The sequence below is a fragment of the Microbulbifer thermotolerans genome (assembly GCF_001617625.1).
Taxonomy (GTDB): domain Bacteria; phylum Pseudomonadota; class Gammaproteobacteria; order Pseudomonadales; family Cellvibrionaceae; genus Microbulbifer; species Microbulbifer thermotolerans.
Genome location: NZ_CP014864.1, coordinates 2,415,172 through 2,530,514, shown reverse-complemented (window position 1 = coordinate 2,530,514; position 115,343 = coordinate 2,415,172). Strand labels below are relative to the sequence as shown.

78 protein-coding genes and 1 pseudogene (2 of these 79 only partly in view) are annotated in these 115,343 nt (G+C 54.9%); 51 read left to right on the top strand and 28 right to left on the bottom strand.

Going from position 1 to position 115,343, the window contains the following annotated elements; all coding sequences use genetic code 11:
- On the bottom strand, positions 1 to 1,809 hold the 5' portion of the coding sequence (locus A3224_RS10595) for a carbohydrate-binding protein (protein ID WP_082817490.1). Its footprint begins 348 nt before the window's first position; the window shows 1,809 of its 2,157 coding nt (coding positions 1-1,809); its start codon is at positions 1,807 to 1,809; its stop codon lies beyond the left edge, outside the window.
- 231 nt (positions 1,810 to 2,040) lie between these two features.
- Between A3224_RS10595 and A3224_RS10590 the strand changes: the two genes are divergently transcribed.
- On the top strand, positions 2,041 to 3,231 hold the full coding sequence (locus A3224_RS10590; RefSeq protein WP_067154239.1) for an AraC family transcriptional regulator: 1,191 nt from the start codon (positions 2,041 to 2,043) through the stop codon (positions 3,229 to 3,231).
- 226 nt (positions 3,232 to 3,457) lie between these two features.
- On the opposite strand, the gene A3224_RS10585 is transcribed toward A3224_RS10590, so the two are convergent.
- Together A3224_RS10585 and A3224_RS10580 are read right to left on the bottom strand one after the other, a co-directional pair.
- Positions 3,458 to 6,013 (bottom strand): glycoside hydrolase family 3 protein, encoded by a 2,556-nt coding sequence (locus tag A3224_RS10585; protein ID WP_067154236.1) that lies wholly within the window; start codon positions 6,011 to 6,013, stop codon positions 3,458 to 3,460.
- Positions 6,014 to 6,081: 68 nt separating this feature from the next.
- On the bottom strand, positions 6,082 to 8,604 hold the full coding sequence (locus A3224_RS10580; RefSeq protein ID WP_067154233.1) for a TonB-dependent receptor: 2,523 nt from the start codon (positions 8,602 to 8,604) through the stop codon (positions 6,082 to 6,084).
- A gap of 246 nt (positions 8,605 to 8,850) precedes the next feature.
- Between A3224_RS10580 and A3224_RS10575 the strand changes: the two genes are divergently transcribed.
- Positions 8,851 to 10,056 (top strand): helix-turn-helix domain-containing protein, encoded by a 1,206-nt coding sequence (locus tag A3224_RS10575; protein ID WP_067154231.1) that lies wholly within the window; start codon positions 8,851 to 8,853, stop codon positions 10,054 to 10,056.
- A gap of 15 nt (positions 10,057 to 10,071) precedes the next feature.
- Here the strand turns inward: A3224_RS10575 and A3224_RS10570 are convergent, their stop codons facing one another.
- The gene (locus tag A3224_RS10570; RefSeq protein WP_082817489.1) at positions 10,072 to 11,508 is read right to left on the bottom strand and encodes a sugar porter family MFS transporter; all 1,437 of its coding nucleotides are present in this window, start codon (positions 11,506 to 11,508) and stop codon (positions 10,072 to 10,074) included.
- Positions 11,509 to 11,758: 250 nt separating this feature from the next.
- Between A3224_RS10570 and tilS the strand changes: the two genes are divergently transcribed.
- The 12 genes from tilS (at position 11,759) to rpoS (ending at position 23,839) form a co-directional block, all read left to right on the top strand.
- Positions 11,759 to 13,033 carry a tRNA lysidine(34) synthetase TilS gene (gene tilS / locus A3224_RS10565; RefSeq protein WP_231902359.1) on the top strand — a complete coding sequence of 425 codons (1,275 nt, stop codon included), beginning with the start codon at positions 11,759 to 11,761 and terminating at the stop codon, positions 13,031 to 13,033.
- A 186-nt stretch (positions 13,034 to 13,219) separates the two neighbouring features.
- A complete protein-coding gene (locus A3224_RS10560; RefSeq protein WP_067154229.1) occupies positions 13,220 to 14,848 on the top strand; it encodes a CTP synthase in 1,629 nt (542 codons plus the stop codon).
- Between the two features lie 98 nt (positions 14,849 to 14,946).
- Complete coding sequence (gene kdsA / locus A3224_RS10555; RefSeq protein ID WP_067154226.1) at positions 14,947 to 15,792, top strand: 3-deoxy-8-phosphooctulonate synthase; 846 nt, start codon at positions 14,947 to 14,949, stop codon at positions 15,790 to 15,792.
- A 98-nt stretch (positions 15,793 to 15,890) separates the two neighbouring features.
- Positions 15,891 to 17,177, top strand: a complete 1,287-nt coding sequence (gene eno, locus A3224_RS10550) for a phosphopyruvate hydratase (protein WP_067157845.1) — start codon at positions 15,891 to 15,893, stop codon at positions 17,175 to 17,177.
- A 95-nt stretch (positions 17,178 to 17,272) separates the two neighbouring features.
- The gene (locus A3224_RS10545; protein ID WP_067154223.1) at positions 17,273 to 17,566 is read left to right on the top strand and encodes a septum formation initiator family protein; all 294 of its coding nucleotides are present in this window, start codon (positions 17,273 to 17,275) and stop codon (positions 17,564 to 17,566) included.
- Positions 17,559 to 18,272, top strand: a complete 714-nt coding sequence (gene ispD / locus A3224_RS10540; protein ID WP_067154220.1) for a 2-C-methyl-D-erythritol 4-phosphate cytidylyltransferase — start codon at positions 17,559 to 17,561, stop codon at positions 18,270 to 18,272. The genes A3224_RS10545 and ispD overlap by 8 nt, the downstream gene beginning before the upstream one ends.
- The gene (ispF, locus tag A3224_RS10535; RefSeq protein WP_074903184.1) at positions 18,272 to 18,757 is read left to right on the top strand and encodes a 2-C-methyl-D-erythritol 2,4-cyclodiphosphate synthase; all 486 of its coding nucleotides are present in this window, start codon (positions 18,272 to 18,274) and stop codon (positions 18,755 to 18,757) included. The genes ispD and ispF overlap by 1 nt, the downstream gene beginning before the upstream one ends.
- The gene (gene truD, locus A3224_RS10530; protein WP_067154217.1) at positions 18,750 to 19,715 is read left to right on the top strand and encodes a tRNA pseudouridine(13) synthase TruD; all 966 of its coding nucleotides are present in this window, start codon (positions 18,750 to 18,752) and stop codon (positions 19,713 to 19,715) included. The genes ispF and truD overlap by 8 nt, the downstream gene beginning before the upstream one ends.
- A gap of 145 nt (positions 19,716 to 19,860) precedes the next feature.
- A complete protein-coding gene (locus A3224_RS10525; protein WP_175487795.1) occupies positions 19,861 to 20,532 on the top strand; it encodes a protein-L-isoaspartate(D-aspartate) O-methyltransferase in 672 nt (223 codons plus the stop codon).
- Between the two features lie 2 nt (positions 20,533 to 20,534).
- Positions 20,535 to 21,515 carry a DUF368 domain-containing protein gene (locus A3224_RS10520; RefSeq protein WP_231902358.1) on the top strand — a complete coding sequence of 327 codons (981 nt, stop codon included), beginning with the start codon at positions 20,535 to 20,537 and terminating at the stop codon, positions 21,513 to 21,515.
- Between the two features lie 92 nt (positions 21,516 to 21,607).
- Positions 21,608 to 22,558, top strand: a complete 951-nt coding sequence (locus A3224_RS10515; RefSeq protein ID WP_067154208.1) for a peptidoglycan DD-metalloendopeptidase family protein — start codon at positions 21,608 to 21,610, stop codon at positions 22,556 to 22,558.
- 234 nt (positions 22,559 to 22,792) lie between these two features.
- A complete protein-coding gene (gene rpoS / locus A3224_RS10510; RefSeq protein WP_067154205.1) occupies positions 22,793 to 23,839 on the top strand; it encodes an RNA polymerase sigma factor RpoS in 1,047 nt (348 codons plus the stop codon).
- A gap of 69 nt (positions 23,840 to 23,908) precedes the next feature.
- Here the strand turns inward: rpoS and A3224_RS10505 are convergent, their stop codons facing one another.
- The 3 genes from A3224_RS10505 to A3224_RS10495 are packed head-to-tail and all read right to left on the bottom strand — an operon-like array spanning position 23,909 to position 27,441.
- Positions 23,909 to 24,238: a YdbL family protein gene (locus A3224_RS10505; protein WP_067154204.1), complete on the bottom strand. Its 330-nt coding sequence runs from the start codon at positions 24,236 to 24,238 to the stop codon at positions 23,909 to 23,911.
- Between the two features lie 11 nt (positions 24,239 to 24,249).
- Entirely contained in the window at positions 24,250 to 24,444 is a 195-nt protein-coding gene (locus tag A3224_RS10500) for a YnbE family lipoprotein (RefSeq protein WP_067154201.1), read from the bottom strand.
- 60 nt (positions 24,445 to 24,504) lie between these two features.
- Positions 24,505 to 27,441, bottom strand: coding sequence for an intermembrane phospholipid transport protein YdbH family protein (locus A3224_RS10495; protein ID WP_067154199.1), 2,937 nt, complete (start codon positions 27,439 to 27,441; stop codon positions 24,505 to 24,507).
- A gap of 178 nt (positions 27,442 to 27,619) precedes the next feature.
- Between A3224_RS10495 and pepN the strand changes: the two genes are divergently transcribed.
- Complete coding sequence (pepN, locus tag A3224_RS10490; RefSeq protein ID WP_067154196.1) at positions 27,620 to 30,250, top strand: aminopeptidase N; 2,631 nt, start codon at positions 27,620 to 27,622, stop codon at positions 30,248 to 30,250.
- Between the two features lie 210 nt (positions 30,251 to 30,460).
- Here the strand turns inward: pepN and A3224_RS10485 are convergent, their stop codons facing one another.
- Both A3224_RS10485 and A3224_RS10480 read right to left on the bottom strand, forming a co-directional pair.
- Complete coding sequence (locus A3224_RS10485; protein ID WP_067154193.1) at positions 30,461 to 31,009, bottom strand: histidine phosphatase family protein; 549 nt, start codon at positions 31,007 to 31,009, stop codon at positions 30,461 to 30,463.
- A gap of 2 nt (positions 31,010 to 31,011) precedes the next feature.
- Entirely contained in the window at positions 31,012 to 32,589 is a 1,578-nt protein-coding gene (locus tag A3224_RS10480) for a carboxylesterase/lipase family protein (protein WP_082817487.1), read from the bottom strand.
- Positions 32,590 to 33,200: 611 nt separating this feature from the next.
- Between A3224_RS10480 and A3224_RS16905 the strand changes: the two genes are divergently transcribed.
- The 7 genes from A3224_RS16905 (at position 33,201) to A3224_RS10445 (ending at position 44,867) form a co-directional block, all read left to right on the top strand.
- A complete protein-coding gene (locus tag A3224_RS16905; RefSeq protein WP_156481466.1) occupies positions 33,201 to 35,957 on the top strand; it encodes a BapA/Bap/LapF family prefix-like domain-containing protein in 2,757 nt (918 codons plus the stop codon).
- A 352-nt stretch (positions 35,958 to 36,309) separates the two neighbouring features.
- Positions 36,310 to 37,719 carry a TolC family outer membrane protein gene (locus A3224_RS10470; RefSeq protein WP_231902357.1) on the top strand — a complete coding sequence of 470 codons (1,410 nt, stop codon included), beginning with the start codon at positions 36,310 to 36,312 and terminating at the stop codon, positions 37,717 to 37,719.
- A complete protein-coding gene (locus tag A3224_RS10465; protein WP_067154188.1) occupies positions 37,716 to 39,917 on the top strand; it encodes a type I secretion system permease/ATPase in 2,202 nt (733 codons plus the stop codon). Before A3224_RS10470 ends, A3224_RS10465 begins: the two co-directional genes overlap by 4 nt.
- Complete coding sequence (locus tag A3224_RS10460) at positions 39,917 to 41,170, top strand: HlyD family type I secretion periplasmic adaptor subunit (RefSeq protein ID WP_082817486.1); 1,254 nt, start codon at positions 39,917 to 39,919, stop codon at positions 41,168 to 41,170. Before A3224_RS10465 ends, A3224_RS10460 begins: the two co-directional genes overlap by 1 nt.
- A 56-nt stretch (positions 41,171 to 41,226) precedes the next feature.
- Positions 41,227 to 42,159 carry a transglutaminase-like domain-containing protein gene (locus tag A3224_RS10455; protein ID WP_082817485.1) on the top strand — a complete coding sequence of 311 codons (933 nt, stop codon included), beginning with the start codon at positions 41,227 to 41,229 and terminating at the stop codon, positions 42,157 to 42,159.
- The gene (locus A3224_RS10450) at positions 42,149 to 44,128 is read left to right on the top strand and encodes an acylphosphatase (RefSeq protein ID WP_067154182.1); all 1,980 of its coding nucleotides are present in this window, start codon (positions 42,149 to 42,151) and stop codon (positions 44,126 to 44,128) included. The genes A3224_RS10455 and A3224_RS10450 overlap by 11 nt, the downstream gene beginning before the upstream one ends.
- 73 nt (positions 44,129 to 44,201) lie before the next feature.
- Positions 44,202 to 44,867, top strand: coding sequence for a TIGR02466 family protein (locus A3224_RS10445; protein WP_231902356.1), 666 nt, complete (start codon positions 44,202 to 44,204; stop codon positions 44,865 to 44,867).
- A gap of 133 nt (positions 44,868 to 45,000) precedes the next feature.
- On the opposite strand, the gene A3224_RS10440 is transcribed toward A3224_RS10445, so the two are convergent.
- The 3 genes from A3224_RS10440 to A3224_RS10430 all read right to left on the bottom strand — a co-directional run bounded on the left by A3224_RS10440 (position 45,001) and on the right by A3224_RS10430 (position 53,500).
- Entirely contained in the window at positions 45,001 to 49,770 is a 4,770-nt protein-coding gene (locus tag A3224_RS10440) for a CapA family protein (RefSeq protein ID WP_067154179.1), read from the bottom strand.
- Positions 49,771 to 50,363: 593 nt separating this feature from the next.
- Positions 50,364 to 52,394: an NADPH-dependent 2,4-dienoyl-CoA reductase gene (locus A3224_RS10435; RefSeq protein WP_067154176.1), complete on the bottom strand. Its 2,031-nt coding sequence runs from the start codon at positions 52,392 to 52,394 to the stop codon at positions 50,364 to 50,366.
- Between the two features lie 212 nt (positions 52,395 to 52,606).
- Entirely contained in the window at positions 52,607 to 53,500 is an 894-nt protein-coding gene (locus A3224_RS10430) for a LysR family transcriptional regulator (RefSeq protein ID WP_067154173.1), read from the bottom strand.
- 105 nt (positions 53,501 to 53,605) lie between these two features.
- Here A3224_RS10430 and A3224_RS10425 point away from each other — a divergent pair, with 105 nt between their 5' ends.
- The 6 genes from A3224_RS10425 to A3224_RS10400 all read left to right on the top strand — a co-directional run bounded on the left by A3224_RS10425 (position 53,606) and on the right by A3224_RS10400 (position 59,422).
- Complete coding sequence (locus A3224_RS10425; protein WP_067154171.1) at positions 53,606 to 54,277, top strand: histidine phosphatase family protein; 672 nt, start codon at positions 53,606 to 53,608, stop codon at positions 54,275 to 54,277.
- A gap of 8 nt (positions 54,278 to 54,285) precedes the next feature.
- Positions 54,286 to 55,497, top strand: a complete 1,212-nt coding sequence (locus A3224_RS10420) for an acyl-CoA dehydrogenase family protein (protein ID WP_067154169.1) — start codon at positions 54,286 to 54,288, stop codon at positions 55,495 to 55,497.
- A gap of 14 nt (positions 55,498 to 55,511) precedes the next feature.
- The gene (locus A3224_RS10415; protein ID WP_067154166.1) at positions 55,512 to 56,567 is read left to right on the top strand and encodes a phosphotransferase; all 1,056 of its coding nucleotides are present in this window, start codon (positions 55,512 to 55,514) and stop codon (positions 56,565 to 56,567) included.
- Positions 56,568 to 56,623: 56 nt separating this feature from the next.
- Positions 56,624 to 57,400, top strand: a complete 777-nt coding sequence (locus A3224_RS10410; RefSeq protein WP_067154163.1) for an SDR family oxidoreductase — start codon at positions 56,624 to 56,626, stop codon at positions 57,398 to 57,400.
- On the top strand, positions 57,400 to 58,185 hold the full coding sequence (locus A3224_RS10405) for an SDR family NAD(P)-dependent oxidoreductase (protein WP_067154160.1): 786 nt from the start codon (positions 57,400 to 57,402) through the stop codon (positions 58,183 to 58,185). Before A3224_RS10410 ends, A3224_RS10405 begins: the two co-directional genes overlap by 1 nt.
- Positions 58,186 to 58,444: 259 nt before the next feature.
- Positions 58,445 to 59,422, top strand: coding sequence for an NADPH:quinone oxidoreductase family protein (locus A3224_RS10400; RefSeq protein ID WP_067154158.1), 978 nt, complete (start codon positions 58,445 to 58,447; stop codon positions 59,420 to 59,422).
- On the opposite strand, the gene A3224_RS10395 is transcribed toward A3224_RS10400, so the two are convergent.
- From A3224_RS10395 to dinB, 4 genes are all read right to left on the bottom strand, one after another.
- Complete coding sequence (locus tag A3224_RS10395; protein WP_067154156.1) at positions 59,412 to 59,861, bottom strand: hypothetical protein; 450 nt, start codon at positions 59,859 to 59,861, stop codon at positions 59,412 to 59,414. The genes A3224_RS10400 and A3224_RS10395 overlap by 11 nt on opposite strands.
- Positions 59,858 to 60,508: an RNA polymerase sigma factor gene (locus A3224_RS10390; protein WP_231902355.1), complete on the bottom strand. Its 651-nt coding sequence runs from the start codon at positions 60,506 to 60,508 to the stop codon at positions 59,858 to 59,860. Before A3224_RS10390 ends, A3224_RS10395 begins: the two co-directional genes overlap by 4 nt.
- A complete protein-coding gene (locus A3224_RS10385; protein WP_156481464.1) occupies positions 60,453 to 60,746 on the bottom strand; it encodes a DUF6116 family protein in 294 nt (97 codons plus the stop codon). The genes A3224_RS10390 and A3224_RS10385 overlap by 56 nt, the downstream gene beginning before the upstream one ends.
- Positions 60,747 to 60,870: 124 nt before the next feature.
- Positions 60,871 to 61,953: a DNA polymerase IV gene (dinB, locus tag A3224_RS10380; protein WP_067154151.1), complete on the bottom strand. Its 1,083-nt coding sequence runs from the start codon at positions 61,951 to 61,953 to the stop codon at positions 60,871 to 60,873.
- Between the two features lie 76 nt (positions 61,954 to 62,029).
- Here dinB and A3224_RS10375 point away from each other — a divergent pair, with 76 nt between their 5' ends.
- Positions 62,030 to 62,563, top strand: coding sequence for a carboxymuconolactone decarboxylase family protein (locus A3224_RS10375; RefSeq protein WP_067154149.1), 534 nt, complete (start codon positions 62,030 to 62,032; stop codon positions 62,561 to 62,563).
- 66 nt (positions 62,564 to 62,629) lie between these two features.
- On the opposite strand, the gene fdxA is transcribed toward A3224_RS10375, so the two are convergent.
- Positions 62,630 to 62,953 carry a ferredoxin FdxA gene (gene fdxA, locus A3224_RS10370; RefSeq protein WP_067154147.1) on the bottom strand — a complete coding sequence of 108 codons (324 nt, stop codon included), beginning with the start codon at positions 62,951 to 62,953 and terminating at the stop codon, positions 62,630 to 62,632.
- Between the two features lie 163 nt (positions 62,954 to 63,116).
- Positions 63,117 to 65,747 carry a DNA mismatch repair protein MutS gene (gene mutS / locus A3224_RS10365; protein ID WP_082817483.1) on the bottom strand — a complete coding sequence of 877 codons (2,631 nt, stop codon included), beginning with the start codon at positions 65,745 to 65,747 and terminating at the stop codon, positions 63,117 to 63,119.
- A 631-nt stretch (positions 65,748 to 66,378) separates the two neighbouring features.
- Between mutS and alr the strand changes: the two genes are divergently transcribed.
- The 7 genes from alr to A3224_RS10325 all read left to right on the top strand — a co-directional run bounded on the left by alr (position 66,379) and on the right by A3224_RS10325 (position 75,853).
- On the top strand, positions 66,379 to 67,539 hold the full coding sequence (gene alr, locus A3224_RS10360; protein ID WP_074903226.1) for an alanine racemase: 1,161 nt from the start codon (positions 66,379 to 66,381) through the stop codon (positions 67,537 to 67,539).
- Between the two features lie 338 nt (positions 67,540 to 67,877).
- Entirely contained in the window at positions 67,878 to 69,278 is a 1,401-nt protein-coding gene (locus A3224_RS10350; RefSeq protein WP_074903228.1) for an NlpC/P60 family protein, read from the top strand.
- A gap of 12 nt (positions 69,279 to 69,290) precedes the next feature.
- Positions 69,291 to 70,385, top strand: coding sequence for a dipeptide epimerase (locus A3224_RS10345; RefSeq protein WP_067154143.1), 1,095 nt, complete (start codon positions 69,291 to 69,293; stop codon positions 70,383 to 70,385).
- 34 nt (positions 70,386 to 70,419) lie between these two features.
- Positions 70,420 to 71,208: a MurR/RpiR family transcriptional regulator gene (locus A3224_RS10340; RefSeq protein WP_067154142.1), complete on the top strand. Its 789-nt coding sequence runs from the start codon at positions 70,420 to 70,422 to the stop codon at positions 71,206 to 71,208.
- Positions 71,209 to 71,682: 474 nt separating this feature from the next.
- Positions 71,683 to 73,296 carry a serine hydrolase gene (locus A3224_RS10335; RefSeq protein ID WP_067154134.1) on the top strand — a complete coding sequence of 538 codons (1,614 nt, stop codon included), beginning with the start codon at positions 71,683 to 71,685 and terminating at the stop codon, positions 73,294 to 73,296.
- 22 nt (positions 73,297 to 73,318) lie between these two features.
- A complete protein-coding gene (locus A3224_RS10330) occupies positions 73,319 to 74,374 on the top strand; it encodes a S66 peptidase family protein (RefSeq protein WP_067154131.1) in 1,056 nt (351 codons plus the stop codon).
- A 90-nt stretch (positions 74,375 to 74,464) separates the two neighbouring features.
- Positions 74,465 to 75,853: a Na+/H+ antiporter NhaC family protein gene (locus tag A3224_RS10325; protein ID WP_067154128.1), complete on the top strand. Its 1,389-nt coding sequence runs from the start codon at positions 74,465 to 74,467 to the stop codon at positions 75,851 to 75,853.
- 214 nt (positions 75,854 to 76,067) lie between these two features.
- On the opposite strand, the pseudogene A3224_RS17650 reads toward A3224_RS10325, so the two are convergent.
- A pseudogene (locus A3224_RS17650) lies at positions 76,068 to 76,196 on the bottom strand (IS256 family transposase); the annotation flags it as partial.
- A gap of 127 nt (positions 76,197 to 76,323) precedes the next feature.
- On the opposite strand from A3224_RS17650, the gene A3224_RS16900 reads away from it, so the two are divergent.
- The 5 genes from A3224_RS16900 to A3224_RS10310 all read left to right on the top strand — a co-directional run bounded on the left by A3224_RS16900 (position 76,324) and on the right by A3224_RS10310 (position 79,917).
- The gene (locus tag A3224_RS16900; protein WP_139223240.1) at positions 76,324 to 76,632 is read left to right on the top strand and encodes a hypothetical protein; all 309 of its coding nucleotides are present in this window, start codon (positions 76,324 to 76,326) and stop codon (positions 76,630 to 76,632) included.
- A gap of 135 nt (positions 76,633 to 76,767) precedes the next feature.
- Positions 76,768 to 77,319 (top strand): NADAR family protein, encoded by a 552-nt coding sequence (locus tag A3224_RS10320; RefSeq protein ID WP_067154125.1) that lies wholly within the window; start codon positions 76,768 to 76,770, stop codon positions 77,317 to 77,319.
- Positions 77,320 to 77,446: 127 nt separating this feature from the next.
- The gene (locus A3224_RS10315; protein WP_067154122.1) at positions 77,447 to 78,055 is read left to right on the top strand and encodes a DUF2314 domain-containing protein; all 609 of its coding nucleotides are present in this window, start codon (positions 77,447 to 77,449) and stop codon (positions 78,053 to 78,055) included.
- Between the two features lie 715 nt (positions 78,056 to 78,770).
- Entirely contained in the window at positions 78,771 to 79,103 is a 333-nt protein-coding gene (locus tag A3224_RS17495) for an excalibur calcium-binding domain-containing protein (protein ID WP_082817481.1), read from the top strand.
- A 181-nt stretch (positions 79,104 to 79,284) separates the two neighbouring features.
- Entirely contained in the window at positions 79,285 to 79,917 is a 633-nt protein-coding gene (locus A3224_RS10310) for a DUF1294 domain-containing protein (protein ID WP_067154119.1), read from the top strand.
- 183 nt (positions 79,918 to 80,100) lie between these two features.
- Here the strand turns inward: A3224_RS10310 and A3224_RS10305 are convergent, their stop codons facing one another.
- Positions 80,101 to 80,823 carry an SDR family oxidoreductase gene (locus A3224_RS10305; RefSeq protein ID WP_067154116.1) on the bottom strand — a complete coding sequence of 241 codons (723 nt, stop codon included), beginning with the start codon at positions 80,821 to 80,823 and terminating at the stop codon, positions 80,101 to 80,103.
- Positions 80,824 to 80,945: 122 nt separating this feature from the next.
- On the opposite strand from A3224_RS10305, the gene A3224_RS10300 reads away from it, so the two are divergent.
- Positions 80,946 to 81,872 (top strand): LysR family transcriptional regulator, encoded by a 927-nt coding sequence (locus A3224_RS10300; RefSeq protein ID WP_067154113.1) that lies wholly within the window; start codon positions 80,946 to 80,948, stop codon positions 81,870 to 81,872.
- A 304-nt stretch (positions 81,873 to 82,176) separates the two neighbouring features.
- Positions 82,177 to 82,641 carry a hypothetical protein gene (locus A3224_RS10295; RefSeq protein ID WP_067154109.1) on the top strand — a complete coding sequence of 155 codons (465 nt, stop codon included), beginning with the start codon at positions 82,177 to 82,179 and terminating at the stop codon, positions 82,639 to 82,641.
- Positions 82,642 to 83,626: 985 nt separating this feature from the next.
- Here A3224_RS10295 and A3224_RS10290 read toward each other — a convergent pair.
- Positions 83,627 to 84,928, bottom strand: coding sequence for a carbohydrate-binding protein (locus A3224_RS10290; protein WP_082817480.1), 1,302 nt, complete (start codon positions 84,926 to 84,928; stop codon positions 83,627 to 83,629).
- Positions 84,929 to 85,187: 259 nt separating this feature from the next.
- Here A3224_RS10290 and A3224_RS10285 point away from each other — a divergent pair, with 259 nt between their 5' ends.
- The 3 genes from A3224_RS10285 to A3224_RS10275 all read left to right on the top strand — a co-directional run bounded on the left by A3224_RS10285 (position 85,188) and on the right by A3224_RS10275 (position 90,354).
- Entirely contained in the window at positions 85,188 to 87,974 is a 2,787-nt protein-coding gene (locus tag A3224_RS10285; protein WP_082817479.1) for a TonB-dependent receptor, read from the top strand.
- Between the two features lie 89 nt (positions 87,975 to 88,063).
- Positions 88,064 to 89,617: a tryptophan halogenase family protein gene (locus tag A3224_RS10280; RefSeq protein ID WP_067154104.1), complete on the top strand. Its 1,554-nt coding sequence runs from the start codon at positions 88,064 to 88,066 to the stop codon at positions 89,615 to 89,617.
- A gap of 17 nt (positions 89,618 to 89,634) precedes the next feature.
- A complete protein-coding gene (locus A3224_RS10275) occupies positions 89,635 to 90,354 on the top strand; it encodes a SapC family protein (protein WP_067154101.1) in 720 nt (239 codons plus the stop codon).
- Positions 90,355 to 90,493: 139 nt separating this feature from the next.
- Here A3224_RS10275 and A3224_RS10270 read toward each other — a convergent pair whose 3' ends face one another.
- Complete coding sequence (locus tag A3224_RS10270; RefSeq protein WP_067154099.1) at positions 90,494 to 91,465, bottom strand: sugar kinase; 972 nt, start codon at positions 91,463 to 91,465, stop codon at positions 90,494 to 90,496.
- 437 nt (positions 91,466 to 91,902) lie between these two features.
- Here A3224_RS10270 and A3224_RS10265 point away from each other — a divergent pair, with 437 nt between their 5' ends.
- Complete coding sequence (locus A3224_RS10265) at positions 91,903 to 95,412, top strand: TonB-dependent receptor (protein ID WP_067154097.1); 3,510 nt, start codon at positions 91,903 to 91,905, stop codon at positions 95,410 to 95,412.
- Between the two features lie 77 nt (positions 95,413 to 95,489).
- Here the strand turns inward: A3224_RS10265 and A3224_RS10260 are convergent, their stop codons facing one another.
- Entirely contained in the window at positions 95,490 to 97,199 is a 1,710-nt protein-coding gene (locus A3224_RS10260) for a hypothetical protein (RefSeq protein WP_067154094.1), read from the bottom strand.
- 482 nt (positions 97,200 to 97,681) lie between these two features.
- Here A3224_RS10260 and A3224_RS10255 point away from each other — a divergent pair, with 482 nt between their 5' ends.
- Positions 97,682 to 98,032, top strand: coding sequence for a hypothetical protein (locus A3224_RS10255; RefSeq protein ID WP_067154092.1), 351 nt, complete (start codon positions 97,682 to 97,684; stop codon positions 98,030 to 98,032).
- Positions 98,033 to 98,212: 180 nt separating this feature from the next.
- Here the strand turns inward: A3224_RS10255 and A3224_RS10250 are convergent, their stop codons facing one another.
- Positions 98,213 to 101,740 (bottom strand): carbohydrate-binding protein, encoded by a 3,528-nt coding sequence (locus A3224_RS10250; RefSeq protein ID WP_082817478.1) that lies wholly within the window; start codon positions 101,738 to 101,740, stop codon positions 98,213 to 98,215.
- A gap of 564 nt (positions 101,741 to 102,304) precedes the next feature.
- Positions 102,305 to 104,722 (bottom strand): agarase, encoded by a 2,418-nt coding sequence (locus tag A3224_RS10245; RefSeq protein WP_067154090.1) that lies wholly within the window; start codon positions 104,720 to 104,722, stop codon positions 102,305 to 102,307.
- 196 nt (positions 104,723 to 104,918) lie between these two features.
- On the opposite strand from A3224_RS10245, the gene A3224_RS10240 reads away from it, so the two are divergent.
- The 3 genes from A3224_RS10240 (at position 104,919) to A3224_RS10230 (ending at position 109,845) form a co-directional block, all read left to right on the top strand.
- A complete protein-coding gene (locus A3224_RS10240) occupies positions 104,919 to 106,076 on the top strand; it encodes an aldehyde dehydrogenase family protein (RefSeq protein ID WP_156481463.1) in 1,158 nt (385 codons plus the stop codon).
- Positions 106,077 to 106,187: 111 nt separating this feature from the next.
- Positions 106,188 to 107,447 carry an MFS transporter gene (locus tag A3224_RS10235; RefSeq protein WP_067154089.1) on the top strand — a complete coding sequence of 420 codons (1,260 nt, stop codon included), beginning with the start codon at positions 106,188 to 106,190 and terminating at the stop codon, positions 107,445 to 107,447.
- A 43-nt stretch (positions 107,448 to 107,490) separates the two neighbouring features.
- Positions 107,491 to 109,845: a beta-galactosidase gene (locus tag A3224_RS10230; RefSeq protein ID WP_231902354.1), complete on the top strand. Its 2,355-nt coding sequence runs from the start codon at positions 107,491 to 107,493 to the stop codon at positions 109,843 to 109,845.
- 514 nt (positions 109,846 to 110,359) lie between these two features.
- On the opposite strand, the gene A3224_RS10225 is transcribed toward A3224_RS10230, so the two are convergent.
- The 3 genes from A3224_RS10225 to A3224_RS10215 form a co-directional block, all read right to left on the bottom strand.
- Positions 110,360 to 111,403, bottom strand: a complete 1,044-nt coding sequence (locus tag A3224_RS10225; protein WP_067154087.1) for an aldose epimerase family protein — start codon at positions 111,401 to 111,403, stop codon at positions 110,360 to 110,362.
- A 274-nt stretch (positions 111,404 to 111,677) separates the two neighbouring features.
- On the bottom strand, positions 111,678 to 113,564 hold the full coding sequence (locus tag A3224_RS10220) for an Ig-like domain-containing protein (RefSeq protein WP_067154085.1): 1,887 nt from the start codon (positions 113,562 to 113,564) through the stop codon (positions 111,678 to 111,680).
- 352 nt (positions 113,565 to 113,916) lie between these two features.
- Positions 113,917 to 115,343: the 3' portion of a tetratricopeptide repeat protein gene (locus tag A3224_RS10215; RefSeq protein ID WP_067154084.1), read on the bottom strand. It continues 652 nt past the right edge of the window; the window shows 1,427 of its 2,079 coding nt (coding positions 653-2,079); the start codon falls outside the window, past its right edge; the stop codon is at positions 113,917 to 113,919.

The window sequence follows — 115,343 nt, the reverse complement described above, 5'->3', positions numbered from 1 at the left end:
GTCGGCAACACCCAGCAACAGGCCGCTGGCCAGGTTGCGGATCTGGTATTCGCCATTGGCGATACTGCCAGGATCTTGGCTGCTTGCTCCCAGTTCAATCCAGTTCAGATTGAACCCGCCGCCGGCTACTTGCAGGCGCAGGGTTTGGATGCCCGCAGACAGGTTTACATTCAGGGATACCGACTGCCAATTCTGCCAACCGCCGGTGTTTGGAAAGCTGGTGTCGGCCAGCTGAGTGCCGTCGCTCATCAGTCGCAGCTGCCCGGTGCTGGTGGTGCTGGCGATGCGATAGGTCAATGTGTAAACACCACTCTGCGGCACATCGACCCGGTACTCCAGCCAGTCACCACTATCGATCCAGCCCACATTCTGTCCGCCGCCGCTGTCACTGGTGTCTTCAAGTTGAATTCCGGACATGGAACAGTAGCTTTCCGCTTCAATACGGCCGGTACTGTGCGGGGTGACGCTGTCGCAACTGGCTGGTGGCGGTGTGCTGCTGTTGGTTTTGATGGCATCGTAGAAATCCTGATGCCAGCTCACATTGGCGGAACCATTGCCGATGTGATTTTGGGCAAAATCGATCATGCCCGCATAGGCATTGGCCGGGGGGGTACCGCCGTGATTGATGTAATCCACGACTTGGCTGTAAATGCTATTGGGCTGAATGGTCCATAGGGTGCGATCGTGACTCATCTTTTTGAACGACCAGGGAAACTGGCCGGCGATGTTGTTTGCGGACCAGTCGGTGAGCTGGCGGATGATGTCGTTGTTGTCTTCACCATACTCCCCCAGGATCAATGGTACCCCCATGTTGTTGGTGCGGTCCGCGCGAGGGTAGAGGTCTGAGACGGCACCGGCATTGCCGAATACATAGTGGTGGGTCTGATACACCAGGTTGTGGTCCCAGCGGCTGTTGACACCGGTATTGGTCTGAGTAGTTGAGTCGGTCCAGTCGATCTTTTGCAGATCTGATGCCCACCAACTGCCTTCCGCGATGATTGCGTGGTTATTGTCCACTTCTCGGATGGCATTACGCATGGCGATTAGCGAGGGCAACAGCTCGTACTCGCGCCCGGCCTGAGGGACGGGTTCATTGATCAGGTCGTAACCCCAGATCACCGGTTCGTTCTTGTAGTAGTCGGCGATATGACGCCATACCTGGCTGGCGATTAGCACATTGTCGCCATCCCAGAATTTGACGGAATCCCGCGGCTGGCTGGCGTTGGAATCGATGTTATCGCTGTGGTCTCCGGGATTCTGGTAGCCGGGGGCGGCGTGCATGTCCAGCAGTACATAGAGACCGTGGGTGCGGCAGTAGTCGATCAGGCGATCCAAGTACTGGAAGCCGTGATCCGACAGTTGCCCGTTTTCCCAGAACAAGTTGTAGTGGAAGGGGACACGCACCGCATTGAACCCGAGACTTTTCAGATCGGCGATTTCCCGTTCCGTCACGTAGTTCAGGCGCCACTGGTGTTCGAATTCCTTGGCCTGGGCCATACTGCCAAAGGTGTCGGCCAGGCTGTTGAGGAACTGGGTATGGGTGCGGTAATTGAAATCTCCCATCATCAAATAACCCTCCCACAACAGCCAGTTGCCCAGATTGATGCCGTTGAGGTGAACAGGATTGCCGTTGCCGTCGACAATCTGTGTACCCTCAGTGTGCAGGTATTGCGCCTGAGCTGTATCGCCCCAGAGAAAGGCCAAGGCCAACAACAGGGTACTGGCGATCCCTGGCGACCTGTCTCGCGAGGAAATTTTTTTGTGGGAGGTGGACCATTTACCACCGATTGTGGGTATTATCTTTCTCATCTCGATAGTCCTTTATTATATTGGTTTGGTATGCGATACACAGAAGCTGTGGTCGCTGGGTCAATTTATACTTGGGACACAATAAGGTCGTTCGGCTGAAGGGAGAGAATCCGAACTGCAGGCGAACCTCAACGGATTGGCGAGGTTCGGCTGCCGTGGATTAGCCGAACGTTGCGGAAAAGCCAGAAAATAAAAATTTTGATTCTCTAACTGGCAATAAAAACAAAAGCGATGAGTGAAGTTCTATTTAATTTCCACGATATCATCCTGTGGATGACGGCCATGCAGTGCCTGTTTTTCGCTGTGCTATTGCTTGCGACCAACAGCCATAAACAGACAAGCACCCGCTTTCTGGCCGCTTTCCTGTTTGCCCATGCTTTTATCTCTCTGCATGAACTGATCCTCTGGGGTGCTGAGTTTAAGTTTAAGGTGCGGGATTTCTGGCCACAGCTCTACTTCCTCGGGGGATTTGCCTATTACCTCGACGGAGCTCTGCTATTCTTTTGTGTGAAATCCCTCGTCTTCCGCGATTTTGCTCTTCGCCGGCGGGACCTCCTACATTTACTGCCTGTGGTGCTCTTCTTTATTTACATGGTTGTGGTTTTCTTTAGGTTGCCCCTAGCGGAGCGCCTGGCAGTGATTCACAGCGAGGATCTGGTGTACAGCTGGCACTATGTGTTAGTGGAATTCCTGTGCAAATGCCTGCGGGTGGCCTATTGCCTCTGGTCTCTGCGGCTGATGCTGCAGTACATCCGCCTGTTGAAGTCTACCCACTCCAATGTCGAAAAAGTGGATCTCACCTGGATGCAGGTGCTGGTTTCGGGTTTCCTGGTGGTAATGTCCATGGAGGTCGTATTGAGTGTCGCCAAGCTGGCGAGCCTGCGTCAACACTACGATTTAAGGGTGTTCGAGGTGATCGGACTCACTGGCTATTACACATTGTTTATGTTGATTAATCTGCTGGTGTTTACCGGTATCCGCTATTTCGCCTATTTTGAGGGGGTGCACCAGCGGGAAAAGGGGCGCAAGCCGGCCACTGAGCAGATTTTGAACCCGGAGTTGGCGTCGGAGATAGATGCCGCGATGGAGCGGGACAAACCCTATCTGCAGCCTGACATCACCCTTGATATCCTGGCGGAACGGCTGTCCATGCCGGCGCGGGACCTGTCCATGGTGATCAACCGCCATTTTGGGGTTAATTTCTACGAGTTCATCAATCGCTATCGTGTCGGGGAGGCCTGCAGGTTGCTGCGTTCAGAAGCGGCGCGGGACAGGACCATCACAGACATTTACCTCAGCGTAGGGTTTAACAGTAAATCCGTATTCAACACATTCTTCAAGAAGACCGTGGGTATGACCCCTTCCCAGTATCGTCAGGCGGAGGAGGTTGAGGCGTTGCCTACGATAGTGCCAGCAGATTGATCACATCTTTCTACGCTCAATGAAACGGCCCCCTGGGGGCGCTTCTTATTAATTCTCTGCCAGGACTTAAAGGTGTTTCGAGTCCGGAGGGGAGACCCGCCGGATACAGGTGTGTCTCCGGCGGAGCTACAGGGAAGTGTGCTTTCGAAATGTCCGTGCGATTGTCTGAGTGCCCCAGAATCAACTGCGGCACTCACTGAAAAAATTCAGGGGTCCTTTTTCTCAATCAACCGCGACATTTCAATTCCGCCGATTCCGCGGCGCCAGGTACATATTTGATATTTGCCACAGCCAGAGACAGGGGGCCTTTACTGCGGAGTGTTAGGCCACTGGAAATGCGGCTGAAATCCGCACCGGCGCGGACGAAGCACTGCAGATCGATGGATACATTGGACCAAGTGTCGGGAGACTGCTGTTGCAGCAGGCCTTGCAGTGGCAACTCCGCAGCACAGTCGTCCCCGCAGGCGATAATCGCATCAACGGGACCTTCCGGCGGCTGGTCCACGCGGATATCCATGGTCAGAGCGGCATTTTCCTTCAAATAGCGGTTTAGGTTTTGCGGTTTTGGGGCCACCAGCTGCACGCTGCCGTCCCGCAGTCCTTTCCAGTGGATCAGACGCGCGTCTTCCTGGGATTCCATGTCGATGGATGCCACGGTGATATTCTCGTCGCTGCCACTACTGGCGCGGTTCCCGGTAACAGGCAATGGCGCTTTGTCCGCATCGGCGATAAACAGCTGCCATGGCGAGCGCGGGCGGGATACCAGAAGCCAGGCGTCTTCCAGTCTGCCTTCGACATAGGTTTCGCCGTCTTCCGGTAGATTGTTGCTGATTTGTGTCTGATCGCCATAGTTGAGACCGTAGCCGTAGGCAAACAGAGGATCGTAGTTTTCATCCCGCCGGTTCAGCACTGTCTGGTGCACCAGCCGCGGCCAGCTGAAGGACAGGCGTCCAGTGAAATCGTGCTGGATATTGCCCTCGGCATCGGTCAGTATCACGTCGGCGATACCTGCTCCCTCGGAACCCGGTAGCCAGGCGGCAACGAAGGCATCGGATGCATTCAGCTCTTTGTTGACCCAAAGGGGGCGCCCCGAAATAAAAATACTGACCACGGGTATATTTTGCGCCTTCAGTTTTTTCAGCAGCGCCAGATCGGTTTTTATGCCCAGCTGATATTCAATACTGGCCAGGTCACCGTGCCATTCGGCGTATGGGTCTTCTCCGTATACCACTATGGCGACATCCGGTTTTCCGCCGTCACTGAAACTGTCTTTGGTGTAAGTGCCGTCAACACTCAGCAGGACTTCACCGCCGGCTTTTTTTACCGCGTCCCGAATACCGTCGTAAATTGAGGTGGCGCCGGGAAAATCTTCATCGGTATTGCCTGTGCCCTGCCAGGAAATGGTCCAGCCGCCGCTTTGCTTGGCGATATTGTCCGCCGCGTCTCCGGCGACGAGAATTTTCCCGCGGGGGTCCAGCGGCAGCAGGCCGCCGTTGTTTTTCAGCAGTACCAGGGATTTGCGCACGGCTTCGCGGGCGATGGCCCGGTGTTCGGCACTGCCCAGGATGCCGCTTTTGCCCGCCAGTGGCTGATTGCGCTCGAAGAGTCCCGCGCGCAGTTTGACCCGCAGAATCCGCGATACGGCGTCGTTGAGTCGCTCTGCGGAAATCTCCCCGCTTTTGGCTTGTGCCAGGGTATTTTCGTATAGAGCCTTCCAATCAGAGGGAACCATAAACATATCCAGACCGGCGTTGATAGCCTGGGGGCAGCTCTCTACGGTGCAGCCGGGTACGAATCTGTGTCCATTCCAATCGCCGACTACAAAACCGTCGAAACCGAGCCGGTTTTTTAATACTTCCGTCAGCAGATAGGCATGGCCGTGCAGGCGCTCGCCGTTCCAGCTGTTGAAGGATGCCATGATGGTCTGCACACCGGCTTTCAGTGCAGAGATATAACCGGCGGCGTGAATTTCTGCCAAGTCCTTTTCTGAAACTTGGGTGTCGCCGCGATCTCTGCCCCGCGTTGTGCCGCCGTCGCCGACGAAGTGTTTGGCAGCGGACACTAAGTGGTATCCGTCGAGAAAACTTGTGCTGCCTACTTCCCCCTGAATGCCTTTGATCATCTGTTCGGCGTAGGGCCCCAGTATCTCCGGGTCTTCGGAGTAGCTTTCGTAGGTGCGTCCCCAGCGGTCGTCCCGCGCCACGGCGACGGTGGGAGCGAAGGTCCAGTTGACACCAGTTACGGCGACTTCCCGTGCGGTCGCCTCACCGATGCGGCGGATCAAATCCGGGTCGCGTGTGGCGCCGAGGCCAATATTGTGGGGAAACAGTGTCGCGCCCACTAGGTTATTGTGGCCGTGAACAGCATCGGAACCCCAGATAATCGGTATCGCCACGCCGCCATCGGAGGTGTCCATAGAGGCTTCGTAGTAGGCGTCGGCCATTGCCAGCCAGTCCTGGGGCGAAGCGAATTTATCGTTGTTCGGGTAGGTGCCACCGCCGTTGAGGATGGAACCGAGATGGTATTTTCTCACGTCTTCCGGGGTGACGTATTTGATTTCCGCCTGAATTAATTGGCCGACTTTTTCTTCTATGGACATTTGCGCCAGCAGGCTTTCAATTCTGGCCTCCAGTTCCGGATCTCGCGGCAGTGCCGGTGCCAGCCTGGGCCAGGTGTCGGTGCGTTCATTATTGGTGGGTTTGGGTGGGGTGTCGTCGCCGCAGGCGGTAAGTCCCGCGCAGATCAGCAATATGCCGACGGATACAACTTTTCCAAAGGACATAGATACTCCTGGGATGCGGTAAATATCGGGTAAAAAAGCGGGGGGCCAGCCCCCGCTTTTTGATCGAGTCAGAAGTTGACTTTGAAGCGCATGCCGTAGGTGCGCGGCAAATTGGTAAAGCGCAGGTTGTTGCCGTGATCGATGATCCCTTTTTGCGAGACCACTTCATCGGTGAGGTTTGCACCATAGGCTTCGATCCGGAAGCGGCCGCTGTTGTCGGTAAAGCCCAGGCCCGCGTCCAGGTTCAGATAACCGTCCACGGCATCCGCGTAATCCGGGTCACTGCCGACCACCGTTTCACCGTCCACCAGATCGTAGTCGGTATCGTTCCAGATGGTGAGGTAATAATCGCTGCGATATTGGGCTGACAGTGTCCAGTCGAATGTGCCCAGATCCGATTCGATTTGTTGTGACAGTGCCAGATTAAAGGTGAAGTCCGGGGCCAGGGGCAGTGTATTGCCACTGAGGTCGACGATTGGCAGATCGGTGCCCCATCCCTGGCGAGTGTCGGCCATCACCCCTTCTTTGATTTCGGCATTCAGCCATAGGGCGGTCATATCCAGGGTCAGATTGGCCGGCAGCAGGAGCTTGCTCTCAATTTCCAGCCCCGTAATCTCCGAGTCGGCAATATTGCGGTTCTGCAGAGAGCTGGCGCTTTCGTCGTCGCCGGTGGCGACGATCATCTGAAAGACCTGGTCGGTGTAGTCGTAATAAAAGAATGAAGCATTCAAGCGTGTTGGTACTGGGCCGAGGTCGAATTCGTTTTTTGTACCCACTTCATACATCACCAGTTTTTCCGGCGCGTAGGGCTCGGCCACCAGCTCGCCGTCGGGCATCACCAGAGTATCGTTAAAGCCGCCGGACTTGTGTCCACTGGCGATACTGGCGAAAAGCATGCTGCTGTCGGTCAGTTGGTAGGTGAGGCCGGTGCGGAAGTCGATATAGTCGTCTTCATAGCTGCCCTTCTGCTGTACCGGTGCACCGACAGTCCAGGGCATGGTGATGTCGGTGCAGGAGGGGTCTGTCACGCAGGCGATCTGGTCATCCAGATTGTCGTCAACTCCCCAGCTGCCAATACCGTCGAGCAGGTAGGCGTATAGCTCCGCGTCGCTGGCGCCCAGGATGTCATAGTTGCTGCGGCCCAGGCCATCGTATTCAAAGCCGGGGGTGCCGATACGCGAGGGCAGGGCGGTGCCCCATTCATCGCCAGCTTCAAAGAAAGCGAAGGCCCAGTTGCCGCCAGTGCCAAAGCGGGATTTCTCTTCCGTGGTATGGCGGATACCGGCGAATGCGGTCAGTTCGTCTGTGAAGTCGTAGGACAGATCGGCATAAACCGCCGTTGAACTGCTGTCGACATCCGGCATCACCCACTCGGTGCCCGTGTACCAGGTACCGCCATCTGTCAGACTAAAGAGCGCCGCTTGCTGGTCTTCCTGAAAGTGGAAGATACCGGTGCTCCAGGTGAGGGGGCCGTCGCCATTGGAGAATAGGCGCAGTTCGTGAACGGTGGATTCCGACAGAGTTATCCAATACTGGCTGCTGTAATTCTGCTGGTTGACCTCGTCGTGGCCCGGGAAGTAGACCCCGTCGTTGGCGGCGTTGACCTGCTCAAAGTCCAGGTCGCGGTAACTGCTGGAAAGCTCCACGGAAAACCCGTCGAATTCGTGGGTCAGTACTGCCATCACGCCCGTGTGGCTGGAGTCCAGATCCCCCTCGGTACCGCGATAGAGCACCTCGCGAGGGTCGTCGAGGTCATCGAAGTCGTAGCCGTTCTGCAGTGCCTGCTTGATCTGGGCACCGGGATAGCCGGTGCCGCCCTCGTCGGTGCTGTCGGCAACCACATAAAGGCTGGTCGCCTCACTGATTTCCCACAGGGCGGAAAGGCGGAAGGATTGCACATCCTCACTGCCCGCGGCGTCCAGGCTGCTGTCGGCAGAGGCATTGCTAAAGTAGGGATCGTGTTCTTCGGTATAGGCTGCGAAGCGCACGGCGAAGTTATCAGTCACTGGCAGGTTGACCGCGCCGCGCACACCGAAGGTACTGTAGTTGCCTGTAGTCACTTCGAAGTCGCCACCAAAGTTATCGAAGTCAGGCCGCTTGGTGACGATATTGAGTGTTCCCGCGGTGGCATTGCGCCCGCGCAGCGTGCCCTGGGGGCCTTTTTTCACCTCCACCCGTTCGATATCGTAAAACATGGCGCCGACCCCTCTGGGGCGGGGGATGTAGACACCGTTGAGGTGGGTGGCCGCGGCTGGGTCCCCCAGCTCGGTGTTGTTGCTGGAGCCAACCCCGCGGATATAAATTTCCATATTGCCTTCCTGATCGGCAATATTCATCCCAGGTACGATATTTTGTAGATTTTGAAATGAGGTCCCCACGCCGAGGCGGTTGAGGCTATCCTGGTCGAAAGCCTGGGCAACGCCGGCTACGCTCTGCAGCGATTGCTCGCGACGTTCCACGGTCACCACCACTTCTTCAAGTGCACTGTGTTCAGCTTGTTCTCCACTCTGCGCAGATAAAGAGCCTGTGGCAATACTGACCGTGAATGCCATTACCGCCCCGGCCAGTTGGTTTCTCTTGAATCTCATCATCACTGTTACTCCTTTTTTATTGTGTCAGAGGTTGCCGGCGCGGGGGCCGGCATCGGAGCACTTTGAATCAAGTCGCCCGGCCGATCGTCTTTATGCGTGATTGATCGCAAGTTTGGACGTTCAAATACCGGTAAATCCCAAAGTCAGACGCGGGCGCGACGGGCTGTTTACGCGCACTTGCACGGTGGGAGCTGGCCAATTAACCTTCGGCCGCATAACAACAATGATTGAGAGAAGACGCTGAGGATGGATATCCTGCTGTTCAATTTCCACGATGTCGTGCTGTTGATGACCAGCTATCAATGCACCCTGTTCGGGCTGTTGCTGTTTGTCGTCAAGAGGGAAAATCGACTGAGCAATCTGTTTTTGGCGCTGTTTTTGTTCTCACAGGCGCTGATCCCAATAGATATCCTGATCAGCTTCGGGGCCGGTTTTCGCCAGTGGGCCATACAGACTTCACCGAACCTCTTTTATGTCTTCGGGTTCGCCTACTGGTTGGAGGGGCCACTACTCCTCTGGTACACGCGTTCGCTGATTTACCGGGATTACCGGCTGACCCGTTTTGATCTGGTGTACCTGCTGCCCTTTGCCGCCTACGCACTCTATGAGTATTTCGACTATTTCCGCTTTGATACCGCTACCAAGGTGGCGATGCTACAGAATTACAACCTGTATGAGGAATCGATACTGACTCACGGTATTGGATTTGCGCGCGAGGCATTGCGCCTGACTTTCGGTATTCTTTGTTTGTTGGAAGTCCGCAGCTGCCGGCGTCAGATTCGCGACAGCTACTCCAATATCGAAACGATTGACTTCAAGTGGCTGTTGATCCTCGTGTGGGGATTTCTCGTCATCCGCGGTTGGGCGGTGCTGGTAAATATCGCCATCATTTTTTCCGCGCATTTGGACACATATATCAACTACCGTCTAATGGGGCTGGCCAGCAATTACACGGTGTTTATCCTTGTCAGCGCCATGATTTTCTTCAGCCTCAGCTATTCGTCCATGTTTGAAGGTCTGGAAAGTGGGGAAGAGGAAGCCGGCGATAAAAAAGAACCAGCAGGCGGCGAAAAGATTGCGGTTGATATGGCGTTGGTGGAAAAGCTATCGCGCCACATGCAGGAGGCCAAGCCCTTTCTCGAACCGGCACTAACTCTGGAGCAACTGGCCAATCAGCTCGGTGTGCCGAGGCGGACCCTGTCCATGACAATCAACCGCCATTTCGAGCGCAATTTCTTCGAGTTTGTGAATCACTACCGCATTGAGGAAGCCAAGGCCCGCCTGGCCGACCCGGAATGCGCTGATCAAACGGTGATGGAAATCATGCTGGAGTCGGGTTTCAATACCAAGGCCACCTTTAACTCCCTGTTCAAGAAGTTGGTGGGGATGACCCCCACCCAATACCGGCAACGCAACCGCCCGGAGGAAAAATCGGCAAGTGCCCGGGCGTGATGCGGTGGGGTGGGCTCAGCCCACCATCTGCTCCAGTTCCATACCTTTGGTTTCCCGTACCAGCCGAAGGACGAAAACGGCCGAGAGAAGCGCAAACAGCATATAGATGCTGTAGGCTCCAGCGAGGCCGATTCCTGTCAGCAGAATGGGGAAGGTCATGGTTATGGCGAAGTTGGCTCCCCACTGGGAAAGCCCGGAAACCGCTAGCCCCGATCCGCGGATCTGGTTCGGGAACATTTCCCCGAGCATGGTCCACATCACCGGCCCCCAGGAGCCATTGAAGAAAAAGACATAGGCGTTGGCGGCCACCAGTGCCAGCAGACCCATGGAGTCGGAAAGCACCAGGTTGCCGTTGTCGTCCAGGCTCGCGGTGGTAAAGGCAATGGTCACCAGGGCCAATGTCGCCGCCATACCGATGGAGCCCGCCAGCAGCAGCGGTTTGCGCCCGATGCGGTCGATCAAACCGATAGTGATCAGGCAGGCGCCTATGCTCACGGCACCGGAGATGATATTGATCATCAATGCGTCCGCTTCGGAGAAGCCTACCGATTGCCACAAAACCGCACCGTAATAAAAGACGACGTTGATACCCACCAATTGCTGGAAGGTCGCCAGCCCGATGCCGACCCAGACAATAGTGCGGATTTTGCCGGCATGGTCCAGGAGGTCGGTGAGCCGCGGGCGGTGGTCCACCGCAATGGAGCCCCTGATGGCATTCAGTTTCTCCTCTACCCGCTCTTGTCCGTACAGCTTGCCGAGCACAGCACGGGCCCTTTCTATCTTTCTGGACAACACCAAGTAGCGCGGGCTCTCCGGAATCCAAAGGAGGGCGAGCAGGAACACGGCAGCGGGCAGGGCTTCCATCCAAAACATCCAGCGCCAGGCCTCATAGCCCATCCACAGTGGAGTGGTCGCGGAGCCCGCAGTTTGTGCAAGCAGGTAATTACTGACGAAGGCTCCGAAGAGGCCGCAGATCAGCGCCACTTGGTTGATGGTGATCAGGCGCCCGCGCCAGTCCGCCGGGGCTACTTCGCTGATGTAAGCCGGCGACATTACACTGGCGGCACCCACCGCCAGACCGCCGAGTATCCGGTAAACTACGAACTCCATTGAGGATTCGGCCACGCCGGACCCCCAGGCACTGATCAGAAAGAAGACAGCGGAAACGAGCAGCAGCTGCCGTCGCCCCCAGGCATCGGCGAGGCGGCCGGCAAAGAAGGCACCGGCGGCGCAGCCGAGCAACATGGAAGCCACGTTGAAGCCGGTGCCGGCGGTATCGGAATTAAACGCCTGCTGGAGTCCGGTCACTGTACCGTTGATAACGCCGCTGTCGAATCCAAACAGGAACCCGCCCAGGGTGGCGATTCCGCAGATGAAAATAATGAACGGCAGGGGCGGGGTCTCCTGCCGGTGGCTTCGGTTAGTTTCGAGAATGTTCTCAGCTGATTCCATAAGGGACTGCCTATTCCTGTTATTGTTTGAGTTTTAGGACCTGTTCACTCTGTATTCGCCGGCCGCGATGGACCTGTTCCTCGGTTCGTATCTCGAAACGCGACTATCGGATGCAGGGTGAGCATGCCTCCAAAATATGGCCGCTGCAGCGACGGGTGATCATTGCCTAAAAAGCGACCGCATATCGTCCGACATTGGGTATTTGCACAAAGTTGAACCGGGTAAAAAGTCAGACTTTAGGAAGAGCCGCGTGAATCGACTGCTTAAACAAGTGGAGCATGCACTGCTGCAGCAGCCGCGCGAGGGCGTGCGCTGGTTGGGGTTCAGTGGCGGTCTGGATTCCACGGTATTGCTGTACCTGTTGTGTGAGCTGGGTGTTGAAGTGCGCGCGGTGCACGTCCATCACGGCCTGTCCCCAAACGCAGATACCTGGCTGGCACACTGTGCGGAAACTGCCGAAGCCCTGGGGGTGCCCTTCACAGCGCGGCGCGTGCGGGTGGATGCGAAGGAGGGCGGACTGGAGCGGGCCGCCCGCGAGGCCCGTTACCGCGTGTTCGGTGAACTTTTGCAGCCGGGCGATACACTACTGCTTGCTCAGCACGGTGACGACCAGGTGGAAACCTTCTTTCTGCGCCTGTTGCGGGGTGCCGGTGCCCTGGGGTTGGCGGCCATGGCCACCAGACGGCCGTTGGGGAGCGCGGTGGTCTTGCGCCCACTGCTCGGCACCAGCCGCGCCGAGTTGGCATCCTATGCCCGCGAGCGGAAGTTGCGCTGGATCGAGGACGAGAGTAATAGCGATCAGACTCTGGATCGCAACTACTTGCGCCAGGTGGTGCTGCCACCGCTGCGCGAACGCTGGCCGGTGCGCGAGCGGGTGACACGGGCGGCGGATAATCTGCGCGAGGCCGCGGAACTGCTGCGTGACCTGGGTCGTGGGGATCTGGAACTTTGCGACCGGAGGCGCGAGTCTTTCGGTGAAAGCCTGGACCTTGAGATGTTGCGGCGGCTGCCGCGGCGGCGCCAGAAAAACCTGCTGCGCTGCTGGCTGGCGGACAGCGGTGGTGATATGCCCGAGGCGCCGCACCTGCAACAGGCCTTGGATCAGGCATTGCAGGCGGGCGCCGACCGGCGCATGGCGGTCGGGCTCGGCGGCCGGGTGGCGCGCCGCTACCGCAATCGCCTCTACTTAACGCCGCCCCTGGGGAGACTGGCGGACGGCGAATGGCATTGGCAGGGAACTTCGGCTCTGCAATTGCCCGGCGGCTGGGAATTGCGGGCTCGCTCCGGGTGGCCGCAAGGGGATTACACCGTGCGATTCCGCCGTGGCGGCGAGCGGGCCAGGCCCGTGGGACGGCGCCACTCACAGACGCTGAAAAAATTACTGCAGGAAGCGGCGCTGGAGCCCTGGCTGAGGGAGTGGATTCCTCTGGTATACCGCGGTGAACGTTTAATCGCAGTGGGGGGGCTCTTTCTTTGTGACGAAGGTATTGCGGGCTCACTCGAATGGTGTTACCGCGGGCCCTGACGGCGGTGTACAGGCCGTGGCCCACGCGCTTGCTGATTGAGAAGGGAGCGCCTTTCTGGTAGTGTGGCGCCCCATTCTATAAGGCACCGGGATGGGCGGAGCAGCCTCCAGGGCAGTTCCGGAAAGTCGCCCGGGCCGGCCCCGCATCCCCGATCCCATCGGGCATTCAACTGACCAAGGTTTTGCATGACGCGCTATATTTTTGTCACTGGTGGCGTGGTTTCCTCTTTGGGGAAAGGTATCGCCTCCGCTTCCCTGGCCGCCATTCTCGAAGCCCGCGGCCTCAAGGTCACCATTCTCAAGCTGGATCCCTACATTAATGTGGACCCGGGCACCATGAGCCCCTTCCAGCACGGCGAGGTGTATGTCACCGAAGACGGTGCCGAGACGGATCTGGACCTGGGCCATTACGAGCGCTTTATCCGCACGCGCATGAGCAAGCGCAACAACTTTACCACCGGCCGTGTTTACGAAACCGTATTGCGCAAAGAGCGCCGCGGCGATTATCTGGGGGGGACCGTTCAGGTGATCCCCCATATCACCGACGAGATCAAGCGCCGCGTGGTCGAGGGCGGCCGCGATGTGGACGTGGCCATCGTTGAGATTGGCGGTACCGTGGGCGACATAGAGTCTCAGCCCTTCCTGGAGTCCGTGCGTCAGTTGCGCGTGGAGCTCGGGCTAAACCGGGCGCTGCTGATCCATCTGAGCTATGTGCCCTACATCACCACTGCCGGTGAAACCAAGACCAAGCCGACCCAGCACTCGGTGAAAGAACTGCGCTCCATCGGTCTGCAGCCGGATATACTGCTGTGCCGCTCCGAGCGGGAAATCGATGAAGATTCCCGCCGTAAGATCGCCCTCTTTACCAATGTGGAAGAGCGCGCAGTGGTGCCCTTGCCGGATGCCAGGACTATCTACGGTGTACCGCGCTTGCTGCACAGCCACGGTCTCGACGATATCGTGGTCGAAAAGCTGCAGCTGGAGTGCGATGCGCCGGACCTGTCCGAATGGGATGCGGTGGTCGATGGCAAGCTGAACCCGCAGCACGAAGTGAAGATCGCCATGGTCGGCAAATACATGGAGCTGCTGGACGCCTACAAATCCCTGATCGAAGCCCTGACCCACGCTGGTATCAAACACCGCTGCAAGGTGGATATCGACTATATCAATGCTGAAGATGTGGAGGGTGAGAATGGCATAGAGCTGATTAAAGGCGCCGACGCCATTCTGGTACCCGGCGGTTTTGGCGAGCGCGGCCTGGAGGGCAAGCTGGAAGCGGTGCGCTACGCGCGCGAAAACAACATTCCCTTCCTGGGGATCTGCCTCGGCCTGCAGTCGGTGGTAATCGAATACGCCCGCAATGTGTTGGGCCTGAAGGATGCCAACAGCACAGAGTTCGACGTCAAGACCCCACACCCGGTCATCGGTCTCATCACCGAATGGATCGATAGCGACGGGAATGTGGAGAAGCGCGACGAGCACTCCGATCTCGGCGGCACTATGCGCTTGGGAGGGCAGGAATGCCGCCTGACCAAGGACAGCAAGGCGCGGGAAATATACGGTTCCGACGTCATTGTCGAACGCCATCGCCACCGTTACGAAGTGAACAACAACTACGTCGACCGCCTGCAAAAAGCCGGGCTGAAAATCGGCGGCTGGTCCGCGGACGACACCCTGGTGGAAATGGTGGAGTTGCCGGAGCACCCCTGGTTTATCGCCTGTCAGTTCCACCCGGAGTTCACCTCAACGCCGCGGGATGGCCACCCATTGTTTGAGAGCTTTATCGCTGCGGCAATGGAGCAGCATAAAAAATAAAGTTTTGGTGCGGCGGCTCGGCTGCACTTGGAGCCGCGCAAGAAAATCTTAACGACGAGCCCCGCTCCCGGTTTACCGGGGACGGGGAAAAGGAAGCTATGAAAACCATTGAAGTCGGAAATATCCAGGTCGCGAACGACAAACCCTTCGCGCTATTTGGTGGCATGAATGTGCTGGAGTCCCGCGACCTGGCCATGCGGGTGGCGGAGCACTATGTTGCGGTCACCGAGAAATTGGGTATTCCATACATCTTTAAGGCGTCCTTCGATAAAGCCAACCGCTCTTCTATCCACTCCTACCGCGGTCCGGGTATGGAAGAGGGTTTGAAAATATTCGAGGAGATCAAAAAGACCTTCAATGTGCCGCTGATCACCGATGTTCACGAACCGCACCAGGCAGCACCGGTGGCGGAAGTGGTGGATGTGATCCAGCTGCCCGCTTTCCTCGCCCGTCAAACCGATCTGGTGGCGGCTATGGCCAAGACCGGCGCGGTGATCAATGTGAAAAAACCGCAGTTTATGAGCCCGCCACAGGTCAAAAACGTGGTGGAGAAATTTGCCGAATGCGGCAATGAAAAAATCATACTGTGCGAGCGCGGCGCCTGCTTTGGTTACGATAACCTGGTGGTGGACATGCTCGGCTTCCGCACCATGATAGATGCTTCTGGTGGCGCCCCGCTGATTTTCGACGTCACCCATTCGCTGCAAATGCGCGATCCCGGTGGTGCCGCTTCCGGAGGGCGCCGCGCCCAGGTCACGGAGCTGGCGCGCGCTGGCCTCGCCATCGGTATCGCGGGCCTCTTCCTGGAAGCCCATCCAGATCCGGATAAGGCCTTGTGCGACGGTCCCAGTGCGCTGCCGCTCGACAAACTGGAACCCTTCCTGGCGCAGATGAAAGCCGTGGACGACCTGGTCAAGGGCTTTGCGCCGCTGGATACCCAATAAATGATACCGGGGCCGCGCACCGGCTTGCCCGGTAGAATGCGGCCCCACAAAAACAACCATCGATTTGCCATTCACCCACAAACATGGAGCCCTTGTTCATGAGCAAGATTGTTGCCGTAAAAGCGTTTGAAGTGCTGGATTCCCGCGGTAATCCCACCGTTGAGGCGGAGGTCATCCTGGAAGATGGTTCCATCGGCAGCGCCTGTGCCCCCTCTGGCGCCTCTACTGGCTCCCGCGAAGCGCTGGAACTGCGCGACGGCGACAAGAGCCGCTATCTGGGCAAGGGCGTGTTGAAAGCCGTGGAAAACGTCAACACCATCATCGCCGACCTGTTGAAGGGTATGGACGCAACCGATCAGCGCGCCCTGGACAAGGCGATGCTCGACGCCGACGGCACCGAAAATAAATCCAAACTGGGCGCCAACGCCATTTTGGCGGTTTCCCTGGCGGCGGCCAAGGCGGCGGCGGCGAGTAAAAACATTCCGCTGTATCAGCATATCGCCGAGTTGAACGGCACCGCTGGCCAGTACACCATGCCGGTGCCCATGATGAACATCCTCAATGGCGGTGAACACGCCGACAATAACGTGGATATTCAGGAGTTCATGATCCAGCCGGTCAAGGCCACAAGCTTTGCCGAAGCGCTGCGCCAGGGCGCTGAAGTTTTCCACACCCTGAAAAAAGTACTCTCCGCCAAGGGGCTGAACACCGCTGTTGGCGACGAAGGCGGCTTCGCGCCCAATCTGCCCTCCAATGAAGCGGCTCTGCAAGTGATCGCCGAGGCCGTGGAAAAGGCGGGTTACACCCTGGGCGAGGACATCACTCTGGCTCTGGACTGTGCATCCTCTGAATTTTACAAAGACGGGCAATACCAGCTCTCCGGTGAGGGCAAACAATTCGACAGCGCCGGTTTCGCCGATTACCTGGCCGAGTTGTCCGGCAACTACCCCATTTTGTCCATCGAAGACGGTATGGATGAAAGTGACTGGGATGGCTGGAAACTGCTCACCGATAAGATTGGTGGCAAGGTACAACTGGTGGGTGACGACCTGTTCGTGACCAATACCAAAATCCTCAAGGAGGGTATCGAAAAGGGCGTGGGCAACTCGATCCTGATCAAGTTTAATCAGATCGGCTCCCTGTCCGAGACGCTGGACGCCATCAAAATGGCCAAAGACGCGGGCTACACTGCAGTGATCTCACACCGCTCCGGGGAAACCGAGGACACCACCATCGCCGATCTGGCAGTGGCCACTGCCGCGGGTCAGATCAAAACTGGTTCCCTGTGCCGCTCCGATCGCGTGGCCAAGTATAACCGCCTGCTGCGTATCGAAGCGGAGCTGGAAGGTGCGGCACCCTACCGCGGCCGCGCCGAATTCCGTTAAGCCACCCGGGCCCTGGACCGGAGTATTTCCGTAGACAGCGGAGGTGCCCGGTCCGGTACGGCTTTCCGGCCCCGCTTTATTAAATGTAATTTCCCATGAAATGGCTGCTGGCACTTCTCTCTGTCATGCTGATCGCCACCCAGTTCCGTCTCTGGGTGGGTGAGGGCAGTTTGGCGGAAGTGACGCGTCTGAAGCGCGAGCTGGCCGAGCAGCGCAAAAAGAATGCCGCTTTGTTGCGGGAAAATCGTCAACTGCTGCGCGAAGTGCGCAGCCTCAAGGAAGGTACCGATGGTGTCGAGGCCAAGGCGCGTTACGACCTCGGCCTAATCAAGGAAGGCGAAACCCTGTTTATCTTCCTCGACCCGGAAGAGGTCAAGAAACGTGATTAGCGGATTCTGGGTAGTCGTGCCCGCCGCCGGCGTCGGCAGGCGCATGGGGGCGGACAGACCCAAGCAGTACCTGCCTTTGCTGGGACGCCCACTGCTGTCCCTGACGCTGCGCAATATTTTGGGCTGGCCCGGGCTGGCCGGTGTGGTGGTCGCACTGTCTGACCGCGATAGCGACTTTTCCTATCTGAGCGAATCGAAGGACCCGCGGGTACACCGGGTGACTGGCGGTGCGGAGCGTGCCGATTCCGTACTGGCCGCGCTCGATTTTCTCGCTGCGCGGGAAGCACCCGAAACACCAGTGCTGGTACACGATGCCGCCCGCCCCTGTGTGGCGCTGGAAGATATTGAAAAGCTATTGCGGGCGGAGCCCGTTGCGCTGCTTGCACAGCCCGCCAGCGATACGGTCAAGCTGAGCCGCAAAGATGAAAGCGGGCCCAGTGTTGACAGGACGCTGGACCGCGGCAGTATCTGGCTGGCTCAGACCCCTCAGCGGGCGCCGCTGGGACTGCTGCACGCCTGCCTGCGCCGCGCTTTGGCACAAGGCGCCGAGGTGACCGACGAGGCCAGTGCGCTGGAGTTTTGCGGACACAGCCCGCGGCTGGTGCCCGGCCGCAGCGACAATATCAAGGTCACCCATCCCCCCGATATCGTGCTGGCAGAAACCATTCTGCGACTGCGCTATGCCCCTACAGAGGACAATCGATAGTGAGTTTTCGAATCGGCCAGGGCTTTGACGTGCATGCGTTTGGCCCGGGCGACCATGTAATGCTAGGCGGTGTGGCGATTCCCCATGAACGCGGCCTCAAGGCGCACTCCGACGGCGACGTACTGCTGCATGCGCTGGCTGACGCACTGCTGGGCGCTCTGGCCCTGGGGGATATCGGCCATCATTTTCCCGACACCGATGCCGCCTATGCCGGTGCAGACAGCCGTTTGCTGCTGCGCCATGTGATGGGGTTGATTGCCGAGCGCGGTTATCGCCTGGTGAATGCGGATTGCACCCTGATCGCCCAGGCACCCAAAATGGCCCCCCATATCGAGGCGATGCGAGCGAATATCGCTGCGGATTGCAGAGTGGATCGCGGCGCGATCAGCGTCAAGGCCACCACCAGCGAGAAGCTCGGATTTACCGGGCGAGGAGAGGGTATCGCCGCCCAGGCAACAGTTTTGCTTCAACGCGCCGATGACTGACTGGAATCTGGACTGGCCCCGGGCTCTGGGCGGCGCGGCAATTGCAGGCGATTTCCGCTGTACTCCCGATGACTTTGTCGTCGATGAATTGGCTGAACCGCCGCGGGATGACAGTGGCGGTGCCGAGCACATCTATTTGCAAATACGCAAGCGCGGCGCAAATACTGCTTGGGTGGCCCGTCAACTGGCGGATCTGGCCGGCGTGCATAGCCGGGATGTGGGGTTTTACGGTCTCAAGGATCGCCACGCCGTCACTACGCAATGGTTCAGCGTCTGGTTGGGGCAGAAACCGGAGCCGGACTGGACTCGGGTGAACAGTGCCGAATTAAAGGTGCTGCAATGTTACCGGGGACCGCGCAAGCTGCGCCGCGGCGAGCACCTCGGCAACCGCTTCATCATTCGGCTGCGCAATATCCGCGGCGAGCGACCGAAGGCGGAGGAAGTGCTGGAGCGGATTGCCAGCGGAGTACCCAATTTCTTCGGCGAACAGCGCTTTGGCCGCGAGGGCAATAACCTCGACCTGGCGCGGCGCCTGGCGGAAGAGGCGGGGCGCTGCCGCAGAAGTGAAAAGTCTTTTGCCATGTCCGCCGCGCGCAGTTGGTTGTTTAATCTTGTGCTGGCGGAGAGGGTGCGTTTGGGGTGCTGGCGGGAGTCCATCGCCGGCGAGCCCGAGCCGGCGCCCAGTGGCCCCCTCTGGGGGCGCGGCAGAAATCGTGCCGAAGGTGAACTTGCCGAGCTGGAATCCCGGGTTCTGGCGCCCTGGAAACCTTGGTGTGACTGGTTGGAGCACTGTGGTTTGCAGCAGGAGCGGCGCCCTCTGGTGCTGCGGCCGCAGGCATTTTCCCGGCAGTGGGAAAATGGTGATCTGATACTGGAGTTCGCTTTGCCGGTGGGCGCTTTCGCAACGGCGGTGCTGCGGGAGGCCGCGGCGCTGGTCAACGTATCCGGCGCCCAATAGAATCCGATCCCAAAGCGGTACCGGCGCCTCAAATGTATTGAATAAGGCCGATTAGCCAATGGGCGCGGCTGTGGGACCGTTTTGCACCTGTTGGCGAAAACTCGATCGTGGAGACACACCCGAGAAGTTTGGAATAAAAACAAATATGGATCGCTTGAGACGTGAAGGTTTGGGGATGACCTCCCAGCGTACCCGCAACCGCCTGATTCAGCGGCTGCGGGATGAAGGTATCCGCAACGAACAGGTGCTGGATGTCATGGCATCCACCCCGCGGCACCTGTTTCTCGACGAAGCCTTGGCCCTGCGCGCCTATGAGGACACGGCACTTCCCATCGGCTACGGCCAGACCATCTCTCAGCCCTATATTGTCGCGCGTATGACCGAGTTGCTCCTCGGCCGGGCAAAATCCCTCGAGCGGGTGCTGGAAGTGGGTACCGGCTCCGGCTACCAAACGGCGGTGCTTGCGCGCCTGGTGGAAAAACTCTACTCGGTGGAACGCATCGATCCCCTGTTACAGCAGGCGCGTCGGCGTCTGCGGGAGCTGGAGATTCACAATGTGGAATTCAAACTTGGAAACGGCGGCTTCGGCTGGCCGGACAAAGGGCCTTACGATGCCATACTGACTGCCGCCGCACCGGCGGTGGTTCCCGATGAGTTGCGACAACAACTGGCGCCGAATGGCGTGTTGGTAATTCCAGTTGGCTCGGAGCGCCAGGTCCTGACAATCGTCACCCGGCGCGAGGACAGTGACCGGTTTGATGTGGAGAAGCTGGAATCCGTGCGCTTTGTCCCTCTGCTCGGCGGTGTTGTTCGATGAATATGACCAGATTATTTCGCAGCCGCTACCTTGGTGTAGCTGCCCGCGGTATGGCGATGGGGGCTGCGGATGTGGTGCCCGGCGTGTCCGGCGGCACTATTGCCTTTATCACCGGTATTTACACGGAACTTCTCGATTCAATTAGCCGCATTGGTCCCCACTGCATCACGGTGTTGCGGCGTCACGGCATTGCTGTGACCTGGCAATATATCAACGGCAATTTTCTGCTGGCGCTGTTTTGCGGAATTCTCTTCAGTATTTTCACTTTGGCCAGGGTGATCGGTCATCTGCTGGAGACTTACCCGATAGTACTCTGGGCTTTCTTTTTTGGCTTAGTGCTCGCCTCGGCGGTCCCCATACTGCGCAGCATTCCGCGATGGTCCGGGTCGGTGGTGTTGTTTCTCTTAGCGGGCGCCGCCATGGCGGTTCTGATCAGTGAGCTGCGCCCGGGCCAAGTACCTGCTACGCCGTTGACCCTCTTTCTGTCCGGAGCCCTGGCCATTTGTGCGATGATACTGCCTGGTATCTCGGGCTCTTTTATTTTGCTGTTGATCGGGATTTATCCAAGGGTCCTCGCCGCGGTACACGAATTGCAGCTTTTGAATCTTCTCTGTTTCGCAGCCGGAGCCGCCACTGGATTGCTGATGTTCAGTCGTCTGCTTTCCTGGTTGATGCACAGGTATATCGCACGCTCCCTGGCCTTTTTGGCCGGTATACTGCTCGGGAGCTTGAAAATAATTTGGCCGTGGAAACTTCCCCTGGTGGGGATTGCCGGTGATGGAGATAAACTTGCGCCATTGATGTCCAATGCTTCTCCACAGGGCTACGAAGCCCACACCGGAGACAGTGCCTACCTGGCCGCTGCTCTGGCCGCCGCCGTTGCCGCTGCGACCCTTGTGCTGTCCGTGGACTACCTGGGGCGCAGGCACCGGGCTTTACATTCTCAGTGCGCCAATAGTCAGAGGATTACCCAAGATCGGTAAGGCGGTTTTTTCTGAGGATTTTGGTGGTAATTTCGGCGTTTTTTTTAGACACTTTTTCCATAAATGCGGCCGTCTGATGTAAAAAGAGAATAATGGAATGTCGTTTGTTAACACATTATGCGCATCGGCCATGGCGGGATATTAGTCTTATCGTAATCCGGCTAGCTTCCCCAGTGTTAAATATATTAATCGTGGTGCTCCTGGCTCTGCTTCTCTGCTCCTGCGCCACCCCACCTGCACCCACGGCGTCATTACAGCAGCCGCCGAGTATCAAAATTCAGCATCATATTGTCAGCCGTGGTGAGACGCTCTATTCCATCGCCTGGCGCTATGGTAAGGATTACCGGGAACTTGCCGCTATCAATGGCATTCCTGCCCCCTATAACATCTATCCCGGACAACGATTACGCTTAACTGGGCGCCCCGTTGTGAAAGTGGTTTCCACTGCGCCCAAGGCATCCAAGACATCTCAGGCCAAGGTATCCAAGACATCCCGGACCAAGGTATCCAAGACGTCCCAGGTCGCCAAGGTAACTTCCCCGGTGTCGTCGACCGCAACGAAACGCCAGTCCAGCTCTGCCAAAAAAACCAAGACTGTGGCAAAAACGACGAAAACAAATAAAAAATCTTTAACACCTGCAAAATCGACCAAAGCAACCGCCCGAGTATCGAAATCCTCGATTCGCTGGCAATGGCCGGCAAAGGGCAAGGTGATCAGTCGCTTCCGGAAGGGAGACCCCTTGCGCAAGGGTGTTGATATCGCCGGTGAAAAGGGAGACTCTGTAGTAGCGGCGGCCGATGGCACCGTGATCTACGCGGGGAGTGCGTTGAGGGGCTATGGGAAGCTGCTGATCGTAAAGCACAGCAATGAATTTTTGAGTGCTTATGCCCACAATCACAAGCTGCTTGTGAAAGAGGGCGGCAAAGTCAAGGCGGGGCAGAGGATAGCGGAACTGGGTTCAAGTGGTACCGACCGCAATAAGCTCCACTTTGAAATTCGCCGTAACGGTCAGCCGGTGGACCCCCTGGCCTATCTGCCATAGCTCCTGTAGGCGTCAGAAAGCCCTGCAAATAAAAATGGATTTTTATGTGTACCACTTGAGGTAGTCACCGGACTCGTGGCGACCGCAAGGCCGATGGGAAATTGCTGCGGCGTTTCTCGCATTCAGTCGGCCTGCTGTTCGCAGATTCGGAGACTGTCGTACCCCTCATAGCCGGGTTGGTTGATCTCGGTTTGTGGTGCGGCTGATATTGGCAAAGTACAAGGAGTTGGGGAAATGGAAGCACGACGTCAAGACCGGTTGATGACGGGTCATGTAGATGAACTTCCTCCAGAGTTGGCAATTGATCACAACGAACATCAGACAGGTCAAGAAGAGGACTATTCCCCTGGCCGCCCCCGGAGCACAGCGGCCAAAAAAGATTCCGGACCCACCCCCCTCAAGGCGCGGGCGCGCAAACTGGACAACGACAGCCATTTGCAGAAAAACCTCGATGCCACGCAACTGTATCTGAACGAAATCGGCTTTTCGCCACTGCTCACCGCAGAGGAGGAAGTCTATTACGCGCGCAAGGCGTTGCGCGGTGACGCGGCGGCGCGAAAACGGATGATCGAAAGCAATCTGCGCCTGGTGGTGAAAATTGCCCGCCGCTATGTCGGGCGCGGGCTGGCTCTGCTGGATCTGATCGAAGAGGGCAATCTGGGGTTGATTCGCGCGGTGGAAAAGTTTGACCCCGAACGCGGATTCCGCTTCTCCACCTATGCCACCTGGTGGATCCGTCAGACAATTGAGCGGGCCATCATGAACCAGACCCGGACTATTCGCCTGCCCATTCATGTCGTCAAGGAGCTGAACGTTTATTTACGTGCTTCTCGTGAACTGGCCCAGAAACTCGACCACGAACCCTCCGCGGAAGAAATTGCGAACCTGCTGGAAAAACCGGTGGAGGATGTCGAGCGGATGCTGGGTCTGAACGAGCGTGTTACTTCGGTGGACACACCAATAGGCCCGTCTTCGGAAAAAACCCTGGTGGATACCATTCCGGATCAACAGGAGTCCGACCCTGCGGAACTGCTTCAGGACAGCGACTTGTTCGAGAGTATCAACCGCTGGCTCAGCGAGTTGCCCGAGAAACAATGTGAGGTGGTCTCCCGTCGCTTTGGCTTGCGCGGCTTTGAAGCCAGTACTCTGGAAGAGGTGGGCCGGGAAATCGGCTTGACCCGTGAACGGGTGCGACAGATTCAGGTGGATGCGCTCAAACGCCTGCGAGAGGTGATGGAGAAACAGGGACTAGACGGCCAGTCTCTGTTTGGCAATCTGTAGATAGCACCCGGGTGGGTTGTACCCACCCGGTTTGCTTTTGCCTGGTCGTTAGGGAGTGGGCCTGTGCGTCTACTTTTTCTGCACCCAGCGACCCCGGCTGTCCTGGTAGTAGTGTCCCGTCGCCAGGCGGGCTTCCAGTTTTTCCGCGGCCCGTGCCGCGACCTGGGCAATGTCGATATTGTTGCGCTTGGCGATCCTGGCGTACTCGGCTTTGCGTTTTGCATTCACATCCGCCACCAGCTTTTCCAGTTCGGGGGTGCTTTTGCTGACTACGGCAATGTAGCCGCTGTTTGCTTCCCCAACCAGTCCCTGGTTTCGCGCCTGATCCAGAGTAATCGCCAGGGCCGGCAGGGTGAATAGCAGGCTCAAGCACAACAGGGCAGTCTTGAAAAGTTTCATGGTTCGCCTCCTTAGAAAATGCCTTCCTTGTCTTCGAACAGGTCGTCCAGCTCTCTGTCGACCTTTACGCGGATCTCGTGCTCTATCTTCACATTTAAGTTGACGGTAATCGGTTCACTGGGTGCCTGCACGGCGACCGTGGGCGTGCAGCCAGCTGTAATGGCCGCCCCCATCAATAGTGTGGAAAACAGTCTGGTGGCCGTCATCTGACGCTCCTCAGGATTTAACATAGGGGTTATTGTAATGGACTAACCTGAACCCAGGCTTTACTGAAGCGTCTTTTCCAGTGCCTCAGTCAAATCCCTGCTCGCCTGCAGGGAGCGGAGCATATCCGGGATGTTATTTTCCAGGTTCAGATTGATAATCAGGTCCCTGTCCGCCGCCACCGACTGGCTGCGCCCAACAAGTTTGAGCTGCATGCGCATGTCGCCGCTGGACGGGTAGTCCAGTGTGCCGGAAAGTGCCCTGTAGTTGTAGTCTTCCAAGGCGCCTGCGAGCAGTTTCAACTGCGGGTTGCCCGACAGCATCTGCGGGGAGAAGGCGCCGTAGTAACGTAACCTGCCTCCTGGTGGCCGCGCCTTTACCTGTCCGCGCCTCACCGTCACGCCCTCGCTACTGGTAGCCATCGGTATTTCCAAATCCAGCGTGCCTGTAGCGGCAAAGTTTTCCGCCTCCATTTCCCTTGCCAGTTCACTGAGGGATATGCCCTGGATTTGGATCTTCCCTGTGTGCTCTTCTCCGTCCAGGTTCCAGACTAGCCGGGAAGACTCCAGAGTGCCGCCGAGCAGTTGCGCGTTAACCGCGTTAAAAGCCAAGTCTCGCTTCTCGTCGAGAGAAATTGAGAAATGGATATTTTCGATCGGCAGTCCGAAGTCGACCCGATCCACCTGTACCGCCTGCGGTTGGTCCGTGAGCCATAGATTACCCCGCCGGTAAAGGGAAATTTCGCCAGCAACGCCCGCGGCAAAGCTATCCCCGAAAACGGCGGCCGCCTGCTCAAGCTGCAGGTGAATGTGGTCCTTTGTGCCCATTGGCCAACTGTAGCGCCCGCTGGCGGAAAGCGTTCCGGCGACAATATCCACCGGCAGTCCTTCTATCGCCCGGGAGAGAGGATGTGTGCGGCTAAAGCTTGTCTTCGGAAAGGTAAAATCTGCCGTGCCTTCTGCGTTGTTCAAGTTGTGCTGCCATTGTGCCTGTAGTTTCACCGGCCCTGAGAGCAGCTGGCTTTCCCCGTGCAGCATCGCGTCCTCTAATAGCAGATTTCCCTGTATATCGATGTTCAACGCATAATTTTCTGCGGTTTTCAGCCTGATTTGGTTTGCGTGGTACCCCGCATTCAATTCGGTTCTTCGGCCCGACTGGCGGAACTGCACGTCGCTGAAAGTCAGCGCGCCAGAAGAGCGCAGTCCGGGCGTGTCCAGCGTGGAAAAGGCGGCAGTAATTTCCATGCTTTCGCAGTGTGCACTGCCATTTGTCACACGACACTGGAGCTGGGGAGCTGTTAGAGACAGCCGTTCGGCCTGTAATGAGGGACCTTTCAGGTCGTCGGCCCAGACTTCTGCCTGGGAGAGTAGCCACTGCTGCTGGTTATCTTCCGTGTGAAATTGCAATTCACTATTCATGGAAAAATTTTCCAGCGTCAGAGCGCCTGGTAACCCCAACGGTTCCGGTGACTCGGCGACGATCTCCAATGAACAGCGCGTCTGAGTGAGGAGACTACATTCTATCTGTTGCAACTGTGCATTGACGCTGATATTTCCGTCTTTCTCTTGTGCGCGCAGTCTGATTTCAGCGCTGTTAAGCTGCATTTTCCCCGGCCACTGATCGGTCCGTACTGCCAGCACCTCGGGTAGATGGATAGCAATTTTCCCGTTTTGCCAGCCATCCGGACTGGCTCCGGGTTGAGAAACCGAGAGTTCGAGCCAGCTGTCTGGTAGTAGAGATAGGTCAAAGCGGTCCAGCCAGCTTTGCCGGCCGTCCGGTAGCGCGGTGAGAGACTTTGCGGTTGCCGACCCCTGGAATTGTAGTTTCCCGGCGGCTGAAGTCAGCCGTAGATCGGGTAACTTGTCCTGCAACACAGAGGATTGCAGCCAGGGAGTGAGCGCCTGCAGGTTAAGATTGCCAGTGGCGGTGATTTGCGGCTGTCCCTGACTGGTCGTGGATGCAAACCGGGCCTGGAGCAGGGTGGGCATGTCTTTGGGGGTCAGTGTTATGTTTCCGCTGCCGGAAAGGCTTTTTGCCTCCAGTGGGCGTAGAGCGGCGAGTTTCACCTCCAAGTGGTCGTCGACCGTAAGATTGAACGCCGCTTCCGTGCCCAGCAGTGCTTGGGGCAGGGCCAGTTGAATCGATGATTTTTCCAGTTTCACAGAGATATCCGAGTATTCTTCCAGTCGCAATACGCGGTCTGGTAAACGCGCCTGGAGTCGGGCAGACACCGCGCCTGTGGCGCCGGGGCTAAACTGGGCCAGTTTGTCCGGAAGTGGTAGCTGGGACAGCTTTTGCAGGTCAGATTGGAGGGTAATAGTGGCGAGCCAAAGATCCGATGTATCCGCAAGCAATGCACCTGTGAAAGACAGTATCCGTCCATCCTTTTTGTCATCCAGTTGCGCGGAGAGGTGCAGTTGCCCACCTTCGGACCGCAATAAGAGGGTGAGCTCTTGACGGTCGAAAGTGGCATTGGCTTTAACGGACTGGCGGTCATCATTGCGGGCAATATGCAGTTGACCGCGGTGCATCGTGTCATCGAACCAACGGAATTCTTCTACCTGCACGTGTTCAGGCAGTGTTTTATGGACCAGGGCGATCAGTGTCCGCAGGCTTGCGTCCTCTGCTGAGACCGCTTTGTCATTGGCGCTGGTGGGGACCGGGGCGGCTTCGGCTTGTGGCTGGGGTGGGGTGTACTGCAGACTTGCAATTGAGAGTCGGCTGCGATTGCGCTCGCCGGTGAATATCAGCCCCCAGGGGTGGCTCAGGCGGAGATCTTCCATGCGCATAGATGCACCGGAAGCGAGAGACAAGTGCACCTCGTCCACAGTGATGGCATCGATGCCGGGTTGCAGGCCACGCAGGCTATCGATGCGGCTGGTTTGCAGCAGCGGATTGATCAGTGCCACTGTCAGTCGCTCCCTATCCAGCCAGATCCAGCTGCCGGTTGCGGTGATGATCAGAATTGCGGCGAGTAATAGCGCGCGTCTTCTCTGCACGGGGGCTCCTCAAATTAAGCAATAGTGGCGCTCCATACCATTTTACGGAAGCTCTAGAGCATTTGCGTGAGAACCGCCGACACTTGGCACCGGCAGTGAAATCTATATAGTGGGTGGCAGTATTCGCGTGCCCCCGAGAGGGAACGGTTTGTCAGAACGGAATATCCTTGTATTCACTATGAAAGATGCCCAACCAAACACTGTATACCTGAAGGACTACAAACTACCCGAGTACCTGATCGATAGCACAAAACTCCATTTTGAACTGCAACCCAAGGGTACCTTGGTCAAATCGCAGCTGAAAGTCCGGCGCAATCCAGCGGCCGGGGCAGGGTTGCCGCCGCTGTTACTGGACGGGGTGGAACTAGAACTTTTGTCCGTTTCCATCGACGGCCAGCTGGTGCCCGCCAGCCGCTACCAGGAAATCCCGGCCGGGCTGTCGATTGAGGTGGAGAAGCCCGAGTTCGAGCTGGAAATCTGTAACCGTATCAGCCCGGAGAATAATACCTCCCTCGAAGGTCTGTACCTGTCCAACGGTATGTACTGTACCCAGTGCGAAGCAGAGGGCTTCCGCAAAATCACCTACTATCCGGATCGGCCGGACGTGATGTCAAAGTTCACCACCACCATTGTGGCGCCGCGACAGTACCCTGTGCTGCTTTCCAACGGCAACGAAATTGAGCGCGGCGCCACCGAGGACGGCCGCCATTTCGTTACCTGGGAAGATCCCTTTGCCAAGCCCGCTTATCTGTTTGCGCTTGTGGCCGGTGATCTGCAGCGCGTGGAGGACAGCTATACCACGGCCAGTGGTCGTCAGGTGACACTGCAGATATATACCGAGGCGAAAAATATCGGCAAGTGCGCCCACGCCATGCGTTCGCTGAAAAAAGCCATGCGCTGGGACGAGGAGGTCTACGGCCGGGAATACGATCTGGATATCTTTATGATCGTGGCCGTAGACCATTTCAATATGGGCGCAATGGAAAACAAAGGGCTGAATATTTTCAACTCCGCCTGTGTGCTGGCCAGCCCGGAGACGGCCACTGATGCCACCTTCCAGCGCATTGAAGCTATTGTCGCGCACGAATATTTCCACAACTGGTCTGGAAACCGTGTCACCTGCCGCGACTGGTTTCAACTGAGCTTGAAGGAAGGTTTTACCGTTTTCCGGGACGCTGAGTTTTCCGCCGATATGAATTCTCGCGCGGTCAAACGCATCGAGGATGTATCTCTGCTGCGCACCCAGCAGTTTGCCGAAGACGCGGGCCCCATGGCGCATCCGGTACGCCCGGATTCCTATATGGAAATATCCAACTTCTATACCCTGACGGTGTACGAGAAAGGGGCGGAAGTTGTGCGCATGATTCACACGCTGCTCGGCGCCGAGGGCTTCCGTAAGGGCAGTGATCTCTATTTCGACCGGCACGACGGCCAGGCGGTGACCTGTGAGGATTTCGTCAAGGCGATGGAGGATGCCAACGGTGTCGACCTGACACAGTTCCGCCGCTGGTACAGCCAGGCGGGCACACCGGTACTGGATGTGACCGACAGTTACGACGAGGCATCGGGCAGCTACACACTTACCGTAAGACAATCCTGCCCGCCCACGCCCGGCCAGAAAGAAAAGCTGCCGTTTCATATCCCGCTGGCGCTAGGTCTGCTGAGCGCCGAGGGTAAAGATCTGCCACTGGACGAAGCGGGCAATACCCAGTTGGTTCTGCCGGTGACCGAGGCGGAGCAGACATTTCACTTCAGCGGTTTCGCGGAAAAACCGCTGCCGTCATTGCTGCGCGGTTTTTCCGCGCCGGTCAAAGTGCGCTACGACTACAGCAGCGAACAGCTCCTGTTTCTCATGCGCAACGACAGCGATGCCTTTAATCGTTGGGACGCGGGTCAGCGCCTGGCTTTTGCTGCACTGGGGCAGCTGCAAAAAGACTACCGAAACGGTAAAACGCTACAGTTGCAGCCGGAGTTGGTGGAAGCCTACCGCAGTGTACTGCGCAACCGCGATCTGGACCCGGCCCTGGTAGCGAAAATGCTCGCGCTGCCCAGTGAACAAACGCTGGCAGAGGAAGCCGAAAGGATCGATGCGGAAGCCATTATCGAAGCGCGCAAGTTTGCCCGCCACGCCCTGGCGGAAGCGTTAAAAGAAGATCTGCTGGAATCTTATCGGCGCCTGCACAAAGACAAACCCTACAGCCCCGAGGCGGCCGATATCGCCGAGCGCAGTCTCAAAAATACCTGCCTGGATTATCTCTGTGCCACGGAAGACGCGGACGCACTGCTGTTGGCGCAACAACAGTTCGATAAAGCGGCCAATATGACTGACTGTGCGGCGGCCCTGGCGGCACTGGTCAATTACGGTAATGAAACCGATGTGGATAAGAGTCTGGAGACTTTCTACGAACGCTGGAAAGTGGATACCCAGGTAGTAGAGCTCTGGTTCTCTCTGCAGAGCGGCAGCGCCAGATGGGGAACTTTGGAAAGAGTACAGACATTGATGGCGCACCCGGCGTTTGAATTGAAAAACCCCAACAAAGTGCGTGCGGTAATCGGTGCCTTTGCCAACCGCAACTTCGCCCAGTTCCATCGCACCGACGGCAGTGGTTTTGAGTTTGTTGCACAACAGGTGATTGCCTTGGATAAACTCAATCCGCAGATTGCGGCGCGCCTGGTGATACCGCTGACCCGTTGGAAAAAATACAGCTCGGCACTGGGTGAAAAAATGCGGCAGTCGTTGGAAAGTGTGATGCAATCCGGCAAGCTGTCTGCAGATCTCTATGAGGTGGTGAGCAAAAGCCTGCAATAACCGAAAAGCGGAGCTTCTGAGTCTTCAGTCTCGGACTTCAAAAAAGCCCCGTAGCCGGAAGAGATACGCAAGCAATGGGGTGGAAATTTCGAAACCGACGGATACATGGATGTATCCATCGGAGCTACAGGGAAGTACTCATGCGTTTTCGAAATGTCCATCCCATTGCCTGAGCGCCCCTAGTGTTCACGCGAATTAATCAGAGGTTGCCTAAAGAATACGGCTGCTTTTCTCTTTTCCCAGGCGCACCAACTCCAGCGCCCCTCCCTTCAGACACAATTCCGTCACTGACGTATAGTCCGGGCGGAATTGTTGTATCTTTCGGTGGTTGCGAATATGTGCCACCACGGAATTGATAACCATAAAATGGCAGAAGACTGCCGTGTCTTGCTCAAGTGTGAGCAGATACTCCAGAACACCCCGGCGCCACGCCACCTGCTGCGCATCATTTTCGTCCCAGTCGCTTTCGAGCAATAAGCGTATCCAGGCCGCGCGTTTTTGCAGTGGTATATGCGAGGGGGACGGAATTTCCGTGACTGCAGCTTCCAAGGCAATGGGACGCCGCCACACCTTTGCCAGCGGCCGTGCGGTTTGCTGTGTGCGCAGTTTGGGGCTGCTTACGAGGGCAATGGGGCTTTCCGCGGCGAATTCTCGCGCGAGATTTTCGGCCTGTTTGTGTCCCAGCGCCGTTAACTCCGGATCGGGAATATCCGGCCCTTTTGCCGCTTCGCCGTGGCGTATCAGTAAAATTTTTGTCACTGTTACAGATAACCGTTTAGCAAACTATCCGGTATATCTTGCCACAGTGCCGTCAACTCCGCCGCATCGAATGGGCGGGCCCGAGGATGATCGCCAAAACGGCGGCTGTGGCCACTGCCAAAATCCAGCCATTCGGCGCCGGGATCACCACACTCGGCAAAATTTAGCCAAGCTTTCTGCATGGCGCCACTCAAGCGGTGCGGATTTGCCTCCGCGCCATAGAGGGGCCGCAAGGATTCAGCCCCGTAAGTCCCAAAAACATAGCCCAGTTCCACTGCGTGGCAGGCACCCAGCAATGGCTGGGCGGCCAGTGGCTGGGCAAAATGGTAGTGATAGCAATCATCGCAATGCGCTTTTAGAAGGCGTATACCGGGGACTGTAAAAACCATATCTGTCAGCAGCAGATTCCAGGTGCGCGGCCATTCAGGCCATGGGTTTTCCTCTTGAGACCTTGCCAGCCGGTAGTAGTGTTTCAACAAGGGGGCCAATAGATGATGGGGAAAGAGCCACTCCAGACGCGCACGAATTTTTTTGTTATCCAGCGTAAAGGTTTCCGGTGTGATTGCACTGAATAGATTCCATTCGTCCAAATTGCTGCCGAGTAGCAGAGTGACTCCAGACGCCCGCTTGCGCGCGAGCGCTTCAAGTGGGTCGGCATCCAGCAGTTTGCCGTCTAGCACCGGCTTGAATGGCAGCTGTCCCCAACTTCGCTCCATGCGCGGGTCCGTCATTACCGCATACTGAGCCTGAAGCAGGGATTTTGTGCTGGCTTTGCGCAACGATTGGTGGCCGCAAATTTTTTCCAGGTGTTCCACAAAAGCCAATGCCAGATTGTTTGCCCGCCTGGGTGTGTGCAGGGCGTGAGGGTTGCCACTCTGTACGATGGCACGCTTAAACAGACCGCGGCAACCTGGGGCGGCGAGCAAAGTGGCAATACTCATTGCACCAGCGGATTCGCCGAATAAAGTGATATTGTCTGGATCGCCACCGAAAGCGGCGATATTCCTGTGCACCCAATTCAGGGCTGCAATTTGATCTTCCACACCCTCATTGCCGCTTGACGGAATATCACAGATATCCCGGAGTCGCAGAAAGCCGAAAGCCCCCAGGCGGTAGTTAAAAGTCACCACAATTGCGCGCCCGCTGGCCGCCAGGTGACAGCCATCGTAGATTTCCTGGCATCCGGAACCCATATAAAAGGAGCCACCGTGTACCCACAGCATCACTGGTAGCTTGCCAGTTCCGGGTTTGGGTGGTGCGTAAATATTTAGGTACAGGCAATCTTCGCTCTCAGGCGGTTCACCGCAGGGCCCTTGCACCTGCATCAGCAGCGATGGATTTTGCGCCGCCGGCATACCGAAACGCACGGCACGGAAAGGTGTCTGCCAGGGCTGCATTGGTTGTGGCGACAGCCAGCGGAGATCTCCGATTGGGGGGTGGCAATAGGGAATTCCGAGAAATTTATTAACCCCGGTCTTTTGATCGACGGTGCCGACAATAGGGCCTGTCGGGCAATCCACGACAGGAGTTTCATTATTTTGAATGCCGGATTGAATCCCAGCCTTTGCATCCCTGCTCATTGAATATTTCTGTTTCCCTATAGAACCTCTGACTAATTCGCGTGAACACTATGGTAGCTTCCGGGGCGCTCAGGTAATAGGACGTACATTTCGAAAACGCACGAGTACTTCCCTGTAGCTCCGACGGATACATCCCTGTATCCGACGGTTTCGAAATGTACGCCCTATCACCTGAGCTTCACATCCGCCCTGAAGCGTCTCTGCCAACAGAAAGTGGCTCAATCAGAGGTTCCCTATCTGTGCCCGTCCCTCACTGACTCGCTCAGTATAGCGGGTGTAAACAGCGCCTTTTTCACCTTCTTTTCGACAAGGCACTGTGGGAGTAAATGTCCCAGCCGCCATGCCGGTTTCTTGAAAAATGGTGTTGCACGAGGACTGACATTTAATTTCCTCTATCGAGCTTGAAAAGCGCCACTGCGCAGTCCATACCAATAAAAGCTGTTCAAAAAATGTACAGCTGTAAGTGGCGTAAAGCAGGGATTGCACTAGCAGGATCATTCTCGCGCTAGCTCACCCTTCCTATCGCAGCAGTTACGGCTTTGCTCTCAAGAAGTAAAGCCCGACGTCCGTTTTCACAAGGGCTATTTCATCGGGTTGTAGTAGGTGATGGCATGATCGCGACGATATTCGACAAGCTCAGCGGTACGGTTGTAGAACGGCCGCTTGGTGCACTGGACCTGTCCTCGACCGGCATAGTGAAGCTTCCGCTGGGGCAAGATAAAATTGCCTCCTATGCCAGGGATGGACTCAACTTGGTAATCATTCTCAAATCAGGGCAGACCATCGTTATTGCGAATTTTTTCAAGCCCGATGAGGAAGGATTTCACAGCGAACTGGTTCTGGAGGGAGAGGAAACCCCCGTGTTATTGGCGGGCCCCCCCGGGACACCGGTTCCCGCAGGGCCGGCCGTTACAACTGCAGCTGCACCGGCGGCAACAGTATATCCCTGGGTTCTGGCTGGTCTAGGAGCACTTGGCGTGATTGCCCTTATCGCCAGCGACGATGACGATGACGACCCATTCAGAGAAACCGGAAACCATACACCCGACGATGGCGATGCAGATGCCGATGCGGATGCGGATGCGGACGCAGATGCAGATGCCGATGCGGACGCAGATGCAGATGCGGATACTGACGCCGATGCCGATGCCGATGCCGATGCCGATGCCGATGCTGACGCGGATGCCGACGCCGACGCGGACGCAGACGCAGATGCCGACGCGGACGCCGATGCCGACGCAGATGCAGACGCGGATGCCGATGCGGATGCCGATGCTGACGCGGATGCCGATGCGGACGCGGATGCTGACGCGGATGCCGACGCAGATGCAGACGCGGATGCCGACGCAGATGCAGACGCGGATGCCGACGCAGATGCAGACGCAGATGCAGACGCGGATGCCGATGCCGATGCTGACGCGGATGCGGATGCGGATGCCGATGCAGATGCCGACGCGGACGCAGACGCAGATGCAGACGCAGATGCCGACGCAGATGCCGACGCGGATGCGGATGCGGATGCCGATGCTGACGCGGATGCGGATGCAGACGCGGATGCCGACGCAGATGCCGATGCGGACGCAGATGCAGACGCCGATGCTGACGCGGATGCCGATGCGGACGCAGACGCCGATGCTGACGCGGACGCCGACGCCGATGCTGACGCGGATGCCGATGCGGATGCCGATGCGGATGCGGATGCGGACGCAGACGCAGATGCCGACGCGGACGCGGATGCGGATGCCGACGCGGACGCCGATGCCGACGCGGACGCCGATGCCGATGCTGACGCAGATGCAGACGCCGACGCCGATGCTGATGCGGATGCCGACGCGGACGCGGATGCCGATGCTGATGCGGACGCAGATGCCGATGCAGACGCGGATGCAGACGCAGATGCAGATGCCGACGCGGACGCCGATGCGGATGCCGATTGCGACATCAATATCGACATAGATATCGATATTGATATCGACTGTGACTGTGATGCAGACGCAGATTCCGATGCTGACGCGGATGCGGACGCAGATGCAGACTGGGGTGGACCCGGTTGGCACTGTGATAAGGATTGCGACATCAAAGATATTGATGTTGATGTCGACGTAGATATTGACCGAGGGCATGGCAAAGACTGCGAGATCAATATCGATATCGACATAGATATCGATATCGAATGTGATGCGGATGCCGATTCTGATGCGGATGCCGACGCGGATGCTGACGCAGACGCAGATGCCGACGCGGACGCCGATGCTGACGCGGATGCGGATGCGGATGCGGATGCGGATGCCGATGCTGATGCCGACGCCGACGCGGATACGGATGCCGACGCAGATGCCGATGCCGATGCTGACGCGGATGCGGACGCGGATGCAGACGCCGACGCGGATGCTGACACCGACGCCGACGCGGATGCTGACGCGGATGCTGACGCAGATGCCGATGCTGACGCGGATGCGGATGCGGATGCCGACGCGGATGCGGATGCTGACGCGGATGCGGATGCTGACGCGGATGCAGATGCCGACGCGGATGCAGACGCCGACGCAGACGCGGATGCCGATGCGGATGCAGACGCAGATGCCGACGCCGACGCGGATGCCGACTCAGACTCGGATGCAGACTGTGAACTCCCGAATGCAATCTCCTACATCGCTTTCCGGCTAGAAGATGGCCAAGTGATCAAGGTTGAAGGCTTCGAGGAGGAAATCACGAACGGCAAGTATCCGGAGACGCTGTTCGACTGCATCGAGGAAACTTACGGTTCCCCGGTGGTTGAATACATCATCAAAGCCGGACCGCTTCACTATGACGAGGACTGCGAGGTAACAACCACCGAAGGATGGCCGACGAATCCTGCCGGTAACGTGGGCGGGCCTGGAGTCACGGAAGTCGACATCGATGACTTGTGCAATGACGAGAATGCGGCCGCTGACGATGAATCCGAAGCTGAGGAAGATGATTGTGGCTGCGGTGGCGACACCGACCCCGATAGTGTCGGGGAGCCCGACGCGGAAGCCTCTGCGGATACTGAACCGGAAGCGGACGATGTCATCCCCCTCAAAGATACAGAGTTTGACTTTGTGGATGGTGGCGATGTAGCGGACCCGCACTTCTGGTCTGAGTCAGAAATGCCGATGGATGGCGAAGGCCTGCCCACAGTGGATGGTCACGAGTCGCTTCCCCAACTGCACGAGCTGTTGGAAGAGGCCGGCGCGGATGGCAACCAGCTGTTGGCACAGCTAGAGGCCGAAGGTCTGCCCGCACTGTCGGACATCTCTGGAGAGAGCGCGGACATCCTGTTGCAGGCCCCGCTGGACGACCAACTCCAGGATCTGTGGCAGCAATACGGGCACCACGACCTGTAGCTGGCTGGAAGAGATCCATGCCGAAAAACACCGGGCCCTCGGGCCCGGTGTTTTTGTTGGGCTAAACTGATAACCGCATTTATGTATTAAGGGACCTCTGTTTCATTCGCGCGGGTACTGCAGGTGGTTCAGGGGTGATCAGGCAATGGCGTCGATATTTCGAAAACGCACGGGCAGGTCTCTATAGCACTGTCGGATACCTACCAATACCCGGCACTTTCGAAATACTCATCCCATCTCCTATGTACCGCATCTGGGTCTGAAGAGTCTTTACCTCCAGTAGGCGAGTTCAACAGAGGTTTCCTGCAAAAGACATCCCGCAATAACCTGTTGTCAAAGGCGTGTAAAAATAGTGGATCGAATAAACCGGCTATGGATGGCCCTGCTTACGCTTGTGATGACGCTGTGGTTGCATCCGGCTTGGGCGCAAATTGTGGATGTCGTCAGCCCAACGGAGATGCAGGCTGAAGCGATTCGCTCTCCGGAAGAGCCCTATTTTTCTGTCACAGATTCCATTGCCCCTGGGACATTGGATCTTATCAGTGCGGTACATCGGGCGGTGGAGTGGCATCCCGTTATCTCAGAATCGGTCGTTGCTCTGCAACGGGAGCGCGAAAATGTGCGTGCTGCCAGAGCCGGTTACTTTCCGCAAATAGGTGTGAATTTTGTCGCCGGGCGAGACACGGAAGACGACCGCGGCGGCGACGGGCACGTGGTGCAGATCTACGCATCGCAGATGCTCTATGACTTTGGCAAAGTCTCGAGCGAAGTCGATCTGGCGATGGCGGATATGCAGCGCTCCCGGGCGGTGGTACTTCAGGCGATCGATACCGTTGCCCGCGATACAGCACAGGCCGCAATTGAAGTACAGCGTTACCAGGCACTGTTGCAATCCGCCGAGGAACAGATTGAAGGCGTTTCTGCAATTACCGCTCTGGTACAGATGCGCAGCGACAGAGGCGCGAGTTCGCGCTCCGATGTGCTCCAGGCCCGCTCGCGCATGGAGGCGGCAAGGGCATCGAAACAGCGAGTGGAAGCGGAATTAAACCGCTGGCGAAGTACATTGCAGTATCTGATGGGCAGCCGCGACCGGTTCAGTATGTCTATGGAAATACCGGATGCAATCCGCCATGCGTGCGAAGTGGTATCGCCGGAAATCTCCGCTGTGCCGGAAGTGCTGATAGCAGAAGCGGCGCGGGCAGAGGCGATGGCGCGTCTGGAAGAGGCCAGGGCGGGTGCCTGGCCTACATTGTCACTCGATGCCAGCGTCAACAACTACCTGGATCAGCAATATGTGGATGCCAGGGCCTTGGACCAAAATGAAAGTGCGGTGTTTTTAAATTTGTCCATGCCAATTTATCAAGGTGGACGAATTTCTGCGAACAAGGCATCGGGAGTGCATGCACTGCGGGCAGCAGACGCGGCAAAAGACGCGGCGCGTGTATCGGTGATGCAGGCACTGCTGGCGGCACAGGAAGAAGCCAGTGGTTTAAGCCGTAGTTTGTCCATTCTCAATTCCCGCGAGCGCGCGATTGCCGAAACGCGCGATCTCTACAGGAAGCAGTACTCATCCCTGGGTACCCGAACTCTGCTCGATTTATTGAATGCCGAACAGGAACTACACCAGGCGCGGCAAGAAAAGAATAATGCCCGCTACGATTTAAGCCGGCTGCAAATTGACTGCCTGTATAACCTGGGTGCACTCAGAAGAGCCTTTGAACTGGAGGGGCGGGAGATACAGGGTGTGGAGGTACTCCCTTGAGCGATAGCGAAGTTTTGGCGGCGGAAGCCGCCGCCCGGCCAGTGGAGGGCGCCGAGGAACGGTTGGATTATTCCCCCTGGCTGGATGCGATTCTGGTTGTTGCGCGGCACTACCGGCTGGAATATTCGGCGGAAAATGTGCGTATTGCGGGGAACTGGAGCGGCGACGAGCCAGTGGAAACTGTGATCCGGCATATGGCCCGCCAAGCCGGCCTGACGGTGCGATTTGCGGATTTCAAAAAAACTCTTTTGACACCCTGGCGTCTGCCTCTGGTGGTACAGCTCACTGATGGGCAGGTCGGCGTTATCGAAACCATCGCCGCGGACGGCAGTCTCGGTATTAGCTACAGCGGTGACCAGGGGCTTGAGAGCCGGATTGGTGTGGATGAGATCGCAAGCCGGATTTCCCAGACCTTGATCTTGCGCCCTGCGCGCAATGTCTCTGACGCCCGCGTCGATGAATACATCAAGCCGGACAACAAACACTGGTTCCGTAAGATTATTTTGCGCGATCTGAAACCTTACGGGCACGTGATGTTGGCGACAACCGTGGCCAATACACTGGCGCTGTCGGGAATACTCTTCGCCAGGCAGGTGTACGACCGCGTGATACCGGCGGAATCCATGCCGACACTTTATGTGCTGTTCAGTGGTGTGATGTTGGCGGTTGTATTCGATTTCATCATGCGCATGATGCGGGTACGAATTACCGATCTGCTGGGTAAACGCGCGGATATCCGCGTATCGGATCTCGTATTCGGCCACGCGGTACGCCTGCGCAATTCCGCCAAGCCCAAGTCCACCGGTACTTTTATTTCACAGATCCGCGAGCTGGAGCGCGTGCGGGAAATGGTGACGTCTACCACCATACTGGCACTGGCGGATATGCCCTTTTTCCTGCTTTTTTTGCTGGTGATGTGGGTGATCGGTGGCCCCCTGGTACTGGTGCCCCTGGGCGCGGTGATATTACTGATTGTGCCGGGCCTGCTGGCACAGAGAAAGCTGGCAAAGCTGGCCTCGGAAACCATGCGCGAGTCATCGCTGCGCAATGCCATGTTGGTGGAAAGCGTGCAGGGTATGGAGGATATCAAAGCGCTGCAGGCGGAGCAGCGTTTTCAGCGCCAGTGGAACCACTACAACGCCGTGACGGCGGATTCTAATTTAAAGCTCCGATACTTGGTCAATATGCTGATGACCTGGACGCACAATGTGCAGTCTTCAGTATTTGCGGTCATTATTTTGTTCGGCGCTCCCATGGTGATGGCCGGTGATATGACCACGGGTTCCCTAGTGGCGGCATCGATTCTCGGCTCTCGTATGATGTCGCCTATGGCGCATATCACCCAGGTGCTGAGCCGCTGGCAGCAGGCAAAATTCGCACTCAAAGGACTGGACGAAATTATGCAGCGCCCAGTGGATCATCCGGAGGGCAGTAAGCGGGTGCACAAGCCGGTGATTCTCGGCGCCTATCACTTTAAAAGGGCCGTTTTTCAATACGGGGACGAGACCGGCGAAGCCGCGCTGATGGTTTCGGAGCTTTCCATTAAACCCGGCGAACGCATCGCGGTATTGGGGCGCAACGGCGCCGGTAAATCGACGTTGTTGCAGGCTCTGTCCGGCATACTGGAGCCCGTCAGCGGACGCGCCGATCTGGATGGTGTCTGCATGGCCCATATAGACCCGGCGGATATCCGCCGGGATGTGGGGTTACTCAGCCAAAACGCCGGACTTTTTCACGGCACTTTGCGGGAGAATCTGACACTGGGCGCGCCCCATGCGACAGATGCGGAAATACTGTGGGCACTGGAAATGAGCGGGGCCCTGGAGCTGGTGCAGAAATTGCCGCGCGGCTTGGACCACGTCATTCTTGAAGGCGGTCAGGGGCTTTCCGGCGGACAGCGTCAGTCACTGCTGTTGTCGCGCCTGATGATTCGCCAGCCTCATATTCTGTTATTGGACGAACCCACGGCATCGCTGGATGAGTCCACGGAGCGGCGCTTTATCCAGCGCCTGGATGACTGGTGTCAAAAGCGTACGCTGATTGTAGCGACACACCGTACCAGTGTGCTCAGCCTGGTGAATCGGATTCTGGTAGTGGAGGGCGGACGTATTGTCATGGACGACACCAAGGCGCGTGTACTGGAACAACTCGCCCAGTCCGTCAGCCGCGAGCGGCGGGAAAGAGAAGGGATGTCCTGATGGCGAGTAACAAAACAGCCCCGTGTGACAGAAAATTCTCGGGTTTTAAATCTATACCGCTATTGGAATCCGATTATCACGGAACGGGGCAGTACAGTAGTGATGAGGCGGACGAGGCCACAATGGTGCGTTCCACCCGTGTTGTGTGGGTGGTGTTTTTGTTGATTGCGGCTCTGGTGGGTTGGTCTTATTTCGCGCAGGTCGACGAAGTGTCATCCGGGGCTGGCAAGGTTATTCCCACTTCGCGCGCACAGGTGATTCAGTCTTTGGAAGGGGGAATACTCGCGGAACTGCTGGTCAGCGAAGGAGACATTGTTGAGCGCGGGCAGATATTGGCACAACTGGACCCGACTAAGGTGCGTTCCAATGTGGAAGAGAGCGCGGCGAGATACCGCGCGGCCCTGGCCCGCGCGGCGCGATTGACGGCGGAAGTTAACGGAACCGCTTTGGCATTTCCAAAGGAACTTGAGGGACACGAAGACCTGAAAGCCAAGGAGACGAAGCTTTATGTCACCCGGAAGCAAGGGTTGGAGGAGTCCCTCAAGGGATTGCGGGAATCTTTGCAACTGGTGCAGAGGGAATTGTCCATCACCCAATCGCTTGTCAGCTCCGGCGCCGCGAGCAATGTGGAAGTGCTGCGCTTGAGCCGGCAAAAATCCGAACTGGAATTGAAAATCCGCGAAGTGCGCTCCGAGTATATGGTGAAGGCGCGGGAAGAACTCGCAACGGTCAGTGCCGAAGTGGAAGCGCTGTCGTCTGTGCTGGCGGGACGCTCGGATTCACTGACGCGGCTGACCCATCGATCCCCGGTGCGGGGTATTGTCAAGGATATCGAAGTCACCACTATTGGCGGTGTCATTCCTCCCAACGGCCGCTTGATGGAAATCGTGCCTCTGGATGATCAGCTGTTGATTGAGGCGCGTATATCCCCGCGGGATATTGCCTTTATTCATCCCGGGCAGCCGGCCAAAGTGAAGATCACCGCCTACGACTATGCCATTTATGGTGGCCTGGACGGTAAAGTGACGACGATTTCACCTGACACCATCCAGGATGAAATCAATCCAGATCAGTTTTATTACCGTGTCTTTATCCTCACAGAATCCGATGCCCTGTTGAACAAGGAAGGTGAAAAATTTCCCATAGTCCCGGGCATGATTGCGACCGTGGACGTGAAAACCGGTTCGAAAACCATTTTTGATTATCTGGTGAAACCAATGAATATGGCGCGTGAGGCGCTGAGGGAGCGCTAGGGAGGGCCGGCTAACACATCTCCGTTGTAAACGGTTTGTGAGCGGTTGGCGGTAATATGACGGGCAGGAAAAAGCTGTTTTCAACGCTCTTGCTGTTGTTTGACTGGCTCGGAGCCAGCCTGGGGTTCGCCGCCTCAGCACAGCCGGTCACACTGACAGCGGAAGTTACAGTAGTCAACAATTCAGACCGGAATATCGACGGGTATGTCCACAGATTTTCCGTCCCTGTCAGCGACCATATGCAGCAAAAACTGGTCGCTATCCGCTACGATTATCCGGAAGGCTTTGAACGCAAGGCGCACCGGCGTGGCGACAGCGATTACGTGGAGTTGCGATGGAATATTCCCGCCAGGACCACATCTGTCAGAAGAGTGCACTTTGACCTGGAGTTATCCTCCTACAATTATCGAAAGGTGCCGGACTCCGTTGATCCGAATCCCGCTGTGTATTATTTGCAGCCGAGGAAATATATCGAATCGAATTCCAGTGCCATCCAACGCCTCGCGGCGCAGATAGAGCGAACATACGAAACGGATGAGGAAAGGTTAAGGGCGGCGTTTTTATTGCCGCAGCAGATGATTGAGTACCGGGTGCAGCCCACGGAAGGGGCGCTCTACGCGATAAAGCACGGCAAGGGTGACTGTACCGAATTTGCGGCCCTGTTTGTCGCTCTAGCGAGGGCGATGGGATTTCCGGCACGGATGACAACAGATTTTTTGTTTACCTCCAGAACGGAATTCCGTCAGCCAAACCATCACTCGGCGGAAGTCTATTTGCATGGGAAGTGGATTCCAGTGGACCCGAATCTTGCCCTGGATCCAAAATTCGGTTACGGCTTCGGTGTCGGCAAAGCGAAAAAAATTGTTCTCAACCGGGATTTTTCCTGGGTGTGGTCCAATCTTTGGCCGAAAAGTTTTCGAGGTTATTCTCGCTATACGGATGTAAATGTGCACTGGAAAATACACCGGGATGGGAAGGATGGATATTAGTCTTCCGGAAGGTTTGGAGGAAATCACGGAGCGGGAAAATAATTACGAAGAGTCCCCGCATTTGCACAGCCGGTCCGTGGGTATTTCCCTCATCAGTGCCGCGGCTGAAAAGCGTGGGCTGAATGTCAATATGCACCGGGGATTGGTTTACGAGATTTCGGATGAAAACCGGCGGGTGCTTTTTCTGCAAAACTCGCCGGAGAACTCGACGGTCTTCAGCTATTGCGCACGTAAAAAACACTTGGCAAAGATTTTGCTGGCGCGCAGGGGGGTACAGGTCCCGGCGGGAGAAGTGTTTACCCGTTATGATGACGCTTTGCAGTATTTTGAACAGTGTCATTTTCCTGTGGCGTTAAAGCCCGTGGACGGTGCACATGGAACCGGAGTCAGCGCGGGCGTATCCACCGTAGAGGAGTTTCAGATTGCTTGGGAGAATGCCAGCGCGTCCGCGAGCGAGGTCATTGTCGAGCAGTCGATTAAAGGGTATGACCTCCGTGTCATTGTGATCGGGGGCAGTGCGGTGGCGGCTTATATCCGAATCCCCGCCAATGTGGTTGGAGATGGTGTCAGTACCATAGCGGAGTTGGTGGAGCGTAAGAATGAGCGCCGCAAGCTGAACCCGAGTCTAAGGATCGATATGCTCAAGCGTTTCGATCTTCTGGAGCGTCAAGGGCGCTCTTTGAACGATGTTCCCGCTGAGAACGAAAGGGTCTGGCTGGCCAGTGTGGCCAATGTGTCTGTCGGTGGTGAAGTGGTACAGTGTATTGACCATATCAATCCCTCGGTGTTGCGGGTAGCAGAGGAGGCGGCCAGGGCTTTTCCGGGATTGCCACAGGTCGGTGTGGATTTAATGCTCGATGACTCCGGAGAACGTGAGCGTATTTGGGTTATAGAGGTGAATTCCAATCCCGGTATTTCCGATGCCGTTTTTCCCGGTTACGGCAGGCCGGTCGATGTGCCGGATGCCTTGCTCGATTTTGTCTTCAAGAAACAGCCGCAAAACACCGGTACAACCGATGAGTACCCGCTGGTATTGGCAGAACCCTACACCTACGCCACCTGTGAGCCTTTATTATCAAAAAATACGGATCGCCAGGTAGAATTAATCAAACAAGCGGCCTACGCCTGTAATCTCACGGTGGAGGATCTGGCGGACAATTTGTATGTCCTTTCTTCGCAACACAATTCCGTCACCTTTTACAAGGGCCTGCCGGATAGAACCAATGTAATTTCCCGCAAGGCAAGCCGCAACCGTCGCTGGTTATTAGAGCTTTTGCAGCAGCGGGGCGTATTTGCCTCTGTCCATCCTTCGGATAGAGCACCTTATATGCAGTATCGCCTGGTTGTCGTTAACAATACGCTGGTAGCAGGTGTCAGTGGCGGCATTCACTCCGGCAAGAAGGGAGAGAAGTGCCGTTTTGATCGCGGTAACCGGGACGTCAGTGATGAAATTCATCCCGGGTTTGCGCGTATCGCTATAGAGGCGGTTAATGCAACTTTCAATCCATTTATTGCCGGTATTGATCTTATTGCCACGGATATCCGTCGCTCTCCGGACCGACAGACCTGGAAAGTGAATGATGTGCTTTGTCATCCCAATCTTTCCCTGCATCACTTCCCCGATTGCGGCCTGGGCCGCGATCTGGCCGGGGTACTGATCCGAGCGCTTTTCCCCGAGCTGGCTGATCAATCTCTGCCCAACCGTTGTGTATTCGCAACCATAGAAGGGCGGGTGCAGGGTGTCGGCTTCCGCAACTGGCTGGAAAGGCAAGCCGTATTACACGCTGTCCACGGCTGGGCGCGCAATACGCCAGATGGAAAGGTGGAAGTGTTTATGGAGGGAAGAGAGAAGGCGGTGGATGCCCTGTTGGCACTGTGTGAGCTAGGGCCACCCGCCGCCTCGGTATCCGGGATTTCGCTGAAAGAGTATCCGTCTGCCGGTCTTCGGACATTTATTGTTCGCCGCTAGGGATGATTACTTTTTGAAAGTACTGAATTGAATATCCAGAGCGCGTGAAGCAGCGGTTTTTGAGGTAGGGAGCATGCCGATGCATGTCGTCAAGTCTGTTTTCTGCACGCCGATATTGGTGCGGGACTGGGGGGATTCCGCTGATTTAAACCAACGGCTGAGCAAGATTATTCTGGAAAAGGAGGCAAAAGCGCCGACAGTCCAGCGTTCGAATATCGGCAGCTGGGATTCCAACAAGGATTTCCTGGAGTGGCCCTATGCAGAGGTTCAGCAGTTTAAGGCTTTTATCGTAGACGCGGTCAGGGAAATTACGTTCAAAGCCACCAAGGGCAAGTACAATCCGAAACCGGAGGATATGTTTGCCCATGCCTGGGCCAATGTATCCCGGGCAGACAGTTACCGGAAAATCCACAATCACGAGTCTTGTACCTGGTCCGGTGTTTACTATGTCAAGTCGCGTCTTGTGAAGGAAAAATGCAAGAGCAGTGGGAATATTGAGTTTCTCGACCCCAGAATGCTCTGTATTGCCACGGAACTGCCCGACAGCAATTTCGGTGGCCGGGTCAAATTGCTGCCGCGGGCTGGCAGAATGGTGCTCTTTCCGAATTGGCTGCATCACTATGTCAATCCGGTGGAGGATAAATCGCTGCGGATTTGTATCGCTTTCAATGTGAAGCTGGAAACCAGCTCTGTAAAGCGGCGTATGAATACCATGTGTGCCTTGGGTGGGGTTTCCTGAGACAGTGACGATGTATTTTTAGGGGCGCCGTCATGAGTTTGGGCGCGCAGAGAAACTGTTCACGCCATGATCCTGGCTTTCTATCTGTCGGAAAGCGTCTCTTTCTCCGTGCAGAAAGTTGCCCGTAGGCTCCTTAAGGAACCTCCGTATAACTGCTGCTCTTCTGTGCTTCCTCCATCAAAAGACGGGGTACATCGCCAAAATCGGAATCCCTCCGGGAGCCTTTGATTAATATCAGGTCCGCGCTGCGTGCGAATTCCGCCAGATAGCGGACCAGTGGCGCCGCTGTGGAGAAATGCGGGCCGAGTATTGTTTCCGGAAGCTGTTCGCGCAAGTAGCGCATCTCATCACCGTGCGTGATTACCCAGTCCGCGCCGCTGGCGAGCAGAGGTTCCGCCAGCTTGTGGTGCAGCGCCCTGGCTTGTTCGCCGAGATGTACGATGCGCCCGAGTACGGCGATTTTGCGCCCGCCGTCGTTTACCGGAGTCTGTTCAAATACGGAAAAAGCGTTCAGCATGGAGCTGATAGTGGCATTCCAGCTGTCGTCGATCACACTCAGCAGGCGGCCGCCCAGGTCCAGTTGGAGGCGCTGCAGGTGTCCTTCGTCCAACTGCAGATGTTGCAGGGTTTGCGCCGCCGCCTCGAGGTCCCGTTCCATGGCGTAGACGGCGGAGAGGGCTGCCACGGCGTTGTAGACCATGCCGGTGCTGGGCGCAGCCACGCGAAATTGGAGCTGTTGATCTGGCGTGCGCAGAGTTACCCAGCTGCCTTCTTCGTCGCCGCGTATATCCACTATCTGTATTTCCGCGGCGTCGCTGCTGCCGAAAATCACAACGCGCTGTGCGTGTTTACGCGCCTGTTGCATCACGTAATCAAAGCATTGCAAATGTTCCCCGACAACAGCGACTGCACGGCCTGTGAGGCCGTCGAAAATACGGGATTTCCACTTTGCGGTGTCCTGCACGGTTTTTACCCGCTTGGTGGTCTGGGAGAGGCCGATCTCGGTAATCAGTGCAATGGTGGGTTTGATCTGCCGTGTAATGGGGCCGCGCTTCATCCACAGCGCGCTCTGCGCCACTTCGATCACTGCGGCTTCGTGGTCGCCATTCAGGCTGGCGAGCATGGAGGGGGCGCCGACACGGGAATTGTAATTGCCGAGGCTGGTGAGCGCTTTTTCCCGGCTGCCGAGCATTTGCCCCAGCATTTTCAGGGTGGTGGATTTGCCTGCGGTACCGGTAATTGCAATAACGTCGCCGTGGAAGCGGCTGCGCGCGGCAAAGCCGAGTTCGATAATCGTCTTGATGGGGTCGTCCACTTGCAATACCGGTAGTTGGGTCGGCAGTCCGGGTACTGGTCTGGCGACGATAGCACCGGCGATAGTGTCGGCGAAGCTGGGCAGTTTTTTGTGCAGGTCCCAGCCTTTGGGCCAGGGCGTGGTGCTCTGTTCGTGGAAGGCGCGGTCCAGGTTGGTGTGGGCCACGAACAGGACCGGGGCCAGGGACTGCGGGATAAACCCTTTGCCGGAGACCACGCTGCGCACAAACCACCCCTGCGGCGGTTCCACCAGCCAGCGGCCGCCGGTGACCGCTAACAGCTGTTCGGCGTTCCATGTCTGGCCGGGGTGGTGCTCGTGTACCAGCGGGGGAAAATCTGTTCGGTAGTGGGGCGGTTTTTTCTGTTTGGCAGCGCTGTTTTTCGCCTCGATATCGATATGGGTGACCATGCCTTCCAGCGGGACGGGATCGATGGTTTCCCCCGCGGCGATCAGCCCCAGGTGCAGTTGCAGCTTGGCTTTTGTCAGAGTTTTGGGGGCCGGTGGCCTGAGGCCGTAGAAATCCCGGTAAATGACGCCTGGCTGCCAGCGGCTGGTGGGCATCTGCCAGTCGCAGGGATCGTGGTCCATGGCTTTTCCCCAGTAGGGCATGGACGTTTTCTCCGTGGGGACAGCGCGGAAATCAATGCGGTAGTCTTTGCTCGGTATTTCATCCGCGGTCCAGAAGGATTCCACCCACAGCAGCTGCCGCGACTTGATCTCGCGCGGATGGAAACGCAATCCCACCAGTGTGAGCGGGCCGAAACGGCGCGGGGAAATCCTCGCATCTTCGGGCACTGAGTCCACCTGCCAGGCGGGATTTGTCGGGCGGGGGGTATGGATGAGCGCGTCCAGGTTGTAGCGGGTGGGGGCCACCGGTTCCCGCTCGACTCGGGGTCTGTCCGGCGGGGCCAGGGTAATGGTGGCACTGCCGTCTTCGAGCAGTTGCATACTGGTGCCAAGTTTTGCGCACAACTCTGCGTAACGGCGGCTTGCGGCTAAGGCTTTGTCCCCAGTCAACTGACGGCTGAAACCGAAACCCGCGCCTACGGGCACGAAGTGGACTTTTTCCACCCCCCGGTGGCTGAGCTCCAGGCGGAAGACGCCGCTGTCGGCAAGGGTGTGGCGCACGGCATCGAAGAGCAGGTCGCCGGCGTCGTGGATGATCGGGCGTTCGCGATAAATCTCAATGCCCTGTAGTAGGTGGGCGCTGGCCCCGAGCACAGCGTCGGCGCCGGCATCGATGATTGCCTGGCCCACAGCGATTTCCTCCAGCCCTGGGTGGGTTTCCAGGTTGGGACCCCAGTGAACCGCGACCAGTACCACCTGTGCCCGCTGCCGCGCCGCCTGTATCCGCGGCGCCAGTTGCGCTATCCACAACTGTGGGTTTGACAGAGGCAGGTGGGCACAGCCGGGCGAGTCCTCGCTGGCGGCGAAACGCCGCTGGGTTGCGTCCACGGAAAAAATAGCCACGTTGAGCGGGCCGGCGGGGCGGATTACCGGTGTCAAAGCGGCGTTCAGATTGGGCCCGGCGCCGGTGTGGCCGATACCGACCGCATCCAGCCAGCGGCACTGCTCCAGCAGCGCTTCGGGGCCGTAATCCCCGCTGTGGTTGTTGGCGGTGGTGACCACGTCGATTTTCGCAGCTGCCAGTTGCCGCAGCATTTCCGGTCTGGCGCGGTAGTAGTAGGGGGCGGATTCCCCTTTGTCGACGCCCTGTTCGCCGCTGGTTGCCACCACGCATTCCAGGTTGACGATACTGAGGTCGGCGTCGTTGAGCGCGGGGATTTTTCCCAGTACCGCTTCTTCTCCCAACTCTGCAGTGCGGTAGTGCTGGCGCCGCGCCAGGTTGACATCGCCTCCCCAGGCTGCCACTGGCGTGTCGCTTTGCGGCGCAACCGGGTGCAGGGTTTCGTCCACAAGGGGCGTGGGCGCTGCCGCCTGTCCGCCGTTGCGTAAATAGTTCCGATAAGCCACAAATCCGGACAGATAGTGCTCCACATCGTCGATACGCACGCGGAAGGCGTGGTGGCGGATAAAAAAGCTGCCGGTGATTCGCTGCGGGTTGCGGAAGAACATGGCGAATTCCGGCCAGAAGTAGCCGTTGAGCAGGTAGTGGGCCCGCTTGTGCAGTGCGCGGTAAAACCAGTCCAGGTTTATTTGCGTCAGCAGGTGCGCAAAGCGCTCCTCCCGCTGCAGGCGGGCAATCATCTTTTGCGCCGCCATCATCAGTTCGAGCAGGGTGGGGAAGGTGGTGATGCGGTTTTCCACAAAGTCCAGATAGTCGGCGACGTTGCGGATACCGAACTGATAGTACTTCTCTTCCGGGCGGTAGAGCGTCAACTCATTGACACAGTAGCTCAGCCAGTGATCGTGGGCTCTCCAGTGTCTGGCGGCAATAAAGTAGGCAAAGGCTTTTTCCACCATGGCCAGCCAGCGGGGGTTGCGAGTGAGCCCGTAGAGACGCATCAACCCGAAAGCCGCTTCACCGTCGTAGTAGACAATGCGGAACGCCTCCTTGACGGTGAGATCCGGGAATTGCAGCACATGCACGAATTTACCGCTATGCGGGTCTTGCATGTATTGAATGCCGAGTGCCAATTCATCCATCAGCGGCAGGTATTGTTCCGATTTGGTGAGCTCGGTGAACTTCACAAGGGCGAGCAGGCACACGGCATTGCCGCCGAGTTTTATTTCGCCGTTGCTCTCCACCAGGAAGGCGGCGTCTGCACCGGATGGCAGGGTGACCCGCTGGATGAGTTTTTCCGTCAGGTAGGTGATCGACCGGTCGATGGCGTCTTTTAACTTTTGATCCCCGGTCACTTCCCAAGCTTCCAGCATGGCGTAGGTGCTGCTGGTGTGCCGCAGGGTATTGTAGGTATCGATATATTTGTCGTAACAGGCGTGCCAGCCGTAGTAAAAGCGGCCGCTGGGTTTTACCTGGCTGGCCAGGTATTGGCTGCTGGTTTCAATGAGTCGGGTGACACTGTCTTCATCGAGTGTTTCAATAATGCGCCGACCGGCATTGCGTCCCGGTCCGTAGAGTGGTACCGGGCTTCCGCACGCATCGCAAAAAATCCCTTTGGTGGATAGTACGAAGACCGTTTTTTCATCGGAAAAATCGACTTCCAACTGGTTGCCGTAGCGTCTGCGGACATAGGAGCGGAAATTTTTTTCGTTGATGACGGCGTGGCTGATTTTATTGCCACCATAAATCATGGCATTGCCGTTTAGTTCCTGTTCCAGGAAGGCGTATTGATATTCCGGGTCCAGGGCGATGCCGTAGCGGAAATAGGCGCGTTTGGTCGCTTCGAAACGCCGCTTTAAATCGCCCCAGGTCATGGACTCCGCTTCGAAAATCCAGTCCACCCTAAGCCAGCAGACATCCATCTTGGACGCGTTGGCGGCGCGCCGCGCCATCGCGGCGGCCGTCTGCCAGGCGGTGGCGAAATCCTTTGCGCTGGCGTGTTGAACCTTGGCCCGCTGTTTGCCGTCACTCACGGAAAAAAACAAAGTATATGGCGGTGTGAGTTCGCGCAGCGCTTTTTCAACGGCGGGGCGGGTTTGCATCAACAGTTTGGAGAGGGACATGTTTTTAACGTGTTGGCTGTGGATTTTGGCGCGCCTGTGTATTCGCAGAAGCGCCTACTGGATGAATATTTAACCTCTGAAATATTGTTGGCGGTCCAACGAAAGCGTTGTATTCAGCGGTGATGTCTTTGCGGGGCAATGTAATGCCCGGCCCGCGCGCAGAAAGGCCGACCGATGGATTCGCCAGACCGGGCATCATTTTTTCCCTGGGATAGAGTGAAGCCCGTTTATTTCGCTACGGCGAAAAAAAGTATAGACCCGGTGCCGGATACTGCCTGTTGGGGATTATTGCGGTGAAATTGACGTGAAATCGCGCTGAGCGAAAGGGGGAAGTTTTTGGCGAAATGATTAAGGAACCTCTGATTAATTCGCTTCCTGACGGTAAAAATTCTTTGGAGCTAGATGAGAAGCTCAGGTGATAGGATGGCTATTTCGAAACCGTCGGATACAGGGAAGTACTCGTGCGTTTTCGAAATGTCCGTCCTATTGCCTGAGCGCCCCGGAAGCCACCATAGTGTTCACGCGAATTAATCAGAGGTTCCTAAGTCCGGGCGGGCACTTCACAGGTCTTGAGCGAATGGCTCTGAGGTATTTTAAAGTTCCGCCGCCAATCGCGAGCCCTGATTGATCGCCCGCTTGGCGTCCAGCTCAGCGGCTTCATCGGCGCCGCCGATCAGATGAACACTGACGCCACTACCCTGTAATGCATCGTACAGATCCCGCGCGGGTTCCTGGCCGGCGCAGATGACGACATTGTCCACTTCCAGTAACTGCTCCTGATCGCCGACGCGGATATGTAAGCCGCGGTCGTCGATTTTTTCATAGCTGGCACCGGCGATCATTTGCACATGGCGATGTTTGAGGCTGGTGCGGTGAATCCAGCCGGTGGTTTTGCCGAGTCCTGCGCCCACCTTGGTAGTTTTACGCTGCAACAGTGTCACCTGGCGCGGAGCCGAGACCGGTGCGGGCTGCTTGAGGCCGGCGCGGTGTTCCAGTTGGATATCCACACCCCATTCGTCGAAGAATTCCTGTTTGCCAATGGGCGTCAGCTCTCCGTGGCTGTCGCCGTCGTGGGTAAGGTATTCGGCCACATCGAAGCCGATACCGCCGGCACCGATAATCGCCACCTTCTGTCCCACCGGTTTGCCGTATTTCAGTACGTCCAGGTAGCTCAGTACTTTTTCGTGTTCGATACCGGGAATTGGCGGTGTGCGCGGGTGTATGCCGGTAGCGATAATGACTTCGTCGAATTTCTGCAGGTCACTTGCGCTGGCGCGGGTGTTGAGTCTCACATCGACACCAGTGGTTTCGAGGCGGCGGTTGAAATAGCGCAGGGTTTCCTCAAATTCGGCTTTGCCGGGAATGCGTTTGGCGATATTGAACTGACCGCCAATTTTTTCCTCGGCTTCAAAGAGGGTTACTTTGTGACCGCGCTCCGCCGCCACTGTTGCCGCTGCCAGGCCGGCGGGACCCGCGCCGACTACGGCAATAGTTTTGGGGTTGTCTGTAGGGAGATATTGCAGCTCTGTTTCGTGACAGGCGCGGGGGTTTACGAGACAGGAAGTCAGCTTTAGTTCAAAAGTGTGGTCCAGGCAAGCCTGGTTGCAGCCGATACAGGTGTTGATTTCGTCGGCGCGATTTTGTGCCGCTTTGTTGACGAACTCGGGATCGGCAAGGAAGGGCCGTGCCATGGAGACCATATCCGCGTGACCTGCGGCCAGCACCTCTTCGGCCACTTGGGGCATATTGATTCGGTTGCTGGTGATTACCGGCACGCTTAAGTGCTGCTTCACTTTGGCGGTAATTTCCGTAAATGCGGCGCGGGGCACAGCGGTGGCAATGGTGGGAACGCGGGCCTCATGCCAGCCGATGCCGGTGTTGATGATGGTCGCGCCCGCTTTTTCGATCGCTTTGCCGAGGGCGACCACTTCTTCAAAGGTGCTGCCGTCCTCGACCAGATCGAGCATGGACAGCCGATAGATAATAATAAAATCATCGCCTACTGCTTCGCGCACACGGCGCACAATTTCAATTGGCAGGCGGATGCGATTTTCGAAGCTGCCGCCCCATTCGTCAGTGCGTTTGTTGGTGCGGGAGACGATGAATTGATTGATGAAATAGCCTTCCGAACCCATGATTTCAACGCCGTCGTAACCGGCTTCGCGGGCCAGGGTGGCACAGCGCACATAGTCGTCGATCTGGCCTTCGATTTCCTCACTCGTCAGCTCGCGTGGGGTAAAGGGGTTGATCGGGGCCTGGATGGGCGAGGGAGCAACCAGGTTTTGGTTGTAGGCATAGCGGCCGGTATGCAGTATCTGCATACAGATTTTGCCGCCTTCGGCGTGTACAGCTTCGGTAATTTCGCGGTGGTGCTGGGCTTCTTCCGGCGTGGTCATTTTGGCGGAACCCGCGAAGACTCCGCCCTCCTCGTTGGGCGCTATACCGCCGGTCACAATCAGGCCCACACCGCCGCGGGCGCGCTCGGCATAAAAGGCCGCCAGCCGTGTAAATCCGCCAGCGTGCTCTTCCAGGTTGGTGTGCATCGAGCCCATCAGCACCCGGTTTTTCAGTGTGGTAAAGCCCAGGTCCAGCGGGGCCAGCAGGTGGGGGTAAGCTTGGGACATGGCGATTCTCTCTTCTTGTGACGGACAAGATATGCAAGAAGTTGCATATAGCTGCGGTGGAGAATAACAAGCCGGAAATGTTGCGGCAGTGACCAATCCGGTCGAATTCTTTGGCCTGTTCGGGGTTGTGTATCCATGAGCCGCGCTTATTCGCTGCCTCTACCCTATTGCTTGAGCGCCCCCCCGCCTCACCGCTGGCTGGTGCGAAAGTGTCAGAGGTGTACCAGATCCATTAGCTGAGCCCGCAGCCATCGGTTGGCTGGATCATCGTGCTGGTTTTTGTGCCACAACAGATGCCAGTCTATCTGGGGAATCTGAAAGGGTAATTCGAACCGCCGTGCCGGAAACTGATCGGCGAGGCTCGCGGGCACCGTCAGTGCCAGGTCACTGCGCAGTACCACCAGTGGCGCTACCCGATAGTGTTGCACGCGCAGCTTGATCTCCCGCTGGCGGCCCAGTTTGTTCAAGGCGATATCCACCAGGCCGGGGCCACTGCGGCGGCTGGATACGTGGATATGCTCCAGTTGCAGGTATTGCTCCAGGGTCAGGCTGTCTTGCTTCGCCAGTGGGTGGTCGGCGCGCAGCATGCACAGATAGCGGTCGCGGATAAGGCGCTGCTGCTTAAGCTGCGTGGCTGTAGGCAGGGGTATATCGAGACCGAAATCCAGCGTATTGGCGGCCAGCTCCTTTGCCAACTGGTCCCGGGGTACATAGTAGGACTCCACACGGATTCCGGGCGCCAGCTGCTGCAGCCGCTCCAGAAGCCGCGGCAGTAACAGCGTTTCGGCCATGTCATTCATCGACAGGCGCAGGGTCTTGCGCGCAGCGGCTGGGTCGAACTGGCGCTGTTCATTCAGGCTGCCGCCGAGCAGCGCCAGCCCTTGCTGAACTTTGGGCATGATGCGCTCGGTCAAGGGCGTGGGCTGCATGCCCGAGGGGGTGCGGGTGAACAGGGGGTCGTCCAGCGTGCGCCGCAGGCGGGCCAGCGCATTGCTGACCGCCGGTTGGGTAATGTGCAGCCGCTGTGCCGCGCGGGTCAGATTGCGCTCGCTGTAGATCGCTTCCAGCACCAGGAAGAGATTCATATCCATTTGCTGCAGCTGCACAGGCGGCACCCATCATAAACATTGTGAATGATTGAATATTCGCATAATAAACTTCAATGATCCAATGGCCGAGGCTAATGTGGAGATCAAACCGGGGAGAAAGCATTGGCTGAGTTTTACACGGTGCGCCACGGGCAGGCCTCATTCGGCGCCGATGATTACGACAAGTTATCCCCACTGGGCTGGCGTCAGGCGCGCTGGCTGGGGGAACACTGGCGCGAGGTGGGTGTGGCATTCGACCGGATTCTCTGTGGCGACCTGTTGCGGCACCGGGAAACGGCACAGGGCATCTGTGAGGGGCTGGAAATGGACGGCTCCCGGGTACGGCTGGCGCCGCAGCTCAATGAATTTGATTTTCACAGTGTGCTGCAGTGCTACGGTGAGCGCGATCCGCAATCGGTGCCGCCACCCGGTACCGGCCGCTCTGAGTTTTACCGTTTCCTGAAAAAGGCCATGTTGGCCTGGGCAGCGGGGGAGATCCATCCGCTGGAGCGCTGGTGTGATTTTGAGCGGCGTATCGAAGACGCTCTGGAGTTGATCGCAGACGCGCCGAAAGGCAGTAAAACCCTGGTGGTCAGTTCCGGCGGCGCTATTGCGATGCTGGTGTGCCGGGTGTTGGGCGGCCCCGCAGAGACGGTGACCAGGCTCAATCTGCAAATAAAAAATACGGCGGTAAGCCGCTTTTTTATCGGTGCCGACGGTATCGCCCTGCACAGTTTCAACCACGTGCCGCATCTCGAAAGGGAAGGGCGGCGGAAATTTATCACCTACAGCTAGAGCGCGCGATGGATTTTGAATATTCCCCCAAGGTGCAACAACTGCTAAATCGCCTGAAAAAATTTATGGGCGAACACATCTATCCCGCTGAAGAGGCCTTTCATGAACAGTTGCGAGCCGACCCCTGGGGCGAACCGCCGCTGCTGTCGGAATTAAAAGCGCGGGCCCGCGAACAAGGGCTGTGGAATCTTTTTATGCCGGACCCGCAATTCGGCGCGGGGTTGTCGAATCTCGAATACGCGCCCCTGGCGGAGGAAATGGGCAAGGTGGTCTGGTCTTCGGAAGTATTCAACTGCAGTGCGCCGGACACCGGCAACATGGAGGTGCTCGCCCGGTACGGCAGTCCGCAGCAGCAGAAACAGTGGTTGGCGCCGTTACTGGCCGGGGAAATCCGCTCCGCTTTTGCGATGACAGAGCCCAAGGTGGCGTCTTCCGACGCAACCAATATCGAGACATCCATAGTTCGCGACGGCGATGACTATGTCATCAACGGTCACAAGTTTTACATCAGCGGGCTGATGAACCGGCGCTGCAGGATTCTGATCGTAATGGGAAAAACAGATCCAACCAATCCCGATCGCCACCGGCAGCAGTCGCAGATTTTGGTGCCCACCGATACACCGGGCGTCGAAATCATTCGCCCGATGACTGTGTTCGGTTACGACGATGCCCCCGAGGGACACGCGGAAGTGATCTTTGACAATGTGCGCGTGCCTGCGGCCAACTTGATTCTGGGCGAGGGGCGGGGCTTTGAAATCGCACAGGGGCGCTTGGGACCTGGGCGTATCCACCACTGTATGCGCCTGATTGGCCAGGCTCAAAGGGCTTTGGAAATGATGGCCAGGCGCGCGGAGCAGCGCGTTGTTTTCGGCCGCCGGATGAGTGCGCAGGGCTCGGTGCGGGAGGACATTGCCAAAAGCGCCTGCGAAATAGAACAGGCGCGTCTGCTGACACTGAAAGCCGCGGATCAGATGGATAAATACGGCAACAAGGCGGCCAGGGATTTGATCGCCATGATCAAAATCGTGGCGCCGCAAATGGCCTGCAGGGTGATCGACCGCGCGATACAAATTCATGGTGCCGCCGGATTGAGTCAGGACTACAACCTGGCGCAGCACTACGCTTATGCGCGCACTGTGCGTCTGGCGGATGGCCCGGATCAGGTGCATATGATGCAACTGGGGCGCAACCTGGCGGCCCGCTACGGCGCGCAAGACTGACACGGGAGCGGCGCATGGAACAAAAAACTGCACAACAGCGCGACGCGGTGGCACAGCTGCCGCTGGAAAGCCTGGAAAAATATCTGGCCGCGCATATCGACGGATTTCGCGGCCCGCTTTCCGTGCGCAAATTTTCCGGCGGCCAGTCGAATCCCACCTTCAAGCTTGAAGCGGCATCCGGTCTTTATGTATTGCGCCGCCAGCCGCCGGGCAAGTTGCTGAAATCCGCCCACGCGGTGGACCGGGAATTCCGGGTCATGCGCGCACTGGCGGATACAGACGTGCCCGTGCCGCGGGTGATGCATCTGTGCGAGGACCCGACGTTGATCGGGTCACTCTTTTTTGTCATGGAATATTGTGAAGGACGTATTTTTTGGCACGCCGACCTGCCGGAAGTGGACGAGCGCCAGCGCACGGCGATCTACGACGAGATGAACCGGGTGCTGGCGGCGCTGCACAGTGTGGATATCGAATCTGTGGGACTTTCCGATTACGGCCGCCCGGGCAATTATTTTGAGCGCCAGTTTGAGCGCTGGCGCGGTCAGTATCGGGCATCGGAACTTTCCCGCATCGGTGCCATGGAATCCCTGATGGCATGGTTGGCGAAAAACCTTCCCGAAGACGATGGCCGTGTGGCGCTGGTACACGGCGACTACCGCCTGGATAACATTATGTTTCACCACCGCGAGGCGCGGGCGGTCGCCTTGCTCGACTGGGAACTCTCCACCCTGGGCCACCCCTTCGCCGATCTCGCCTACCAGTGTATGCAAATGCGTATGCCCGCCGACGGCGGCAAGATATCCGGCCTGATGGGCCTGGACAGGGCGGCGCTGGGGATTCCTTCGGAGCGGGAATATGTGGCGCGCTATTGCGAACGCATGGGGATTGGCGGAATCGATAATTGGGCCTTCTATCTGGCGTTCAGCTTCTTCCGCCTGGCCGCCATTATCCAGGGCGTGGCCAAGCGCGCGCAGGATGGCAATGCCTCCAATAAAAATGCGGCAACACTGGGCAGGCTGGTGGAACCGGTGGCTCTTATGGCGTTGGACGTTATCGAGACCGACGGCTGACTTTTCGCAGCGGGCGCTCCCGTCCCGCGGCGCAGGACATCAACGGAGATAGGCGAATGGCTACCAATTTGTTTGACCTCAGAGGAAAAATCGCCCTGGTAACGGGGGCCAGCCGCGGCATCGGTGAAGCCGTTGCCAAACTGCTGGCGGAGCAGGGCGCCCATGTGCTGGTTTCCAGCCGCAAAATCGAAGGCTGCCGCGCGGTTGCGGAGGCAATTGTCGACGTCGGCGGTTCGGCGGAGGCCGTGCCCTGCCATATCGGTAATATGGACGACATAGCCGCGCTGTTCGACGGCATCCGCCAGAAGCATGGCCGCCTGGATATTCTGGTGAACAATGCGGCCACCAATCCCTATTTCGGTCATATCCTCGACACAGACCTGGGGGCTTTTCAGAAGACCGTGGATGTCAATATTCGCGGTTATTTCTTTATGTCGGTCGAGGCCGGCAAACTGATGCGTGCGCAGGGGGGCGGCTGTATTGTGAATACCGCTTCCGTCAATGCTTTGCAGCCGGGTGTGGGCCAGGGAATTTATTCCATTACCAAGGCCGCGGTCGTCAATATGACCAAGGCTTTTGCCAAAGAATGTGCCCAGTTCAATATCCGCGTCAACGCGCTGCTTCCGGGGCTCACGCGCACGAAATTTGCCGGTGCGTTGTTCACTCACGAAGAAATCTACAAGACCGCCATTGAGCATATCCCCATGCACCGCCATGCGGAGCCGGAGGAAATGGCGGGAACGGTTCTCTATTTGGTGTCCGACGCTTCCAGCTATACCACCGGCGAGTGTGTCGTTGTCGACGGAGGCCTGGTTTGTTGCGGAGGTGTTTAATGGAACGCGATCCTCTTCTGGACTTCAACGGCAGGGTGGCGCTGATCACCGGTGCCGCCGGAGGCCTCGGCGCAGGTTTGGCGCGGGAACTGGGCATTCGCGGCGCGCAATTAATATTGGGTGATATCGACGAGCGCGGCGTGCAGGAAGTGGCGCGGGAACTGGAAGCAGAAGGTATTGCTGTGCGCGCGCAGCGTTGCGATGTTTCTGTCGAAAGCGATTGCGCCGCGCTGGTGGAACTTGCTCTGTCCCAGTTTGGTTCACTGGATATCGCGGTCAACAACGCGGGTATCGCTCCGCCCATGCAGGCCCTTGAGACGGTGGATGCGGGGGTGCTGGAAAAACAGCACAACGTCAACGTGAAGGGCGTTTATTTCTGCCTTAAACACCAGCTGAAAGCGATGAAGCCGAGGCGCTCGGGCATTATCCTCAATGTCAGTTCCATGGCCGGACTCGGCGCCGCGCCCAAAGCGGCCACCTATTCGGCGGCCAAGCACGCGGTGATTGGCCTGACCCGCACGGCGGCGGTGGAAAACGCTAAATACAATATTCGCGTCAATGCGGTCTGCCCCTTTTTCACCCTGACCAGAATGGTGACGGACTTGCAGCCACCGGACGGCGTTAGCGGCGACCAGATGCAGGCATATTTGGCCAGTGGTTGTCCGATGAAACGGCTGGCGGAGCCGCGAGAGGTAGTTAACGCCATGCTCTTCTTCTGCTCCCCCGCACTCACCTATATTACCGGGCAGGCGCTGGCGGTGGATGGCGGCGTTTCAGCCTTTTAAGGAACCTCTGTTTAAGTCACTTTCTGGTGGCAGAGGCGCTTCGGGGGCGGATGTGAAGCTCAGGTGATAGGACGTACATTTCGAAACCGTCGGAGCTACAGGGAAGTACTCGTGCGTTTTCGAAATGTACGTCCTATTGCCTGAGCGCCCCGGAAGCTACCATAGTGTCCACGCGAATTAATCAGAGGTTCCTTAAGAAGCTGCTCATTTATTCATGCTCCGGCTGTGAAGAGACTGCAAAGCTAGATGGGAGACAAGCATGCGCGCACTGATTTGTCGGGAATACGGCACCGCGGAACAGTTGGTGATTGGGGACCAAGCGCTGCCGCCGCTGAAAAATGACGAAGTGCGGATCGATGTTCGGGCCGCGGGGATCAACTTCCCCGACACACTGATTATTGCCGGCAAATATCAAATCAAGCCGCCACTGCCGTTTATTCCTGGTGGCGAGTGTGCCGGTGTGGTGAGTGCTGTCGGTGATGCGGTGACAAGTTTCAAGGTAGGCGACCGGGTGATTGCCATGCCGGGCCTGTCCGCTTTTGCCGAGCAGGTGCAAGTGAAGTCGCATTTGCTGGTGCCCATGCCGGACAAGCTTTCCTTCGAACAGGCCGCCGGATTCTGTATCACTTATGCCACTTCTTACTATGCGCTGAAGCAGCGCGCCGCACTGGAGAAAGGGGAAACCCTGGTGGTGCTGGGTGCCGCCGGAGGCGTAGGCGTCACAGCAATCCAATTGGGCAAGGCTCTGGGAGCGCGGGTCATCGCCTGTGCGTCCAGCGACGATAGGCTGGCATTTTGCCGCGAAGTGGGCGCGGATGATGTAATCAATTACTCGCGGGAAAACCTGAAAGAGCGGATCAAAGCGCTCACTGACGGCCAGGGTGCCGATGTGATTCTGGACCCGGTGGGCGGTGATTACACGGAGCAGGCTTACCGCTCCATTGCTTGGAGCGGCCGCTACTTAGTGATTGGCTTTGCCTCCGGTGATATTCCCAGGTTGCCGCTCAACCTGCCGCTGCTCAAGGCGGGGGATATCATGGGCATTTTCTGGGGCAGCTGGGCGCAGCGCGACCCCCAGGCGAATCTGCGCAATTTTGCCGAGCTGCTGCAGATGGTGGAGGATGGCAGTTTGAATCCACTCACCACCGAGGTTTACCCCTTTGAGGAATATGCGCGGGCCTTTGCCTCGATTACCGAACGCCGCGCGCGGGGCAAAGTGATATTGGTTATCGGTTGACAGGCAGCAGCCGGCAATGGGTTTTTGCTTTGTTTTCCAGGTCGCGGGGCAGCCTCTCGGCAAGCGTTCCCTGCTGCTGACGCCGCCACAGGCGGCAGAGTTCCATATAGCTGCCCGCCTGCACCTGGCTGCGTAGATCGAACCAGGGGTCCGGCGCCGCCTGCGGCGCGCTTTCGGGTTGCCAGTTGTGTAGGGGAGATGCCTGCGTGTTCTTTGCCGCGCGCAACTCGGGGGTCAGCGCACCCAGATATTGGGCCGGGTGCACCAGGAGAATCATCACTGCCAGAGCCGTGCATCCACCCGCGGCCCTGGATAGCCAGCGGTTCTCTGTCTGGGGCGGCCGGAATTGCTTGGCACGCTGCAGGATTTTTTCGTCGAGTGCTGCGGGGGAGGTGATATCGGCAACGGCATTCCGGTATTGGTGTTCCCAGTCATTCATTGCGCCACTCCTTCAACCGCTTTGAGTCGCCAGGGTTGTCTTTGCGGCCCGTAGAGAAATTCTTCCAGTTTTTCTTTGCCGCGGCGATAGTGCTCTTTGCAGCGCTTAAGGGAAATACGTTCTATATCTGCCACCGTCGCCAGGGGCAGGGCGCACTCTATGTGCAGCAGCAGTATGTTGCGTTCGATTCTCGGCAACTGCTGTATGCCTTGCAGAGCGCGGCTTTGAGCAGGAGGCACTCGCCTGGGCGCCTGCGCATTTTGGCAGGCATGGTTGCGCAGCAGTTTATTGACCTGGATGAACAGCCAGCTGCGCAAAAGGCGGCCGCTCAACTGCGGCGGGTGTTCGAGCAAGCCGTTCCAAAGAATTTCCAGTACCTCGTTTGCCACCGCGGGGTCCATTTGTACACAGTAGCGGTAGAGGCAGTCCTTGTGGCGTGCGTAGAGCTCGCGAAAGGCTTTGATATTTCGCGTGGAGTGATAATAGTCCAGCAGGGATTCATCGCTCAGCTGCCGGTAGTCTTTCCGTGACAAATTGCCGCGCCTCCGTGCGCTGGTAAGACTGTTCTCGAGTTGCAATACGTTGGGCAGATCAGTGGCGGTGCGTGTCGCGGCGGTCGGCCGGCGACTCTTCCGTTGACCGCTCATCTTTCCCTGTGCCGTCATATTTTTCTTTCGCTGGTGTCTGTGCGCGCCTGTTTTTCCGGGTTCCCAGGTAGAGTGTGGCCAGGCCCAGAAGTACTTCGTCGGCAAAGGGCAGTAGGTCGGGAATCAACAGGTCCACCAGAAAAATAGCGACCACCCACCTGAACAGCTGCGGGTGCTCCAGTTTGCGGGCATAACTCAGAAACCAGCCGACTAGGGCACTGGGCAGCGCTTTTTTCATTGACCTGCTCGTATCGCCTGTGTGGGAAGTATAGTTATCGCTTCATTGTGGCCCGGCGTCGGGGGGTGGGGGCTACGCCAGATTTTTTGACCGGTGGGTGCCCGGTGGTTTTTGCGTGATTTATTTACGCCGGAAACGCGTTCGGCTCCGGCAATGGCAACGGCAGTTGTTCCGGTCCCATTTCTGCGCGCAAGTCTTTGAGTTTTACCCCCATCCCCAGCAGGCGGATAGGGGCCGGCCGTCTGTGCCAGCACTGGCACAGCAGCTGTCTGAACTCGGAAATACGGCAGGTATGGCTGGCCCGCTCTTGGGTCATAATGGAAAAATCATTGTATTTCACTTTCACTGTGGCACCGCTGATTGTGTAGCGGTCGCCCAGTTTTTCCATACGTTGCAGCAGGCGCATATAGAGCCCGGTCAGCTGTTCCAACCACTCCTCCAGGCTCTTGAGGTCCTCGCTGAAGGTGTGTTCGATACTAAGGCTTTTGCGTGAGCCGTCGCCGTTGACGGGACGCTCGTCGATACCCCGGCACAGTTCATACAGGCGGCGGCCGAACTTTCCGTAATCCTGAGTCAGCTCGATCAGGGAAATGGTGCGCAGGTCCGCGCAGGTGTGGATGCCCCGTCGGCGCATTTTTTCCGCTGTCACTCTTCCTACGCCGTGGATCTTCGCCACCGGCAGGCGCAGTACAAACTGGTCCACCGCGTCCGGTGTGATCACCGTGAGTCCATCGGGTTTGCGCCAGTCGCTGGCGACCTTGGCGAGAAATTTGTTCGGCGCCACCCCGGCGGAGATGGTGATGCCCAATTCCTCGCGCACTTGCCGGCGTATGGCTTCCGCCATCAGGGTGGCGCTGCCCTGGCAGTGGTCGCTGTGGCTGACATCCAGATATGCCTCGTCCAGCGACAGGGGTTCAATGGTTTCGCTGTAACGCAGAAAAATATCCCGGATCTGGCGGCTGACCTCGCGATATTTGTTCATGTTGCCGGGTACTACAATCAATTCAGGGCAGAGCTTTTTTGCCTGCGCCGTGGGCATGGCGGAACGCACGCCGTAGCTGCGCGCCTCGTAATTGCAAGTGGAGATCACCCCGCGCCTGTCGCTGGCACCGCCCACGGCGAGTGGGCGACCGCGCAGATTCGGGTCGTCCCGCATTTCGACCGACGCGTAGAAACAGTCGCAATCGCAGTGGATGATTTTTCGCATGCTGGGATTATATACAGTGTGCGGCTTGGGTAGAAAGCGGTTGCGGTCAATGGAGCCAATAGTGGAAAGGTGGATTATGAGCCGGATTCCTCTGGTGGAATTCCCGACGGAAGACAGGGTGGAGGCGGTCTTTGCCGAGATTGAGGATGAGCTGGGCGCGATTCCCAGTATCTTCCGCGCGTTTGCACACCAGCCGGATCTGTTAGAGGCCAGCTGGCACCGGTTTAAGGCGGTGATGGTGCACGGTGTCCTGTCGCCGCAGCTCAAGGAGGGGATGGGGCTGGTGATTTCCGCGGACAACCACTGCAATTACGGCATTTACCACCACAGCAGCAATCTGGAAGATTTGGGGGTGGATCCGGCGGAAGTGATGCGCATTCGCGTTGATCCCAAGCATGTGCACTATTCCGAGAAAGAGCATGTGCTATTCGATTTGGCCCGCAAGGCTAATCTGTCGCCCAACGATCACGGTGAGCATCTGATTTCCAAGGCGCAGAAGCTGGGTGCCCGGGACGATGAAATCATCGAGGCCCTGGCGGTGATGGAGCTGGTGGTGGGGTTTAACCGGGTGGCGGATGTGCTGGGCCTTGAGCCGCAGAGAGACAGGTAAAGACAGTGGCCGCTTCGCGCGGCAAATAAAAGAAAAGCCGTCGGTGACGGCTTTTCGTTGATTGGTTCAGCGCTCTAGATGCTCCAGTTTGCCTTTTTTGCCGTCCCACTCTTCGGCGTCCGGCAGTGGGTCTTTTTTCTCAGTGATATTGGGCCAGATCTCCGCCAGCTCCGCGTTCAGTTCAATAAATTCCAGCTGATCTTCGGGTACCTCATCCTCTGAGTAGATCGCGTTGGCGGGGCATTCGGGTTCACACAGGGCACAATCGATACACTCGTCGGGGTGGATTACCAGGAAGTTGGGGCCTTCGTAAAAACAGTCCACCGGGCAGACTTCCACACAGTCGGTGTATTTACACTTGATGCAGTTTTCCCCAATTACGAATGTCATCTTTGTCCCTCGCTACGCCCTTTACTGACGGGGCCATGATTCTGTGAAGCTGCGGATTTTATCAGCTGCTGGCGCGAATTGTAGTGGCTTTTCAGTCGAATTGGTTGGGTGTTTATAACCGAAGGGCGGGCGGCGGCCACCAAAGCCGCCCGCTTAGCGGCGGTTACAGCAGTTTCTGCAACTCGTAGAGTTTTTCCAGCGCCTGGCGCGGCGTCAGATTGTCCGGGTCCAGTTCTTCCAGGGCTTCCACCGCCGGGTGGCTGGGGGCGCCGAAGAGGTCCACCTGCTGTGGTGACGCGGGCTCGGGGCGGGGCTGCGGGGCCGGTGGGGTCGGGGACACTTCCGGCCGCACTGCCTCCGCGGCCGTCGCGGCGCCGGATTCCAGCGCCGCCAGGCGCTGTTTGGCTTCTTCCAGCACTTCGCCGGGCATCCCCGCCAGCTTGGCCACCTGCAGACCGTAACTCTTGGACGCGGGGCCTTCCTGGATGCGGTGCAGGAAGACGATGTCGTCGCCGTGCTCGGTGGCGTCCAGGTGGATATTGGCGGCCAGGGGGCACTGTTGCGGCAAATCAGTCAGTTCGAAGTAATGGGTCGCAAACAGGGTGAAGGCGCGCACCTGATCTGACAGATAGTGAGCGCAGGCCCAGGCCAGGGAGAGGCCATCGTAGGTGCTGGTGCCGCGCCCGATTTCGTCCATGAGCACCAGGCTGTGCTCGGTGGCGTTGCGCAGGATATTGGCGGTCTCGGTCATTTCCACCATAAATGTGGAGCGGCCACCCGCCAGGTCATCGGCGCTGCCGATGCGGGTGAAGATGCGGTCCAGCAGGCCGATTTTGGCCGCGTCCGCCGGCACATAGCTGCCCACATGGGCCAGCAGGGCGATCAGTGCCGTCTGGCGCATATAGGTGGATTTACCGCCCATGTTGGGGCCGGTGATCACCAGCATGCGGCGGTCGTCGCGCAGTTCGATATCGTTGGCCACGAAGGGTTCGTCCAGCACCTGCTCGACCACCGGGTGGCGGCCGGCGCGGATATGCAAGCCGGGTTCGGTGCCGAGTTCGGGGCGGCACAGGCGCAGGTTGTCGGCGCGCTCGGCCAGACAGGCGAGGACATCCAGTTGCGATACGCCGGCAGCGGCCAGCTGCAGTTCCGCCAGAGACAGGTTTAACTTGTCGATTAGCGCTTCGTAGAGGGCTTTCTCTCGCGCCAGGGCGCGGCTCTTGGCGGACAGCGCCTTGTCCTCAAATTCTTTCAGCTCCGGAGTGATAAAGCGCTCGGCGTTTTTTAACGTCTGGCGGCGGATGTATTCCGCCGGGGCCTTGTCGCTCTGGCCGCGGCTGATTTCAATAAAGTAGCCGTGTACCCGGTTGTAGCCCACCTTTAGCGTCGGGATGCCGGTGCGTTCCTTCTCCCGCGCTTCCAGCTGGATGAGATAGTCGCCGGCGTTTTCACTGATTCCACGCAATTCGTCCAGCTCCGCGTCGTAACCGGGGGCGATGACGCCACCGTCGCGGATCACCACCGGCGGGTTTTCCACCAGGGCCCGCTGCAGGAGTTCCACGGTTTCCGGCCATTCGCCGATATCCCGCGCCAGCTCCGCGAGCAGGGGGGCATCTGTCTCCGCCAGCTGCCTTTGTATTTCCGGGAACTGGGCCAGGGATTGCCCCAGGCGCGCCAGGTCCCGCGGGCGCGCGGAGCGCAGTGCCAGGCGGCCGAGGATGCGCTCCATATCCCCAACCGGTTTCAAGGCGTCCCGCAGGGGTTCGAAGCGGTAGTCTTGCAGTAGTGCCGCCACGGCGGTCTGGCGGTTGTGCAGCGTGGTCAGTTGCCGCAGGGGGTTGTTCAGCCAGCGGCGCAGCAGACGGCTGCCCATTGCGGTTTTACAGCTGTCGAACACCGACAGCAGGGTATTGTCATCGCCGCCGGACAGGTTTTGGTCGATTTCCAAGTTGCGGCGGGAAGCGGAATCCAACGCCACGGTTTCGTCGCCGCTCTCGGTTTGCAGACTGCGTATATGGGGCAGTTCGGTGCGCTGGGTGTCGCGGGCGTACTGTAGCAGGCAGCCGGCGGCGCCGATTGCAGCGTGCATGTGGCTGCAGCCAAAGGCCTCCAGGTTGAGAGTGCCAAATTGCCGGTTCAGCAGTTGTAACGCCGTTTCCAGCTCGAATTCCCAGGGCGCGCGGCGGCGCAGGCCGGGGCGGCGTTCAATGTCCGCGGGCAGCGGCAGATCTTCCGCTACCAGCAGCTCCGCGGGGCCGTGTCGGTGCACCTGTTCCGCCAGTGCCTCCAGGGTGTCCACTTCCTGCACCACAAAGCGGCCGGTGGCCAAGTCCAGCAGCGCCAGGCCGTAGGTGCCGCCGGTTTCGGCGGCGGCTGCCAGCAGGTTGTCGCGGCGTTCGTTCAGCAGCGCTTCGTCGGTGACGGTGCCGGGGGTGACGATGCGCACTACTTTGCGTTCCACCGGACCCTTGCTCGCCGCCGGGTCGCCGATCTGCTCGCAGATGGCCACCGACTCGCCCAGTTTGATCAATCGCGCCAGGTAGCCTTCCACCGCGTGGTAGGGGATACCCGCCATCGGAATCGGCTGCCCGCCGGATTTGCCGCGGGCGGTCAGGGTCACATCCAGCAACTCCGCGGCCTTTTTGGCGTCGTCGTAGAACAGTTCGTAGAAGTCCCCCATGCGGTAGAAAACCAGCTCCTGGGGGTGCTGTGCTTTGATGCGCAGGTATTGCTGCATCATTGGCGTGTGTTCTGTCTTGGCGGTCTTTTCTTTCTTGTCGGCGATTTTGGGCATGTTTGTCGGTTGAATTGTGATCGGTCGTTGGTTTCTCCCGGCGGGCAATGCTTGCCGGCGCGGCAGAATAGCAAAGCGGGGGGGAAACCACTATCGCGATGACAGGCGCGCGGGCTCAGGCTCGCGTCTGTGCGCCGGTGCCTGAGGCGCTTCTGGCTTCTGATGAATACGTGTGAACACTGTCGCTAGTTCCGTGGCGCTCAGGCAATGGGATAGATATTTCCAAAGCCACGAATACTTCCCTGTAGCTCTGACGGGTACATCCCTGTATCCGACAGCTTCGAAACATCCATCCCATCACCTGAGCTTCTCATCCAACTTCGACGGGTCTCTACCGTCAGGAGGTATATGAAAGAGGTGCTCTAAGAGTAAGTGCGCGACAGATGTCGGATGTCATGTGGGGCTGGGGAATCGCTTGCCTCAGCACACCAAATGGGTAAGAATAAATTATTCATGTCGTGTTTATTTTTCTAATTTATTATTGCCCTATGAACCGTCTTCGCCATGTTCTAATGCAGGCGCACCCGAGTCCCGCCGCGGCAAGACGCCCGTTACTGCGTTTCGCCCTCCTGCCCGCGCCCGCGTATGCGGACCCGGATGTGCGTGTAATCAGCCAGGGGAGGGAGGCGCTATGAGCAGGCCTTTGCGCGCGGAGATCGATCTGGAGGCGTTGGCGCACAATTACCGCTACGCCAAGTCCCTCAGCCACGGGCGCACTCTGGCAGTGATCAAGGCGGATGCCTACGGCCATGGCCTCCTGCGCGTGGCCCAGTGTCTTTGCGGTGGCGACGGCTTTGCGGTGGCGACTATCGAGGAGGCGGTGGCCCTGCGCGAGGCGGGTTTGCGCAACCGCATATTGGTGCTGGAAGGCGTATTTGACCGCGAGGGGATGTGTGAGGCGGCCTGGCGGCGGCTGGACCTGGTGGTGCACAGTGGTTATCAACTCGAGCTGCTGAAAGCTCTGCCTGAAACTCGTCCGCTGAGTATCTGGCTCAAGGTCGATACCGGCATGGGGCGGCTCGGATTCGACGGCGCCGACGCACCCGGTATCTACGCGGACCTGGCCGCACTGTCTGCGGTGCGGGAGTGTGTCCTGATTACGCATCTGGCCTGTGCCGACGAGGCAGATAGCCCGCACAACCATCTGCAGTTGCAGCGCTTTGACGCCACCGCTCGAGCCATTGAGACGCAGAGCACTGTGCGTCCATTGCCGTTTGCACAGAGCATTGCCAATTCCGCGGCGCTGATCGGTTTGCCGGATGCGCGCCGCGAGTGGGACCGTGCCGGCGTCATGCTGTATGGGATCAATCCGCATATGGGCACCGCTCAGGATCACAATCTCAAAAGCGCTATGACACTGCGCTCGCGGTTGATTGCCGTGCGTTCAGCGCGGGCGGGCGAGTCGGTTGGCTACGGCTGCGATTACCGCTTTTACCACGATGGCCGCTTCGGCATTGTCGCCTGCGGTTACGGGGACGGCTATCCGCGCCACGCTCCCTCTGGCACGCCGGTGCTGGTGTGCGGGCGGCGCGCGCAACTGATCGGGCGTGTTTCCATGGATATGCTGGCGGTGGATCTCTCTGCGATTCCGGAGGCGAGAGTGGGCACTGAGGTGGAATTGTGGGGCGGGGCACTGCCGGTTGCGGAAATTGCGGCTAGTGCGGGAAGCATCGCCTACGAGCTGCTCACCGGTGTCACCCAGCGGGTGCCGCGCGTCTACGGCAATGGCACACGGCTGGAAAGCGGCGGGGGCGCTGACCGTGCGGCCGGCCCGGACTCACCCGCGCCTTGACGGTTACGTCAAATGGCTGGGCCTGAGCGAATTGGTGATGTTGGGGTGACTGAATCACCGGGTCTTTAGTCTATTTTTATCGTTTTTCTTCGCCGGAGTGAATTTTTTATGCATAATGGTGGTGAATAAATTATTCGCAAAGGCGTGCTGCGCGGCGGGGTTGGCGGCTGAACTCCCGGGGGCGCGCAGGCATCAGCGTTTGGCAGGATCAAAACTGACGTTGCTTGTCCGCTTGAACAGGGCACATTTAAGTGCCCTTTTTTTCATCTTGCGATGGAAAATGATGGTATTAGCTGCAGTGGAATAAGAGGTTGCCCATGCTTCATAAGAGGTTGCCCATGACCAGAATCAATTTGTGGATTGCTATTGTTTTTTTGCTGATGAGTGCCGCCTGCGCGAAGCAGGAGTCGCAGTTCGCCAGTGAGGCCTCCCCGGACTTTGTCACCGATGTTCCCCTGCTCGAAGAGCGGATGCTGTCTGCCGATTTTTGGATCCGGCGGCTGGCCCGCGACGACGTGCGGCTCACCGGTGAGGAGATCGCGGCAATGAACGCCGCCAGTTTCGAGCGCGACCCCAACCTCTACGACCTGGATCAATTTCCCGACATTATGCCGCGCGAGCAAGTGCTGGCCTTGATCGACGGCGTCAGTCGTCCCGCTGCGAGCCCGCGTTTTTTTACCGATGGGCGCCCTGTCACAGAGGAAACCTACGCGCGTCTCGAAGCCGCGGTACAGCGTTCGGCACTGCCGGAACAGGTGCCGTTGCGCTGGGGGTTGGCGGTGCGGCGCGCGAGCATGCGCAGCTATCCCACAACTGAGCGGGTACTCAAGAATCCCGACGACAGGGATTTGGACCGTTTCCAGGAAACCGGTGTGTTTCCCGGTCATCGCTTGGCACTGTTGCACGAGAGTGCGGACGGAAAGTGGTGGTTTGCGGTGAACTATCACTACGCTGCCTGGCTGCCGAAATCTGCGGTGGCGGAGGGTTCGCGGGAACAGATCACCGCGTGGGAACAGCGCGCACCGAGACTGACGGTCACCGGCGCGCAGGTGCGAACGAACTTTAACCCCGAAGAGCCCAGGACCTCGGAAATTTTATTGGATATGGGGGTGTCTTTGCCGCTGCTGTCCGCACGGGAAGTGGGGCACAATGTGCACGGGCAAAACCCTCATGCGAGCTATATCGTTTCACTGCCGGTGCGTGAGGAAGATGGCAGCCTCGCGTTCGAGCCGACACTGATCGCGCGCAGCCGCGACGTGACCGTCGGCCACCTCGATTACCGTCCCTCGCTGGTGCTGCGTCAGGCCTTTAAATTTTTAGGGGAGCGCTATGGCTGGGGACATGACTACAATGGTCGGGACTGCACCGGTTTCGTCGGCGAGGTTTATCAAACTTTCGGTATCCTGATGCCGAGGAATTCCGGTGACCAGGGTAAAAGTGATTTTGCGCCCACGCGCCGTTTTGCCGAGGGCGATGACAGCGAGCGCCGCGAGGCACTTGAGGATCTCTCTGTGGGAGACCTGATTTATATTCCCGGGCACGTGATGATGTATATAGGCCGTGTCAATGGAGAGCCTTATGTGATTCACGATGTGACCGGGCTCAGCTACTACAGCAGTGATGAAAGCTTGTACAAGGGCACCCTCTCCGGTGTCTCGGTGACGCCGCTGATGCCGCTGCGGCTGGCTTCCGGCAAGCGTTATGTCGACAGCATTTATGCAATTAAATCGATTTTTTGACAGGATTCGGCCATGAAAATTGTTGATGTAAAACTGGGTATGCTGCGGGTTCCCCTGGTGACACCATTCAAGACGGCCCTGCGCACGGTGGAAAATGTAGAAGATGTGGTCGTCATGCTGGAAACGGATACCGGGCATACCGGTTATGGCAATGCGCCGGCCACGGCGGTGATTACCGGCGATACACACGGATCGGTGATCGAGGCGGTGCGCCAAATATATGCACCTTTGCTGATCGGACGCGAAGTGGCGGATCTCAACCGTCTTTGCCGTCAGATACAGGGCGCCATGATTCACAACACCAGCGCCAAGGCGGCGGTGGAAATTGCGCTCTACGATCTGTTCGCACAGAGCTACAACACGCCCCTTTACCGGATTCTCGGCGGTGGCGAGAGCGGCCTCACCACCGATATCACTATCAGCGTGGACTACATCGACAAAATGGTGGCGGATGCGGAGCGCGCAGTGGAGCGCGGCTTCGAAATTTTGAAGCTGAAAGTGGGTAAGGATATCAATCTCGATATAGAACGTATCAAGGCGGTATACGCAGCTGTGAAAGGGCGCGCCCTGCTGCGTCTGGATGCCAACCAGGGGTGGAGTCCCAAGCAGGCGGTCATGGCGATCCGCGGGCTAGAAGAGGCGGGCGTGGTGCTGGAACTGGTGGAGCAGCCGGTGAATGCCGGCAATCTCGAGGGAATGCGCTATATCTCCGAAAGAGTGAAAACGCCGATAATGGCCGACGAAAGCATATTTGGCCCGCGCGAAGCTATCGATATCATCGAGCGCAGAGCTGCCGACATCATCAATATCAAGCTGATGAAAACCGGCGGCATTTCCAATGCCTTGAAGGTCGCGGACCTGGCGGGGCTATTCGATGTGGAGTGCATGGTGGGCTGCATGCTGGAGACCAGCATCGGTGTTTCCGCCGCCGCGCACGTAGCCGCAGCCAAGGCGCCGGTTGTCTCCAAGCTGGATCTGGATGTGCCCTCCCTGTGCAAATACGACCCGATTGTGGGAGGGCCCACCTACAAAGATGCGGATGTTATCCTCAATGAAACTCCCGGTCTCGGCATCGAGAAAATTGAGGGGCTGGAGTTGTTAGCGTAATATCGCCCGCTACCAAGGGAACAGAGCCAACTCCATGAACTGCCTCCTGAAAATGCGCGCACAGCGCGATCAGATGTCGGTGAATGAACGCAAACTGGCGGACTTTATCCTCGACAACATCGAGTTGCTGCGCGACTACTCGTCGCAGCAGCTGGCGGATGCGGTGGGTGTCAGCCAGTCCAGCGTGGTTAAGTTTTCACAGAAACTCGGTTACCGCGGCTATCCCAGCCTCAAGCTCGCCGTCTATGAATCCTATGCCGGGTCCATGATGGCGCAGGCGGGCGATGATTCCGCCCGGCACTTCTCCGGTGGGGACAGTCCTCTGAGCCAGTTAGGGCAGAAAAAATTCGAAATTCTGGAAAACACCACCAGCATCAACGAGGCCGACCAGATCACTGCGGCCATTGCTGCGATTCGCGCGGCGCGCTGTATCCAGGTGTCGGCCTGTCCCGGCTCTGTAGCCGTTGCGCGTTACCTGACACACCAGCTACTGGAGTGCGGTCGCTGGGCGATATTCGACGAAGGTGGCAAGCTGCAGAGTCCTATTGCCAGGACTCTGGAAGATGATGATCTTTTGTTTATTGTCTGCGATTTGGGCGGCGAGGAATCCCTGGTGGACGTGGTCAACCGGGCCAGAGAGCAGGGCGCCAGGGTGTTGAGTATTACCCGCTACAACTACAACGCGGCCAGCATCCACTCCGATATCCGTCTGTATGTTGCGCCCGCCGAAGGGGACGAAGGGTGGCAGCGGATTTTATTCCGCGCCGCACAGATGCATTTGATCGAAGGCCTGATCGGTGGCCTGATCAATCAGGAAGGGTAGGGAATTTCCGTCCGATTCGCTATCGGGCGGTCAAGATTCTGCCTGCTCAGGTGATGAGGTGCTATTTCGAAATCGTGGGACACAGGGGGCTATCCAGTGGAGCTACAGGGACCTCCTGGCGCATTTTCAAAATAGCCACCCCAGCGCCTGAGAGCCCTGTGACCAACGGGATGCTGGTGCGAATTTTTAAGCGATTTCCCGACAACTGCCCGCACTACAATTCTCTTCTCCGAGCTTTTCTTGCCTCGCTATTTTATCTTTTCTCTCTGACATCCTCCCCGTTGCAGCGGAAAGTATTTGAGCTGTTGCGGCGGGCCCGGTGCTCTCGGCGGATCAAGGGTTTGCATTGCTGAATAAAATATTATTTACTCGCTGAAAGCTGATTGATAAATTATTTTGGTGCCGGCATCGTGTCCAGCGGACTGTATGCAACCGCTGTGCCACTCACCGAAGTGCGGGAGGTAATGGTAAACCATGTTGGAATTTCTACAGGGAGCGGATGGCAGCCGCAAGCGCCTTGCCGCAGCGCTGGGGGTGGCACTCGCAGCGGCGCTGCTGCTCAGCAGCTGCGGTACCAAAGCGCCGCTCGAAGGCCGCGAAGCCGAGGCACTGGTTGAGCGTGTGCTCGAAGAGGAACGTGTTCCCGGCGCGGCGGTGGCCATCTGGTATCAGGGCAAGCCCGTATTGCAGCGCGGCTTCGGTGTCACTAACGTCGATTATCCGCACCCGGTGGATGAAAATACCCTTTTTAAACTTGCGTCCACCACTAAGGCATTTACCACTGCGGCCCTGGGACTGTTGGTGGAGGAAGGGCGCCTGGACTGGAATGACCGCGTCGTCGATCATTTGCCCCAGTTCCGCCTCGCCGATCCCTGGATCACACGGGAATTCCGCATCGTTGATTTGCTGACTCACCGTTCGGGCCTCGGGCCAGGCGCTGGCGATCTGATGCTGTGGCCGCAGCCGAACCACTTTACCCGCGCCGATGTGTTGGCTGGGCTGCAATATCTACCTCTCACCTTGCAATTCCGCGCCGATTACGCCTACGACAACCTGCTGTATATCGTCGCCGGTGAACTGATCGCGGAAATATCGGGTATGAGTTACGAAGACTTCGTGCAGACGCGTTTGCTAGATGCCATGGGCCTGCAGAACTGTTATGCCGGTCCGGTGCCCGCCGCGGCGCGAGCGAATCTGGCCGACCCGCACCGGTTAGAAGCGGGAGGCCTAGTGGTGGATACCCCGAATCTGGCAGGCGATGAGCCCATAGTCCTGGCCGCCGCCGGCGGTATGCATTGCAGTGCCGCCGATATGATTACTTGGTTGCGCACTTTGTTGGCGGGGGGCACAACCCCCAGCGGTAAAACCCTGTTCTCAGCGGAGACCCGCGATCGCCTCTGGAAGCCGGTGACACTCATGCCAATGTCGGCCGAGCGCGCCGAGCGGGATGGGGGCAGCTTTTACGCCTATGCCCTGGGCTGGCGCGTGCAGGACATGCACGGAGTGCGGGTGATTCACCACACCGGTTCCCTGTCGGGCATGTATGCCTGGGCTGCCGTGGTGCCGGATAAAGACCTGGCCATGGTGGTGTTGATGAACCGCAGCGCCGGGGCGGCGCGCCAGGCACTGATCTACAGCCTGCTGAAACCCTATCTGGGCGCCCCGGATAGGGATTGGCTGAGTTATTTCCAGGCACTTTATGGCGGCGGCAAGGCAGCGGTTCCGGAACCGGACCTGCTACCGCCTCCGGACGGACTGGTAGCGGTGAGCGATGCGGCGCTCAGCGGTCGCTATCGCGACCCCTGGTTTGGCGACATAGTGATAGAAAAAAACAACGGTCAGCTGCGCTGGCGCTCGGAAAAATCTCCGCGCCTGGTCGGCACCCTCACCGCGGCGGGCACCGGTGTCTGGGCACTGGAGTGGGATGACAGAAGCCTGAATGCCGATGCCTGGCTGGTGGCTGATCGCAACGCGTCCGGCACCCTGATTCTCACCATGCAAGCAAAATCCCGCGGCGTTGACTTCAGTTACGATTTTCCGGATCTGCGTTTTGAGCGCGTGCCAACTGGGGATCAAAGCGATTTATAAAAAAACAGATAGGAGAGACCCCATGCTGAGAAGGTCTTTGCTCAAATCCATGGTGGCGGCACCGTTGGTTGCCGCCAGCGGCGCAGCGGTCGCCAACAGCGGCAAAACCGCAGTAGCTGAATCCGATCGGTTGCTGCGCCCGAAACGGCTTGTCAAAGGAATGACGGTCGGGCTGGTGACACCGGCCAGCAACGTCTGGGAAGATGAGGATATCCGCTTCGCCATCGACGTGGTGAAATCGCTTGGGTTCCGCGTCAAAGAGGGCAAACATCTTTACCAGCGCACCCAGTATCTGGCTGGCCCCGATGCCGCACGGGCGGCGGACATCAACGATATGTTCGCCGATTCCGGCGTGGACGCAGTTTTTTGCCTGCGCGGCGGTTACGGCACACCGCGCATTCTGCCGATGCTGGACTTCGACACCATTCGTCGCAATCCGAAAGTGCTGCTGGGTTACAGCGATATCACCGCCTTGCTCAATGCCATTTTCCTGCGCACTGGCCTGATTACATTTCACGGGCCCATCGCCGCGCAGAATTTTACCGACTATACGCTGCGGGAATTCACCAAGGTTTTGGTCGATGTGGAAAATCCCACACTTCTCGGTGCGCCGCCGCCTTTCGAAACCGCACCTGGGCGCGTGGAAAAAGAAAACCGGATCACCCGTTTCCGGGGTGGTCGTGCCCGCGGGCGTCTGGTCGGCGGCAACCTGTCACTGATTTGCAGTTTGCTCGGCACCCCCTTTGAGCCGGATTTCCGCGATAAAATTCTCTTCCTCGAAGATGTGGGTGAGGCTCCCTACCGGGTAGACCGCATGCTGACCCAGCTGTGGCTCGCAGGCAAACTGGATCAGGTGGCCGGAATTGTGTTCGGGAAATTTACCGAAGCGGAAACCAGCGGCAACAGCTTCAGCATGGAACATGTGCTGCGCGAACGCTGCGCCGCCCTGAGCGTGCCGGTGGTGCGCGGATTGATGATCGGCCACGTGGAAGATCAGACAGTGGTGCCGGTGGGCGCCATGGCGGAACTCGACGGCGACAGCGGCACCCTGCGCCTGCTGGAAGCCCCGTTGCGCTGAGCGCGCAGGCTGAAGCCCGAAAAGCAAGGATTGCCTCCACGCCGCCGGCACTGCCGGCGGTAACCACACAATAACGACAATAACGTACTTATGAACGAGTTATCCTGGACCACATTGCTGCCGTCATTTTTGGCTATCGCCCTGGCACTGTTCACACGGCAGGTTTACCTGGCGCTGTTCGCCGGTATCTGGATTGGCTACTTCCTTCTCAACGGTTCTGGCTTTTTTCCATCGCTGGCGGAATCACTCGACGGGCTGTTAGCTGTTCTCGCCAGCCCCGGCGATGCCCGGGTGGTGATGTTCACTCTGGTAATCGGGGCCTTTATATACACCCTGGAACGCAGCGGCGCAGTGCGCGCCTTTGTGCAACTGCTCAAACGCAGCCAATGGGTCACCAATGGCAAACGCGCTCAGTGGATGGCATGGCTGATCGGCATAGTGATTTTTATCGAATCCAATATTACGGTACTGGTGGCGGGTACCGTTGCCAAGCCGCTGTTCGACCACTTCCGTATTGCCCGCGAAAAGCTCGCCTACATCATCGATTCCACCTCTGCGCCCATTTGCATGCTGATCCCACTAAACGCCTGGGGCGCCTTTAACCTGGGCCTGCTAAATGGACTTGGAGTAGAGGACCCGCTCAAGGTTCTGCTTGCCAGTATCCCGCTCAACCTTTACGCAATTACAGCGGTCGCTATCTCTGCCTATGCCATCGCCCGGGACTACAATCCAGGTCCAATGGCGAGGGCGGAAGAGCGGGCGGCCCATTCCCGTATCGAAGATGCCGTAGTGGCCCCGGAAATTAAAAAGCGGCGCTCGCCCCATGTGAGCACCATGCTGATTCCCGTGGTGACATTGGTGGTGGCCATGCCAGTGGGACTTTGGATCACCGGCGACGGCAAAATTTTTGCAGGCTCAGGTTCAACTTCTGTGCTCTGGGCCTCCCTGGCCGCTCTTGCCATCTTGTCGGTGATGATCGCCGTTCAGCGGATTATGACTCTCGACGAACTGAGCGAATCCTGGATGAATGGCGCAGGCCGCATGCTGCCCATGGCCATTATTCTGGTACTGGCTTTGGCTCTGGGAGGTGTCTCCAAAGCACTGGGAACCGGCGACTACGTGGTGAGCCTGGTCGGCGACACCTTGCCGCTGGCCCTGATGCCTTTGGTCATATTCCTGGTTTCCGCGCTGATCGCATTTTCCGTGGGCTCCAGCTGGGGAACCTTTTCCATCATGCTGCCCATCGCCGTTCCCGTTGCCACAGCCATGGGCGCCGACCCGACATTGCTTGTCGCCGCTGTGCTATCCGGTGGCATCTTCGGCGACCACTCCTCACCAATATCCGATACCACCATTGTCTCCTCCCTGGCAGCCGGGTCCGAACATATTGAACACGTGCGCACCCAATTGCCTTACGCCCTCCGTGCCGGTGCCATTGCCGCGGTTGGATTTGTTGTATTGGGCTTTTTGTTACTGTAACTATTTGAACGCACGCGTTAAGGTGAAAGCTCGCTTTGAGTAGTGAAACGATAGCGCAATTCCTCGGCCACTTTGGCCATCTTGCGCATCGATGCGCCCTGTACGTAGGATTCTGCCAGCGCCAGCCGCAAGGCTCGCTTGCAGCGTATTCCTTCTCCAGCGCGGACAGGTAAAACTGACTGTCGCGAATTTGAGGCACCTGCAACTCAAACTCTCCCACACGGGTAGGTATAGGCTTCTTCTTGATTCCGTTGGCATAGCGCCTGCGATTCTCTGAACGCTCGTAGTAGGCCGCCCCAAGGTACTGCTTACGCTCTACCAATATCAGCGTGTTGAGTAGCACCTAGAAAGCCGAAGCCAGATCATTCAATCCTTGTTCAGAAAGGATTTCGGCCATAGCGGATATTGCTGTATTCTCATTGTCGCGGGTTATGGTTATTTCCTTATTAAGAACGATAAGGGGTCTTTCTATGGCGAAGGAAGTAGATAGAAAATTGTTGGCCTACATAAAACCAGAGGGGTCAGAAGAGGTTTTTATTGATATTGTCGAAATCTCCAGAAGAAGTACGTCTTTTCACTATAAGGGTATAGTCTGGAATAGATCTCCGCTTGTTATGGGGGCTGGAAACTGCACAGATCCTCACGGCAATAAATGTAAAATATTCCCTCTGAATAGGCATTACACTCCCAGCTGGGCAGTGGATGCAAAAGTTATAATTAAAGAAAGCGCGAAAGAGAGATACAATTTATGGCTTTCAAGGAAAATAAAATCAGAGTAGGAACAAATAAGAGAGGTTTTCAGTATTTAGAGTGGAATCAATATCTGGTATTGCTTGATATCGAAAAATCATTGCGATGCATGAACTGTTAATTTTTAATCGTTAGACGCTAATGGATTGTAGTGTTATAGAAATATGAAAATTAGGACAAAAGAAGAGCTTGTTGAATTCGTAAATTACGGAAATAGAGTTAAGTATATATTTTTCTGGGGCCATAAGGAAGGCTCTAAAGTAACCAAAGCGTGTTTTAGCCAGTGGTATGAGTCTAGCTTTGAGGTTGACGGAGTTAGATTTCTGACGGCAGAGCATTTCATGATGGCTAAAAAGGCTGAGCTTTTCGATGACATTAAGTCATACAATAAAATCGTCTCTTCAAAAAATCCTGGAGAAGCTAAAAGGCTCGGCAGAGAGGTAAAAGGCTTTAATGAGTCTGTATGGGTTGATCAGAGATTTGAGATAGTTGTTCAGGCAAACTTCGCTAAATTTTCGCAGAATGAAGACTTGAAGTCTTTTTTGTTGGCAACAGGTAATCGCGTCTTGGTAGAAGCTAGTCCTGTAGACAGAATTTGGGGTATCGGATTGTCCGCTGATGATGAAGCTGCAGAAAATCCAAATAGATGGCGAGGTCTTAATTTACTCGGGTTTGCGCTGATGGAGGTTCGAGATAGATTACGCCCCTGTGTTTAAAAGGTAAACAGGGATGAGTCTATTAGAGGTTCCAATTTTAATGAAATCTAATAAATTCAATCGCTCCTGAGATTGGGGCTTTACCGGATTTTGTTTTTGCACGGATTTAAAGATCTAATACGAAGCTATGTTAAGAATTTTTACGGTTTCTGTGATTTCGTTTTTATCTTTCTTCCCAATCTATATGTTTGTCACAGAAGTATGTGGATTAAATGATGATTTTGGCGCTGTGGTGGCTATTGCTTTGGCTATTATCGCCGTGCCTGCGGTACTTTTAAAGTTGTGGAAAGAAAAGCCCAGCCCGGAAGTTATTCCGGTTAATGTAAACGATCCTGTTATGAAAGAATTCGTGGAGAAATCCAGGAAGCAAATTGATAGGTTGATTGAAGGGTTGGAGGAAGAGAAAAAAGAGGCATATGTGAAATTTCCTTATAGATTTGGCGGCGAAATTGAGCATGTGTGGGGCACAGCACATAATATAAAGGATGGCTATGTAATTGTATCCTTGGATTCGTCGCCCGTGGGAGATCTTCCGGAGGAGGTATATGGAAGGCTGAAAATAAAGCTGGAGGAAATTGAAGATTGGATGCTAGTAGATACAGATGGAACAACATTCGGTGGGTATAGCATTCTCGCTCATGCCAAAATATACACGCGAGAATATGGAAGTTTGCCAAGGGATTATGAAAGGTATTTGAAAAGATTTGTAGATTTTGACTGGCCGGAAATTACATAAATCCTGAAGTGATAAGAGGTTGTTTCGGCTTGATACAGGGTAATCCTTAAATTATCTTATGGCAACATAGATGTTATTGGTTTATCGATTCTGCTGTCTCCAGGCCCACTTCAAACTGTGAGGTAAAATAATAGTGCAGGGTGTGGGCAGAAATAGCTGTATACAAGAGTTTGCAAAAATGGTCCGTATTATTTATGCTTTTTCTTATAATTTTGTAAATTTAATCTTGTTGTTTTTTTGTCTTCACTTTTCAATTACCATCCGGTCGGATGGTCCTGATGGTTTTTTTGAGTCTATAGTTAAATCGATTATTTTTTATTTGTCTTTGGTGTCTTTTGGTTCGGGCGTGGCTTTGTCCTTTGAGAGGTATCGCATAAGAAATTCTGGGCGTTTTAATCTGTGCGTGCGTGTGGCCATTACCATGTTTTTATCTTTTTTTGCTGTGGCTGGTGTTATTGAGGCGTGCGATGACGATAAAGGTTATTGCCGCAATTGGAGGTTAGTTAATGTTGGGTATAATAAATAGCTAGCCAATCCAATAAAATTAAAAAATATATAAGAGAGATCGTTTAGTTTTCAAAAAATTAAGTGGGTAATTGCGGGTGCTTATCCGATGTGCGTAACAAGGATGTTTTATAGGAATGTTGCGCTTTTGTGATCATATGAGATGCTCTTTTGAGTTGATATTAAAATTGTTGGAGTTTTTGTATATACAATGAAACAAATATTGATTTTGGGTGTGTTGGCGTTTTTAGGGTGGAAGATATACCAGGAAAAAGTTATGTCACATGGGGCGCGATGGGGGGATTATAAGGTTGAGAAAATTGGTGTGTCCGCAGATGGTATGGAAACGATTAAGCTATCTCCGACAAAAGGTACTGCAAAGAGTAGGCACGACTCTTATCAAGCTTTTAAGTGTGATGGACGACAGTATTGTAGCCAAATGACATCCAGAGAAGAGGCTGTTTTCTTTACAAGAAATTGTCCCAATACAAAAATGGATGGAGATGGGGATGGTATTCCCTGTGAGAATGATTCTAGATTCTAGAGGATAACTGATAAGTTCTCTCCTTGGTGATAGTGAGACGTAGTTATTTAGATAAGACTTATGTGATGCTGTGGATAGAGGTGCTCGTACTTTTTCGAGGTGCTCATCCTACTAGTTGAGCGCTTCATGTCTATCTACAGCATTCATAAAATTATTCAGAGATACTATAAGGAAATTTATAGTGAAGCAAAAAGGCTCTCTCACTTCTTGGGATGACAACAAAGGTTTTGGCTTTATTACACCAGACGAGGACGGTGAACGGGTATTTGCGCACATCAGTGCTTTTCAGGGGCGTGGAAGGCCATCGGCTAGCCGTAAGGTGGTTTACGAGCAAAGCAAAGATGCCCAGGGGCGTTTACAAGCAGCCCAATTTCAGTATTCCGGTGTAAGCCGATTGGGAGCGGCGTTGGTACCCGGGGTCTGGATAGCGCTGCTGATTGCGACGGCTGTTTTGGCCTCGCTTTCGCTATTGTTCAAGCTGGGCTATGTGCCGTTGTTTTTGCCCGCGACCTATGGGGTTATGAGTTTGATCACCTTTTTGATGTATGCAGTAGATAAACGTGCGGCGGAGCGTGGCAGTTGGCGTGTACCAGAGGGGCGGTTACATTTTTTTGAGCTTCTATGTGGCTGGCCTGGTGCTTTGGTGGGGCAGCAGTTTTTTCGCCACAAGACCCGCAAGTTATCATTCCAGGCGACCTTTTGGTTTTATGTGCTACTGAATCTCACGGTACTTGGCTGGTTGTTGGCATGGCCGGATGCGGATTTTGCACGCCAGCAGCTGGGGATTAATGCGGTTATGCTTATCAGGATTTAATAGTAAAATGCCTGCGCAATATAATCTTTGACTCTTGGAATTTTTATTGCGATGACTTTGCTAATCGCTAGCTGCTCTCAGGCCTTGATACATTTGGAGGCAGTGGCTGAAAACCGCCCGGTAGGGGCGGTTTTTTGTATGGGCATGTCGCCCGGCTAGTCCGTACTTAGCAAAGGGGTCTTTTCAGGCCTGCTGCCGAGTAGCTGCGATGGTGATATCGCGGATATTCACGTTCTGAGGTTGCTGATACATAAAGAACGCAGCCCGGGCAATATCATCGGCCGCCAGTACTCCACCCATGGTGGTTTTCCATTCCTCATATCCTGCGATGATCTCCTGGCTGGTGGTGTGGCTGAGCAGTTCTGTTTCCACTGCGCCGGGGTGGATCGCCATCACCCGCACGCTGCTATCTGCCACCTCCTCGCGCAGGTTCTCGGTTATGGCACTGACCGCGAACTTGGTACCTACATAGGCGGCGTGGTTGGGAAAGCTCTTTTTGCCCGCAATGGAGCTGATGTTGAGGATGGTACCTCGGCCGCGGGCCACCATATTTGCGAGTACCGCCTGAATGCCATTCAGTAAACCCAGCACATTCACATCGAACATCTGTTTCCATTCTTCCGGGGCCTGGGTGTCCAGTTGTCCCAGCAACATTACGCCGGCATTGTTGACCAGAAGGTCTGCGGGGCCATAAACGGCTTCAGTTTCACGGAGCGCCTCACGAAATGCCTGTGCATCGGTCACGTCCACTGGACGGCACAAAGTGTCCGGCAGGTCGAGCGCCTCGATTCTATCCACCCGGCGGGCGAGCAATAGCAGAGGGTGGCCAGCGCCAGAAAACTGCCGGGCGATGGCAGCGCCGATACCTGAGGATGCGCCGGTAATAACTACAAGTGGTTTTGCCATGGATTTTCTCCCTTGGGCAACATTGTCGAAATGGTAGGCTGGAAATTGAAAGTACGAGCGCATTCTCTGTTCGCAGAGTATTATGAAAAACAGACACACTTGAAAAAGACTGTTCGGTTTTTATGAACAATATCTCTTGGCGGTGGGTGCGTGCCTTCTTACTGGTGGCCGAGTATGGCAGTTTTACCGCCGCTTCCAATGCCTCTGGTCACTCCAAGGCCAACATCAGTCAGCAGGTGACGGCGCTTGAGCAGGCGCTTGGGGTGCAGCTGCTGCACCGCACCACCCGCAACCTGCGCCTGACCAGCGTTGGCAGGGGCTATTTTGAGCGCAGCCAGCTGGCTTTTCGCCAGTTGGACTCCGCTGCTGAATGGGCGATGCAATCCACCCAGGAGCTAAAAGGTGGGATCCGTATGAACTCTGTCGGCGGTCTGATAGGGGAGGAGCTGATAGCGCCCTTGGTATTCCGCTTCCAGCAGGCAAATCCGGAGGTTGATGTTGAACTGGACTTCTCCAGCACACGCGTGGATCTGCTGAACAGTCCTTATGACCTGGTAGTGCGGATGGGGGAACTGACTGATTCCACACTGGTGGCTCGCAGCCTGCACAGGATCACCACCCGTTACGTGGCCAGCCCGGAGTTTCTGGCCCACCACGGGCCTATCCATGCGCCTGCAGACCTACGGGAGCTGCCGCTTATCTACGGTAGTGTTGACCATTGGCTACTGGAGCGGGGAGACGAGCAGCAACTGATTCCAGCAAAAAATGGTTTTAGAATTGTAAGCGGACGTGCCATGCGTCAGGCGGCTCTTTCCGGTCTTGGAGTCACACGGCTGACCGACACCTATGTGCAGGCAGATATCGCGCGGGGTGATCTGGTGGAAGTGCTTCCAGAGTGGTCCGAAACCACCCAGCTGTCACTGGTCTGCCCGCCGCACCGGCATCAACTGAAAAGAGTACGTGGGCTAATGGATTGGCTGAAGGAGCATTTTGCAGAAGTCTACGAAAAGGCTCTGAGGGAAGTGCAGCCACTGCGGCGGATGGTTTGAACAATAACCAGATACACCCTTCAGCCGTGTTCCATTCATCACTCACTTTATTTAGGGAGACTCGGATTAATTCGAATGAGCGCTGTAGTTGATTCCGGAGCGCTTACGCGAATTCATCGGAGATTCCATGGATAACTTGACTTAATGTCTCCTCTGGGGAAACTGAAGGATAAGTTGGCAAAAATACTTTAATCAGAACCAGAGCTCATACTGTGCGAAGAGCCGTAAGTATAATAAACAGCTTAAAGTAGGCTGTTCACAGCTTTGGCGCCATTAGCCGGGTGTTCTGTGTTATGAGGATGAGATGATAAAGTTTATACCGTTGACTGGATTGCTTTTTGTGGGCTCGATGCAGGCTGTTGCAATGGAAGGCTGCTATTTGAAAAGTGATGAAATCACCAGCCTTGTATCCAATGAGTCAGAGGGAAAACTAACATATATAGAAGTCTCAAAGGTTGCCGATGACTTCTTTGTAGATGGCGTTATTCAGGGGGGGAACTTTCATGTTTGCCATATAGGTTCTCCGCTTGAGGGAGATGAAGATCCGCTGAAAATGGCATATGTTGATAGCACGCTTGTCTATAGTGAGGACGATCCCGAATACGATATTAACTGCAAGTTGGTATTTTCTTTTGAGGGCGGAAAATTAACAATAAGTGACACAAATGCGCACTGTGCAAGATACATCTTCTCTTGTGGTGCACATGCTGGTTTAGATGGAGTGGTTCTACCAAAAGTAGAGCGTAAATGCCCCGGTTCTGACGCGTAATAAGTTTTTAAGAGAGACTTGTAGACCTGGTACTTTTTAATGTGCGGGCTTCGGTGTTTAAGTAGCTGTTCTGAAGATTTTGTATTGTGTTTCCATTCGTCCTGTAATGTTGTGATGGCCAAAAAGAGCTGGCCACTAGAGTCCTCGAAAATCATACTTAGTGCGAGATTTACGGAAAAAGTAAAGCAACGTAGCAAAATGCAATAGGAAGATTAGAGGGCTTCCAAATTGTACCTGCTAACTGATTAACAGACGGGCTTGTGATTTATTTGGCTAAGTGCTGTACAACTTCCAAGATGCTCAGGCAATGGGTGAATATTTCGGAAGCGCACAAGTACTTCGCTGTAGCTCTCATCCCGTATTCGATGGGCTTTAAGGAACCTCTGATTAATTCGCGTGGACACTATGGTAGCTTCCGGGGCGCTCAGGAAATAGGACGGGCATTTCGAAAACGCACGAGTACTTCCCTGCAGCTCCGACGGATACATCCCTGTATCCGACGGTTTCGAAATGTCCGTCCTATCACCTGAGCTTCACATCCGCCCCCGAAGCGCCTCTGCCACCAGAAAGTGACTTAATCAGAGGTTCCTTAAATGCCCACCCCATCAGTTGAGCTTCTTTCCCCTGGTGCCCGCCTTCTTTAAGAGCCGGGAGAGAAGTATCTGGGAAAACCCCGAGAATTAATCAGTGGTCCCTTAATTCGAAGCGGTAGAGTGGTGGAATAGAAATCATAGCAATAATTTATTAATTTGCGATCATGGATAGCATTTGTCTGCGTGTCGCTGATTAGACGGGGCTCAGCCAGAATGTGTCTGTTCGGCAAGAGATGGTCAATTTTTAAACTGTACGAGTGTGCTAGTTGGGGTTAGATTGGGGCTGTTGTGCTATGGCATCTCTGGTGTCGGGGCCACCGCGCCGGAGAGCCGGCGCGGTAGTGCAATGGTTGCCGCAGCGCCCGTGGCAGGCACTGCGGGGTAGGGTGGCATTACAGCTTCACAAAGCGGATTTCATCGCCGTTCCACTGCCAGTTACTGCTGCCAGTGCTTTTCAATCGGAAGTTGTAGTTGCCGGGGGATGAGACACTAATGGTCTGTGGGAAAGTGAATGTTTGATAGGACTCCCAGCCGCCGGTATTTGAGAGTGTCACGGTTTTGGCTGCATTGCCGGCAAAGGTGAGTTCTGCGCCCAGACCGCTGCTCATGGGAGACGCGATAACCAGATCGACGCGGTACTCGCCGGCAGCAGGCAGGTTGATAGTGTAGTCAGCCCAGTCGCCCTTGGTGTTGTAGTTGATGTTGTTGCCGTTTTTGTTGAAGCCCAACACTGTATCACCGGTCACATTAGCGCCGTCTTTACCCGTGTTGTGGAAGTTTCCAAGCTCAACGGTGGTTGCATTGCCGTTGATGGGAACGGGCTTGTAGAACCGTACCCAGTCTACGTAGTAGGTATTGCGGTTGGGATCGGCTAGCTCGGCATCGGTAGGGGTAATGCCGTTATCCGAGCGCCAGTTTTGATCTTCCATATTGATAATGGCGTACATAGGTTTACTGAGACCGGTGCCGCCAGTGAACCCGTTGGGGTCTATGATGTCCTGGCCCGAAACAGTGCGAACCAGCTTTCCATCCACGTAGTACTCCAGGTGCCAGGGGTCACGCCAGTAAACGCCGACACGGTGGAAAGCATCCCGCCACTTGGTTCCTTTGCCGTCCGCATACCAGGAACCCGCATCCGTGGGCTGATAGTCCTGAAAGGGGTCGCGAATGAATACATGGTGGCTGAGGTGCAGCCGTTCTGCATACCATTCCTGCCCTGGGCGGTCACTGCCGTAGGCTTCGATAACATCGATCTCTTCTGTTGAGTCTGCACTCAGGAACCAGAAATCGGAGGCCAGAACCATATTGCTCAGTTTGGCTCGGGCTTCCATATAGACGGGGTAGGTAAGGGGCGCTTTTGATGTAATGCTGCCGAGATATACCTGGTTTGTGCCCGGTTTGCGCCCGGAGGTGATAGCCAGTTTGCCGCCGCTGACGTAGGAGTAGTGCGGGTGCCACTCGGTCAGGCCTGGCCCGGTCCAGGGGTTAATAAAGCCCTCTTTCCAACGCTCGTAGAAGCGGGTGCTTTTACCGGCGGCCGGTGCCTCGTAGTTGAAGTCGTCCGAGAGGGGATGTAGCTCCCAGGTTTTGCCGCTCCCGGGGTTGGCGGGTACGGGAACTCCATCCCAATCTGCGGCGTATGTCGCGGTACAGCCCATTACACACGTGAGTAGTATTGAGGTTATTTTTCTCATCGCGGTTTCTCCTTTGGGTCATTATCATTATTGGAGCCGCGACCATAGCAGTTTTGTTGACAATCTACAATTAACTATTGACATTGGGTGGGCGTGCGTCCAGGATATTCGCGTCAGCCACGTGAGTGGATAACCAATAATCCACCACTCCCGGCGGCTGTACCGAGAGGTTCTATCCAATAACAATGAGGCACTCTATCCCTTGGTCAAAAGGACTTGGACCTAGGCATCGAGCGCCCGGATGAAGAGAGAAGCACCCATGCCTATCAATAATAAGCGCTTCCACTTGAGCGCCTTGTCCGCTGCTGTAGTTGCCGCCAGTGTTAATCTGCAAGCGCAAGAGACTTCTAACTATGGTGACGCGACTCTGGAAGAGATTACCGTAACCGGTATCCGCCAGTCCTTGACGAATGCCATGGATATTAAGAGAGATTCTTCCGGTGTTGTGGAGGCAATTTCCGCCGAGGATATCGGTAAATTCCCTGACACCAACCTGGCCGAATCTCTGCAGCGTATTACAGGCGTATCCATTGACCGCAGTAATAACGAGGGTAACAAGGTTACTGTCCGTGGCTTCGGGCCCAACTTTAACCTGGTGACTTTGAATGGTCGCCAAATGCCAAACTCTTCCGCGTTGCAGTCCGAGGGCATCACCCGTAGCTTCCGCTTCGCGGAGATCTCAGCTGAGAGCGTATCTGGTGTGGAGGTCTACAAAACCGGTAAGGCGGATGTGTACTCCGGCGGTATCGGTTCCACCATCAATATTAAGACCGCGCGCCCATTCGATTACGATGGCCTTGTGGCCAGCGCGAGTGTAAAAGGCGTGATGGATACCAGTGTCGAAAATGGCGATTCCGTCACGCCGGAAATTGCCAGCATGGTGAGTAGTAAGTTCTTTGACGATAAGTTTGGTGTGCTGTTGGCCTTTTCCCACGCTGAGCGCGACAGCCGTAGTGAGGCAGTCAAAACTCAGGGATGGGTGCCGAACTACGGTACAGCGGATACCTCTGCGATTGATCGCACCAAAAACCCGGAAGGCACCTACTGGGCGCCCTGGACCTTCGACGTAGATGTGGCGGATCACCAGCGCGAGCGCCAAAACGGTCAGCTGGTATTACAATTTGCGCCTATTGACAGTGTAACAGCGACTCTGGACTACACCGCATCCCGTTACGACGAAGAAATTTCCATGAACCGCACCAGCGTGTGGTTTGATTCTTCCGATGGTGTGACTGATGCAAACGGTACGGTAATTAACCCGAGTGTTCAGAACGATGAACTGAACTTCTGGGCCTGGGATTATCATTTCGTAACCGAGAATGACTCCATCGGTTTCAATGTGGAGTGGGAGGCGACGGATTCTCTGCGCTTCGCTCTGGACGTACACGATTCTACATCCCAGTCTCAGCCGAATGGTGAACCGGCGGAAACCATTGCCAATACCAAGAACCCCGGAAAGCTGGTAGATGCAGTGGCAGACTTCTCCAGCGGCAGCGGCCTGCCGGGAATCAGCTTTGATGATTCCGCGCTCGATGGCGGCGCTTATGACCCGGATAACATCGTTTCCGATCTCTTCCAGGAGCGGGGTTATCAGATTGAAAACAATATTCAGCAAGTTCAGCTGACTGGCACCTGGGACAACTTGGATGATGGTGCTCTTAGAACAATCAAGTTCGGTATTGCCAACACCGATTACCAGATAGATGTATACGAAAGCCAATCTTTCGCTTTTGTCGATCTAGGTGATCTGTCGGAAATGGGCATCGATTTTGAGTCGTTGGGCGATTTTGGCAGTGAAATCGGTAACAACAGTGGGCTTTTCCCGCTTCTGGCGGACTATGAAGCTTCCGATTTTATCGACGCGGTAAAGGCTTCTGGGCAATACTATGAGGCTACGCCTACTTTTGACAAAGTGAGCGAAGAAACATTTGCGGCCTTTGTCTCCATGGATTTTGAAACCGAATTTAACGGCTATCCCATTCGTGTAAATGCCGGTCTTAGGTTTGAAGATACTGAGGTTACGGGCACATCCATTCAGAACGGTTTCCTCGGCCTGAGCTATTGGCACTCCGAGGAATTGCGCGAAGTAACTGATGATACGCCCAGTGCAGATACCCTCGAGGGTGAGTACACCCGCTTCCTGCCGAACCTGGATGCCAGTATTGAGCTGACCGACGAACTGGTTGCGCGCGCTTCCTACAGCCGCACTCTGAGCCGCGCGGATATTTCTGCGATGTTCCCGTCCACTTCGCTCAATGTTTCCCGCCCAGGAGGTCCTTTCAATGCGTCTCAGGGTAACCCGGGTCTGTTGCCTATTACCTCGGACAACTTCGATCTGTCCGTAGAGTACTACTACGATGAAGGCAGTTATGTGTCTCTGGGCTACTTTAAGAAGTACGTGGAGAACTTTATCGGCTCAACTACGGAAGAACGCGTAATTTACGACGTTAACGGCAACCCGCTGACTGACCCCAGTGTCAACCCTCGCTCTGGCTGTCCTGACTCTAGTGGTACTAACCCGGCCTGTATGGGCACTGCCGATGATCCGGTAATTACCTGGAACGTGACTACTTCCGACAACTTGGAAGATGCAGAGGTTTACGGCTGGGAATTCGCCGTTCAGCATATGTTCGGAGATAGTGGCTTCGGAACTATCTTCAACGCCACACTGGTGGATGGCGATGTGGACTACGATGTTTACAGCACTGAAAATGTCTTTGCCCTGACGGGCCTTTCCGACTCTGCTAACCTGATTGGGTTCTACGAGCAGGGGCCTCTCCAGGTACGTTTGGCCTATAACTGGCGCGACGACTTTCTGCTGGATACCCGTCAATCGCAAATTGGCGGGGAGCCGGTATTCACCGAGGCCTACGGACAGTGGGACCTGAATGCCAGCTATGACGTGACTGAGAATGTCTCTGTTTTCTTCGAAGGTTTGAATATCACCGAAGAAACTATCCGTCGTCACGGTCGCTTCGCCAACCAGCTGGTTAGTGCAGAGCAGTATGGTGCCCGTTACAACTTTGGTGTTCGCGCCAAGTTCTAACCGATTTAGAGATTGTTTTTGTAGTATGGAGGAGGGCTGCCAGGGATGTGGTGGCCCTCTTTTTTTTTAGCGAATAAAGTGAGATCACTATGTCTCAACCGGTAAAATCTGTGGTGATACTGGGGGGTGGTACGGCGGGCTGGATCACTGCCGGCACGCTTGCGGCGCGCTTTAAAAGAGACCAGGCGGAGCCAGTCAGTGTTACTTTGATAGAATCCCCAAATGTTCCCACGATTGGGGTAGGCGAGGGGACTTGGCCCACTATGCGCAATACTTTGAAGAGAATGGGTGTTCGCGAAACGGACTTTATTCGCGAATGCAATGTGGGCTTCAAGCAAGGGGCGAAGTTTGCACGCTGGAGTACAGGAGCCAAAGAGGATTTCTACTACCATCCTTTAGTGTTGCCAGAAGGTTTTAATAGCCACAACCTGGCTCCCCATTGGTTGGCGGGTGATCGCTCCGTGTCTTTTTCCAATACTGTTTGTCCTCAGGAAGCTCTCTGCCAGCGCAATCTGGCCCCCAAGACGATTGACACGCCTGAATACGCTGCAATCGCTAATTACGCCTATCACCTGGATGCGGGTAAGTTTTCCAAGTTCCTACAGGAACATTGCACAGAAAATCTTGGCGTGCGCCACATTCTGGCTGATGTGAGTGGCGTGCGGGAAAGTGAAACCGGTGATATTGCTGCCCTGCAGACCGATACGGCAGGGGAGGTCTCCGGCGACCTGTTTATTGACTGCAGTGGCTTCCGCTCGAAGTTGCTGGGTGAACACTTCGGTATACCATTCCATTCCTGCAAAAGTGTGCTGTTTATCGATACAGCCCTGGCGGTTCAGGTACCTTACGAACACGAAAATTCTCCTATGGCCACTCATACCATTTCTACGGCCCAAAGTGCCGGTTGGATATGGGATATCGGCTTGCAGAATCGCCGTGGTGTCGGTCATGTGTATTCCAGTGCGCACTCTGATGAGAGCTCGGCTTACCGCGAGTTGGCGTCTTATCTCAATATGTCCGAACCGCAGCTCGATGAGCTGGGTGTGCGTAAAATCCCCATTGTGCCCGGCCACCGGGAAAAGTTCTGGCATCGCAACTGTGTTGCTGTCGGTCTCTCTGCCGGATTTCTTGAGCCGTTGGAATCTTCCGCTTTGGTATTGGTGGAAATCTCCGCAAACATGATCGCGGAACAGTTTCCTGCAAGCCGGGCCGCAATGGATGTGGTCGCTCGCCGCTTTAATGAATCCTTTCTTTATCGCTGGGATCGGATCATAGATTTTCTAAAGTTGCACTATGTGCTCACCAAGCGTAAAGATAGCGAATTCTGGCTCGATAACTGCGATCCGGTAAGTGTGCCGGACAGTCTGAAAGAACTATTGACCCTCTGGAGGTACCAGCCCCCTTGGCACGACGATTTTGACCGGGCTGTAGAGGTGTTTCCCGCGGCGAGTTATCAATACGTATTGTACGGTATGGGATATGAAACAAAGCCGCGACCGGGTGGAATTTCTGCACCCAATCTTGAAATGGCCGCGCAACTGTTTGAGCAGAAAAACCGCGGGCTTGAGAAAATGCTAAGATTGCTTCAGCCCCACCGGGATCTTATTAATAAAATCCGTAAATTCGGATTGCAAAAAATATAAAAAAACGGGAGAAAGTCATGGCTAAAGCCGTAGCCCTGAATAATGAACGCCACAGAAATCTGCGAGTGATTACTAAGCGTGGAGCAGAATATGGGGAAAACACTAATTTGGTTCCGGTAATCGCTGATGAGTTGCGTAATCTGGTACTCGAATATCCCGTATGTATTACAAAAAATCCGAATAATGGGCAGTTTTCCCTGTGCGCTTTGTTGGGATTTGAGCCCGATGAGAACTTGTTTCTCTATGGCGATGAATGGAAAGCTGAGTACCTTCCTTTGCATATTCGACGCCAGCCATTCATGGTCGGTCATAAAAAAACGTCGGCGGAGGGAGATACTGAGGCACTGATTATTATTGATACTGATAGTGAACGGGTACAGGAGAAAGAGGGAGAGCGGTTGTTCAATGATGATGGCAGTAAGTCCAGCTATCTGGAAGAAGTGACAGTTATTCTCTCTCAGCTGATTTCAGGCATGACGTCTACCAGTGCGTTTCTGAAGTATTTGGCTGAAGAAGATTTGATAGAGCCAGTTCAGTTAAGTGTACGTTTTTCCAATGGTGAGCAGAAGCGTTACGAAGGTCTGTACACAGTTAACGATGAAAAGCTTCAGAAATTGGACGCAGCACGGTTGGTGTCTATGCATCAACGTGGCTATCTACAGGCGGCCTATTGGCTTTCCGCATCCATGGGACAGGTGCGAAAACTGATTGCGTTAAAGAATGATTTGATTAAATAATAGCCTGTTTAAAGGCTTACACACGTATATCTAACTAATGCGTGTTACTACCACAGCTGGTTTCGGTACGCTCCGGAACCAGCTACTGCACTTATATGAATTAATCAGAGCTTCTTTAGAGGCTTGCAGCGGTTTTTTTTCATTTAGAAATATCTTGGCTTTCGATTAAATTTTTAAAAATGGATTTATCCACCAAAGCGCCCTTGTGCTGAATTACCAAAGCGGAAATTGTGGCAGCCCGGGCAATGGCTTCTCTTGGTGAGGCTCCCTGACTACGGAAGGCGAGATAGCTTCCATTAAAAGAGTCGCCAGCTGCGGTGGTGTCTACTACCTGTTCAACTGGTGTAATTGGCTCGAGAAAGGATTCCTCTGGCCCCCGATAGTAAACGCCGTTGGGGCCATCCTTGATTACCAGCTCCTCGATATCAAACTGCTCCAGAAACTCGCAGGCACCACAAAAGTCTTGTACTCCGTAAAGCGCTTCCAGGTCTTCTATACCGGGGAGAACCAAGTGGGAGTATTCAAACGCAAGGGCGTATTCTGTTCGGGTGTCTTTACGTGAGGCCCATAGTTTGGGACGGTAATTGGGATCGAATACGATGCGGGCGCCTGCATCGCGCAATTGCAGTAGTAAATCCCAAAAGGCTGGCCGCGTATCGGGAGTCAGCACGGCTAACGATATACCACTAAAAAAGAATAGATCTGGGCAAGGTACTAGTTTGCTGGGAAGGAGGCCGCTATCGCCAGCTAGCAGGGTTGCATCCCTAAGCAAAGACATTATCTCCCTGGCGGCAGAGTTTGAGCGCCAGTAGCTGAAATTGCGTTCTCCGCAGGCGTCGTTGCTTACTATATACAGACCCAACTGACGGTTGGGGTGTCGAAATACTAAAGAGGTATCGATATCTTCCTCTAGAAGAGCGGCGATCATTTGATCACTGGCAGAGTCATTCCCAACTGCCGTCAGCAACCGCACCCTATCTTCAGCGGCTGCCAGACGTTTGAAATACACCGCGACACTGTGCACATCTCCGGCGAAAGATTGCCGGTAAAGCCCGGGCTCAACCTGGCTGAGTTCGAGCATGCTTTCACCAAGGATTACGAGGTCTGTCATTTCAGTGTCCTTTAATCTTTATCCTGTTGTGGATCGCCTTGAAAGTAGTATTGACAGTTAAGTCAATATGCGGCGCATCAGCGCACAGCAGGGTGGATATTCTGCCCTTTGTTTACCTTGCTTTCTATTGTCCATTGTTAACAATGTTTGTATGGAGCCTTGATTATAAAAAAATATTATAAAAAACAGTAACTTAAGCTATTTTTGGTCGATTTTGGCGATCGTTGTTAGGCGGGCATTTTATCATTGTACGGTCGAAAAATGTATATTGTTAACAATAAATAGTTGACTTAGGGCGGTGGTGTGGCGGATGATTGCGGGTGCTGGAGAAGCTCAAAAAAATAAAAACGGGCTTTTTTCGAGTCTAGGGAACCGCAAGCGGTATCGTGAACACCGACTTGATAATAAAAAACACAACCCGATGGAGAGAGATACCTATGTCTACGTCTTCTGTACGTAATCACTTCCGTATGTCGGCATTATCTGTTGCAGTGCTTTCAATATGCACTGGACAAGCGTTCGCACAGGATGATGAAGTAAAGGACCCCGATGAAAAGAGCGCATATCTTTATCTTGAAGAGATAGAGGTAACTGGTATTCGCGCCAGTATTGAAAAGTCTATTGATGACAAGCGATATGGTAACAACATCAAAGACACTATCAATGCCGAGGACATAGGGAAAACCACGGACCAGAATATTGCTGAAGCCCTCTCCCGTGTGACAGGTGTTTCTATGCAAACGGACGACGGGGAAGGTACCACTATTACTGTGCGCGGAGCAAATGCGCAGCAGAACAATATCAGTTTAAATGGTGTACAGCTTGGTTCTACCGGATTTAGCCAGGCAGTGGATCTCTCCGCATACTCGGCGGATATCCTTTCCAAGATTGAAGTTGTTAAGACGCCAAGTGCAGACCACGACGAGGGGTCCCTCGGAGCAAATATTAATCTGATCACTGCAAAGCCATTGGAGATCAATGAAGGCTTTAATATTAGCGGTCAGGGCCGCTATAACGACCTCGCCGAAGGGGAGGATTACAAGATATCCGGTACTTACACCGGGAAATTCTTTGATGACACACTGGGTATCATTGTTACCGCTTTTGATGAGACAAACTCGGTTCGAAAAGATCAGTATGAAGCGGAGGACTTTGTCGCAAAAACATCCAGAATTGCTCGCGATGAGAATGGCGAAGTTGTTGAAAATGTAACGGGTATTGCTATTCCATTCTCACATATGAAGCTATTCCAGAACGAACGTGATCGTCAGGGTGTCAATCTGGGATTGCAGTGGGACGCAACGGAAAATACTGAAGTAAACGCCAATATCAGCTGGAATAAGCAGGACATAGTGTCCGAGATGCACGATGTGAGAGTGCGAATTGGCGAATACGGAAACATGTTTGAAGGTGAATACGTCGATGGGGTTATTATGGAAGGCCCTTCCGAGTGGACTGATCCTCAGGAAGACTGGCATACCTATGACACCGAAACACGCACTTTCACAAAGATGCTGAACCGGACTGCATTGGGTGATATATCCCAGGGGACCAATGAGTTTTCCAATGAAAACAGTATTGTATCTTTGGATATCACTCACCAGCTAGGAAATTCGTTTATCGTAAGTGGTGGCGTAAACTATTCCAAGGCTGAGCAGATTCCCGGAAAATCTCTGTATGTAAATATGCAGAATTATGACCGAATCAATGCTCGTCAATTGATGTATACCAATCCGGAAGATCTTGAGCCGGTTGGCTACGACTGTACCTCAGGCCGTTGTGTCCTTGTCGCAGGTACAGGTTATGTTGATCATGGAGAGGTTCTTCCTCCAGATGAACTGCATACCCGCGATAACTTTTCAACGACAGGCTTTAACCCTGATGACTTGGCTGCACAGCATCTAAGCTATCTGACAAAAACAGAGCGTGCGGTAGAGGATACTCAGAGTTCTGCATTTTTTGACGTGGATTGGGATGTGAACTTTGCCGGTATTAATAAGGTGGAGTTCGGTGCCAAGTTTTCAAATCGTGAAAAATTTGTTGATAATCAAACAGGCATATTCACTAACGTAACTGAAGGCATTACGACAGTAGACCCGGTTACCGGAGAGATATTTACCACTATCAGAGGTATGACGGATATCAGTGGAACCAATATCGTCGGCGGAGATTTCCCGGTTGATGACTTTATGGAATCTCTGGGGTACTCGGCAAATAATATTACTGATGGCTGGACTGTTGTTTCCGCGGAAAAGGCATTCGAGGCTGCGCTCGGAAATTCCGATGTAGCTATAGTTCCTGATAATACGGAAACCAGGAGCGCAGAACTCGATACCCAGGCGTTCTACCTAAAGGGAAACTTTGCATTTCTGGATGACAGGCTTACTGGTGACGTAGGCGTACGTTACGTAAATACTACGGTGGAAACCGAAGGCTACTCCGGTGTTGTGTTTCACTCTGATCCAACCAATAACGGACGTGTGTTTGACCCATTTGTCCTGGAGCAATACCGTGATCCTTCGCTGCCAGCTTGTCCAGGAATTCTCTTCTATGGCGGTGATAACTATACAGAAGAAGCCCGTTGGTCTCGTGTAGATGGCCAAGGTTACGATACTATGGGAACAGAAACTCGTGTAGACGATGTGCCCTTGCCGGATGTTGGCCTATGCTATGACCCCTTGTTAACAACAGGAGCCGACAATTGGGTCGGTACCATTCACGAATGGTGGGTATGGAGGCATTCCGACCTGTCTACTGAAAATTTCAACATTTACGGTGAACGTCAGTTTGACGAGGACGGCAACATTATTCCTGGCGAAGATTTGAGCCGCCGATCTTTCGCGGTAACTGATGAACATGACTACGATGTTGTATTGCCAAGTCTCAATATCAATTATCTGATTTCTGAGGAACTGATTGGTCGTTTTGCGATCTCTAAAACAATGTCCCGTCCTCAGATAGACTCACTTCGGCCAGGCTTCCGGGTGGTTGAAACCGTTTGGGGCGATCGGACTGCAAACGCGATTACTTTGTATAACACCAAGCTAGACCCGCTGGAATCCAATAACCTCGACCTCTCATTGGAATGGTACTTCGCGGATAATGGATTGTTAGCTGCAGGTCTTTTCTATAAGGACATGACCAATTTCGAGGAGTCCCAGACCATTGTTACTTATATGGACGACTTGAGGGATCTGGGGCTTGATGAAAATGAGGAGCCGTACGATCCCGCTAACCTCATCAAGACTGCTGATGATCTGGAAGGTTGCATGCCCAAACGCATACAGGGCAATGAGCAGTTGAACTCTGACTGGGCGCTGTCCGGCGATCCCGAGCAAATGTGTGCACAATTCCGCACGACTCAGATCAAAAATGGTAAGGGTGCGGAAATCAAAGGGATAGAACTTCAGTATACGCAAACCTACGATATGCTGCCGGGGATCTTCTCCGGGCTGGGAACTATGTTCAACTACACCTACCAAGATAGTGCCTATGACCAGGAGGTTTCATCTCTGGACCCGAGTCTGGTTCTTCCGGAATTGCCGGTGGCTTATACTCCAGAGCATAGCTATAACGCGACAGTTTTCTGGGAAAAGGATGGTCACCAGATCCGACTTGCGTACCAGGGAACATCTGATCAACTGGCTCAGCGTAGCTGGAACAACGGCGTTTTGTGGCAAGAGGGCCGCCGTACCCTAGATCTGTCTGCCACTTATGCGCTTACTGATAATATTTCATTGTCCTTCCAGGCCACGAACCTGACCGACGAAGGTGTGCGGACTTATTTCACCAGTCGCTTTATGGATCTGGGCGATGTAGATGCAGACGGAAACCCGGTTCTGTACGACGAAGGTAGCCCCCTGGATGGCGATGCGACCAAATCCCGCACGGTTGTTGATTATCGCACAGGGCGCAGTTACCGCTTCGGTATCCAGGCGCGCTTTTAAGTCCTCTCAGATACGTTAGTGATCTGATTTGCCGCACTTCGGATGAAGTGCGGCTTTTTTATGAGTTTTGCTGTTTATCAGAGCCGGTTGGAATTGCCTCCATTTAAGTTGCGCGAATCCTCGTTGAATAATATTAACTCGGGACGCAGCGGATTTTCGCTCGTCACAACGGCAGATGAGAAGTCCACAGGATAATAACCTGCTTCCTCGGCTTTAATATCTGACGAGGTATCACCAATTTCATTGGCATTTCTCTGTGAGGCGATAACCATCGGAGAAGTGGATTGCATCAGATACCAGCGACGTCCAGAGCGATTGTGCGGAAGATCCGCCTGCGTGATGCGCCCGTCGCCGTTCCGGTCAGTCAAATTGTCACGTTCCGCCGGTGACATGAAATATGTGAGCATATTGCCAACTTCCGCTACGGCCTTGCCTGCGTTTTTATTTGTCCTGATCAGTTTTATGTTTCCTTTGATGGTAAGGTTTTCGAAGCGGCCATTGATAAAGTCTCGGCTGTGGGGATTCATGCGACTTTTGTCGGTGATAACCGCTGTGCCACTGTCGATCGCAGTGACATTGCTGACGGTAATATTTCTGTTAATTTTCCCGTGCGCCTTCAGCCAAACACCGGTGAACCCCTTGGTGACAGTCACGTTGTGTACTTCTACATTGTTGATAGACGATAAATAGGGGCCTGCCCGGTTGATATTGTCTGTCGCCGAGCCGTTTCCTGCTTCAATTCTGACGCCGACGCCTTTTACCGCTTTGATATTATTGATATATATCCAATCACCACCAAATATCTGAACGGCTCCATAACCTGTGTGCGAATTTTGCAGGACAATATTTTCAATAGTTCCTTTTACGGGGGTGCGTCCGTAAGTGAGATTGCGGATTATAGCCTCCTCGTCGGGTATTATTCGGCCCTTATCATCGACATAGTTTCCTTCGGAGTCCATGGGGAGTGGTTGACCATCCCGACCAAGCCAAACATCGTCTTGTGGATTTCCATTGGTTCCATTGCGATCAGCCAGAGCGCCATCTTTATAGTCACAGTCTGGGTAAAGGGAAATGCCGACATGCTCGGTGTGATTGTCGATTATTCGTATTCCTGAAATAGCAAAGTTTTCCGCGTAATAGATACCGATTGGTATAGCACGGGTGTAGTTGATGGCTGTATCCTTGGTTTTATCTCCGTGAACACCGTAGGAGATAGGCATATTGGTTTTTGCATCGATGGTGAATCGGCGGGTAGGGTGCGTGGAGGTAATTTCCACGTTGCGAATACGCTCTCTGATTAGATTGTTGACGTTAGGGCTGCGGCCGATACTGAAAAGGAACTGGTTTGATCCAGAGGTCTTCAGATTGCCAATCATTTCTATAGTGACATCCGGGTCTACCTCTAAGCGTACATTGGAGGGCATGTCCACGCGGTCTAACCGGTAACGGTTGTTGCCGCCGTTTTTTGCTGCACGGAGTATAACTACCCCTCCATCACTGTCTTCTTGGCTCGCTCGCCGTAGGGCGGCCAGTAAGCGCTGGGTGTCATTAGTCTGTGATGTGTAGTTTCTAGCCGGGTACAGCTCTTCTGGCTGCTGATCAAAAACACGGTTTTCGAAGTATGGAGAAGCCCCTTGTATATACTTGTGTGCAAAGGTGTTGATATCTTGACCGTATCCCGTCCCGCTTAGGTCGTATTGGCTCGCAACCTCATCTTGACCGGCGAATAGAGGTGTACAAAAAATCGCCAAAACTGACGTGGCGAGTAGTGCTTCTTTTATTTTCATCGCTCTAATCCTCTGATTTTATTGATTATTTTTGTCATATTGGCGTCGCGTGAGGCGCCTTCCAGCCATCGACAGCCATATTTGGACTGCAAACAACGCGATAGGCTATTGATATGACGGAATTAAACATAATATGTTTGTGAGGCGAACTTAGAAAACTGTGTCACATATTTAGGTCGCTGGCGGATGATTGATTGGAACTGCAATGCATCGATCTGTGTGTTATTTGATCAAATGCTACTGGCTGGATGCGCTGCGGATACACAAGCGTTGTACTCTTTCAGCGCTGTTGATCAACAAGGTAGAGTTCCGGTATGGGGAAGTACTAATCAGTCAATTGGGTAGGTCGGCCGCTGGTGGTGTACACCTCATTTGACATTAAACCCTTGGAAGAGTGGAATAGAAGATTCATATTCAGGTTTCGAGTGATTGAAAATTTATTCAGAGACCTCCCGGAAATTTAAGTTTTGGTGTTTGGAACGATGCGTTATTTCTCCGCTGTTGAAGCCATTGTGCTTATTGTCGGTGTTCTTGCCTATTGGGTGATTATGGGGTGGGCTTTATGGTTAGGTTTTGAGCACTATTTTGGCGCGCTAGGTGGAGGGGTAATTTTAGCGGTAATTCTGCTAGTCGGTGTCACATTGTCGATTTTAGATGGTCTATTTCTTAAATTTATGCCGCCTTTTGAATCGTCAAACAACATATTACTTAGCTTGCTATTGCCTGTTGGAGCGTTTATAGGGGCAGTGCAAGTTTGGCATTGGCATTGGGCGGTAGCTGCATTATTTGTGCTGCCACTATTGGCTTCTGCAGTAAATAATGACGCGTCATAGGTTCGTACAAGGAAAATAATGGGAGCAGAAAGTATTTGACTTTCTTAACTGTACTACTAGTAGCAGAACAAGAAGCAGTACTTGACAAAAATTCTGAAAAAGTTGAAAGCAATTTGTAGAGATACCCACACCGGTCCTTTGACCGATGTGGGTTGCTCTAGAGGCCTAGGGCAGTTGTGATCAATGTCGTACAGGAGTGGTTGTGTACTCCTTGATTACAAGATTTGCAACAGTTAACTCTCCATTATGCCGGAAGTCCACGCTGATCGTGTTATTTTTCTGTAGTACATCAACGGGCACCGGTATCTCCAGTGTGTTGAAGTAGCGCTCCACAGAATTTTCTTTACGACCTCGCCAGTCTATGGGTGTCTCGATGGTGTGCCCATTAATGGTCAGAGTGTCAATCTGCAGGAGGCTGTCAGGGGTGTCGTCCTGGCTGGGATAGAGTGCCACGGTGAGACGCAGTTGTGACTCCGCATAACCGGAAGGTACGGATACATTGTTCACTTGTAAATTTTTTGCACCTCCGGCTACAGATATACGATGGGGTACACTGCCGCCACTCACGCTGTTACCAAAGTACTTTTTCTCGTCTACGGATTGGTTAATAGCAATAGTACTGTTCAAGGTATAGCGCAGTACCAGAGTAGCGTCAGCCGCAAGAGTGACCTTGGTCGGCATTTGCTTCATATGGTGTCGCTCCAGCTGTGTATCAAAGTTGTTGTCGAAATGCATATTGCGCAATTCCACATTTTGCAGCTGGGCGTTATTCAGTCCTGCCACCGTCAGGTCGATGGTTGTATCTACGGTTTCCAGGTTATTGATGATGATAAAAAGTTCATTGTTATTCACATAGGACTGAACTTGTACATCCGGGTCGCTGGATACACTGTCCACACGGGTTCCGTCGATATCTGCCCAAAGTTCATAGAATTTAATGTAGTCAGACCACTGCCAATTATCACTGTTTAATACAGGCTCTATGAGTAGGCTGTAGTGATAGGGCGCTGTACAGTTACGTACTTCCTCGTACCCGCAGCCACCCGGGTAGTAGCCCCACAATGGCTTGGCGGGAGTAAAGGGCATGGATTTGATCACGTAATCCGGGCGCTCGAGAATCTGCATTAACATAGCGTTAAAGGACTTAAGTACTTCCGACTCGAAGCGGGGTTGATGTGCCAGAGTGTTCCAGCCTCCCTGTACCGCACCATACTCGGAAATTACGATGGGTTTTCGGTTGGCCTGGCCATTTTGATACACGTCATACCACTCAATCATATCAAGCATGGCGGGGAGGTGACCGTTCCGACGCAGGGTGGACTTGGCATCACTGTTAACGCCGGGCCAGTCGTAAACATGGACGGAGTAAAAGTCCATGTTGTGTCCGGCTGCATCCATAAACCCTTTCCACATTACGTCCCACTGATACCAATTCTGATCGCGTGTATCGTCGACGGTCGTGGCCATTGCCTGACGGAAAAACTCTTCCGCTGCAGCCTCTTCGGCTGGATCATCGGCGACTATCCATTGGTCGTATGCGTTGTCTGCGTAGCGGGAAATGCCATCGCGACGGTAGAAGTCATGTTGACCCCAGGTCATACCGCCAATCAGCGGAGCCTCGTTGCCCAGTTTTGAGCGTATTTCCTGGGCAACCAGATTATGGTATTCCCAAATAGCTTCCTGGTTGGTAACCATAAATTTTCCGGTTTTCATTTCCATATCTGGTTCGTTGATGACTTCCCAGAATTTTGGCATTGGATCGCCGATATAGCCGTTGCTGGAGTTGGCGTAGTAGTGCTTAAGGTATTGTCCCATCCAGGCGGCAGAGGTTTCGATGTGCATCGGTTGCCAGTCGTGCCAGGTGGAGCCATTGGCATTCCAGCTAAGGGTGGGGTAGGTGGGGTGTGGATTGGTACCTGCGATCAGTTCCGTTCTGTCGGCACTGAAGCGCTTATAGAAGGGATTGGCTTCATAGTTTTCACGCAGTTCCTTTCCCCGGGTCACCATGTAATCCAGGTCTGGCCAGTTTTCTCGGTTGGGGTCCTCCTTAGTGTCTTGAAATTTCCAGGTGGCAGTACCATTGTCGCGGCCCAGTGTTACATCCAGAGTGTTGACCAGATAATTGAGCTTGTCGGCATGTCCTTCCCAGTCTTTCTCATAGATGGTGGTATGTGCAGTAATATGCCGGTTGCGCCCAAAGTCAGAAATGCCCTTAACGCTGTGTTTAATATTCGCGTTGACCGTAACCTTTACACTGTGTGGATTGGCTACCTGAGAGGGTGAGCAGCCAGACTCATTGGCAAACTCCTTGGCCGGAGTGGATGGACATTGATCCGTGCCGTTGGCAATGCCATCGCTATCGCTGTCCTCAAACCCTGTGCATCCTGATGGGGCTACGTTTTCCCCAAAGGGGGTGTCGGGGCAGTGGTCCTCTTGATTGGCTATCCCGTCGAGGTCGTCGTCATCAGCGCCGGTACTGGCACAGCCTTCAGAATCGACAAAATCCCCAGGTGCTGTGGTTGGACATTGATCCCGGTTATCGGCAATGCCATCTTTATCTGTATCCAGCTGAGAAGGCGCACACCCTTCGCTGTTGGCGGTTTCTGATGGATCGGTTCCCGGACAGCTGTCGTTTACATCCGCAATGCCGTCGTTGTCTCCGTCCAGATCGAGGTCGACGTCACTGATACGCTCAAAAATGACGTAGTCAATATTAAACTGGAAGTCTTGAGTACCTGCGCCGTATATACGAATAGTCAGGTCGCCGGAAAATAGGTTGATATCAGAGGCGGCGTTGAGCAGGTAGAAGCTGTCCCAACCCCCCTGACTTTGAACTTCACTAGTGTTCTTAGTTACCAGGGCACCTTCATGATCTGTTGCCATTAGACCAACCGCCACACCGGAGCTATGTGCGGTACTCACATAATACTTCGGTCGATAAAGGCCTGACTGATCCAGGTGCAGGTTGTACTCCAGATAGTCGCCGCTATTGAAATAGTTGACGGCAACGCCGCCGTTGATTGCATAGGTGTCGATTTCTCCCCCCACATGGTGTGCATTTTCGGCTTCCAGCTTAAAAGTCCCCGAAACATGACCACCTTCCTCTGGAGATCCTCCTGAGCTACTGCTTCCTGAGCCAGAACTCGAGGAAGATCCCCCGGATGAAGAGCTGGAAGTTGATCCTCCACCGGAACTGGAAGAGCTGTCATCAATGTAGGCAAGTTCCATTTTGTCCAGATTCCATTGCCAGTCGTGATCTCCGCCTCCGAATAACCGGATCTGCTGTGATCCAGAGGAGAGATGAATACTACCTGCGGGCAACGGTTGAAAATTGTCCCAGCCAGCATTGGGTACATCGGTTCTAGCCAGTGTTTGCCAGCTGCCATTGTTGTTGACCTGAAAATCAATCCGCGCTCCATCAATGGCTGTGCCGGCGAAATAGGTCAGATCGTATTGTCCTGCTTGTGGGACGGAAAGAGTATATTCAGCGTAATCGCCCTTGTTGACATAGTTGATGGCAGTAATGCCATTTACTGTGTAGACACTGATTTTTTGTGGCTGACCATCGTTGTAGGTACCTCCTACATTGGTAAAGTCTTCGGCCTCTAGACGGTAATCGGCAGCGGTGGCTGCGGTACTGTAGGCGATTGCTGCCGCTAGCACAGCATGTGCTAAAGGCAGAATGCCTTGAGATTTGGAAAGTCTCATCGCTTGCTCCAGGATTTGAACACCTTTTAACTGGTGTGTTTGTTTTTTGTTCGGCCGCTTACAACTACGCCGCAACCACCGTAATCTGCGGGAAAACCTAGAAGTGGCCCAATGGAAATTGACAGCAGGTAACAGTTAACGCGATATGGATGCTCGTTTTGCACGATGTTGAGTTAGCGGCTTTTTATATAGTTATATCTGCTGCCGACGGTATTAAATAATATATTGTAAACAATAAACAATAGGGGTTGCGTTAGTTGGCGCGAGAATGTTGTTTTGCTTCCCGGGAGAGAGAAATGATACGGCTTTTAGAAAAAAGCCCTGGCGAGTTACGCCAGGGTAGCAAGAAGCGAAGGTTGGGAGAAAAGCAGAAAATCTCTTATTAATTTGCCATCAAATTTTAATGAGGTTCCGTAAGCATAGAGGATATTCAACCGGTGAAATCGACATTTCGAAACAGTCAGACACAAAAAAGTTGCTTATGGGGTTTCGAATAGTCTATTTCATAGCATGAGCGCTTTCTAGTTATCTGCGGCGCTCATGCTATTGTTAATAGATTACCCTCTAGCGTACTCCACGATTTATTGCACTGCTTGTGGAGAATACCTGTAGGGTGGTTGTGCTAACGTAACCACCATCGTCGGGGAATTCAATTTCCACGGCATTATCTTTGGTTAAATATTCGATGGCCACCGGTATTTCGATAACTCCGAAAAACTGATCCCGGCCCTTACCATCGTAATATTGATCGTACCCTTGATAATCTTCCGGTACTGATACTTTGTGACCATTGATCGTTACGGAAGGCGTGAGGGATTTGCCGTGGTCGCGACCGATGCCAAGGCGTAGTATCGCCTCCCCTTCGTCAGACACTTCTACGTTGCTGATCGCAAACTGTAATTTTCTTTTTGCCTCAATGGGTTGCTTGTATTTGTCTGCGTAATATTTTGTCTCCGAGTTTTCCTCATCCAGTGTGATGTTCTCTTTGTAGTTTAGTTGCAGAACAAGAGTGGCCTCAGGCTTCAGTGTGATTTTTTCGGGAAGCTGCTCGAGGGTGGTTTCTGAAAGTACCGGGACGCCATCGTCATTGTAGGAGAGCTCCTTGACGGTCACCTCCTGTAACGGATTGGTCCCTGTTCCCAGGGTCGCGAGGTCCAATATGCTGGTTTCTTCTTCCAGGTTGTTTAACACGATATAAGCGGTTGCGCCGTCTACATAGGCATTGACTTGAACATCCAGGTCGCTGGCCCAGCTATCTACTCTTGTTCCCTTCACTTCTGCCCACAGCTGGTAGAATTTAACCAGCTCAGTGTATACCCAGGAATCTCCACTCTCAGTGTCGGCTTCCTTTTTCTGGCGCATCAGGCGATTGGTATAGGGTACGGTTTCAGATTGTCGCCCCCATTCCGCCTTTACGGTAATGAATGGAATGGACTTCAAAATTTGATCCGGGCGCTCGAGAATGTTCATCATTAACCCGTTAAACGCACGCAGTTTGTAGCCATCCCTTTCCGGCGACCAGGGCTGGTTCATCATGCTGTGAACCGTTGCCCCGAATTCTGAAATCAAAAATGGCATGCGTTCGCCGGTGGCCATCAGAGTGTATTGCTCCAGCATATCGAAGGTAGCTTCGAGATTGCTGCCGCGGCGGAGCTTTCGCTTGCCCTCGATATCCGGGAAGTCATAGAAGTGTAGGGACAGAAAGTCCATTTTTTCTCCGGCGATATCGATGAACAGCTTGTCGCGTTCCTCCCAGCGATTAAAGTCGTTCTTTTCGAAATCCGGGAAAGCAACGGTATAGCCCCCGATTAGTACGTTGTCGTGAACGGCTTGATCCCAGGGGTCGCGAAATGCGCGGACTGCATCTGCTACGGCATTGTGGAATTTGAACACCTCCTCCGGCGTTGTGCCTTTATCTTTGTCCGACGGAAAATCCACTAGGTCGTACAGGGGCTCATTCATAACTTCCAGAAAAACGGGTTTGGGCTGGCCGTATGTGTCACCCGCTCCGCGGTTAAAGTACTCGTAGAGGAAGTTCGCCATATAGTGACCAACGGCGGTGCCGAAAGGCTCTTCCTCACTATCTGCGGTGGAAAAGGACCATCCCATACCGGTATCGTCACCATTTGGCCAGTAGGGATGCTGTTGGCCGCCAACTACCATATCGGTTGCGCGATGCTCGTGATACCGGGCGAGTTGGGCTCCAGTACTGGTTCCTGTGGTGTAGTTCCAGCGCGCACCACCACCATTGCTTTTTGCTGCCGTCTCATCGATAAACCCGGGTCGGGATGGGTCTTCCGGCAGTAGGCTCAATTGCCATTTCATGCCTCCGGTATCCCTTCCCAGGTAAACATCGTACCCCTCCAGGAAGTTTGTCATCAGATCCGGATCTTCATTGGGAGCACCGGCACTCTGACTATTGTTACCGACCCAGTCTTGTTCGGTATTGGAGGCGTGGATGTTAATGAACTTTCGGCGATCAAATACCGACTCACCGCCTACGGTGTGTCGCATATTCAGGTTGACATCGACTTTTACTGTGTCTTCGTTATTGGTGGATTCGGCTTTGGTGGTAACACGGAATTCGGCACTGACGCCGCCGACCGTCAGAGTCGCGGTGACCGTAGCGCCGTAGTCAGTGCTCGCGATCAGGCGCAGAACGACACTGTCTCCGCTATTGACGGTTCCTGTCGAGTTTTGGAAGGGGCCATCATTAATGGAGAACTCACCTCCATTCACGCTGATGTCCGTACTGGTGTTGATGCCGGTAATCGTGATGGCATTTGAGACTTGTTGACTGCCAGGCTCGGCGTCTGAAACGGCGCCAAAGGTAAAGGCATCTGGCTGTGAGTCTTGCTGTACCTTGTCTTCTGAGGGCGGGGGCTGTTTGGTATCTGCTCGGTCTCCATCACTACTGCAGGCGGTCAGGACAAGGGATAAGAAGGCCAGCGCAATTCGGCCTGTAAGGGAAGGGCAGACCATTTGTTTTCTCTCCATTTGTTTTTATGAGTTATTTGGCTACCAATAGTAGTCATAGGGAAATATTTTGTAAATAGTTGATTGTTTACAATATGTTCGGCGTAATTTGACCCTGTCATTTATGACAATTCAGGGAGGTTCACGCGTTTAAAGTTGTTGCAGGGCTTCGGTTATGGTTGTAAATTGTTAACAAAATGATTTGCTAAGCGTATTCACACTAAGGCGCTGTTGTTTTCACAACAATAATGAGAGGCCGGTGATGATAGAAACAACCGCGAAAGTGAAGTCCTTTCTCGGCCAAACTCCAGTTCCTTTCTATTCTGATGGCGCTTGGCTAACCGGGATCCGCGGAAAGTCCGTGCTTGTGGAGAATCCGGCCGATAAATCGATACTGGCTCAAGTGTCTGAGGCTCAGGGGAAGGATACAGAGCGGGCCATTGAGGCCGCGTATGCCGCTTTCCAGTTCTGGCAGGATACCACTGCTATTGAAAGAGCCCAGTTGTTGCGAGCACTGGCTGACCTTTGTGAGCGCGATGCCGAAGAGTTGGCTCAACTGGAGTCACTGGATGTCGGAAAGCCAGTGGAAAATGCCCGCGGCTTTGACGTGCCTTTCGGTATTGAGTGTCTGCGTTACTATGCCGACTTATGTGAGCAAGAAGATTTTGAGAAACCGCTGGACCTGGCGGGTATGAAGCGAGCGGCCTCTTTGCGCCTCCCCTACGGCGTGGTCGGGTTTATTTTTCCCTGGAACTTCCCGCTTGCACTGTGTCTGTGGGGTATCGCTCCCGCGCTTGCGGCGGGAAATACTGTGGTCATCAAGCCCTCGGAAGTGACGCCATTATCGACTCTTTATCTTGCGAAACTTGCTGACGAAGCGGGTTTCCCCGCTGGTGTAATCAACGTATTACCGGGCGAGGGGCCGGAAGTCGGCGCCGTATTTACCCGTCATCCGAAAGTGCGCTTTGTTTCTTTTACTGGATCTTCCCGAGTGGGACGCCTGATAGCAGAGTCCTGTGGTGCAAATCTAAAACCGGTAAAGCTGGAATTGGGCGGTAAGGGGGCATCGGTTATCTGTAACGATGCGGATATCAGTTCCGCTGCCGTTGGTTTGGCTGGTGCCATCACCTTGAATACCGGACAGGTTTGCTGCACTGCTACCCGCTGGGCTGTGCAAGAGAGTATCTCCTCCGACATTGCCCATCTTGCAGTGGCTGCCAACGCAGGACAGTTGAAAGTGGGATCTTTTGCACGAAGTGAAAGGATGGTGAAGTGGAATGAGGTATTGAGAATCGAACAAAAACTGGGTAGTCGCGCAAAATGTATCGGGGGAGATATATATCAAAGAATTTTTTCATAACAGCGCTATAACGAATTCGCGCTTTGTTGACAGTGTCAATCAAGAGAGCATGTACGGGTATAAAGTTGGTTGATTCCTGTGTGATATTGCTCAGATACAGATAGAAGATGTATGAATATAAATAATAAGTTTTTTGTGCTCGCGTTACTGTTTATTAGTGTAGTAATTAACTACATGGATAGAACGAATATTTCAGTGGCGGCCAAATTTATTGCGGATGATCTTGATCTAACCTCGGTACAGATGGGGGTAATATTTTCTGCGTTTGCCTGGACATACTCGGCCATGCAAATACCAGGGGGGATGATTGTCGATGCAGTCCGTGTGCGTATTTTATATCCGGTGATACTCGTGGCCTGGTCCCTAGCGACTATCGTTCAAGGGCTTGTTACCTCTCTCGCTGCCATGGTGGGTTGCCGTATGGCGGTTGGAATGTTCGAGGCACCATCTTATCCAACAAATAATAAAATAGTGACACACTGGTTTGCAGAACGTCAGAGAGCGAGTGCAATTGCGGTCTATACGTCCGGGCAATTTATCGGGCTCGCTTTCTTGATGCCGATACTGGCGGTTATCCAGGAATGGTTCGGTTGGCGTGGCCTATTCATTATTTCTGGATTGATCGGTATCGCTTGGGCAGCGGTTTGGTATTTTATGTACAGGGAGCCGGGGGAAAAGGATGTCGGGTCTGAGCTGTGTGCCGATGACAATGAAAGACAAGCTGCTCCAAGTTGGACGAATATACGCTTTGCACTGACCAACCGAAAGCTTTGGGGAATTTATATCGGCCAGTTTTGCCTCGGGAGTACGTTGATATTTTTTCTTACGTGGTTCCCGACATACCTGGCAGAGTATCGTGGACTGGATAACTTAAAAACCGGATTCTGGGCGTCGATTCCCTTTACCGCGGCATTTTTCGGCGTCTTATGTTCCGGGTTTACGTCTGATTGGTTGGTAAAGCGTGGTTATTCGAATGAGTTCGCGCGAAAAACACCAGTGATCGTAGGATTGCTGCTTTCCGGTACGGTCATCGCTGCAAACTATGTGGAATCCATGGCAGCGGTAACCTTTTTCCTCTCCCTGGCTTTCTTTGGCAATGGCCTTGCTTCTATCAATTGGGTCTTTGTTTCTCTAGTCGCACCCCGTCATATGGTGGGGCTGGTAGGGGGCTGCTTTAACTTTATCGGCGGTCTTTCCGCGGTGGTTATTCCTGTGGCGATTGGATTTCTCGTCCAGGACGGTGATTTCCGACCAGCACTGCTTTTAATCGGTGGTCTGGCATTGGTTGGAATGTGTTCGTACCTATTTTTGGTGGGACGTGTTGAGGAAATTCGCGTTCCTGGACAAGAGGTAGAGACACTCTCTGTTTGATTGGTGTATCGATAAATATAAATACATGCGGAGTTGCAAAAATATGCAAAAGTCAATAAGGGTTATTGCAGCGGTGGCCTTTTCATCGATTGCTTTTTCCGGTTGCGGTGAAAAAAATACTGATAAAATGCCCTTAAACTCGTCCCGTGAAGTAACCTCTGGCGGCAATAGTAGCGAGGGCCATGGGAAGTCTGCCAAGACTGCATTGTTATTGTGGGATTTTGAGAATGGAAAGCAGCCAAAGGAATTGAAACTGCAAAATGCCACGGCTGAAGTTATACAGCGTGGCTCCGGTAAGGCACTCAGTATCAGATTGTTGTCCGAGGACAATCACACATCCGCCTTTTCATTCGAGCCTGAAGGTACTTGGGACTGGAGTGCGATGGGAAACTTTGCTTTCGCATTGGATATTTCCAACGCGGAGTCATCATCGGTACATCTTTATGTAAAAGCGACAGACAACGAGGGGCGGACACATAGCCGAAGTTTTGTTGTACCGGAGCAGTCCAGTGCTACTTACTTTTTCGAGATGAAAGGGCCGGATCTGGCAGTGGATACCGGCATTCGTTCCAATCCGCCCAGTTGGATGAGTGAGTATCAGGACATGATTTATCGCTGGGGAGACAAGAGTCTGAATGTCAGTGAAATTGACAGTATCGAATTCTCCGTTGCCGGTGTATTAGAGAATAAATATGTTGTCGTCGACAATGTGCGTTTGATTCAGCCCGAATCCCTGGACGAAATGTATCTAGTCAATTTGGTGGATGAGTTTGGCCAAAATAACAAACGCGACTTCACCAATAAAGTCCATTCGCTGGAGGAGTTAAGAGAAGCATCGGAAAGGGAGTTGGCCCAGCTACGTAAGACGCCGCTTGAAGGGCGCTCCCGGTTTGGCGGCTGGGCGTTGGGACCGCGTCTAAAAGGAACCGGTTACTTTCGCACTGAAAAAGTGGATGGCAAATGGTCTCTGGTGGACCCCGACGGCTATCTGTTCTTTTCCACTGGCATCGCCAATGTACGCTTGGCCAATACATCGACGATTACGGGCTACGATTTCGATCACGCACTGATTCCCGCGCGTAAACCGGGTGATTTAACGCCTGAAGATTCTCTCGGCTTGAACCGTGTTCCAGACGTCGCAGTGCCGACTCGTTACGTCAGCTCCAGCTTGCGTGCGGATATGTTTACCTGGTTGCCCGCATACGACGAGCCTCTTGGAAAGAACTTCGGTTACCGCCGGGAAGTACATACGGGAGCGATCGAGCGGGGGGAGACGTTCAGTTTTTATCGCGCCAACCTGCAAAGGAAATACGGTATAGACGACGATAAGAAGTTGATGGAAAAGTGGCGAGAGGTCACCGTCGATCGCATGCTGAGCTGGGGGTTCACCTCATTCGGTAACTGGATTGATCCCGGTTACTATCAGATGGACCGCTTTCCCTATTTCGCCAATGGCTGGATTATCGGCAATTTCAAGACAGTGAGCAGTGGTAATGACTACTGGAGCCCGCTTCCAGATCCCTTTGATCCGCTATTTAAGGAGAGGGCGTATATCACTGCTGAACAGATCGCCAAAGAGGTCAAGGGTAGTCCCTGGTGTGTGGGCGTATTCGTAGATAACGAAAAGAGTTGGGGACAGGAGGGCAGCGTAGAGACGCAATACGGTCTTGTGATTAATACGTTGACCAGAGATGCGAAGGAAAGTCCCACAAAAGCGCAGTTTGTGCGTTTGATGCGGGAAAAATACGGCGATATTCAAAAGCTCAATAAATCCTGGGGGGTGAGTATTGATTCCTGGAATGACTTCGCCAGTGGGATCTCTCTGAATATCTTTAATGATTCAGTGATTAAAGATCTATCCATTATGTTGCAGCATTATGCGGACCAATATTTCAGGATTGTGCGAGAAGCTGTTAAGCACTATATGCCGAATCATATGTACATGGGCGCTCGCTTTGCGGATTGGGGGATGACACCGGAAATTAGAGCTGCTGCAGCAAACTATGCCGATGTGGTCAGTTATAACTATTACAAAGAGGGGGTGAGTGATAACTTCTGGCATTTTCTCAAGGAACTTGATCGCCCCAGTATCATAGGTGAATTTCACAATGGTGCACTGGACTCCGGCTTGCTCAATCCAGGTTTGATCCATGCCAGCTCACAGGCGGATCGCGGTAAGAAGTATGCCGAGTATATGAACAGTGTGATCGACAATCCATACTTAGTCGGAGCTCATTGGTTTCAGTATATCGATTCTCCTTTGACTGGACGTGCTTATGATGGAGAAAACTACAATGTCGGTTTTGTGAGCGTGACTGATATCCCTTATTCGCCACTGGTTGAGTCAGCAAAGGCTGTAAATAAGAATTTATACCAAAGAAGATTTGGCTCAATGTAATTAAATGAGCTATCTGTGGAGCCTCTGATTAATTCGCGTGAACACTATGGTGGCTTCCGGGGCGCTCAGGCAATAGGACGGACATTTCGAAAACGCACGAGTACTTCCCTGTAGCTCCGACGGATACATCCCTGTATCCGTCGGTTTCGAAATGTCAGTCCTATCACCTGAGCTTCACATCCGCCCCCGAAGCACCTCAGCCATCAGAAAGTGACTTAATCAGAGGTTCCTTAGGTGACTCTGCGGCTGCGCTGACTGCGGAAATGAGTCCAAGCAGTAACAAAATGATTCTTATAAACATGACTTTAGCCCAGTGAGGAACACGGGCTTGCTTTATATCATATTGTATATTGTTGACAAAGCTTGATGGTGGCGAGCCAAGGAGCTCTGATTAACCCATGTGATTGCTGCGGCGGGCGCTCAAGCAATTGGTCGCGAAGTCTCTTTATGGCCAGGAAGTGCATTAATCATAGGCTCTCTAGCCTGTATTAAATCATTATCCGCAAACAGGGAGTCATTGCGCACTGGTATTTTGCGTTTTCTTTATATGGATTTGGAATGACCAGCTGCGAGAGGACTGTGGTGGTACTGTTGGGGCGGTTCCACGTTCGATCAGTGTTTTGAGGCTGTCGGCGTTACCGATAGCTGGCTCCAATACCAGGTTGAAATGAGGTCTTCCACCATCGCCCGCCCAGCTGCGATAGTTCAACCAAAGGGCGATATGGGGGATCTGTGTGATCGGTAGCTCAAACAGAAGTTGTTCATTAGTGTAGGGGTTGTGTAGCCCGGCCATCATCAGGGCTCCCCCATTGCCGCAGTCGCTGAGGTCTGTGGCAGAAAGTAGCTTGGCTGCGAACGGCTTTTCTGCTTCAGGATCTGGTATTAAGGAAAGGTCGTAGGCATTGGCAGTCTTTGGCCAAGTGACCACTTCATCCGTTGTTACAGGTGCATTTGGCGTGGCAAATGAGCAGTGTAGCCGGTGGTGTTTCGGCAATATGAGGCGCATACCTGGACGCAGTTGGAGTGCGGGGTGTAGGCACCAGCTGAAGGGAAAAGGTAGGTCGCCGGGATTGTTCAGTTGGTATTCCAGCGAAACAGTACTTTGAGCGGGACTCAGTTTTAACGTTCGCTGAAATTCGCAGGGCAGGGTGGAGCAGGATTGTTTTAGGGTGATAAAAGCCGCACCATTGCTATCCACGCCCACCGACGTTTCCCGCCAGGGGCGCCCGTAGAGTTCCCCGTGATCCGGTAAGTGGAGGCCCGCAAGTGGGCCGGCATGGGATGGCAGGGTGCAGGCATCCACGCTGGGGAAGCACTCGTCAATTCCACCGGTATCGTGTTGTTCGGTGTAACTGTGTTGGATCGCGGCCTCTTTGTAGCTGATCCTCCCATTGTGCCAAAGCCACTCTGTCTGTTTTTCAACGCCCGAACATAAACTGACAATTTTCCCTCCCAGTTGGGGTACCACGATCAGGGATAAGCTGCGGTTCTGCATCTTATAGGCGGACAGGCCGCGGATATGGCAGGGCGTGATCGTTGCGGTGTCGGGTGTGGCCATGTCTGAAGTTCGAAGAAAAATTTATGGAATTATAAAATAATAAGCGAGTCGTTGATGCTTTTTTCTTGACTACAAAGCGTCTTCTCGCCCAGCTAATAAGCCCTGGTGGTGGAATGGACATTGCCTCTTGCCCCGAGATCAACGGCCAGTCTCACGTAATGAATAACTGGGTTCACAGTTTTTTTCATCACAGAATTTACTGGTATGAAAGAGGGAAACTGAGGCATTGGGTTGGTGCCCGGCAGGTGCCGGACACCCAAGGGAGCTTCTATGGTTACGGGGTTACGGTAAGTGAATAAGTCGCTGTTTTTCCTTTATTTTTTGTCTTCACGGTAATCTCTGCCGATCCTGCGCGTTTTGCGCTGACAACGCCGTCGGCATTCACGATAGCCACGGATGGATTGCTGCTGCTAAACACGACGCGCTTGTTACTGGCGCATGCCGGTGTGACTGTGGGTGTGATCCTTATGCTTTGCCCCACAGAAAGCTCGCCGCTGTCCGGTGTGACATGCACACCGCTGACGGGCACCCAGCCCCCTGTGCAGCTTTCCCCATCGCCGCTGGAGGATACCACTGATAGTTTGGTCGAGGCTTTGTGTCTACCATCTTCTGTTGTAACCGTGATTTTTACATTGCCGACAGATTTGCCCTGCACCTGTCCCTGCTGGTCAACAGTGGCAACCTGCATGTTATTCGAGTGCCAGCTGACATCGGGGTTGTCCGCATTTGCCGGGAAAACCGTGGCTTCCAGGCGGGTTGTTTCACCAACTTGCAGCTCAGTGGTATCGGCTGAGACCGATACCCCGGTGACTGCCACGGGCCCGGGGCTTTGGCGGTCAACCACCTTGATGGGCTGAAGTTCCCCCATTTGAAAAATGTCGCTGCCGTTGGAAGAGCGGAATACCGGTGCAAGGGCGTAGTAATGCCCCTGGGGCAATTGGTCAGCGGGGGTAACGCCACTGAGATCCAGGCGAAGTGTCGTTTGTCCACCGTACCGCTTTTCTTCACTGGTTACCGATGCATCGTTGGCGCTGGCAACAATTCTTACGAAGCCATCTGTATTTTTTTCCACAAGATTCACGGTGATGCCGTTGTATTTATCGCCAACTACATGGTGATTACTGCCGCCGTGGTAGTTGACCACGACTTCGAGTTTGCCACCGGTTTCATAGTCAGTGGTCAGGTATTTGTTTTTGTTATCGACCCAGATAGAGGGCAATACTTCCCAGGTCTTCACGTATTCCACCTGCATGGTGGCGTCTTCTGGGAAGCCCTCCGCAGTTACTGTGTCCGGATTGGGGTCTGCGCGATTGCACGCATCGTTGTATTTGATGAGTTGGCGGCGAAGGCCCATCGAAAAGATGACGTGCATGGGACGGTGCCAGAACAGATTGGGTTTTTCTCCAATGAGTTCGCCGTCTACATACCAGCGAATGACATCCTTGCGGTTTTCTACCGCGTAGGTGTGGAAGTCCTTCGACGGATCAAAAGGTGCCTCGAATTTGAGCAGCTGGGCTTCCGGGTAGGGCTTCGGGCGCCGCCAGTAGGTTTTGCCGTCCTCGCCGACAATACGGGCGTGTAGGTTGTGATCCATAACATTGACAGGGTCCGCATCGTCTGGGCCGGGGCCATACCAGTCGGCCTGCTGCAGCTCGACCACATCAATTTCGCTGTAATCCACGCTGCCGGGAACATTGCGATCGGGATAGGGGTGGCCGTCGCTGTATAACCAGAAAGCGGGGCTCAGGCCGGGAAAGATTTTTACGCCTTTGATTCGCGCTTCGTAATAGCCGTAAACACCGTCGGCCGCCGACTTTACTGCCCCAGATTTATAGTAGAGCTCGCGTTGTACCGTCGCGCCGCCCTGGCAGCTGTCGCGAAATGGCCGGGTATGGGTTTCCTGGGTTGCGATGATATTGAGTTTTCCATCCCGCACATAGGTGTTGTTTTCGTCGAATGTCCAGGCGCCGATCACCAAGTCACTTGGGGCATTGATCCATTTTGCGGTGTTAAGGCTATTGCCTTCGAAGTCATCGGTACGGTTACCGAGCTCCTTCCAGCGCATTTCACCTTCAACGGCACCCAGTGGCCGTATGTCTTGGGCTTGTACGGCGGTGCAGCTGGCGAGCAGCAGGACCGCCAGTGTATGCGTCGTTTTCATGTCGGACTCTCTTCGCTAGAAAAATTTATTGTTTTATCTCGCTACGCTGAGATGATCGCTCAACGAGTGAGCGTACAAATCCAAACATCATACGAATGCATTTGCAATATGTCATCTGTTTGTCGGAGTGAAAACGAGAGCTTTATTGCAGAATTGAGGTGACGGGGTTGATATGCGAAATAAACCTACGTTTACCCCAGTGACAAAGGCGCTTTATGTGGAGATGTGGATTCAAAAAAGAAAAGGCGTGAATTTTCGCGCAAGGGACGCCAGCGCGCGGTAACAACGCCGCTGCGCCCATCGCTGGGCGCCCCGGAAGCAACCTTAGTGCTGTCGCGAATGTGTTTGTGGCCTATGTTTGGGGGGCTTGCGCCAAAAATTGCCGCAGCCGTAACAAAAGTGGGTGGTTTGGGTTGACCGACAGCGACTGTTTTATCAGTGTCCGGGCTTTCCGCCATTGTTTATTTTGCACATAAAAGCTCGCCAGTCCTTGAGTAAACTCGGGGTTACCCGGCGATAATTCCAGTGCCTGCAAATAGGCTTTCTCCGCATCCGCGCGCCCTTGTTGATGCCGCAGCACCGCGAGGTTATACCAAGCGCGCGGATTGGCACCAAGACGGGCCGCTGCTTCAAGTTCTGTTTCCGCTGCTGTCAATTGCCCCAACTCCGCCAACAGAAGCCCAAGTGCGTAGTGCGGGGCTGCGGCATCCGGCTCCTGGCTGATGACTTTCCGATAGAGCGATTCCGCCGCTGTGATGTCACCCTGGCGGTAGCGCAACTGGGCGAGGGACATTCGGGCGGCATTTTGGTGGTCGTCGATTTCCAGCGCGCGGACAAAGTGCCGGGCAGCATCTTCTTCGCGTCCGGATTTCAGGGCGTCGGTACCCTGTTGAATATGCGATGCGGCAAAATCGCTGTTTACCGTTAGTTGCGTTTGGTATTCCTCTGCCGCTTTGGCGAGTAAATTGTGTGTATCTCGGTTCAGGGTATGCCAGGCCGGGCTGTTGGGCTTAAGTTCCACTAAACTGCGCGCCGCGGCGATGCGCACTGCGGTCACCGGGTCGTCAAGAAGTTGCAATAGATCCGGCAACTTTTGCTCCAGGGGCAGGTCGTACATGGCACGTGCGATGGTTGCCCGGATCAGCGCGTTGCTGTCGTCCAGGCCGTGCAGCAGCGCTTGGCGCACTGCCGGATCTGTTGGCATCAACTGGGCTAGATATTGTACCGTCGCCGCGCGGGCAATATGGGGTTGAGCTGGGTCTTGCAGCAGGGTAATCAAGGCTTGTCGGGTACCCAATGGGTCCACCGCTGCCCGGGTGAGGGTGTCCGAGTAGTGTGGCGCCCGGGTGTCTCCAAACCAGAGGCGCACCTGTTCCGCCGCCCATTCGGGAGAGCGGTCCCCGTGACAGTTGTTGCAGGCGTTGGGGGTTCCGAACTTGGCACTCAGATCGGGCCTGGGAACTCTCAGGCTGTGGTCCCGTCGGAAGTCATTGGTCATGTATACCTTGCCCGGCATATGGCAATCCACGCATTGATCCCCTGTACCCCTGTCATAGGCTGTGTTCTCGCGGCTCGCTCCGTCCGGGCTGTGATGATGGTGCGCCGGCGTCGCGTATTGGGCGGCGTGGCACCCGAGGCAGAGCGCGTTGCCTTCGCGTTTGACTTTTGCGCTGTGCGGATCGTGACAGTGGGTACAGGTGACGCCCAATTGATACATGCGGCTCTGTGTAAAGGACCCGTATACAAATACCTCTTGGTCTATCTGCCCGTCACTGTGGT

Coding starts and splice junctions, on each gene's coding strand:
- A3224_RS10590 (WP_067154239.1), top strand. CDS start 2,041: ATGAGTGAAGTTCTATTTAATTTCCACGATATCATCCTGTGGATGACG.
- A3224_RS10585 (WP_067154236.1), bottom strand. CDS start 6,013: ATGTCCTTTGGAAAAGTTGTATCCGTCGGCATATTGCTGATCTGCGCG.
- A3224_RS10580 (WP_067154233.1), bottom strand. CDS start 8,604: ATGATGAGATTCAAGAGAAACCAACTGGCCGGGGCGGTAATGGCATTC.
- A3224_RS10575 (WP_067154231.1), top strand. CDS start 8,851: ATGGATATCCTGCTGTTCAATTTCCACGATGTCGTGCTGTTGATGACC.
- A3224_RS10570 (WP_082817489.1), bottom strand. CDS start 11,508: ATGGAATCAGCTGAGAACATTCTCGAAACTAACCGAAGCCACCGGCAG.
- A3224_RS10560 (WP_067154229.1), top strand. CDS start 13,220: ATGACGCGCTATATTTTTGTCACTGGTGGCGTGGTTTCCTCTTTGGGG.
- kdsA (WP_067154226.1), top strand. CDS start 14,947: ATGAAAACCATTGAAGTCGGAAATATCCAGGTCGCGAACGACAAACCC.
- eno (WP_067157845.1), top strand. CDS start 15,891: ATGAGCAAGATTGTTGCCGTAAAAGCGTTTGAAGTGCTGGATTCCCGC.
- A3224_RS10545 (WP_067154223.1), top strand. CDS start 17,273: ATGAAATGGCTGCTGGCACTTCTCTCTGTCATGCTGATCGCCACCCAG.
- truD (WP_067154217.1), top strand. CDS start 18,750: ATGACTGACTGGAATCTGGACTGGCCCCGGGCTCTGGGCGGCGCGGCA.
- A3224_RS10525 (WP_175487795.1), top strand. CDS start 19,861: ATGGATCGCTTGAGACGTGAAGGTTTGGGGATGACCTCCCAGCGTACC.
- A3224_RS10520 (WP_231902358.1), top strand. CDS start 20,535: ATGACCAGATTATTTCGCAGCCGCTACCTTGGTGTAGCTGCCCGCGGT.
- A3224_RS10515 (WP_067154208.1), top strand. CDS start 21,608: ATGGAATGTCGTTTGTTAACACATTATGCGCATCGGCCATGGCGGGAT.
- rpoS (WP_067154205.1), top strand. CDS start 22,793: ATGGAAGCACGACGTCAAGACCGGTTGATGACGGGTCATGTAGATGAA.
- A3224_RS10505 (WP_067154204.1), bottom strand. CDS start 24,238: ATGAAACTTTTCAAGACTGCCCTGTTGTGCTTGAGCCTGCTATTCACC.
- A3224_RS10500 (WP_067154201.1), bottom strand. CDS start 24,444: ATGACGGCCACCAGACTGTTTTCCACACTATTGATGGGGGCGGCCATT.
- pepN (WP_067154196.1), top strand. CDS start 27,620: ATGAAAGATGCCCAACCAAACACTGTATACCTGAAGGACTACAAACTA.
- A3224_RS10480 (WP_082817487.1), bottom strand. CDS start 32,589: ATGAGCAGGGATGCAAAGGCTGGGATTCAATCCGGCATTCAAAATAAT.
- A3224_RS16905 (WP_156481466.1), top strand. CDS start 33,201: ATGATCGCGACGATATTCGACAAGCTCAGCGGTACGGTTGTAGAACGG.
- A3224_RS10460 (WP_082817486.1), top strand. CDS start 39,917: ATGGCGAGTAACAAAACAGCCCCGTGTGACAGAAAATTCTCGGGTTTT.
- A3224_RS10455 (WP_082817485.1), top strand. CDS start 41,227: ATGACGGGCAGGAAAAAGCTGTTTTCAACGCTCTTGCTGTTGTTTGAC.
- A3224_RS10450 (WP_067154182.1), top strand. CDS start 42,149: ATGGATATTAGTCTTCCGGAAGGTTTGGAGGAAATCACGGAGCGGGAA.
- A3224_RS10445 (WP_231902356.1), top strand. CDS start 44,202: ATGCCGATGCATGTCGTCAAGTCTGTTTTCTGCACGCCGATATTGGTG.
- A3224_RS10440 (WP_067154179.1), bottom strand. CDS start 49,770: ATGTCCCTCTCCAAACTGTTGATGCAAACCCGCCCCGCCGTTGAAAAA.
- A3224_RS10435 (WP_067154176.1), bottom strand. CDS start 52,394: ATGTCCCAAGCTTACCCCCACCTGCTGGCCCCGCTGGACCTGGGCTTT.
- A3224_RS10420 (WP_067154169.1), top strand. CDS start 54,286: ATGGATTTTGAATATTCCCCCAAGGTGCAACAACTGCTAAATCGCCTG.
- A3224_RS10415 (WP_067154166.1), top strand. CDS start 55,512: ATGGAACAAAAAACTGCACAACAGCGCGACGCGGTGGCACAGCTGCCG.
- A3224_RS10410 (WP_067154163.1), top strand. CDS start 56,624: ATGGCTACCAATTTGTTTGACCTCAGAGGAAAAATCGCCCTGGTAACG.
- A3224_RS10405 (WP_067154160.1), top strand. CDS start 57,400: ATGGAACGCGATCCTCTTCTGGACTTCAACGGCAGGGTGGCGCTGATC.
- A3224_RS10400 (WP_067154158.1), top strand. CDS start 58,445: ATGCGCGCACTGATTTGTCGGGAATACGGCACCGCGGAACAGTTGGTG.
- A3224_RS10395 (WP_067154156.1), bottom strand. CDS start 59,861: ATGAATGACTGGGAACACCAATACCGGAATGCCGTTGCCGATATCACC.
- A3224_RS10390 (WP_231902355.1), bottom strand. CDS start 60,508: ATGAGCGGTCAACGGAAGAGTCGCCGGCCGACCGCCGCGACACGCACC.
- A3224_RS10385 (WP_156481464.1), bottom strand. CDS start 60,746: ATGAAAAAAGCGCTGCCCAGTGCCCTAGTCGGCTGGTTTCTGAGTTAT.
- dinB (WP_067154151.1), bottom strand. CDS start 61,953: ATGCGAAAAATCATCCACTGCGATTGCGACTGTTTCTACGCGTCGGTC.
- A3224_RS10375 (WP_067154149.1), top strand. CDS start 62,030: ATGAGCCGGATTCCTCTGGTGGAATTCCCGACGGAAGACAGGGTGGAG.
- fdxA (WP_067154147.1), bottom strand. CDS start 62,953: ATGACATTCGTAATTGGGGAAAACTGCATCAAGTGTAAATACACCGAC.
- mutS (WP_082817483.1), bottom strand. CDS start 65,747: ATGCCCAAAATCGCCGACAAGAAAGAAAAGACCGCCAAGACAGAACAC.
- alr (WP_074903226.1), top strand. CDS start 66,379: ATGAGCAGGCCTTTGCGCGCGGAGATCGATCTGGAGGCGTTGGCGCAC.
- A3224_RS10350 (WP_074903228.1), top strand. CDS start 67,878: ATGACCAGAATCAATTTGTGGATTGCTATTGTTTTTTTGCTGATGAGT.
- A3224_RS10345 (WP_067154143.1), top strand. CDS start 69,291: ATGAAAATTGTTGATGTAAAACTGGGTATGCTGCGGGTTCCCCTGGTG.
- A3224_RS10340 (WP_067154142.1), top strand. CDS start 70,420: ATGAACTGCCTCCTGAAAATGCGCGCACAGCGCGATCAGATGTCGGTG.
- A3224_RS10335 (WP_067154134.1), top strand. CDS start 71,683: ATGTTGGAATTTCTACAGGGAGCGGATGGCAGCCGCAAGCGCCTTGCC.
- A3224_RS10330 (WP_067154131.1), top strand. CDS start 73,319: ATGCTGAGAAGGTCTTTGCTCAAATCCATGGTGGCGGCACCGTTGGTT.
- A3224_RS10325 (WP_067154128.1), top strand. CDS start 74,465: ATGAACGAGTTATCCTGGACCACATTGCTGCCGTCATTTTTGGCTATC.
- A3224_RS16900 (WP_139223240.1), top strand. CDS start 76,324: ATGGCGAAGGAAGTAGATAGAAAATTGTTGGCCTACATAAAACCAGAG.
- A3224_RS10320 (WP_067154125.1), top strand. CDS start 76,768: ATGAAAATTAGGACAAAAGAAGAGCTTGTTGAATTCGTAAATTACGGA.
- A3224_RS10315 (WP_067154122.1), top strand. CDS start 77,447: ATGTTAAGAATTTTTACGGTTTCTGTGATTTCGTTTTTATCTTTCTTC.
- A3224_RS17495 (WP_082817481.1), top strand. CDS start 78,771: ATGAAACAAATATTGATTTTGGGTGTGTTGGCGTTTTTAGGGTGGAAG.
- A3224_RS10305 (WP_067154116.1), bottom strand. CDS start 80,823: ATGGCAAAACCACTTGTAGTTATTACCGGCGCATCCTCAGGTATCGGC.
- A3224_RS10300 (WP_067154113.1), top strand. CDS start 80,946: ATGAACAATATCTCTTGGCGGTGGGTGCGTGCCTTCTTACTGGTGGCC.
- A3224_RS10295 (WP_067154109.1), top strand. CDS start 82,177: ATGATAAAGTTTATACCGTTGACTGGATTGCTTTTTGTGGGCTCGATG.
- A3224_RS10290 (WP_082817480.1), bottom strand. CDS start 84,928: ATGAGAAAAATAACCTCAATACTACTCACGTGTGTAATGGGCTGTACC.
- A3224_RS10285 (WP_082817479.1), top strand. CDS start 85,188: ATGCCTATCAATAATAAGCGCTTCCACTTGAGCGCCTTGTCCGCTGCT.
- A3224_RS10280 (WP_067154104.1), top strand. CDS start 88,064: ATGTCTCAACCGGTAAAATCTGTGGTGATACTGGGGGGTGGTACGGCG.
- A3224_RS10275 (WP_067154101.1), top strand. CDS start 89,635: ATGGCTAAAGCCGTAGCCCTGAATAATGAACGCCACAGAAATCTGCGA.
- A3224_RS10270 (WP_067154099.1), bottom strand. CDS start 91,465: ATGACAGACCTCGTAATCCTTGGTGAAAGCATGCTCGAACTCAGCCAG.
- A3224_RS10265 (WP_067154097.1), top strand. CDS start 91,903: ATGTCTACGTCTTCTGTACGTAATCACTTCCGTATGTCGGCATTATCT.
- A3224_RS10260 (WP_067154094.1), bottom strand. CDS start 97,199: ATGAAAATAAAAGAAGCACTACTCGCCACGTCAGTTTTGGCGATTTTT.
- A3224_RS10255 (WP_067154092.1), top strand. CDS start 97,682: ATGCGTTATTTCTCCGCTGTTGAAGCCATTGTGCTTATTGTCGGTGTT.
- A3224_RS10250 (WP_082817478.1), bottom strand. CDS start 101,740: ATGAGACTTTCCAAATCTCAAGGCATTCTGCCTTTAGCACATGCTGTG.
- A3224_RS10245 (WP_067154090.1), bottom strand. CDS start 104,722: ATGGTCTGCCCTTCCCTTACAGGCCGAATTGCGCTGGCCTTCTTATCC.
- A3224_RS10235 (WP_067154089.1), top strand. CDS start 106,188: ATGAATATAAATAATAAGTTTTTTGTGCTCGCGTTACTGTTTATTAGT.
- A3224_RS10230 (WP_231902354.1), top strand. CDS start 107,491: ATGCAAAAGTCAATAAGGGTTATTGCAGCGGTGGCCTTTTCATCGATT.
- A3224_RS10225 (WP_067154087.1), bottom strand. CDS start 111,403: ATGGCCACACCCGACACCGCAACGATCACGCCCTGCCATATCCGCGGC.
- A3224_RS10220 (WP_067154085.1), bottom strand. CDS start 113,564: ATGAAAACGACGCATACACTGGCGGTCCTGCTGCTCGCCAGCTGCACC.